Annotated in this window: 117 protein-coding genes, 1 tRNA gene and 1 riboswitch (1 of these 119 running past the window's edge); of the genes, 65 read left to right on the top strand and 53 right to left on the bottom strand. The window is 62.4% G+C overall.

The annotated features are described in order from the left end of the window. Positions 1 to 103 carry the 5' end (the start) of a D-amino acid dehydrogenase gene (locus tag P3T20_RS35540; RefSeq protein WP_429289389.1) on the bottom strand. The gene continues 1,163 nt to the left of window position 1, outside the view, so the window shows 103 of its 1,266 coding nt (coding positions 1-103); the start codon lies at positions 101 to 103; the stop codon falls past the left edge of the window. A gap of 16 nt (positions 104 to 119) precedes the next feature. Next, positions 120 to 1,391, bottom strand: a complete 1,272-nt coding sequence (locus P3T20_RS35535; RefSeq protein ID WP_074262667.1) for an MFS transporter — start codon at positions 1,389 to 1,391, stop codon at positions 120 to 122. A 293-nt stretch (positions 1,392 to 1,684) separates the two neighbouring features. Here P3T20_RS35535 and P3T20_RS35530 point away from each other — a divergent pair, with 293 nt between their 5' ends. Continuing rightward, positions 1,685 to 2,629: a tyrosine-protein phosphatase gene (locus tag P3T20_RS35530; protein ID WP_429289373.1), complete on the top strand. Its 945-nt coding sequence runs from the start codon at positions 1,685 to 1,687 to the stop codon at positions 2,627 to 2,629. Between the two features lie 194 nt (positions 2,630 to 2,823). Here P3T20_RS35530 and P3T20_RS35525 read toward each other — a convergent pair whose 3' ends face one another. Genes P3T20_RS35525 through P3T20_RS35515 form a run of 3 tightly spaced genes read right to left on the bottom strand, consistent with a single transcriptional unit; the run spans position 2,824 to position 5,210 of the window. Beyond that, positions 2,824 to 4,191: an ATP-binding protein gene (locus P3T20_RS35525; protein WP_074262665.1), complete on the bottom strand. Its 1,368-nt coding sequence runs from the start codon at positions 4,189 to 4,191 to the stop codon at positions 2,824 to 2,826. After that, positions 4,188 to 4,928 (bottom strand): response regulator, encoded by a 741-nt coding sequence (locus tag P3T20_RS35520; RefSeq protein ID WP_074262664.1) that lies wholly within the window; start codon positions 4,926 to 4,928, stop codon positions 4,188 to 4,190. The genes P3T20_RS35525 and P3T20_RS35520 overlap by 4 nt, the downstream gene beginning before the upstream one ends. A gap of 9 nt (positions 4,929 to 4,937) precedes the next feature. Continuing rightward, complete coding sequence (locus P3T20_RS35515; RefSeq protein ID WP_429289372.1) at positions 4,938 to 5,210, bottom strand: hypothetical protein; 273 nt, start codon at positions 5,208 to 5,210, stop codon at positions 4,938 to 4,940. Positions 5,211 to 5,349: 139 nt separating this feature from the next. Between P3T20_RS35515 and P3T20_RS35510 the strand changes: the two genes are divergently transcribed. From P3T20_RS35510 to P3T20_RS35495, 4 genes are read left to right on the top strand one after another with little or no spacing between them, the layout of a single operon-like run. Further along, on the top strand, positions 5,350 to 5,517 hold the full coding sequence (locus P3T20_RS35510; protein ID WP_167379359.1) for a hypothetical protein: 168 nt from the start codon (positions 5,350 to 5,352) through the stop codon (positions 5,515 to 5,517). Between the two features lie 16 nt (positions 5,518 to 5,533). Further along, complete coding sequence (locus P3T20_RS35505) at positions 5,534 to 5,731, top strand: DUF6726 family protein (protein ID WP_074262662.1); 198 nt, start codon at positions 5,534 to 5,536, stop codon at positions 5,729 to 5,731. A gap of 3 nt (positions 5,732 to 5,734) precedes the next feature. Further along, positions 5,735 to 6,508: a hypothetical protein gene (locus P3T20_RS35500; protein WP_429289371.1), complete on the top strand. Its 774-nt coding sequence runs from the start codon at positions 5,735 to 5,737 to the stop codon at positions 6,506 to 6,508. 58 nt (positions 6,509 to 6,566) lie between these two features. Continuing rightward, positions 6,567 to 7,235 carry a flagellar basal body L-ring protein FlgH gene (locus P3T20_RS35495; RefSeq protein WP_074262660.1) on the top strand — a complete coding sequence of 223 codons (669 nt, stop codon included), beginning with the start codon at positions 6,567 to 6,569 and terminating at the stop codon, positions 7,233 to 7,235. A gap of 100 nt (positions 7,236 to 7,335) precedes the next feature. Here P3T20_RS35495 and P3T20_RS35490 read toward each other — a convergent pair whose 3' ends face one another. The 4 genes from P3T20_RS35490 to P3T20_RS35475 form a co-directional block, all read right to left on the bottom strand. Then, positions 7,336 to 8,082 carry a response regulator gene (locus P3T20_RS35490; RefSeq protein ID WP_074262659.1) on the bottom strand — a complete coding sequence of 249 codons (747 nt, stop codon included), beginning with the start codon at positions 8,080 to 8,082 and terminating at the stop codon, positions 7,336 to 7,338. A 158-nt stretch (positions 8,083 to 8,240) separates the two neighbouring features. Next, the gene (locus tag P3T20_RS35485) at positions 8,241 to 8,771 is read right to left on the bottom strand and encodes a hypothetical protein (protein WP_429289370.1); all 531 of its coding nucleotides are present in this window, start codon (positions 8,769 to 8,771) and stop codon (positions 8,241 to 8,243) included. Positions 8,772 to 8,919: 148 nt separating this feature from the next. Beyond that, a complete protein-coding gene (locus P3T20_RS35480; RefSeq protein ID WP_429289369.1) occupies positions 8,920 to 9,417 on the bottom strand; it encodes a hypothetical protein in 498 nt (165 codons plus the stop codon). Positions 9,418 to 9,711: 294 nt separating this feature from the next. Further along, on the bottom strand, positions 9,712 to 11,463 hold the full coding sequence (locus P3T20_RS35475; protein WP_429289368.1) for an ABC transporter ATP-binding protein/permease: 1,752 nt from the start codon (positions 11,461 to 11,463) through the stop codon (positions 9,712 to 9,714). Between the two features lie 393 nt (positions 11,464 to 11,856). Further along, positions 11,857 to 11,968: riboswitch (TPP riboswitch) on the top strand. Positions 11,969 to 12,165: 197 nt separating this feature from the next. On the opposite strand from P3T20_RS35475, the gene P3T20_RS35470 reads away from it, so the two are divergent. The 28 genes from P3T20_RS35470 to tatC all read left to right on the top strand — a co-directional run bounded on the left by P3T20_RS35470 (position 12,166) and on the right by tatC (position 33,702). Beyond that, a complete protein-coding gene (locus P3T20_RS35470; RefSeq protein WP_429289367.1) occupies positions 12,166 to 13,320 on the top strand; it encodes an FAD-dependent oxidoreductase in 1,155 nt (384 codons plus the stop codon). Between the two features lie 72 nt (positions 13,321 to 13,392). Beyond that, a complete protein-coding gene (thiS, locus tag P3T20_RS35465) occupies positions 13,393 to 13,590 on the top strand; it encodes a sulfur carrier protein ThiS (protein WP_074265857.1) in 198 nt (65 codons plus the stop codon). Positions 13,591 to 13,663: 73 nt separating this feature from the next. Next, positions 13,664 to 14,479 (top strand): thiazole synthase, encoded by an 816-nt coding sequence (locus P3T20_RS35460; protein ID WP_074262655.1) that lies wholly within the window; start codon positions 13,664 to 13,666, stop codon positions 14,477 to 14,479. Beyond that, positions 14,476 to 15,612, top strand: coding sequence for a thiamine phosphate synthase (gene thiE / locus P3T20_RS35455; protein ID WP_429289366.1), 1,137 nt, complete (start codon positions 14,476 to 14,478; stop codon positions 15,610 to 15,612). Before P3T20_RS35460 ends, thiE begins: the two co-directional genes overlap by 4 nt. A gap of 99 nt (positions 15,613 to 15,711) precedes the next feature. Further along, positions 15,712 to 16,533 (top strand): ABC transporter ATP-binding protein, encoded by an 822-nt coding sequence (locus P3T20_RS35450; RefSeq protein WP_074262654.1) that lies wholly within the window; start codon positions 15,712 to 15,714, stop codon positions 16,531 to 16,533. Then, on the top strand, positions 16,530 to 17,297 hold the full coding sequence (gene mlaE / locus P3T20_RS35445) for a lipid asymmetry maintenance ABC transporter permease subunit MlaE (protein WP_074262653.1): 768 nt from the start codon (positions 16,530 to 16,532) through the stop codon (positions 17,295 to 17,297). The genes P3T20_RS35450 and mlaE overlap by 4 nt, the downstream gene beginning before the upstream one ends. A gap of 91 nt (positions 17,298 to 17,388) precedes the next feature. After that, a complete protein-coding gene (mlaD, locus tag P3T20_RS35440) occupies positions 17,389 to 17,934 on the top strand; it encodes an outer membrane lipid asymmetry maintenance protein MlaD (RefSeq protein ID WP_074265855.1) in 546 nt (181 codons plus the stop codon). Between the two features lie 11 nt (positions 17,935 to 17,945). Continuing rightward, the gene (locus tag P3T20_RS35435; RefSeq protein WP_429289365.1) at positions 17,946 to 18,950 is read left to right on the top strand and encodes an MlaA family lipoprotein; all 1,005 of its coding nucleotides are present in this window, start codon (positions 17,946 to 17,948) and stop codon (positions 18,948 to 18,950) included. Between the two features lie 117 nt (positions 18,951 to 19,067). Next, positions 19,068 to 19,697, top strand: coding sequence for an MlaC/ttg2D family ABC transporter substrate-binding protein (locus P3T20_RS35430; protein ID WP_074262651.1), 630 nt, complete (start codon positions 19,068 to 19,070; stop codon positions 19,695 to 19,697). Beyond that, the gene (locus P3T20_RS35425) at positions 19,694 to 19,999 is read left to right on the top strand and encodes an STAS domain-containing protein (protein WP_429289364.1); all 306 of its coding nucleotides are present in this window, start codon (positions 19,694 to 19,696) and stop codon (positions 19,997 to 19,999) included. The genes P3T20_RS35430 and P3T20_RS35425 overlap by 4 nt, the downstream gene beginning before the upstream one ends. 179 nt (positions 20,000 to 20,178) lie before the next feature. Continuing rightward, positions 20,179 to 21,111: an ABC transporter ATP-binding protein gene (locus P3T20_RS35420; RefSeq protein WP_429289363.1), complete on the top strand. Its 933-nt coding sequence runs from the start codon at positions 20,179 to 20,181 to the stop codon at positions 21,109 to 21,111. Then, positions 21,108 to 21,875, top strand: coding sequence for an ABC transporter permease (locus tag P3T20_RS35415; RefSeq protein ID WP_074262649.1), 768 nt, complete (start codon positions 21,108 to 21,110; stop codon positions 21,873 to 21,875). The genes P3T20_RS35420 and P3T20_RS35415 overlap by 4 nt, the downstream gene beginning before the upstream one ends. Before the next feature lie 15 nt (positions 21,876 to 21,890). Then, a complete protein-coding gene (locus tag P3T20_RS35410; RefSeq protein WP_074262648.1) occupies positions 21,891 to 22,130 on the top strand; it encodes a BolA family protein in 240 nt (79 codons plus the stop codon). Positions 22,131 to 22,241: 111 nt separating this feature from the next. Then, positions 22,242 to 23,504 (top strand): UDP-N-acetylglucosamine 1-carboxyvinyltransferase, encoded by a 1,263-nt coding sequence (gene murA / locus P3T20_RS35405; RefSeq protein WP_429289362.1) that lies wholly within the window; start codon positions 22,242 to 22,244, stop codon positions 23,502 to 23,504. Next, a complete protein-coding gene (gene hisG, locus P3T20_RS35400) occupies positions 23,501 to 24,199 on the top strand; it encodes an ATP phosphoribosyltransferase (RefSeq protein ID WP_429289361.1) in 699 nt (232 codons plus the stop codon). The genes murA and hisG overlap by 4 nt, the downstream gene beginning before the upstream one ends. Positions 24,200 to 24,276: 77 nt before the next feature. Then, the gene (hisD, locus tag P3T20_RS35395; protein ID WP_429289360.1) at positions 24,277 to 25,599 is read left to right on the top strand and encodes a histidinol dehydrogenase; all 1,323 of its coding nucleotides are present in this window, start codon (positions 24,277 to 24,279) and stop codon (positions 25,597 to 25,599) included. 121 nt (positions 25,600 to 25,720) lie between these two features. After that, complete coding sequence (hisC, locus tag P3T20_RS35390; RefSeq protein ID WP_429289359.1) at positions 25,721 to 26,791, top strand: histidinol-phosphate transaminase; 1,071 nt, start codon at positions 25,721 to 25,723, stop codon at positions 26,789 to 26,791. 95 nt (positions 26,792 to 26,886) lie between these two features. Further along, the gene (gene hisB, locus P3T20_RS35385) at positions 26,887 to 27,474 is read left to right on the top strand and encodes an imidazoleglycerol-phosphate dehydratase HisB (RefSeq protein WP_074262644.1); all 588 of its coding nucleotides are present in this window, start codon (positions 26,887 to 26,889) and stop codon (positions 27,472 to 27,474) included. A 169-nt stretch (positions 27,475 to 27,643) separates the two neighbouring features. Further along, positions 27,644 to 28,285, top strand: coding sequence for an imidazole glycerol phosphate synthase subunit HisH (gene hisH, locus P3T20_RS35380; RefSeq protein ID WP_074262643.1), 642 nt, complete (start codon positions 27,644 to 27,646; stop codon positions 28,283 to 28,285). 208 nt (positions 28,286 to 28,493) lie between these two features. Further along, positions 28,494 to 29,246: a 1-(5-phosphoribosyl)-5-[(5-phosphoribosylamino)methylideneamino]imidazole-4-carboxamide isomerase gene (hisA, locus tag P3T20_RS35375; protein WP_074262642.1), complete on the top strand. Its 753-nt coding sequence runs from the start codon at positions 28,494 to 28,496 to the stop codon at positions 29,244 to 29,246. 121 nt (positions 29,247 to 29,367) lie between these two features. Continuing rightward, positions 29,368 to 30,141 (top strand): imidazole glycerol phosphate synthase subunit HisF, encoded by a 774-nt coding sequence (gene hisF, locus P3T20_RS35370; RefSeq protein WP_074262641.1) that lies wholly within the window; start codon positions 29,368 to 29,370, stop codon positions 30,139 to 30,141. A 1-nt stretch (position 30,142) separates the two neighbouring features. Continuing rightward, positions 30,143 to 30,553, top strand: coding sequence for a phosphoribosyl-AMP cyclohydrolase (gene hisI, locus P3T20_RS35365; RefSeq protein ID WP_171991746.1), 411 nt, complete (start codon positions 30,143 to 30,145; stop codon positions 30,551 to 30,553). After that, a complete protein-coding gene (locus P3T20_RS35360) occupies positions 30,550 to 30,924 on the top strand; it encodes a phosphoribosyl-ATP diphosphatase (RefSeq protein WP_074262640.1) in 375 nt (124 codons plus the stop codon). Before hisI ends, P3T20_RS35360 begins: the two co-directional genes overlap by 4 nt. 67 nt (positions 30,925 to 30,991) lie before the next feature. Continuing rightward, on the top strand, positions 30,992 to 31,387 hold the full coding sequence (locus P3T20_RS35355; RefSeq protein ID WP_429289358.1) for a DUF4870 family protein: 396 nt from the start codon (positions 30,992 to 30,994) through the stop codon (positions 31,385 to 31,387). 43 nt (positions 31,388 to 31,430) lie between these two features. Continuing rightward, positions 31,431 to 31,796, top strand: coding sequence for a histidine triad nucleotide-binding protein (locus tag P3T20_RS35350; protein ID WP_074262638.1), 366 nt, complete (start codon positions 31,431 to 31,433; stop codon positions 31,794 to 31,796). Between the two features lie 286 nt (positions 31,797 to 32,082). Beyond that, positions 32,083 to 32,316 (top strand): Sec-independent protein translocase subunit TatA, encoded by a 234-nt coding sequence (gene tatA / locus P3T20_RS35345; RefSeq protein ID WP_074262637.1) that lies wholly within the window; start codon positions 32,083 to 32,085, stop codon positions 32,314 to 32,316. 38 nt (positions 32,317 to 32,354) lie between these two features. After that, positions 32,355 to 32,885, top strand: coding sequence for a Sec-independent protein translocase protein TatB (gene tatB, locus P3T20_RS35340; RefSeq protein WP_429289357.1), 531 nt, complete (start codon positions 32,355 to 32,357; stop codon positions 32,883 to 32,885). Positions 32,886 to 32,919: 34 nt separating this feature from the next. Then, positions 32,920 to 33,702 carry a twin-arginine translocase subunit TatC gene (tatC, locus tag P3T20_RS35335; RefSeq protein WP_074262635.1) on the top strand — a complete coding sequence of 261 codons (783 nt, stop codon included), beginning with the start codon at positions 32,920 to 32,922 and terminating at the stop codon, positions 33,700 to 33,702. A gap of 193 nt (positions 33,703 to 33,895) precedes the next feature. Here tatC and P3T20_RS35330 read toward each other — a convergent pair whose 3' ends face one another. Further along, entirely contained in the window at positions 33,896 to 35,113 is a 1,218-nt protein-coding gene (locus tag P3T20_RS35330; RefSeq protein WP_429289356.1) for a Do family serine endopeptidase, read from the bottom strand. Positions 35,114 to 35,132: 19 nt separating this feature from the next. Here P3T20_RS35330 and P3T20_RS35325 point away from each other — a divergent pair, with 19 nt between their 5' ends. The 6 genes from P3T20_RS35325 (at position 35,133) to P3T20_RS35300 (ending at position 40,213) form a co-directional block, all read left to right on the top strand. Then, the gene (locus P3T20_RS35325; RefSeq protein WP_074262633.1) at positions 35,133 to 35,879 is read left to right on the top strand and encodes a Nif3-like dinuclear metal center hexameric protein; all 747 of its coding nucleotides are present in this window, start codon (positions 35,133 to 35,135) and stop codon (positions 35,877 to 35,879) included. Positions 35,880 to 36,086: 207 nt separating this feature from the next. Then, a complete protein-coding gene (gene petA / locus P3T20_RS35320; RefSeq protein ID WP_074262632.1) occupies positions 36,087 to 36,707 on the top strand; it encodes a ubiquinol-cytochrome c reductase iron-sulfur subunit in 621 nt (206 codons plus the stop codon). Further along, positions 36,708 to 38,087, top strand: coding sequence for a cytochrome b (locus P3T20_RS35315; RefSeq protein WP_074262631.1), 1,380 nt, complete (start codon positions 36,708 to 36,710; stop codon positions 38,085 to 38,087). It abuts the gene before it with no gap. A gap of 23 nt (positions 38,088 to 38,110) precedes the next feature. Further along, on the top strand, positions 38,111 to 38,875 hold the full coding sequence (locus P3T20_RS35310; protein WP_429289355.1) for a cytochrome c1: 765 nt from the start codon (positions 38,111 to 38,113) through the stop codon (positions 38,873 to 38,875). A gap of 94 nt (positions 38,876 to 38,969) precedes the next feature. After that, a complete protein-coding gene (locus P3T20_RS35305) occupies positions 38,970 to 39,581 on the top strand; it encodes a glutathione S-transferase N-terminal domain-containing protein (RefSeq protein WP_006052302.1) in 612 nt (203 codons plus the stop codon). Between the two features lie 98 nt (positions 39,582 to 39,679). Next, positions 39,680 to 40,213: a ClpXP protease specificity-enhancing factor gene (locus tag P3T20_RS35300; protein WP_429289354.1), complete on the top strand. Its 534-nt coding sequence runs from the start codon at positions 39,680 to 39,682 to the stop codon at positions 40,211 to 40,213. A 67-nt stretch (positions 40,214 to 40,280) separates the two neighbouring features. Here the strand turns inward: P3T20_RS35300 and P3T20_RS35295 are convergent, their stop codons facing one another. Both P3T20_RS35295 and P3T20_RS35290 read right to left on the bottom strand, forming a co-directional pair. Next, positions 40,281 to 41,573 carry an MFS transporter gene (locus P3T20_RS35295; protein WP_429289353.1) on the bottom strand — a complete coding sequence of 431 codons (1,293 nt, stop codon included), beginning with the start codon at positions 41,571 to 41,573 and terminating at the stop codon, positions 40,281 to 40,283. Positions 41,574 to 41,589: 16 nt separating this feature from the next. Further along, positions 41,590 to 42,795 carry a M20 aminoacylase family protein gene (locus tag P3T20_RS35290; protein ID WP_429289352.1) on the bottom strand — a complete coding sequence of 402 codons (1,206 nt, stop codon included), beginning with the start codon at positions 42,793 to 42,795 and terminating at the stop codon, positions 41,590 to 41,592. 113 nt (positions 42,796 to 42,908) lie between these two features. On the opposite strand from P3T20_RS35290, the gene P3T20_RS35285 reads away from it, so the two are divergent. Continuing rightward, the gene (locus P3T20_RS35285; RefSeq protein WP_429289351.1) at positions 42,909 to 43,865 is read left to right on the top strand and encodes a LysR family transcriptional regulator; all 957 of its coding nucleotides are present in this window, start codon (positions 42,909 to 42,911) and stop codon (positions 43,863 to 43,865) included. Positions 43,866 to 43,963: 98 nt separating this feature from the next. Here P3T20_RS35285 and P3T20_RS35280 read toward each other — a convergent pair. Beyond that, a tRNA-Thr gene (locus tag P3T20_RS35280) sits at positions 43,964 to 44,039 on the bottom strand. A 128-nt stretch (positions 44,040 to 44,167) separates the two neighbouring features. On the opposite strand from P3T20_RS35280, the gene P3T20_RS35275 reads away from it, so the two are divergent. Further along, a complete protein-coding gene (locus tag P3T20_RS35275) occupies positions 44,168 to 45,316 on the top strand; it encodes a methyltransferase (protein ID WP_074262625.1) in 1,149 nt (382 codons plus the stop codon). Between the two features lie 47 nt (positions 45,317 to 45,363). Here P3T20_RS35275 and P3T20_RS35270 read toward each other — a convergent pair whose 3' ends face one another. The 3 genes from P3T20_RS35270 to P3T20_RS35260 form a co-directional block, all read right to left on the bottom strand. Beyond that, positions 45,364 to 46,668, bottom strand: a complete 1,305-nt coding sequence (locus tag P3T20_RS35270) for a TIGR03862 family flavoprotein (RefSeq protein WP_429289350.1) — start codon at positions 46,666 to 46,668, stop codon at positions 45,364 to 45,366. Positions 46,669 to 46,819: 151 nt separating this feature from the next. Beyond that, positions 46,820 to 48,106 (bottom strand): MFS transporter, encoded by a 1,287-nt coding sequence (locus tag P3T20_RS35265; RefSeq protein ID WP_429289349.1) that lies wholly within the window; start codon positions 48,104 to 48,106, stop codon positions 46,820 to 46,822. Positions 48,107 to 48,610: 504 nt separating this feature from the next. Beyond that, the gene (locus tag P3T20_RS35260; RefSeq protein WP_074262622.1) at positions 48,611 to 48,931 is read right to left on the bottom strand and encodes a DNA-binding protein; all 321 of its coding nucleotides are present in this window, start codon (positions 48,929 to 48,931) and stop codon (positions 48,611 to 48,613) included. 390 nt (positions 48,932 to 49,321) lie between these two features. On the opposite strand from P3T20_RS35260, the gene P3T20_RS35255 reads away from it, so the two are divergent. Then, on the top strand, positions 49,322 to 50,152 hold the full coding sequence (locus tag P3T20_RS35255) for a class I SAM-dependent methyltransferase (protein WP_429289348.1): 831 nt from the start codon (positions 49,322 to 49,324) through the stop codon (positions 50,150 to 50,152). A gap of 113 nt (positions 50,153 to 50,265) precedes the next feature. On the opposite strand, the gene P3T20_RS35250 is transcribed toward P3T20_RS35255, so the two are convergent. Together P3T20_RS35250 and P3T20_RS35245 are read right to left on the bottom strand one after the other, a co-directional pair. Next, positions 50,266 to 50,838 (bottom strand): DUF1415 domain-containing protein, encoded by a 573-nt coding sequence (locus P3T20_RS35250; RefSeq protein ID WP_429289347.1) that lies wholly within the window; start codon positions 50,836 to 50,838, stop codon positions 50,266 to 50,268. 71 nt (positions 50,839 to 50,909) lie between these two features. Beyond that, complete coding sequence (locus P3T20_RS35245; protein ID WP_074262619.1) at positions 50,910 to 51,554, bottom strand: TetR/AcrR family transcriptional regulator; 645 nt, start codon at positions 51,552 to 51,554, stop codon at positions 50,910 to 50,912. A 158-nt stretch (positions 51,555 to 51,712) separates the two neighbouring features. On the opposite strand from P3T20_RS35245, the gene P3T20_RS35240 reads away from it, so the two are divergent. Next, positions 51,713 to 52,996: an MFS transporter gene (locus P3T20_RS35240; protein WP_429289346.1), complete on the top strand. Its 1,284-nt coding sequence runs from the start codon at positions 51,713 to 51,715 to the stop codon at positions 52,994 to 52,996. A gap of 128 nt (positions 52,997 to 53,124) precedes the next feature. Further along, positions 53,125 to 53,718, top strand: coding sequence for a nitroreductase family protein (locus P3T20_RS35235; protein ID WP_429289345.1), 594 nt, complete (start codon positions 53,125 to 53,127; stop codon positions 53,716 to 53,718). 60 nt (positions 53,719 to 53,778) lie between these two features. Here P3T20_RS35235 and P3T20_RS35230 read toward each other — a convergent pair whose 3' ends face one another. Further along, positions 53,779 to 54,093: an H-NS histone family protein gene (locus P3T20_RS35230; protein WP_429289344.1), complete on the bottom strand. Its 315-nt coding sequence runs from the start codon at positions 54,091 to 54,093 to the stop codon at positions 53,779 to 53,781. 182 nt (positions 54,094 to 54,275) lie between these two features. Between P3T20_RS35230 and P3T20_RS35225 the strand changes: the two genes are divergently transcribed. Beyond that, a complete protein-coding gene (locus P3T20_RS35225) occupies positions 54,276 to 54,398 on the top strand; it encodes a hypothetical protein (protein WP_429289343.1) in 123 nt (40 codons plus the stop codon). Between the two features lie 10 nt (positions 54,399 to 54,408). Here P3T20_RS35225 and P3T20_RS35220 read toward each other — a convergent pair whose 3' ends face one another. Beyond that, complete coding sequence (locus P3T20_RS35220) at positions 54,409 to 55,881, bottom strand: MFS transporter (RefSeq protein WP_429289342.1); 1,473 nt, start codon at positions 55,879 to 55,881, stop codon at positions 54,409 to 54,411. 171 nt (positions 55,882 to 56,052) lie between these two features. Between P3T20_RS35220 and P3T20_RS35215 the strand changes: the two genes are divergently transcribed. Beyond that, complete coding sequence (locus tag P3T20_RS35215; RefSeq protein ID WP_429289341.1) at positions 56,053 to 57,303, top strand: Hsp70 family protein; 1,251 nt, start codon at positions 56,053 to 56,055, stop codon at positions 57,301 to 57,303. 88 nt (positions 57,304 to 57,391) lie between these two features. Here P3T20_RS35215 and P3T20_RS35210 read toward each other — a convergent pair whose 3' ends face one another. After that, entirely contained in the window at positions 57,392 to 57,595 is a 204-nt protein-coding gene (locus P3T20_RS35210) for a cold-shock protein (RefSeq protein ID WP_007180251.1), read from the bottom strand. 539 nt (positions 57,596 to 58,134) lie between these two features. Between P3T20_RS35210 and P3T20_RS35205 the strand changes: the two genes are divergently transcribed. Then, positions 58,135 to 59,730, top strand: a complete 1,596-nt coding sequence (locus tag P3T20_RS35205; RefSeq protein ID WP_074262614.1) for an APC family permease — start codon at positions 58,135 to 58,137, stop codon at positions 59,728 to 59,730. 503 nt (positions 59,731 to 60,233) lie between these two features. On the opposite strand, the gene P3T20_RS35200 is transcribed toward P3T20_RS35205, so the two are convergent. From P3T20_RS35200 to P3T20_RS35170, 7 genes are all read right to left on the bottom strand, one after another. Next, entirely contained in the window at positions 60,234 to 61,019 is a 786-nt protein-coding gene (locus P3T20_RS35200; protein WP_429289340.1) for a DODA-type extradiol aromatic ring-opening family dioxygenase, read from the bottom strand. 150 nt (positions 61,020 to 61,169) lie between these two features. After that, positions 61,170 to 61,772 (bottom strand): UbiX family flavin prenyltransferase, encoded by a 603-nt coding sequence (locus P3T20_RS35195; RefSeq protein WP_429289339.1) that lies wholly within the window; start codon positions 61,770 to 61,772, stop codon positions 61,170 to 61,172. Between the two features lie 45 nt (positions 61,773 to 61,817). Further along, positions 61,818 to 62,129 carry a Grx4 family monothiol glutaredoxin gene (grxD, locus tag P3T20_RS35190; protein WP_429289338.1) on the bottom strand — a complete coding sequence of 104 codons (312 nt, stop codon included), beginning with the start codon at positions 62,127 to 62,129 and terminating at the stop codon, positions 61,818 to 61,820. Between the two features lie 107 nt (positions 62,130 to 62,236). Beyond that, positions 62,237 to 63,085: a peptide chain release factor N(5)-glutamine methyltransferase gene (gene prmC, locus P3T20_RS35185; RefSeq protein WP_429289337.1), complete on the bottom strand. Its 849-nt coding sequence runs from the start codon at positions 63,083 to 63,085 to the stop codon at positions 62,237 to 62,239. Positions 63,086 to 63,120: 35 nt separating this feature from the next. Continuing rightward, entirely contained in the window at positions 63,121 to 64,203 is a 1,083-nt protein-coding gene (gene prfA / locus P3T20_RS35180) for a peptide chain release factor 1 (RefSeq protein ID WP_429289336.1), read from the bottom strand. 125 nt (positions 64,204 to 64,328) lie between these two features. Then, a complete protein-coding gene (gene hemA, locus P3T20_RS35175) occupies positions 64,329 to 65,615 on the bottom strand; it encodes a glutamyl-tRNA reductase (RefSeq protein ID WP_429289335.1) in 1,287 nt (428 codons plus the stop codon). A 65-nt stretch (positions 65,616 to 65,680) separates the two neighbouring features. Then, the gene (locus tag P3T20_RS35170; RefSeq protein ID WP_074265850.1) at positions 65,681 to 66,388 is read right to left on the bottom strand and encodes a response regulator transcription factor; all 708 of its coding nucleotides are present in this window, start codon (positions 66,386 to 66,388) and stop codon (positions 65,681 to 65,683) included. A gap of 193 nt (positions 66,389 to 66,581) precedes the next feature. Between P3T20_RS35170 and P3T20_RS35165 the strand changes: the two genes are divergently transcribed. The 4 genes from P3T20_RS35165 to P3T20_RS35150 all read left to right on the top strand — a co-directional run bounded on the left by P3T20_RS35165 (position 66,582) and on the right by P3T20_RS35150 (position 69,907). After that, the gene (locus P3T20_RS35165) at positions 66,582 to 66,836 is read left to right on the top strand and encodes a hypothetical protein (RefSeq protein ID WP_074262607.1); all 255 of its coding nucleotides are present in this window, start codon (positions 66,582 to 66,584) and stop codon (positions 66,834 to 66,836) included. 18 nt (positions 66,837 to 66,854) lie between these two features. After that, a complete protein-coding gene (locus P3T20_RS35160) occupies positions 66,855 to 68,669 on the top strand; it encodes an aminopeptidase P family protein (RefSeq protein WP_074265849.1) in 1,815 nt (604 codons plus the stop codon). A 66-nt stretch (positions 68,670 to 68,735) separates the two neighbouring features. Further along, the gene (locus P3T20_RS35155; RefSeq protein WP_429289334.1) at positions 68,736 to 69,287 is read left to right on the top strand and encodes an isochorismatase family protein; all 552 of its coding nucleotides are present in this window, start codon (positions 68,736 to 68,738) and stop codon (positions 69,285 to 69,287) included. Further along, positions 69,284 to 69,907, top strand: a complete 624-nt coding sequence (locus tag P3T20_RS35150; protein WP_429289333.1) for an HAD family hydrolase — start codon at positions 69,284 to 69,286, stop codon at positions 69,905 to 69,907. Before P3T20_RS35155 ends, P3T20_RS35150 begins: the two co-directional genes overlap by 4 nt. 51 nt (positions 69,908 to 69,958) lie before the next feature. Here the strand turns inward: P3T20_RS35150 and P3T20_RS35145 are convergent, their stop codons facing one another. The 6 genes from P3T20_RS35145 to P3T20_RS35120 form a co-directional block, all read right to left on the bottom strand. Further along, on the bottom strand, positions 69,959 to 70,687 hold the full coding sequence (locus tag P3T20_RS35145; protein WP_429289332.1) for an SDR family NAD(P)-dependent oxidoreductase: 729 nt from the start codon (positions 70,685 to 70,687) through the stop codon (positions 69,959 to 69,961). 43 nt (positions 70,688 to 70,730) lie between these two features. Further along, the gene (locus P3T20_RS35140) at positions 70,731 to 72,032 is read right to left on the bottom strand and encodes an MFS transporter (RefSeq protein ID WP_429289331.1); all 1,302 of its coding nucleotides are present in this window, start codon (positions 72,030 to 72,032) and stop codon (positions 70,731 to 70,733) included. A gap of 92 nt (positions 72,033 to 72,124) precedes the next feature. Continuing rightward, positions 72,125 to 72,652, bottom strand: coding sequence for a 2,4'-dihydroxyacetophenone dioxygenase family protein (locus P3T20_RS35135; protein WP_074262602.1), 528 nt, complete (start codon positions 72,650 to 72,652; stop codon positions 72,125 to 72,127). A 38-nt stretch (positions 72,653 to 72,690) separates the two neighbouring features. After that, a complete protein-coding gene (locus P3T20_RS35130) occupies positions 72,691 to 73,812 on the bottom strand; it encodes a DUF748 domain-containing protein (RefSeq protein ID WP_429289330.1) in 1,122 nt (373 codons plus the stop codon). 141 nt (positions 73,813 to 73,953) lie between these two features. Next, complete coding sequence (ettA, locus tag P3T20_RS35125; protein ID WP_074262600.1) at positions 73,954 to 75,618, bottom strand: energy-dependent translational throttle protein EttA; 1,665 nt, start codon at positions 75,616 to 75,618, stop codon at positions 73,954 to 73,956. A 366-nt stretch (positions 75,619 to 75,984) separates the two neighbouring features. Continuing rightward, positions 75,985 to 76,881 carry an NAD-dependent epimerase/dehydratase family protein gene (locus tag P3T20_RS35120; protein WP_429289329.1) on the bottom strand — a complete coding sequence of 299 codons (897 nt, stop codon included), beginning with the start codon at positions 76,879 to 76,881 and terminating at the stop codon, positions 75,985 to 75,987. Positions 76,882 to 77,223: 342 nt separating this feature from the next. Between P3T20_RS35120 and P3T20_RS35115 the strand changes: the two genes are divergently transcribed. From P3T20_RS35115 to P3T20_RS35100, 4 genes are all read left to right on the top strand, one after another. Next, positions 77,224 to 78,165 carry an ABC transporter permease gene (locus tag P3T20_RS35115; RefSeq protein WP_074265848.1) on the top strand — a complete coding sequence of 314 codons (942 nt, stop codon included), beginning with the start codon at positions 77,224 to 77,226 and terminating at the stop codon, positions 78,163 to 78,165. A gap of 117 nt (positions 78,166 to 78,282) precedes the next feature. Beyond that, entirely contained in the window at positions 78,283 to 79,176 is an 894-nt protein-coding gene (locus P3T20_RS35110; RefSeq protein WP_429289388.1) for a sugar-binding protein, read from the top strand. A gap of 55 nt (positions 79,177 to 79,231) precedes the next feature. Further along, positions 79,232 to 80,734 (top strand): sugar ABC transporter ATP-binding protein, encoded by a 1,503-nt coding sequence (locus tag P3T20_RS35105; RefSeq protein WP_429289328.1) that lies wholly within the window; start codon positions 79,232 to 79,234, stop codon positions 80,732 to 80,734. 73 nt (positions 80,735 to 80,807) lie between these two features. Further along, positions 80,808 to 81,464 (top strand): aspartate/glutamate racemase family protein, encoded by a 657-nt coding sequence (locus P3T20_RS35100; RefSeq protein WP_429289327.1) that lies wholly within the window; start codon positions 80,808 to 80,810, stop codon positions 81,462 to 81,464. Here P3T20_RS35100 and P3T20_RS35095 read toward each other — a convergent pair. The 5 genes from P3T20_RS35095 to ugpB form a co-directional block, all read right to left on the bottom strand. After that, positions 81,439 to 82,203: a Crp/Fnr family transcriptional regulator gene (locus tag P3T20_RS35095; protein WP_429289326.1), complete on the bottom strand. Its 765-nt coding sequence runs from the start codon at positions 82,201 to 82,203 to the stop codon at positions 81,439 to 81,441. The two genes, P3T20_RS35100 and P3T20_RS35095, sit on opposite strands and share 26 nt — an antisense overlap. A gap of 154 nt (positions 82,204 to 82,357) precedes the next feature. After that, entirely contained in the window at positions 82,358 to 83,446 is a 1,089-nt protein-coding gene (locus P3T20_RS35090; RefSeq protein ID WP_429289325.1) for a sn-glycerol-3-phosphate import ATP-binding protein UgpC, read from the bottom strand. A 118-nt stretch (positions 83,447 to 83,564) separates the two neighbouring features. Further along, positions 83,565 to 84,410, bottom strand: a complete 846-nt coding sequence (gene ugpE, locus P3T20_RS35085) for a sn-glycerol-3-phosphate ABC transporter permease UgpE (RefSeq protein ID WP_074262594.1) — start codon at positions 84,408 to 84,410, stop codon at positions 83,565 to 83,567. Next, a complete protein-coding gene (gene ugpA / locus P3T20_RS35080) occupies positions 84,407 to 85,291 on the bottom strand; it encodes a sn-glycerol-3-phosphate ABC transporter permease UgpA (RefSeq protein WP_429289324.1) in 885 nt (294 codons plus the stop codon). The genes ugpE and ugpA overlap by 4 nt, the downstream gene beginning before the upstream one ends. A gap of 148 nt (positions 85,292 to 85,439) precedes the next feature. Then, entirely contained in the window at positions 85,440 to 86,765 is a 1,326-nt protein-coding gene (ugpB, locus tag P3T20_RS35075; protein WP_074262592.1) for a sn-glycerol-3-phosphate ABC transporter substrate-binding protein UgpB, read from the bottom strand. Positions 86,766 to 87,086: 321 nt separating this feature from the next. On the opposite strand from ugpB, the gene P3T20_RS35070 reads away from it, so the two are divergent. The 3 genes from P3T20_RS35070 to P3T20_RS35060 all read left to right on the top strand — a co-directional run bounded on the left by P3T20_RS35070 (position 87,087) and on the right by P3T20_RS35060 (position 88,826). Next, entirely contained in the window at positions 87,087 to 88,055 is a 969-nt protein-coding gene (locus P3T20_RS35070) for a glycerophosphodiester phosphodiesterase family protein (RefSeq protein WP_429289323.1), read from the top strand. Positions 88,056 to 88,185: 130 nt separating this feature from the next. Further along, a complete protein-coding gene (locus tag P3T20_RS35065; RefSeq protein WP_429289322.1) occupies positions 88,186 to 88,407 on the top strand; it encodes a type II toxin-antitoxin system HigB family toxin in 222 nt (73 codons plus the stop codon). Then, a complete protein-coding gene (locus P3T20_RS35060) occupies positions 88,395 to 88,826 on the top strand; it encodes a helix-turn-helix domain-containing protein (RefSeq protein ID WP_429289321.1) in 432 nt (143 codons plus the stop codon). Before P3T20_RS35065 ends, P3T20_RS35060 begins: the two co-directional genes overlap by 13 nt. Before the next feature lie 114 nt (positions 88,827 to 88,940). Here P3T20_RS35060 and ychF read toward each other — a convergent pair whose 3' ends face one another. Further along, positions 88,941 to 90,035 (bottom strand): redox-regulated ATPase YchF, encoded by a 1,095-nt coding sequence (ychF, locus tag P3T20_RS35055; RefSeq protein WP_074262588.1) that lies wholly within the window; start codon positions 90,033 to 90,035, stop codon positions 88,941 to 88,943. A gap of 120 nt (positions 90,036 to 90,155) precedes the next feature. On the opposite strand from ychF, the gene P3T20_RS35050 reads away from it, so the two are divergent. From P3T20_RS35050 to P3T20_RS35035, 4 genes are all read left to right on the top strand, one after another. Beyond that, the gene (locus P3T20_RS35050) at positions 90,156 to 91,328 is read left to right on the top strand and encodes a UbiH/UbiF family hydroxylase (protein ID WP_429289320.1); all 1,173 of its coding nucleotides are present in this window, start codon (positions 90,156 to 90,158) and stop codon (positions 91,326 to 91,328) included. A gap of 105 nt (positions 91,329 to 91,433) precedes the next feature. Further along, positions 91,434 to 92,162, top strand: a complete 729-nt coding sequence (locus P3T20_RS35045; protein WP_074262586.1) for a DsbC family protein — start codon at positions 91,434 to 91,436, stop codon at positions 92,160 to 92,162. Between the two features lie 82 nt (positions 92,163 to 92,244). After that, on the top strand, positions 92,245 to 94,035 hold the full coding sequence (locus P3T20_RS35040) for a M61 family metallopeptidase (protein ID WP_429289319.1): 1,791 nt from the start codon (positions 92,245 to 92,247) through the stop codon (positions 94,033 to 94,035). A 163-nt stretch (positions 94,036 to 94,198) separates the two neighbouring features. After that, positions 94,199 to 94,795, top strand: coding sequence for an FMN-dependent NADH-azoreductase (locus P3T20_RS35035; RefSeq protein ID WP_429289318.1), 597 nt, complete (start codon positions 94,199 to 94,201; stop codon positions 94,793 to 94,795). 46 nt (positions 94,796 to 94,841) lie between these two features. Here the strand turns inward: P3T20_RS35035 and P3T20_RS35030 are convergent, their stop codons facing one another. From P3T20_RS35030 to rpe, 8 genes are all read right to left on the bottom strand, one after another. Further along, positions 94,842 to 95,681, bottom strand: a complete 840-nt coding sequence (locus P3T20_RS35030) for a uracil-DNA glycosylase (RefSeq protein WP_429289317.1) — start codon at positions 95,679 to 95,681, stop codon at positions 94,842 to 94,844. 116 nt (positions 95,682 to 95,797) lie between these two features. Beyond that, a complete protein-coding gene (locus tag P3T20_RS35025) occupies positions 95,798 to 96,424 on the bottom strand; it encodes a CYTH domain-containing protein (RefSeq protein WP_429289316.1) in 627 nt (208 codons plus the stop codon). Between the two features lie 33 nt (positions 96,425 to 96,457). Beyond that, a complete protein-coding gene (trpC, locus tag P3T20_RS35020; protein WP_429289315.1) occupies positions 96,458 to 97,243 on the bottom strand; it encodes an indole-3-glycerol phosphate synthase TrpC in 786 nt (261 codons plus the stop codon). Positions 97,244 to 97,262: 19 nt separating this feature from the next. Next, positions 97,263 to 98,294 carry an anthranilate phosphoribosyltransferase gene (trpD, locus tag P3T20_RS35015; protein WP_074262580.1) on the bottom strand — a complete coding sequence of 344 codons (1,032 nt, stop codon included), beginning with the start codon at positions 98,292 to 98,294 and terminating at the stop codon, positions 97,263 to 97,265. Between the two features lie 17 nt (positions 98,295 to 98,311). Next, complete coding sequence (locus P3T20_RS35010) at positions 98,312 to 98,905, bottom strand: aminodeoxychorismate/anthranilate synthase component II (RefSeq protein WP_074262579.1); 594 nt, start codon at positions 98,903 to 98,905, stop codon at positions 98,312 to 98,314. Positions 98,906 to 98,918: 13 nt separating this feature from the next. Further along, complete coding sequence (gene trpE, locus P3T20_RS35005) at positions 98,919 to 100,412, bottom strand: anthranilate synthase component I (RefSeq protein WP_429289314.1); 1,494 nt, start codon at positions 100,410 to 100,412, stop codon at positions 98,919 to 98,921. A 381-nt stretch (positions 100,413 to 100,793) separates the two neighbouring features. Further along, positions 100,794 to 101,534 carry a phosphoglycolate phosphatase gene (locus tag P3T20_RS35000; RefSeq protein ID WP_429289313.1) on the bottom strand — a complete coding sequence of 247 codons (741 nt, stop codon included), beginning with the start codon at positions 101,532 to 101,534 and terminating at the stop codon, positions 100,794 to 100,796. Further along, positions 101,531 to 102,220, bottom strand: a complete 690-nt coding sequence (gene rpe / locus P3T20_RS34995) for a ribulose-phosphate 3-epimerase (protein ID WP_429289312.1) — start codon at positions 102,218 to 102,220, stop codon at positions 101,531 to 101,533. The genes P3T20_RS35000 and rpe overlap by 4 nt, the downstream gene beginning before the upstream one ends. A gap of 208 nt (positions 102,221 to 102,428) precedes the next feature. On the opposite strand from rpe, the gene apaG reads away from it, so the two are divergent. After that, a complete protein-coding gene (gene apaG / locus P3T20_RS34990; RefSeq protein WP_074262575.1) occupies positions 102,429 to 102,803 on the top strand; it encodes a Co2+/Mg2+ efflux protein ApaG in 375 nt (124 codons plus the stop codon). 33 nt (positions 102,804 to 102,836) lie between these two features. Here apaG and P3T20_RS34985 read toward each other — a convergent pair whose 3' ends face one another. Then, entirely contained in the window at positions 102,837 to 102,971 is a 135-nt protein-coding gene (locus tag P3T20_RS34985; protein WP_302050847.1) for a hypothetical protein, read from the bottom strand. On the opposite strand from P3T20_RS34985, the gene mltA reads away from it, so the two are divergent. After that, on the top strand, positions 102,970 to 104,121 hold the full coding sequence (gene mltA, locus P3T20_RS34980) for a murein transglycosylase A (RefSeq protein WP_429289311.1): 1,152 nt from the start codon (positions 102,970 to 102,972) through the stop codon (positions 104,119 to 104,121). The two genes, P3T20_RS34985 and mltA, sit on opposite strands and share 2 nt — an antisense overlap. A 232-nt stretch (positions 104,122 to 104,353) precedes the next feature. On the opposite strand, the gene paaK is transcribed toward mltA, so the two are convergent. The 4 genes from paaK to paaN all read right to left on the bottom strand — a co-directional run bounded on the left by paaK (position 104,354) and on the right by paaN (position 108,906). Then, complete coding sequence (gene paaK, locus P3T20_RS34975; protein ID WP_429289310.1) at positions 104,354 to 105,658, bottom strand: phenylacetate--CoA ligase PaaK; 1,305 nt, start codon at positions 105,656 to 105,658, stop codon at positions 104,354 to 104,356. Between the two features lie 81 nt (positions 105,659 to 105,739). Further along, the gene (gene paaI, locus P3T20_RS34970) at positions 105,740 to 106,132 is read right to left on the bottom strand and encodes a hydroxyphenylacetyl-CoA thioesterase PaaI (RefSeq protein WP_429289387.1); all 393 of its coding nucleotides are present in this window, start codon (positions 106,130 to 106,132) and stop codon (positions 105,740 to 105,742) included. A 112-nt stretch (positions 106,133 to 106,244) separates the two neighbouring features. Beyond that, positions 106,245 to 107,036, bottom strand: a complete 792-nt coding sequence (paaG, locus tag P3T20_RS34965; RefSeq protein ID WP_429289309.1) for a 2-(1,2-epoxy-1,2-dihydrophenyl)acetyl-CoA isomerase PaaG — start codon at positions 107,034 to 107,036, stop codon at positions 106,245 to 106,247. Between the two features lie 169 nt (positions 107,037 to 107,205). Continuing rightward, positions 107,206 to 108,906, bottom strand: coding sequence for a phenylacetic acid degradation protein PaaN (gene paaN / locus P3T20_RS34960; RefSeq protein ID WP_429289308.1), 1,701 nt, complete (start codon positions 108,904 to 108,906; stop codon positions 107,206 to 107,208). A gap of 136 nt (positions 108,907 to 109,042) precedes the next feature. Between paaN and P3T20_RS34955 the strand changes: the two genes are divergently transcribed. After that, the gene (locus tag P3T20_RS34955; protein WP_429289307.1) at positions 109,043 to 109,819 is read left to right on the top strand and encodes an enoyl-CoA hydratase; all 777 of its coding nucleotides are present in this window, start codon (positions 109,043 to 109,045) and stop codon (positions 109,817 to 109,819) included. Positions 109,820 to 109,952 lie beyond the last annotated feature (133 nt).

Raw genomic sequence — 109,952 nt, 5'->3', positions numbered from 1 at the left:
CATCGGGTTCGCGCTCGATCACCGTGACCTTGCACCCACGGCCTGCGAGATAAAAAGCAGTGGCGACGCCGATCACGCCTCCGCCAAGAACAATCGTTTTCATGTTTGTGGAATGCGCATCAGGATGCCGCGCCCGGATCTGCGGCGGCAGCGGCGAGCGCCTTACCCTTCGTCTCAGGCAGACACAGGGCCGCTGCAATCACGAGCAGATAGCCTGAGCCGGCAACAAGGCCCATCGCATTGACGAGCGTCATCGATTGCGAAAGCATGCCGACGAGAATCGGAAAGAACGAGCCGACGCCGCGTCCAAGGTTGTAGCAAAAGCCCTGACCCGAGCCACGAATCTCATTCGGATACAGCTCGGACAGATACGCGCCCACGCCAGCGAAAATCCCTTGCACCACCACACCGAGTGGAAAGCCGAGCAGCAGCATCGTGCTATTGGTGATGGGCAACATGGTGTAGACCATGCCGAGCACGAACGAGCCGATCGCAAACAGGATGAACGACGCGCGCCGGCCGATCCTGTCGCACAGGATCGCCCCGACGATATACCCGGTGAACGAGCCGACGATCAGCACGATCAGATAGCCGCTGGTATTGAACACGGACAGATGCCGCACGGTCTTCAGATAGGTCGGCAGCCAGGTGGTGATCGCGTAGTAGCCGCCCAGCATGCCGCTGCATAGCGCGCTGCCGAGCAGCGTGGTCTTCAGATGCGGAAAGTAAAAGATCTGCAGGAAGTGAGACGTGTCGACACCGGTGTCGCGGGCACGACGGGTAGCGAGAAAGATCTCCGGGTCGCTCACGTTACGGCGTACATAGACGATCCACAGCGCCGGCAGGATGCCAACCCAGAAGCAGGCGCGCCAGGCCGTTTGCTCGGGTAACACGGCGAACGATACCCAGTAGACGATTGCCGCTGCGGCCCAGCCGAACGACCAGCTGCTCTGCACGGTGCCGACCGCCTTCGCACGATGCTGCGGCGAGCGGATCGTCTCGGCCATCATGACGGTCACCACCGACCATTCCCCGCCGAAGCCGATGCCCTGCAGCGTGCGCGTGGTCAGCAGTTGCCAGAACGAATGGGTGAAACCCGACAGGCAGGTGAAGAGCGCGAATGTGGCGATGGTCCATTGCAGCACACGTACGCGTCCGTAGCGATCGGAGAGAATGCCGGCGAGCCAGCCGCCGATCGCCGAGGAGATGAGCGAGCTGGTCGCGATCATCCCCGCTTCGCTCTTGGTCATACCCCAGGTAACGATCAGCGTCGGGATCAGGAACGAGTAGATCATGAAGTCAAACGCATCGACGGCATAACCGCCGAAGCCCGCGTAGAGCGTGCGGCGCTCGCGCGTCGTCAACTCCGTGAACCACTGAAATGACGCCATCCCGTCTCCTGAGCCCCTGATTCTGTTGCCTGCGGTTCGCGGTTGCACGCTGGTGCGCCCGTATTTTACGGTGCACAAAGGCGTGCGGACCAGTCCGGACAAAAAACCCGCAGGGCGGGCGCAGGCATCTGGGCTGACTTTGTTTCGACTGGTCAGGAGTGAATTTCAGATCCTTACTGGTTCCTACTTTGTAACCCACCGGGTATTTCCCCCCGGTACACTGCGCCCCGGCGCTGTTGGTTTTACGCCGCCCATCCGTCCAACGGCGAAAGCGCCCCTTACCAATACACTCAATGGATTTCACTGCGAAAGTTCGCTTACGTGCGACCGGCCCGAGCAAGCCTCGTCCGCCCCAATGTGTACCGAATGGTGAGTTCTCGACGCGCCGTGGCTTCCTGAAAGGCTCGGCGAGCGTGCTGCTGATGTCAGGATTCGGGAGCGCATTGCTGTCGGCGTGCGGTGGCGGCGGTCTGTCGTCGGATGCGGCGGATGCGCCGCGTCTGGCGTCGGCGGACAACTTTCGCGATGTCGGCGGTGCAGCCGGCGGCTATCAAACGGTGGACGGTCGCCAGGTGCGCCTTGGTGTGTTTTACCGCTCGAACACGTTGACCCTGAGCACGGCGGACAAGGCCGTGATCGACACGCTCAGGATTGCGAACGTCTACGATCTGCGCACGCCCGGCGAGGTTGCCCGGGCTCAGGACGTGATGCCTGCCGGCGCGGCTTATCAGAACATCAATGTGACGGGCGAGGCCGATGCGGTCGTCCCACCGGCAGACCTGTCGGGCGGCGCCATCGCCGTGATGCAGAGCGCAGAGCGTGCGTATGTCACCGGCACGGCTCAGCGGGCCGCGTATGGCGCACTGCTCACGCAACTGGCGAATAATCCGGGCGCACAACTGTTCCATTCCACAGCGGGTAAGGACCGCGCCGGTTGGGTTGCAGCGCTTCTGCTGAGCATTGCGAATGTGCCGCTCGACGTGATCGTGCAGGATTATCTTCTGACGAATACTTACTCGGCCGTCTCGATCAACGCGCAAATCGCTGCGGTTCAGGCGCAAAGCGGCGCGGCGACGGCCGCGCTCGACGCGCCACTGTTCAGCGTGCAGGAGAGCTTTTTACAGGCGGGCTTCGATCAGGTGCAGGCGAGCTACGGCACGATGTCGAACTATCTGACCGTCGGACTCGGACTGTCTCAGGCGACCATCGAGACGTTGCACGACCGGCTGGTCATCTAAACCGAAGGCACAAAAAAAGCGGCCCGCCCGGGCAACAGCTGGGCGGACCGAACAGGGGGCTATCGAGGAAGCCCGCGCTGACTATACGTGCGCGGCTTACCGTCGGGACCACCTGGTAAGTTCGTGTAAGTACGGCCGCCGCAGATGCAGCCGTTATCGCCCCGACCGTGCTAATGACAGCGGTGACATTGGCTTCAGACTTCGCCCTGGCTAATCGGCAACGCGATCCGCACGCACAAGCCGCCCTGCGGATGGTTATAGACATCGCAGCGTCCACCGCGATCGTGTGCGAGCCGCGCGACGATCGCCAGCCCCAGGCCACAGTGTCCTTCGCCTCCGCGCGCGGCATCGAGCCGCACAAATGGCTTCATTGCAGCGGCGATCCGGTCGTCGGGAATCCCCTCCCCGTGATCGCGCACACTCACCACCCAGTGCCCGTTATCGCGTGCCGTCGAAATATCGACAGGGGGCGCGCCGTGTTCGAGTGCGTTGTCGACGAGGTTCGTCACGAGCCGGTCGAGCAGGGTGCGCGGCAGCGTGAACTGCGGGCCGGCGCGCAAGTCGAGATTGAACAGCGGGGCTTCGGCGGGATAGGCGTCGGCGTCTTCCGTTGGATCTCCGTGGCTCGCATGGTCCCCGTGGCCCGTGACGCCGCTCATCTCGGCGGCGCTGGCGGTCTCCGCGATATCCACGCTCGAAAACTGCTCGCGCAGGAAGGCTTCGACTTCGACGGGCTGACCGGCATCCGCAGACTGGCCGGCGAATTCGAGAAACTGCTGGACGATATTGGTCAGCGAGTCGACATCGCGGATCAACCCAGCCCGTTCGCTTTCCGCGACGAGCACGCTCGCCCGCAGCTTGAGCCGCGTTAGCGGCGCCTTCAGGTCGTGCGCGACACCGGCCAGCATCACCGCCTGATCGTCGCCGGCCTCGTTGAGGCGCCGCATCATGTCGTTGAATGAACCGATCAGGTCGCGCAGTTCGCGTGGCCCCTGCACATTCACCGGCTCGGGGCGCCCGCCTGCACCGAACGCACGCGCGGCGAGCGCGACCCGCGATAGCGGCCGCTGCATCTGCCACACGGCGAGCAGCGACAGAATCAGCGCGGCAACCAGCATCGACACCGTTTCGACGATAAAGCGCGGACGCGCCGGAATGTCGACAGGCACGACCACCCACATCGACTTGCCAGGATAGCGAATCCACAGACGCTGTGGCGTCGCATCGTCGACCTCGATCTGCGTGCCGACCGGCAAGCGGGCTCGCAAATGCTGGCTGAGTTCGACGAACTGCCGCGCGGTCGGCGGCTGCAAATGGATCGTGGAAGGCATGTTCCACGTCGGCACCAGATGCACGCGCATCGCCGGTGCGAGATCGGCGCCCTGCACGGGCTCGCCGTTGGCCGCCTGCAGCATCAAGAGAATGCCGCGTGCGAATCCGTCCACCTCGTGGTGAGGCGGCTGCATTACGATCAGTACGAACCAGCTGGCCTGAATTGCCAACAATACCGCCGTCGAGAGCAACGCCATTCTGCCGAATAGCGTGTTCAACGGGTTTTTCATGAAGCCGCCGCACCCTCGATCGAGAAGGGGGTTCCGTCCGCATCCGGCACGAACACATAACCTTTGCCGCGCACCGTCTGGACATAGCACGGGCTCGACGGGTCGTCTTCGATCACGCGGCGCAAGCGCCAGATCGGCACGTCGAGGCTGCGATCGCGAAACGCGAGGTTGTCGCGGTGGACCAGATCGTGGATCAGCACCCGCGAGAGCACCTTGTACGGATTGTTGACGAAGATCTTCAGCAGCGCGAATTCACTGTCGCGCAGCGCGAGCCGTGTGCCCTCGCGCGACAGGGTACGGGTGGCGAAGTCGAGTTCGAACGGCCCGAAGTGATACGGCTTGCGGGCTTCGGGCGCGCTGGTGGTCGAAGGTCCGCGCCGGCGCAACACCGTCTGGATGCGGGCCAGCAGTTCACGCGGATCGAACGGCTTCGTCAGATAGTCGTCCGCACCGAGCGACAGACCCACGATGCGGTCCGCCACGGTGCCGCGCGCTGTGACGAAGATCACCGGAATGTCGTCGCCGGCCGCGCGCAACGCAGTGAGCGCGCGCAGACCGTCGGTGTTCGGCATCATGATGTCGAGCACAACGACCGATGGCCGCTCTCTTTCGAGGCGGCGTTGCAAATGCGTGCCGTCGTGGAGCACGGAAGCGTCGAACCCGTTCGATTGCAGAAAGCGGCAAAGCAGATCGCGTACGACCGGGTCGTCGTCGACGATAAGGACCTGTGGATTCATTTCGAAATTTTAGACCGACGCGTGTGGCAAACGGATCACTGTTTTCTTACCAACACTTACCTGCCGGCGCGCGGCGCTAGAGAAGTCCTTCCGGCCCTCTTGGAAAGCCTTGTCCAGCAAGGCAAGACGGTCGAAATACAGCGCTGGCACCGGCAATATTAATTGCGGATCGAGGGACGCATCAAGCCGGTTTTGCTTACCGTATTTCCTGAGTGGAAAGAATTGGCGCGCATTCGGAACCCCTCGTAAGAACCGTGGAAAAGCGCGCGTTCCTTCGTGCATCGTGAGTTCCTTCGCAGCGTGATGATTCGCTCTGTAGTCCATCGCCGCCGTGCTTCGTTGGCCTGAAGGTCAGTTCTCCCCTCAGTGTCCCCGATGTGCGGTAACCGAATCCGCACCCAAGTGATACGCGAGGTACATCATGACCGTCCAGAACAATCTCCGCCCCACCACCTTTCCGCCCGTGCAGCGCGAGCGGCCGACGCCGACCTCGGAGGGCGCGGCCAAACCCGAAGGGCTGCCGGCCGAACCCACGTCGCCGGCTCTGCCGGGCGGCCTGATCGGCAACAACGTCAACACGACAGCCTGACCCGACGAGGCTCACCGTGCCGACTCTCACTGTTTTCAAGCGGTGTGTGCGTGCCGCAAGCTGGCTGGCGCTGGGTGCGATGCTGCTGCCGCTCGACGGTTGTGGTGTCGCTGCGCTGCCGTGCCGCCTGACGGCCGCAACGCTGGATATCCTGCCGGCGGTGGGGCATGCCGCGGCCGAGCCGTTCAACGCATGCGCAGCGGCGATTGACTGAGCCATGAGCGCCCGACTGTCTACCCGTCAATGGCTCGGTACGCTGGCGCCGTTGGCGGTTTCGATGCTGCTGGGCCAGGCGGCGCCTGCTGCGCATGCGGATCCCGCGGCGCGCGGTGTGGCTGCGTCGACGGCAGCGGTAGCGACAGCGTCAACTTCAGCCTCCGCGTCGAGGCACAGCGGCGGGGACGAGCGCAAGCGTTCCATGGATGCGCCGTTCGCGTTTCGCGGCATTCCGCTTGGCATCACGCTCGACGAATTCCGCGCGGGTTCGACCGTGCGCGCGACACCCGTCGGCAGCGTGCCCGTTTGCGAGACAGACATGCTGGCCGAAGCGCTCGGCATGAGTCTGAAGACGAGCGAGAGCCTCACGGTGGCGTGTCGCTGGGCGCACCGGACGGCCGACCACTGGCAGGTCTCGCAGGCCGTGGTGGATGGCGCGCTGGCTCAGGATCATGTGCTGCGGTTCGCGCGTGTCAACGGCCAGACAGCGCTGCGTCTGTACGAGATTTCGTTCGTCGTCGACGAGGTCACGGCCAGCGATCTGCGTGAGGCGCTGGCGAGCCGCTACGGAGCGCCGCAGCTCGTCACGAAGAACACGTCGGCAGCCGGCGGTGCGGTTCCTGTGTACCTATGGGAAAACGCCGTGAGCTCGATCACCTTGTGCTTTTTGCCGTCCACGCACAACGGCACGCTCACCTATCTGCTGAAAGATCCCGATGCGTGGGTGAAGTCGCTCGTACGCCAATGGCAGGCGAGCAGTCCCGAAGCGGGTTGAGGCGCGGCATGCGTGTCGAGACCGAGTTGATTCATTTTTCTCCGGTGGAGGAACCTCTATGACCACCCTACGCCTCATCGCCGCGCTGACCGCAGCGCTGGGTATGGCCGCCTGTGCGAGCCACCAGGATTCGATCGTCGACACGCCGATGTTGCCGCCGCTCGTCAGCGCGCCGCTCAACATCAACACGCAAGGCGCGATTTATCAGGCTGGCTCGTCGCTCTTGCTCTACGAAACGCCGCGTGCGCAGCATGTGGGCGATGTGCTGACGATTCGTCTGTCCGAGTCTTATAACGGCAACAGCAGCGCCAATACAACGGCCAGCCGAACCAGCGACATTACTGCGACTGCCGCCGATCAATCGACCAGCGCGGCTGCACGGCTCGCGCGCCTGTTCAATATCGGCTCGGCGTCGACGGACTTCAAGGGAGCCGGCGCCATGACCGACACTAATGGGATGACCGGTACGCTGGCTGTGACGGTGATCGCAACGATGCCGACCGGCAATCTGATGGTGTCCGGCGAGAAGCTGATTGCGATGAACGGCAATCACGACCGCCTGAGGCTGTCCGGTATCGTCAATCCGAAGGACATCGAAGCCGGCAATTATGTGTCGTCAGGCAAGGTGGCGAATGCGAAGATCGAACAGGCAGGCCAGGGCATTGTGAGCGATTCGACGACCGTGGGCTGGCTGCAGCGGATGTTCCTGAGCGTGCTGACGTTCTGAGTCATTTCGTGAGACCGTTTGGCGATTTGCGCCAAACGGTCCAGGCGCGCCGCAGGCGTGAGCCCATGTAGCGCTTCTTTGGGACTTGCCTGACGCAGTGTTACGCGTCGACGAACGGCTGCGCGGCCCGCTCGGCCGCGCCGATTTCTCCATCCGGCACGAACACGTAGCCGCGACCCCACACCGTCTGCACATAGCGCGGCTCGGACGGATCGACTTCGATCAGACGTCGCAGCCGCCAGATCGAGACATCGAGGCTGCGGTTACGGTGCGCCTCGGTGTTGCCATGCAGCTTTTCCAGCAATTGCGCACGGGTGAGCACCGTCATCGCATGGGTGACGAACACCTTGAGCATCGCAAATTCGCTCGAGCGCAGCGGAATGCGTTCGCCGTCGCGGCGTAACTCGCGCGCTGGAAAATTCACCTCGAAACGGCCAAAGCGATACGGCGCGCGGTTTTCCGGTGCGCCGGGCGCGATCGTGCCGCGGCGGCGTAACACAGTACGGATACGCGCGACCAGCTCGCTCGGCTCGAACGGCTTGCCGAGATAATCGTCCGCGCCGAGCTCGAGTCCGATCACCCGGTCGATCACGTCGGCGCGCGCGGTCAGCAGGATCACAGGAATATCGTCGCCGGCCAGGCGCAAGGCGCGTAGCGCGCTAATACCGTCCATCTCCGGCATCATGATGTCGAGCACGACCAGCGCGGGCCGCTCGTTCTCGAGCGCGCGTTGCAAGGCGATGCCATGCTCGAGCACGGTTACCGAGAAGCCGCGCCCTTGCAGATATTCGCGCACGATGTCGCGCACGACGGGGTCGTCGTCAACGACCAGAATGGATTGGTTCATTCGGCAATCTTAAGAGATACGCCGGAGGGCTGATAGCGCGCAATGCTTTCAAAACCTTTCCCGGGTAATTGGAAGCAATCGTCTGCGTGATTTTGCGGGTGCGGCGTGCGTCTTGCGGGTTTTGCAGATGCAGCGCGTTCTGCAGGGCGCGAGGGAACTCAGTTGACTTGCGACGTCTGAATGGTCCGCGGACGCAACTCGGTGCGATCGACCACCATCTTTTCGATCATGCCGTTGAGCTTGACGGATGCGTTCGAGAAGCGGTCCATGCCGAGTTCGCCGGTCTGGTAGCGCGCGGTGACCAGAATCTGGCCTTGCTGCAGCAGCGTCAGATCGATCACGGAAAGATACTGCACCGGATTGTCGTTAAACGAGCGCTTGCCGTAATCGACCGAGGCGTTATAGACGAGCCGCGCCTCGCAGCTCGCCGGGGCGGTGCCCGGGTTGTAGACGGCCGAGCGGATGCCGCGCCGGTTCAGCGCGAGTTGCAAGGCCGGGACGAAATCGCCAACGGACACCAGCTGGTTCACTTCGATGCACACCGTGCTGATGGACGCGGGGTGACCGTTGACGAAGGTAGGCGACGAGTAGTTCGAAGCGATGGCATAGCCTGCCTGAATCACGGAACCGGTGGCGTCGGCCGCTGTGATCAGCGTCCAGGCGCAGCCGTTCAGCCCGACGCATAACACGGCGGCGGTCGCCGCCCATACGCATGACCGCCGCCCAGTGGACCATGGCAGTCTGGCGGTCCGGCGAGGAAGCGGAAATAGCGGTGGGCGCGAGCCGTTCACGATGCGATACCTTGACGTGTCGGGTTGAAACGCGGGGGCGGCACGCTTAGCGTGCGACGCGCAGGCGCAACTCGTTGGACCCCTGCACGCTAGCCGTCACGTCGATGCGGCGCAGGCCGGCTGTCACGACGAAATGCTGGCGAGTCGGCGTGTTGAGGTCGTGCACGACGTTGGGAAAGCACGCGGCGATATCCGCGCCGAGTTCTTCGAGCGGGTCCGTGACCACGCCGTCGGCTTGCCAGTGCGCGCGCCAGTGGCAATCGTAGCTGTGACCGCTGGCGTGGCAGTCGCCGGCGCTGTCCACACCCGGCAGCTGTGCGGCGGGTTGGTCGTGGAGTTGCCGGAAGTCGGTGGCGGCGACGATGTGCGTCAGTGCCGGACAGACGTTGGCCGGCTCGGCGACCTGGGTCAACTGCGCGGCCTGAGCGCCGAGCGACAGCAACAGGGCTGCCGCACCGGCCGGGATGGCGGGACGGGCGAGCGGCGAACGGCTCATCCGCGTGAATCGTTGGGTCAGGTGACGAAGACGGCGATCGAATGACATGAGCGGGAAGTCCGATAACGGTGAGTGGCGTGCGGCACCGGAGGGGGACCGGCCCGCACGACTATCCTCGCCGCAGCACGGCACTTTCAAAGCACGGAACAACCTGAGCGCTTCGCAAATGCTTTCGAACTGTTCTCGCGTATTTCAGAATGTTGCAGGGCGCGCCGATGCCGCAGTCGGCATCGGTGATGGGCGTTAAGTGTTCAATCGCGACCCGGTCTAACGCGACGCGGTCAATCGCGACCCGGTCAATCGCGACCCGGTCAATCGCGACCCGGTCAAGTGACGCGTTGCCTAAGCGGCGACGGGTTCGCCCGCTCGCTCGACATCGAGCGTTTCTTCGTGGAACGCCGCGAGCGATTCGCGGTGCGCGACGCTGACGATGGCGGCCTTCGGCAGACGCTCCGTGAAGAGATGGTAGAGCCGCGCTTCGTTGGCCGCGTCGAGCGCGCTGGTTGCCTCGTCGAGGAACAGGTAGTCGGGCTTGTGCAGCAGCACGCGCGCTGCTGCGAGACGCTGCTGTTCGCCCGGCGACATGATGCGGGCCCAGTGTCCCGATTCGTCGAGGCGGCCCACATAGTCGTCGAGGTGGCAGGTACGCAGCGCTTCGCGGCATTCGTCGTCGGCGTAGGTCTCGGCGGAGGACGGATAGGTGAGCGCCGCTTTCAACGTGCCGATCGGCATGTAGCTCTGCTGGGGGATGAACATCATGCGCGCATTGACCGGTGCGTCGATCGAGCCGTCGCCGAACGGCCACAGTCCGGCAAGCGCACGCATCAAGGTGCTCTTGCCGGAACCCGACGGACCTCGCACGAGCCAGCGCGAACCGGGGTTAATCGTGATATTGCGGATCTGTGAGAGCGGGGTGCCGTTCGGCAAGGCCAGCGAGAGACCATCCGTGCTGAGCTTTTCTTCGTCGACGTAGTGCAGGTTGATGCCGCCATGTGCGGTAGCCGGCGAGATGGACTCTTTCAGATGCGACGCACGCATGACGCGCTTGAATTCCCGCAGACGATTCACCGTAGCGCGCCAATCGACGAGGCTGCCGTAACTGTTGATGAACCAGGAAAATGAATCGCTGACGGTGCCGAACGAGTTCTGGATCTGCATCAGCACGCCCATTGTGAACGCGCCGGTGAAGTACTTGGGCGAGGCGACAATGAGTGGAAAAATGTACGCGATGTTGCTGTAGAAACTGAGCACGAAACTCAGGCGCTTCGTGTACTTCATCACGCGCCACCAGTTGTCGCGAATGCGTTGAAAGAAGTTTTGCGCGGTGGCCTCTTCGGTTTGCTCGCCATCGTAAAACGCGATCTGCTCAGAATTCTCGCGCACCCGGATCAGTCCAAAGCGGAAATCTGCCTCAACCTTTTGCTGCTGGTAGGTGATCGAAACGAGCGGGTGGCCGAGCTTGTAGATCATGTACGAGCCGCCCAGCGCGTAGAGCGCGGCGACCCACACCATGTAGCCTGGAATGACGATCGGCATGCCACCCAGTGACACGGTCAATGCTCCAGCGAGGGACCAGAGGATGGTAACGAACGTAATGAGTGTGACGACCGTGGACAGCAGGTCGAGCGTCAGCGTGAGCGTGCTGGTCGCAAATGACTGCAAGTCGTCGCTGATCCGCTGGTCGGGGTTGTCAGCGAGGCGGTCGCGCTCAATCCGGTAGAAAGCGCCGTCGCCGAGCCACTCCTGGAGGTAGCGGGTCGTGAGCCATTGGCGCCACCGGAAGCCGAGCATCTGCCGCAAATAACGGCCGTAGACAAAGAGGACGATCAGCGCTGCCACAAGGCCGGCCCACACCAACATCAGGTGGGGAAAGTCCTTCACGCTCTTGTTTTGCAGCATATTGAAGAACTCGCCGCTCCAGGTATTGAACCTGACGCTGATCCACACGTTGACGAGGTTGATCACAATGATCGCAATCAGCAGCCCCCACGCGATCTTCCATTCCTCAGAGACCCAGTAGGGCTTGATCAGACTCCACGCGGAGACCTTGTCGTCCGGCTCGAGCGGGCTGGCAGGGGAAGTATTGGGTGTCATGACCATCCTGAAGAAATACTGGCTCATCTTGGACCGACCCGCTGCAAGCAAGCCAGGACCGGCTTGCCTATAGTGGATCGGAGCCACAGCGGAATTGCAAATAGCGGCCCGGGCCTCGAACCCGTCGTACGACCGCCCGATTCTGCCGCCGGCGGCTTAAGCGAAAATTAATCACCTGGGGCACTGGACCGCGGTCTCGCGCGACCGGCGTATGGTTGTCGCGTTTGACGCGAGAGCCCACGACAACGGCGCAGACTCCATCGCCGCATTGTGCCAGAGGCTCCGAGCGAGGCTACATGAATCGCCCAGGCCCGACGGTCTGCCCGCCCGTGATCGCAGCAGCTCCGCCGCCCCCGGTTTGCGGCCGCCGCGCCTTTTATGGTCTAATGACTCTCGACGAAACAGGGGTGCTTTGCGCGCGGGCCACACGCCGCAGCAAGGCTGAGAGAGACCCTTTGCACCCGATCCGGGTAATACCGGCGCGGGAAGTTTCCGGAAGTTGGCTTTTCTTCCATTCCCCGCCGGGCAGCGTCCGTCACTGGATGCGCTTTTTGCCCGGCCGGCCTCGCCCGCCGGTTTCGTCCTTGGGTACGTGCGCCTGTTGCCGTACGGAAAGGATACGATGACCGCTTATTCTTCAGTCTATTGCTTCGTTTGCCCCGTGACGCTCAAGGCCGCTCTGCGCGCGCCGGCAGGACGGCAATGAACGCGCTCGATCGCTCGCAACCGGATTTCGCCGTCATCGGCGGGGGACTGTGCGGCCGGCTGGTCGCGTGGCGCCTCGCCGGTGCGGGGCATCGCGTGGCGCTTTACGAGCGCGGCGATGCCGCCGGTTCGCAAGCCGCCGCGTGGGTGGCGGCCGCGATGCTCGCGCCGCTCGCCGAAGCGGCCAGCGCCGAATTGCTGATCACGCGCCTCGGCGCCGCGTCGCTCGATACCTGGCCGCAAGTACTGGCCGAACTGCCCGTACCGGTGTTCTTTCAACGCAATGGGACGCTCGTAGTCTGGCATCACGCCGATCGCACCGAAGCGCCGCTGTTCGAACGCCGGGTGCGCTCGAATGCGCCCGCCGATCTGCTGGATGGTGGCTTCGTCACGCTCTCGGGTGCGCAACTCGGCGCGACCGAGCCCGCGCTGGCTGGCCGTTTCGCGCAAGGCTGGCTGTTGCCGCATGAGGGACAACTCGATAATCGCCAGGTGTTGAGTGCGCTCGCCGCAGGGCTCGCCGAGCGGCGCGTCGAAACGCACTGGAACACACCCGTGGATGATCGCGCGTTACCGTCCGCACGCGTGACGATCGATTGCCGCGGCCTCGGTGCCAAGAATGTTTTGCCGACTTTGCGCGGCATTCGTGGCGAAGTCGCTCGTGTCCACGCGCCTGGAATCAAGCTCACGCGCCCGGTGCGTCTGCTGCATCCGCGCTATCCGCTGTATATCGCGCCGAAGCAGGACGATCTTTACGTGATCGGCGCAACCGAAGTGGAAGGCGAGGACATGTCGCCCGTCAGCGTGCGTTCCGCGCTGGAATTGCTGAGTGCAGCGTTCTCGGTCCACCCCGGCTTCGGCGAGGCGCGCATCCTCGAATTGAACTCGCAGTGCCGCCCGACCTTGCCGGACCACCGTCCGGCGCTGGTCTGGGATGGCGCGCAGACCTTGCGCGTGAACGGCCTGTACCGGCACGGCTATATGATCGTGCCCGAAGTCGCGGACGAAGCCGTCCGTTTCGCCGCCGCGCTGCTCGACGGACGCATCGGCGATGCCGACGCTTTCGACGACTGGCGGCGCGACGCGCGCTGGAGCGAACTGTTCCAGCTTGCCCGGCTCGATCCGCAGAACCGCTCGCAGGTGCCGGCATGAGCGTTGCGACCATTGCCACATGGGCTGCCCCGCCGGCCGCTTACGCTATCGATTGAACCGTATCTGAACACCATGGACATTCATATCAATCAGAAGCCGTTGTCGCTGCCCGAGGGGGCGACCGTCGCCGACGCGCTCGCCGCTTTCGGCGCGCGTCCGCCGTTCGCGGTTGCGCTGAACGGCGACTTTGTGGCCCGTACCCAGCACGCCGCGCGCGCGCTGCAAGCGGGTGACAAGCTCGACGTCGTGCAACCGGTCGCCGGCGGCTAAAAACGGTGATTACCCGCGACCACGTAGCCGAACAGCCAGGTCGCCGGGTATTGCCAGAGACAAGGATTTCCAGATGACTTCTCCCATTCCCGCCGACGCGCTCACGCTGTACGGCGAAACCTTCGCCAGCCGGGTGTTGCTCGGCACGTCACGCTATCCGTCGCTGCAGTCGCTGTCCGACTCGATCGATGCGGCGAAGCCTGGCATGATTACCGTCGCGCTGCGCCGGCAGATGAACGAAGGCGGTGCCGAAGCCGGCTTCTTCGATCTGCTCAAGCGCCACGGCGTGCCGCTATTGCCAAACACGGCCGGCTGCCAGAGCGTCGGCGAGGCGGTCACGACCGCCCACATGGCGCGTGAAGTCTTCGAAACCGACTGGATCAAGCTCGAACTGATCGGCGACGACTACACGTTGCAGCCCGATCCGGTCGGTCTGATCGAAGCGGCTGCGCGACTCGTCAAGGACGGTTTCAAGGTGCTGCCGTACTGCACGGAAGATCTGGTGATCGGACGGCGTCTGCTCGACGCCGGCTGCGAGGCGTTGATGCCGTGGGGCGCACCGATCGGCACCGGCAAGGGCGTGATCAATCCATACGGTCTGCGGGTGCTGCGTGACCGGTTGCCGGACGTGCCGCTGATCGTCGATGCGGGGCTTGGCGTACCGTCGCACGCCGCGCAGGTGATGGAGTGGGGCTTCGACGGCGTACTGCTGAATACGGCGGTGTCGCAGGCGACCCATCCCGAAGCGATGGCCCGCGCGTTCGCGCTCGGCGTCGAGGCGGGTCGCCAGGCCTACCTCGCCGGGCCGATGGCTGAACGCGAAACGGCCCATGCGAGCACGCCGGTGGTCGGTATGCCGTTCTGGCATCAGGATGGGAGTTCGACATGAGTCAGACCACGCCGCAAACGAACTCGCAGACGAACATGCAAACGAATCCGCTCGCCGGCCGCGACGTCTTCTGGCCGCCCGCCGACGAACTGAGCGAAGCCGCCGAACGCATCCGCGCGACGCTCGGCGATTGGCCGCCGACTCACGCGCCATGGCGGATTTGCCTTACCGCGCCTGACGACGCGAACGGCGGCGATCTGATCGTCATCGCCGACGCCCAGCAGCATGGCGAACAGGTGGCGCGCTGGCAGGTGCAGGGCGCGGGTGTGATCGAAGCCGCCGCGGGCCGGGCGACGCTGCATCTGGGTGGCGAGCGTTATCCGCTGGAAGGCCATCTCGCCGAAGACTGGATTCCCGCGCTGGCTGCGTTTCTGGATTGCGGTTTTGATCCGCACGACGCACTGGTGTTGGCGCTCGCCTGGCGCGACGGCGACGAAACCACCGCCGCCGACGCATGGCCGTGCGACCTGTCGCGCTTCCCGCGCGTCCTCGGATTGCCCGCAGCACCCGAGCAGCCGTTCGCACGCTGCCCGGATCGCCTCGGCCTCTATCCCGTGCTGCCAACCGCCGAGTGGGTCGAGCGGGTGGTCGGCTACGGTGTGAAGACGGTCCAGCTGCGCCGCAAAACTGCTGAGCCGGCCGAACTGGCGCAGGAAATCGCGCGCTGCGTCGCGGCGGGCCGCAAGCATGACGCTCAGGTGTTCATCAACGATCACTGGCAGGCCGCGCTCGAAGCCGGCGCGTACGGCGTCCATCTCGGTCAGGAAGACCTGCATCTTGCCGACCTCGGCAATCTCGCCGCCGCGGGCGTGCGCCTTGGCCTGTCGACGCACGGCTACTACGAGATGCTGATCGCGCTGCACTTCCGGCCGAGTTACATCGCACTCGGCGCGGTGTTCCCGACCACCACCAAAGTGATGCCGACCGCGCCGCAAGGCCTGAGGCGTCTCGCCCGCTACGTGCGCCTGCTCGATGGGGTGGTGCCGCTCGTCGCGATTGGCGGAATCGACCAGCAGGTGCTGCCGCAAGTACTGGCGACCGGCGTCGGCTGCGCCGCCGTGGTGCGGGCTGTCACGGAGGCTGCGGACCCTGCTGTTGCGGTTTCTGCAATGCTCCAAGGGTTTACGCCATAATCGCGTGGTCCCCTGTTTATCGGGGACCGGGCGCGTCACGGCAACTTTTGCACGATGGCCCTATAATTCGCCGTTCCGTGCAAAAGGATTGTCAGCCTCGTGCCTTCCACCTCCGAGACCCTTCTCGAGCTTCGTGACGTCGACTTCGGTTACGGCGACCGGCTCGTCCTGTCGAACCTGAACCTGCGCTTCCAGCGCGGTCAGGTCGTGGCGGTCATGGGCGGCTCGGGATGCGGCAAGACCACCGTGCTGCGGCTGATCGGCGGCCTCGTGCGCGCATTGCGCGGACAGATCCTGTTCCACGGCCAGGACGTCGGCGCGCAAACGCGCGACGGCCTGTACGCATTGCGCCGCAAGATGGGCATGCTGTTTCAGTTCGGCGCGCTGTTCACCGACATGTCCGTGTTCGAAAACGTCGCCTTCACGCTGCGTGAGCACACAGACCTGCCGGAAGAACTGATCCGTGACCTGGTGCTGATGAAGCTCAACGCCGTCGGCTTGCGCGGCGCGCGCGATCTGTCGCCGTCCGAGATCTCCGGCGGCATGGCGCGGCGCGTGGCGCTGGCCCGGGCTATCGCGCTCGACCCCGAACTGATGATGTACGACGAGCCGTTCGCCGGTCTGGACCCCATTTCGCTTGGCATCACGGCAAACCTGATTCGCACGCTGAATCAGGCGCTCGGCGCGACCTCGATTCTGGTGACGCACGATGTGCCGGAATCGTTCGCGATTGCCGACTACGTGTATTTCCTCGCCAACGGCGGCGTTCACGCCGAGGGCACGCCTGACCAGTTGCGGGCCTCGACCGATCCCACCGTGCGCCAGTTCATCGACGGCGCGCCGGACGGCCCGTTCAAATTCCACTATCCCAGCAACACGCCGCTTGCGGCAGATTTCGGCATCGGCGGGGGACAGGCATGATCAGTGCGATTGGACGTTCGGTGCTCGGCGGCCTCGAGACCGCCGGCTACGCCACGCGGCTCTTCTTCCGTCTGGTGCTCGAATTTTTCCCGTTGTTGCGCCGTCCGCGTCTTGTCACGAAGCAGATTCACTTCGTGGGCAATTATTCGCTCGTGATCATCGCGGTGTCGGGCCTGTTCGTCGGCTTCGTCCTCGGCTTGCAGGGCTATAACACGCTGAACCGCTATGGTTCCGAGCAGGCGCTCGGGCTGCTGGTCGCGCTGTCGCTCGTGCGCGAGCTGGGGCCGGTGGTCACGGCGCTGCTGTTCGCGGGGCGCGCCGGTACGTCGCTCACGGCCGAAATCGGTCTGATGAAAGCCGGCGAGCAATTGACGGCCATGGAAATGATGGCGGTCGATCCGATCAAGGTCGTGGTCGCACCGCGCCTGTGGGCGGGCATTATCTCGATGCCGATTCTAGCGGCCATCTTCAGCGCGGTCGGGATCGGCGGCGGCTATGTGGTGGGCGTGCTGATGATCGGGGTCGATGCCGGCTCGTTCTGGTCGCAGATGCAGGGCGGCGTCGACGTGTGGGCTGACGTCGGTAACGGGGTGATCAAGAGTATTGTGTTCGGCTTTGCGGTGACGTTCATCGCGCTTTTCCAGGGTTACGAAGCCAAACCGACCCCGGAAGGCGTGTCACGTGCGACGACCAAGACGGTCGTGTACGGTTCGCTTGCTGTGCTGGGCCTCGATTTCCTGCTGACTGCATTGATGTTCAGCTAAAACCGCGCGACGCGCTTTCTGCCGCGGGCATCAGCTTGCCCGCGCCGCGGGGTCGGCGTGGCCGGCGCGATGGATTCTCTTTGGGATGACGATGAAAAAGACTGCTCTCGACTTCTGGGTCGGCCTGTTTGTGGTGCTGGGTTTCGTAGCGCTGCTGTTCCTGGCGTTGAAGGCCGGCAACATGAGCTCGTTGTCGTTTCAGGCAACCTACCCGGTCAAACTCAAGTTCGACAATATCGGCGGCCTGAAGGCGCGCGCGCCGGTGAAGAGTGCGGGCGTGACGGTCGGCCGCGTCGACTCGATCAACTTCGACACGAATTCGTATCAAGCTTTGGTCACAATCGATCTCGACAAGCAATACCAGTTTCCGAAGGACACCTCCGCCAAGATCCTGACTTCTGGCCTGCTCGGTGAGCAGTACATCGGTCTCGAACCGGGTGGCGATAGCGAGATGTTGAAGGCAGGCGACACGATCTCGATGACGCAGTCGGCCATCGTGCTCGAAAACCTGATTGGACAATTCCTCTATAGCAAGGCGGCAGACTCAGGCGCTGCCAAGCCGGGCGCACCCGCTGCAGCCCCCGCACCGGCGGCACCGGCGCCGGCTGTGCCCGCTTCGGGCGCGTCGGGTCAATAAGGAGAACAAGAATGCAGACCATGCGCGTCCGTATCACCACGCTGGCGTTCGGCGCGGCGCTGCTCGCCGGCTGTGCGACGGTCCAGACTCCGACCAAGGGCGATCCGCTCGAGGGCGTGAACCGTACGATCTTCAAGTTCAACGACAAGATCGACCAGTACGCGCTGAAGCCTGTTGCGAAGGGCTATGTGTACATCACACCGCAGCCGGTGCGCGACAGCGTGACGAACTTCTTCTCGAACATCGGCGACGTCTACATTGCGGCCAACAATCTGCTGCAGTTGAAGATTACCGACGGTGTCGAGGACATCATGCGGATCGTCATCAACACCACCTTCGGCGTCGGCGGCCTGTTCGACGTGGCGACGCTTGCGAAGCTGCCCAAGCACGAGAACGACTTCGGCCTCACGCTCGGTCACTATGGCGTGCCGTCGGGACCGTACCTGGTGCTGCCGCTGTTCGGGCCGAGCACGGTGCGCGATGGGTTCGGCTCAATAGCCGAATACTTCGTCAACCCGTTGACTTATATTCACCCGGACGGCCTGAGCTGGGCGCTGTACGGGATCAACATCGTCAACACGCGGGCGAACCTGCTGAACGCGAGCGATGTGCTGGAAGGCGCGGCGCTCGACAAGTATTCGTTCGTGCGTAATGCATACCTGCAGCGTCGTAACTATCTGTTGACCCAGGGTAAGGGTGGCGGCAACGCGGCGCTGCCGGATTACGGCGACAATGCACCGCTGCCGAAATACGACGACGTCGATGGCGGCGCGGCCGCCGCTGCCGGGGCCGCTTCGGCGCCAGGCGCGGCTTCCGCGACAGTGGCCACGCCTGCGCAGGCAGGTGCCGGAGCGCCGCAGGGCGCCTCGGGCGCCACCGCCGCGACTGCGACGCCGGCTTCTGACACGGCCGCGTCACCACCGATCGATATGAATGGTGGCCCGGAGAACGATCAGGTCCCTGCCGACCAGGTCGTGCCGCCGCGGCTTACCTTCCCGTCGTTCAGATTGCGTTGAGGATGCGGCAGTAACACCTGGAAACGACTCTGTCAGGTTGCGCGTGGATCGTGGATGAACTCGCGTGCTATTGTCGGCTCCAAGGTTTGCCGCACTATTCTTCTTGCTAGGCTTAATATGAAAAAATTCTTCCTCGTTCCGTTTTTTGCTGCGTTGTTTTCGTTTGGTAGCGCAGCTTATGCGCAAGCGGTCGATAGCAGCGCACCCGATGCGCTGATCAAGACCGTCACCCAGCAGGTGGTCGACGCTGTCCGCAGCGACAAGTCGATCCAGCAGGGCGACATTTCGCACATCACCCAGCTCGTCAACGAGAAGATCCTGCCGTACACGGACTTCCGCCGCACGACGCAACTGGCCATGGGTCGCAACTGGCGTACCGCCACGCCGGAGCAGCAAAACGCCGTGGTCGAGCAGTTCAAGATGCTGCTGATCCGTACGTATTCGGGCGCGCTCGCGCAGGTCAAAGACCAGCAGATCCAGTACAAGCCGTTTCGCATGAATCCGGACGACACCGATACGGTGGTGCGCTCGGTGGTGATGAACAACGGCTCGCCGGTGGAACTCGACTATCGTCTGTACAAAACGCAGGACGGCTGGCGCGTGTATGACATCAACGTGCTTGGCGCATGGCTGATCCAGGCGTATCAGCAGCAGTTCAATGAGCAGATCCAGCAACACGGCGTCGACGGGCTGATCCAGTTCCTCACACAGCGCAACCAGCAACTCGCCGCAGGCAAGCAGTCGTGAGCACAGCGGTGAACGCCGAGGTCCGCTCAGTGGCGGGCCGTTTCGAAACCGGCACCACGTTGACCCACGCGAGCGCGAAGGCCGCGCTCGCGGCGGGGCTGCAACGTATCGCAGCGGGTGCGAACGGTGTCGATTGCGCGCCGCTTGCGCAGTTCGACTCGTCGGCGCTCGCCGTGCTGATCGCGTGGCAGCGGGCCGCCCAGGCACGCGGCACCGCGCTCGAAATCGTCAACCTGCCCGCTGGTCTCGCCAGCCTGGCCCACGTCTACGGCGTCGACAGCATTATCTCGGCGCGACATTGACGCTCAACTGACGCTTCCCGCGTCACCTCCCAATTCCCCAGGCGAGGTCGGGGCTCCCGACTTTGCCCTATAATCAACCGTTTTTTGCGGCTCGGCCCTGGTTTCAAGCCGGCCCCAATTCCGGTCATTCCAGCATTTGCGCACCTTTCAGGCGCCGCCATATAAAGCGGCCCACAGTCATGCCAGCCATAGAAATTCGTAACGTCAAGAAGCGCTACAAAGATCTTCAGGCGCTCAAGGGCGTCAGCCTCACGGTGGAAGAAGGCGAGTTTTTCGGACTGCTCGGTCCGAACGGCGCGGGTAAGACGACGCTCATCAGCATCCTCGCGGGCCTCGCGCGCGCCGACGAAGGCAGCATCGCCGTGCGCGGCCACGACGTGGTCGACGATTTTCGCGAAGCTCGCCGGGCACTCGGCGTCGTGCCGCAGGAACTTGTGTTCGACCCGTTCTTCACGGTGCGCGAGACCTTGCGTATCCAGTCCGGCTACTACGGCCTGCGCAAAAACGACGCGTGGATCGACGAAGTGATGGCCAACCTCGATCTCACCGAAAAGGCCGACGCCAACATGCGCGCGCTGTCGGGGGGGATGAAGCGACGCGTGCTGGTCGCGCAGGCGCTGGTGCATCGACCGCCGGTTATCGTGCTCGACGAGCCGACCGCGGGCGTCGACGTTGAACTGCGTCAAACCCTGTGGAAATTCATCTCGCGACTGAATCGCGAGGGTCACACGATCGTCCTGACCACGCACTATCTGGAAGAGGCGGAGTCGCTGTGCGACCGCATCGCCATGCTGCGGCGCGGCGAAGTGGTGGCGCTCGAACGCACCAGCGCGCTGCTGCAGCGCTTTGCCGGCATGCAACTGTTCCTGCGTTTCGCCCAAGGCGTGCTGCCGGTGGAGTTGCGGCCACTCGAAGTCGACTCCGACCCGGGCAACGGCAATGGCCGCCAGCATCTGCTGCGTCTGTCGAGCTACGACGAGGTCGAGCCGATTCTCGCGCAATGCCGCAACGCGGGTTGTACATTCGAAGAAATCGAGGTCCGCAAAGCCGACCTCGAAGATGTGTTCGTTCAGGTGATGAACGGTCCGGAAGTGATCGAGGGGCTTGCATGAGCAGCTACAGCAGTGGATTCGGTACGCTGTTTTATAAGGAAATCCTGCGTTTCTGGAAGGTCGCGTTTCAGACGGTTCTCGCTCCGGTCATCACCGCGCTCCTGTATCTGACGATTTTCGGCCACGCGTTGCGCGGCCACGTGCAGGTTTATCCGGGCGTCGAGTACACCAGTTTCCTGATTCCGGGCCTCGTGATGATGAGCGTGTTGCAGAACGCGTTCGCCAACAGTTCGTCGTCGCTAATCCAGTCGAAAATCACCGGCAACCTGGTGTTCGTGCTACTGCCGCCGCTGTCCCACTATGAGATGTACTTCGCTTATGTGCTGGCTTCGGTGGTGCGCGGACTCGCGGTCGGGTTCGGGGTGTTTATCGTGACGATCTGGTTTGTGCCGGTGAGCTTTAGCGCGCCGCTCATGATCGTGGCGTTCGCGGTGCTCGGTGCGGGGATCCTCGGCACGCTGGGTCTGATTGCCGGCATCTGGGCCGAGAAGTTCGATCAGCTCGCCGCCTTCCAGAATTTCCTGATCATGCCGCTCACGTTCCTGTCGGGCGTGTTCTACTCGACGCACACGTTGCCGCCAGTGTGGCGCGAGGTGTCGCGGCTTAATCCCTTTTTCTACATGATCGACGGCTTTCGCTACGGTTTCTTCGGGGTTTCGGATATCGATCCGCTCGTGAGCCTGGGCATTGTCGCCGGTTTCTTTGTGGTGCTGGCCGTGGTGGCAATGCGCATGCTCGCCTCCGGCTTCAAGCTGCGCCACTGACGAGGAGCATTCCCCATGTTGCCGACTCCCGAACAGGTCAAGCAATACATCGCGGTTGGACTCGCCTGCGAGCATCTCGAAGTGGAAGGCGACGGTCAGCATTTCTTTGCGACCATCGTATCTCCGAGCTTCGAAGGCAAGCGGCTGATCCAACGCCATCAACTCGTGTATGCGGCGCTCGGCGACCGCATGCGCGAAGAAATCCACGCGCTCAGCATGAAGACGCTGACGCCCGCCGAATGGCAAAACGCGTAATCTGGAACGTTAGTGCGAATTACACAAGACAGGCGTGAGGCCGGCAGCGGCGCCGCCGCAGCAAGCAAAGCAGCCCCGGTAGCAAGCCGGGAAGATCAGGAAACGACAGGTATGGACAAACTCGTCATTGAAGGCGGCCAGCGGCTGGCCGGTGAGATCGTCGTGTCGGGGGCGAAGAACGCCGCCTTGCCGATCCTGTGCGCCGGCCTGCTGAGCGCGGAGCCGGTTCATCTCGAGAACGTGCCTGACCTGCAGGACGTGCGCACCACGCTCAAGCTGCTCAACCAGATGGGCGTGCGTAGCGAAGCGAACGCGGGGCGCGTGTCGCTCGACGCCTCGAAGGTGGATAACCTCGTCGCGCCGTATGAGCTGGTGAAGACCATGCGCGCTTCGATCCTCGTGCTCGGACCGTTGCTTGCGCGCTTCGGCGAGGCGAAGGTGTCGCTGCCGGGCGGCTGCGCCATCGGCGCGCGGCCGGTCGATCAGCATATCAAGGGTCTGCAGGCGATGGGTGCGGAGATCACGATCGAGCATGGCTTTATCGAAGCTCGCGCGAAGCGTCTGAAGGGCACGCGTATCGTGACCGACATGATCACCGTCACCGGCACCGAGAATCTGCTGATGGCAGCGGTGCTGGCTGAAGGTGAGACCGTGATTGAGAACGCCGCGCGTGAGCCGGAAGTGGGCGACCTCGCGCACCTGCTGGTTGAGATGGGCGCGAAGATCGACGGCATCGGCACGGACCGTCTGGTGATCCAGGGCGTCAACAAGCTGCACGGCGCGAAGCACACGGTGATTCCGGACCGTATCGAAGCCGGTACGTTCCTGTGTGCGGTGGCCGCGGCCGGTGGCGACGTGATCCTGCGCCATGTGCGTCCGCTGATCCTCGAAGCCGTGACGGAAAAGCTGCGCGAAGCCGGCGTGACGATTGAAGAAGGCGACGACTGGATGCGCGTGCGCATGGACCAGCGCCCGCTCGCAGTGGGCGTGCGTACCTCCGAGTACCCGGCGTTCCCGACCGACATGCAGGCGCAGTTCATGGCGCTCAATACGGTCGCGAGCGGCACCGCTCAAGTGGTCGAAACGATCTTCGAAAACCGCTTCATGCACGTGCAGGAGTTGAACCGCCTCGGCGCTAGCATCACGATCGATGGCAACACTGCGCTCGTGAACGGCGTCGACAAACTGTCGGGCGCCAAGGTCATGGCCACAGACCTGCGCGCTTCGGCAAGCCTCGTGATCGCCGGCCTGTGCGCCGACGGTGAGACGCTGATCGACCGCATCTATCACCTCGACCGTGGCTACGACCGCATGGAGTCGAAGCTGACGGCAGTCGGCGCGAAAGTGCGCCGTATTGCAGGGAGCGAGGCATGAGCTCGGCGCCGCAAACCTCGTCGTCTCGGGCCGTGAGCGCGCCGCTGACGCTTGCGCTGTCGAAAGGGCGTATCTTCGAAGAGACGTTGCCGCTGCTGGCAGCGGCCGGCGTGCAGGTGGCCGAAGATCCGGAAACCTCGCGCAAGCTGATTCTGCCGACCACGGACGCCAACCTGCGCGTGATCATTGTGCGCGCCACGGACGTCCCCACTTACGTGGAATACGGCGCGGCCGACTTCGGTGTGGCGGGTAAAGACGTGCTGCTCGAGCATGGCGGCAGCGGCCTGTATCAGCCCATTGACCTCGACATCGCGCGTTGCCGGATGTCAGTGGCCGTGGCGGCGGGCTTCGATTACGAGAACGCGGTGCGCCAGGGTGCGCGTCTGCGGGTGGCGACCAAGTATGTGGAAACTGCGCGCCAGCATTTCGCGGCGAAGGGTGTGCACGTCGACCTGATCAAGCTGTACGGCTCGATGGAACTCGCGCCGCTGGTGGGCCTCGCCGATGCGATCGTCGACCTGGTCAGCTCGGGCGGCACCTTGCGCGCAAACAATCTTGTCGAGGTGGAAGAGATCATGCAGATCTCGTCGCGCCTCGTCGTGAACCAGGCGGCGCTCAAGCTCAAGCGCGCCGCGCTGCGGCCGTTCCTCGACGCGTTCGAACGCGCGTCGCGGCGCGCCGATGCGCCGGCCTGACGACGCCTGCCGATGCCTGATTCTGCCTGACGCGCCTCGAAGGGCCTAAGGCGCGCCTTACCGAAACGGATACCAGCATGTCTATCAAGATTCGCAAACTCGACTCCAGCGCTCCTGAATTCCAGAAGGCGCTGCACGCGGTGCTCGCGTTCGAGGCGAGCGAGGATGAAGCGATCGAACAATCGGTCGTGCAGATTCTGGCCGACGTGAAGGCGCGCGGCGACGCCGCAGTGCTCGAGTACACCAACCGCTTCGACCGTCTTAAGGCGTCGAGCGTGGCGGAGTTCGAATTGCCGATGTCGGAACTCGAAGCCGCGCTGGAAGGGCTCGACCCGCGCCGCCGTGCTGCGCTCGAGGCCGCTGCCGGACGCGTGCGCGGGTATCACGAGAAGCAGAAGATAGAATGCGGCAGCCATAGCTGGCAATACACGGAGTCGGACGGCACCGTGCTGGGTCAGAAGGTCACGCCGCTAGATCGCGCCGGCATCTACGTGCCGGGCGGCAAGGCGGCGTATCCGTCGTCGGTGTTGATGAACTCGATTCCGGCGCGGGTGGCCGGTGTGCGCGAAATCGTCATGGTGGTGCCGACTCCGGACGGCGTGAAGAATCCGCTGGTACTGGCAGCGGCGCTGCTGGGCGGGGTTGACCGCGTGTTCACCATCGGTGGTGCGCAGGCTGTCGGCGCGCTCGCTTATGGCACGGCCACCGTGCCCGCGGTCGACAAGATCTGCGGCCCGGGCAACGCGTATGTGGCCTCGGCCAAGCGTCGCGTATTCGGCACGGTCGGCATCGACATGATTGCTGGCCCGTCCGAAATCCTGGTGCTGTGCGACGGCACCACCGATCCGCGCTGGGTCGCCATGGACCTGTTCTCGCAGGCCGAGCACGACGAGCTCGCGCAATCGATTCTGCTGTGTCCGGACGACGCCTTTATCGCCCGCGTGCACGACGCGATCAATGAATTGCTGCCCACCATGCCGCGCCGCGACGTGATCCAGGCTTCGCTGGAAGGACGCGGCGCGCTAATCAAGGTGCGCGACATGGCCGAAGCCTGCGCGATCGCCAACGACATCGCACCGGAACACCTCGAAATCTCCGCGCTCGACCCGCATCAATGGGGCAAGCTGATCCGCCATGCCGGCGCGATCTTCCTTGGCCGCTACACGAGCGAAAGCCTCGGCGATTACTGCGCGGGCCCGAATCACGTGCTGCCTACGTCGCGCACCGCACGGTTCTCGTCGCCGCTCGGCGTCTATGATTTCTTCAAGCGCTCTAGCGTGATCGAAGTCAGTGCGGAAGGTGCGCAGACCCTGGGTGAGATCGCGGCTGAACTGGCGTATGGTGAAGGACTGCCCGCGCATGCCCGCAGCGCCGAGTACCGGATGAAGCAGAACGGCTGAGCGCGTCGGGTATCACAGTCAGGCTTTATCCAGCCGGCTGCTTAACAGAACATTGACCAACCGGGGCGGCGCTTGCGCCGCCCTTGTATGACCTGCCCCGAGTCGGCCGGTCCGCCCATCCATGACGACACCTCAAGACATCATTCGCCGCGACGTGCTCGCAATGACGAGCTATCCGGTTCCGGACGCCACGGGCTTCGTGAAGCTCGACGCCATGGAGAACCCGTTCTCCTTGCCCGCGCCGCTCGCGGCCCAGCTCGGCGAGCGTCTGTCCGGCGTCGCGCTGAACCGCTATCCGGCGCCGCGCCCGGAGGCGCTGCTCGCCAAGATCAAGCGGGTGATGGACGTGCCGGCAAACTGCGAAGTTCTGCTTGGCAACGGCTCGGATGAACTGATCAGCATGATCTCGATGGCCTGCGCGCAGCCGGGCGCGAAAGTGCTCGCACCGGTGCCGGGCTTCGTGATGTATCAGCTGTCGGCCAGGCTGGCGAATCTGGACTTCGTCGGTGTGCCGCTAAAGGCGGATTTCACGCTCGACACTGAGGCAATGCTTGCGGCCATCGCGGAGCATCAACCGGCCATCGTCTATCTGGCCTATCCGAACAACCCGACCGGCACGCTGTACGACGACGCGGACATGGAGCGCATCATCGCCGCCGCGGACAAGAGCCTCGTGGTGATCGACGAGGCCTATCAGCCGTTCGCGCAGCAAAGCTGGCTGCCGCGCGCCGATACGTTCGACAACGTAGTCGTGATGCGCACGGTTTCGAAGCTCGGCCTCGCTGGCATTCGCCTCGGCTATCTGGTCGGACGCGCGGCCTGGCTCACCGAGTTCGATAAAGTGCGGCCTCCTTACAACGTTAATGTGCTGACCCAGGCGACCGCCGATTTCCTGCTCGACCATCTCGACGTGCTCGATGCGCAGGCCGCGCAACTGCGCGAGGAGCGCACGAAACTGGCGCACGCCGTGGCCGAACTGCCGGGCGCGGAGGTCTTCCCGAGCGCGGGCAACTTCCTGCTGGTGAGGGTCCCTGATGCATCCGTTATGTTCGACACGCTGCTCACTGCACGGGTTTTGATCAAAAACGTGAGTAAAATGCATCCATTGCTGGCGAATTGCGTACGCCTGACGGTCGGTTCCCCTGAGGAAAATGCGCAACTGCTGGCCGCACTGAAACTCGTGCTGCATTAAACGGCGTGCCGTTACGCCGCGCACCGCATGGCGGGCGCGGCATTCGGCGTTCCCCCCAACTCCCTTTCTTTCATAGTCAGATTCGAGGAATTACCATGCGCCAGGCGGAAGTCGTTCGCGACACTAGCGAAACGCAGATCCGTATCAAGATCAATCTGGATGGCACCGGCAAGCAGAAGCTCGCCACCGGTGTGCCGTTCCTTGACCACATGCTCGACCAGATCGCGCGGCATGGATTGATCGATCTCGACATCGAGGCGCATGGCGATACGCATATCGACGACCACCATACGGTCGAAGACGTCGGCATCACGCTGGGGCAGGCAGTCGCGAAGGCGGTCGGCGACAAGAAGGGCATTCGTCGCTACGGTCATTCTTACGTGCCGCTCGACGAAGCGCTGTCGCGTGTCGTGATCGATTTTTCCGGCCGGCCGGGTCTCGAATTCCATGTGCCGTTTACGCGTGCGCGCATCGGTACGTTCGACGTCGATCTGTCCATCGAATTCTTCCGTGGCTTTGTGAACCATGCTGGCGTGACGCTCCATATCGACAACCTGCGCGGCCTGAACGCCCATCACCAGATGGAGACGGTGTTCAAGGCGTTCGGACGAGCCCTGCGCATGGCGGTGGAACTGGATGACCGCGCGGCGGGGCAGATTCCGTCGACCAAGGGCAGCCTGTAAGCATCCCAGATCTGTTGCCGCTGCGCGTGCGACTCCTTTCAGAGCGTAAAACCTGAGGCGGCCAGGCGTTTCCTGGCGCAGACTAAGCGGACCGGGCTTGCGCTTTGCGACGGGTATCCTCAAGTCGTTCACCTCGTCCGTTAAGCGAGGCGTTACTGTCTAACTTGAAATGAAAACTTCGATTGCGATTGTGGATTACGGAATGGGCAACCTGCGTTCGGTCGCCCAGGCGTTGAGGAAGGCTGCGCCGGACGCGGACGTGGCGATCGTCGACCGGCCGGAAGCGATCCGCGCGGCTGACCGTGTCGTGCTTCCCGGTCAGGGCGCAATGCCGGATTGCATGCGCTGTCTCGGCGAATCGGGTCTGCAGGAAGCGGTGATTGAAGCGTCGCGCAGCAAGCCGTTGATGGGCGTGTGCGTGGGCGAGCAGATGCTGTTTGACTGGAGCGCCGAGGGCGATACCCGTGGCCTCGGCCTGCTACCCGGCAAGGTGCTGCGCTTCGATCTGGAAGGCCAGTTGCAGGACGACGGTTCACGCTTCAAGGTGCCGCAGATGGGCTGGAACCGGGTCAGGCAGGCCGTGCCGCATCCGCTGTGGGACGGGGTTGCGGATAACAGCTTCTTCTACTTCGTGCACAGCTACTACGTAGCGCCGGACAACGCGGCCCATACCTCGGGCGAAACCGTGTACGGCGTGCCCTTCACCTCGGCAGTGGCGCGGGACAATATCTTCGCGACGCAATTTCACCCGGAGAAGAGTGCCGAAGCGGGACTGCGTGTGTATCGAAACTTCGTGCACTGGAACCCGTGAGCGCCTACCGTCTAATAGCCGGTTTTGCCGGGTGCGGTTTGTCCCATGCCGGCCCGGCGTTCGAAACCGCGTTCCCGAGCCCGATACACATGCGCCGGGGTACTGAAAGAGTTGTACTAAACTAGCGAAACGGTACCGGAGCGGGCTTATCCCGCCTGCCCGGCGCCGGCCGACTTTAAACCTTCTTCCCTGACAACACCCGATTGCTATGCTGCTGATTCCCGCCATCGACCTGAAAGATGGTCAGTGTGTACGCCTTAAACAGGGCGACATGGACCAGGCGACGATTTTTTCCGAGGAACCGGCGGCTATGGCCCGACATTGGGTCGACCGCGGCGCCCGGCGCCTGCATCTCGTCGACCTCAACGGAGCGTTCGCCGGTAAGCCGAAGAACGAAGACGCGATCCGCGCGATCATCGAGGAAGTCGGTGGTGAGATTCCCGTCCAGCTGGGCGGCGGGATCCGCGACCTGAACACGATCGAGCGCTATCTGGACGACGGTCTCTCTTATGTGATCATCGGCACGGCGGCGGTGAAGAATCCCGGCTTCCTGCAGGATGCCTGCACGGCGTTCGGCGGCCATATCATCGTGGGTCTTGACGCGAAAGACGGCAAGGTCGCTACCGACGGCTGGAGCAAGCTGACCGGTCACGAAGTCGCCGATCTCGCGCGCAAGTTCGAGGACTACGGCTGCGAGTCGATCATCTATACCGATATCGGCCGGGACGGCATGCTCCAGGGCATCAACATCGACGCGACGGTGCGTCTGGCGCGCGCGGTGAAGATTCCGGTGATCGCGAGCGGCGGCCTGTCGAATCTCGCCGACATCGAAGCGCTGTGCGAAGTCGAAGTCGAAGGCATCGAAGGCGTGATCTGCGGACGCGCCATCTATTCGGGCGACCTCGATTTCACGGCGGCACAGACCCTCGCCGACAAGCTGCGCGAGTCGGACGACGCCTAAGCGGCGGCCCGCGAGTCTGCTAGCGCTGGGTTAGTGGGCCCTGCGCGGCAACGCGCGCCGGCATTGCGCCGCTCGCCTCGGAGCGGCCTCATCAGCGGTATTGGCAAGAATTTGCACGATCATGGCTCTAGCTAAACGCATCATCCCCTGTCTGGACGTCACGGCTGGCCGCGTGGTCAAGGGCGTCAACTTCGTCGAACTGCGCGATGCGGGTGACCCGGTCGAAATTGCCCGTCGCTACGACGAGCAGGGCGCCGACGAACTCACCTTCCTCGACATCACCGCCACTTCGGACCAGCGCGACCTGATCCTGCCGATCATCGAAGCGGTCGCCTCGCAGGTGTTCATTCCGCTGACGGTCGGCGGCGGCGTGCGCGCCGTCGAAGACGTGCGGCGCCTGCTCAACGCGGGCGCGGACAAGATCAGCATGAACTCGTCGGCGGTGGCGAATCCGCAGCTGGTGCGCGATGCGACCGACAAATACGGCTCGCAATGCATCGTGGTGGCGATCGACGCCAAGCGCGTCTCCGCCGAAGGCGAAGCGCCGCGCTGGGAAGTCTTCACGCACGGTGGACGCAAGGCGACCGGGCTGGAAGCGGTTGAATGGGCGCGCAAGATGGCCGAACTTGGCGCCGGCGAAATCCTGCTCACCAGCATGGACCGTGACGGCACCAAGAGCGGCTTCGATCTGGCGCTCACGCGTGCCGTGTCGGACGCCGTGCCGATTCCGGTGATTGCCTCGGGCGGCGTCGGCTCGCTGCAGCATCTGGCCGACGGCATCAAGGACGGTCACGCGGACGCCGTGCTGGCCGCCAGCATCTTCCACTACGGCGAACACACGGTCGGCGAAGCCAAGCGCTTCATGGCCGGTCAGGGCATTTCGGTGAGGTTGTGACGTGGTGAATCCTACGGCTGTGGATTGGCTCGACAAGGTGAAGTGGGACGCGAACGGCCTCGTGCCGGTGATCGCCCAGGAAGCCTCGAGCAACGACGTGCTGATGTTTGCATGGATGAACCGCGAGGCGCTCGCCAAGACGGTCGAGACCGGTCGCGCGGTGTACTTCTCGCGCTCGCGCCAGCGCCTGTGGTTCAAGGGCGAAGAGTCCGGTCACGTGCAGCATGTGCACGAAGTGCGGCTCGATTGCGATGAAGACGTCGTGCTGCTGAAGGTAGAACAGGTGTCCGGCATTGCCTGCCACACCGGCCGCCACTCGTGCTTTTTCCAGAAATTCGAAGGGACGGTCGACGACGGCGATTGGGTCGCGGTTGAACCCGTCCTGAAAGACCCCGAACACATCTACAAATGACGCAAAACTCGCAATCGACGAACGATACACTGCTGCGCCTCGCGGCGGTCATCGACAGCCGCAAGGGCGGCGATCCGGACGTCTCGTATGTGTCGCGCCTGTTTCACAAGGGCGACGACGCGGTTTTGAAGAAGATCGGCGAAGAAGCGACCGAGGTCGTGCTTGCCGCCAAGGACGTGCGCCAGGGGGGCGCGCCGACCGCGCTGGTCGGCGAAGTGGCCGACCTGTGGTTCCATTGTCTGGTGATGCTGTCGCATTTCGATCTGAGCCCGGCGGATGTGCTCGCCGAACTCGAGCGCCGCGAAGGCATGTCGGGCATCGAAGAGAAAGCGTTGCGCAAGAGCCGCGACCGCGAGCAGAACGGCGACTGAAAGGCCGCCGGACGCCAACCTCACGTCAACTGAACGTCAACCCGGTAACAGGAAGGAGGACGCAAGCATGGAACAGTCGCAAGGCGGATATCCGCCGCCCACGTACCGCAATGCCCTCGAATCCGAACGCGAGCGCAGCGCCCGCACGCTGACGCACGTGCTCTATGCGCTGTATGCGGTCTACTGGCTGACCGGCGGCATCTCGGTGCTGATCGCCATCATCATCAATTACGTCAAGCGGCCCGACGCGATCGGCACGCCCTACGAAGCGCACTTTCAGTGGCAAATGCGCACCTTCTGGTGGTGCATGCTCGGCTATCTGATCGGTGGCCTGCTGTTTTTCGTCGTGATCGGAATTCCTATCCTGTGGGCTGTCGGGATCTGGATGTTGTACCGTATCATCAAGGGCTGGCTGTATCTGTACGATAACAAGCCGCTAGTGAATCCGCGGGCGTGGTTCTGACCTTCGGTCCGGCCGCCCCGTCTGTTTGCGCCTCAGGACATCCATGAGCCACGATTCAAACTGCCTTTTCTGCAAGATCGCCGCGGGCGAGATTCCGTCCACCAAAGTCCACGAGGACGAAGAATTCGTCGCTTTTCGCGACATTCGCCCCGCCGCCGAGACCCACGTGCTGGTGATTCCGCGCAAGCACATCGAAACGCTCTCGAACTGCACCGAAAGCGATGCACCGCTGCTTGGTAGAATGCTTATATTGGTGGCGCGTCTGGCGCAGCAGCTCGGCGTGGCCTATACGGGCGGCGAAACCGGCTTTCGCACGGTAATCAATACCGGGCCGGGCGGCGGGCAGGAGGTGTACCACCTGCACGCGCATATCCTCGCGGGGCCGCGTCCCTGGCAACGCATGGGGTGAGGTAAGCGCCGCAGCCATTGCTCCATGAACGTGGCCATCCGGCCGGGTTCCGCTGGCGCCCTGGCTGGTGCATCATGTCGCACGATTGGGCGAACGTTTTCTGCTGCAATGTAATGAGGGCGTCGTGATTCGCCGTAGACAATCATGCCCAGTGCCGCTGGGGGAATCTGAAGCAGCGGCGGCAACGTATAGATGAGGCGTACGCGTCTCGATTCGGGCCGTAAGGCGCACAGGGCCGCCGCGCGCAAACGCGATGCCGGCGAAGTCGGGGTTAAGGAGAGAAGTCATGGGTTCGTTTAGTATTTGGCACTGGCTGATTGTTCTGCTGATCGTTGCACTGGTGTTCGGCACGAAGAAGCTGCGCAATATCGGCACCGATCTGGGTGGCGCTGTGAAGGGCTTCAAGGAAGGCATGAAAGAAGCGGAGACACCGGGCGACCCGGCGCAGCGCGAATTGCCGCGCGAAACGGTCGACGTCGACGCAAAAGAAAAGACGCCGCGTTCGAGCGATTACCGCTAAGCCGCGGCCCAATCGCGCACTGACGGGAACCACCCTCCATGCTGGACCTCGGTCTAACCAAGATGGCGCTGATCGGCGTCGTCGCACTGGTCGTACTCGGGCCGGAGCGGCTGCCGCGCGTCGCCCGCACCGCGGGGGCGCTGTTCGGCCGCGCACAACGTTATATCAATGACGTGAAGGCCGAAGTCAAGCGTGAAATCGAACTCGACGAATTACGGCGCATGAAGACCGAGTTCGAGACCGCGGCGAGCAATGTGGAAACCAAGGTTCACGACACGATGCGCAAGCACGAATCCGAACTGAACGACGCGTGGGGTTCAGGCTCATCGGTGAGCCCAAGCATTGCCGGCGGCTCGCTCGAAAGCGCGGCGGGTAATTCGTCCGTCTCCACCTCCTGGCATAGCACGCCGGCCGCAGCGCCAAAGCGCAAGAACTGGCGCGTCAAGCAGACGGCAATGCCCACCTGGTACAAGCGCGCCACCACCCGCCGCACGCGCGTGCAGTCGGGCGCGGCGCGCGTGGCGCGTCACACACCGGTGAGCCTGCGCCGCCCGACGCGTTTCTTCTGATGACTCTGGCGATAATCTCCTACCGAGGGCCGGCGTGAGCGACCCCCAGCTAAATCAAACCGAAGGCACTGAAGAGACCTTCATTTCTCACCTCGTTGAACTGCGCGATCGCATCATCCGCGCCGGCATTGCCGTCATCGTGGTATTTATTGGGCTTGTCTACTGGGCGCCGGACATCTTCAGGCTGCTCGCACGGCCTTTGATGGTGAATTTGCCGAAGGACGGCAAACTGATCGTCACCGACGTCACGGGCTCCTTCTTCGTGCCGATGAAGGTGACCATGATGGTTGCACTCGTCATTGCGCTGCCGGTCGTGCTATATCAGATCTGGGCGTTCGTGGCGCCGGGGCTCTATCAGCATGAAAAGAAACTGGTCGTGCCGCTGGTGGGCAGCAGCTACATCCTGTTTCTGTGCGGCATGGCGTTCGCGTACTTCGTGGTGTTTCCGACCATCTTCCGCGTGATGGCGCACTATAACGCGCCGCTCGGTGCGGCAATGAACACGGACATCGACAACTATCTGAGTTTCGTGTTGACCATGTTCATTGCATTCGGGGTGACCTTCGAGGTTCCGATCGTCGTGGTGCTGCTGGTCCGAATGGGCCTTCTGACGGTCAAGAAGCTGCGTCAGATCCGTCCGTATGTGATCGTCGGGGCGTTCATCGTCTCCGCCGTCGTCACGCCGCCTGACGTGTTCTCGCAGCTTATTCTCGCGTTGCCTTTGATCATCCTGTACGAGGTGGGCATCATCGCGGCGCGGCTGATTGTCGGCAAGCAGGTCGAGGTGCCCGACGAAGAGGGGCAGGCGTCGGGCTGAACGTGTCAGAGTGAGCGTTCTGGACGGCTTCCAATGCGGCGCCAGCATGTCGCGCAGCCGCAGCCGCAGCCGCAGCCGCAGCCGCAGCCGCAGCAGATGACGACAGTTTGCAGATGCAAAGAGGGCAGCCGCTAATCGGACTGCCTTCTTTGTTTTGCGCAGGGCCAATGATGGCCCTGCGCTTTCCTTTCGCTCAACCGCCGTCGTCGTTCTGATCGTCGCCGTCGTCGACGGGCTGCTTGGGCGGCGGAGGCCGCTTGCCGATCATCACATCGACATCCATTTCGTGGTTCTTGCGCACCAGATGGATCTTCGCGTTCGACCCCGGCTTGATCTGCGCGATCAGGTTCAGCAGACGGGTCGTGTCGGTGATGTCCTGGCCGTCCACGCTCACCAGAATGTCGCCCGGCTTGATGCCGGCGCGGTCCGCCGGCCCGTTCTTCAGCACGCCGGCCACAATCGCCCCGGACTTCTGCTCGAGCCCGAACGATTCAGCAATCTCGGGCGTCACGTCCTGCGGCTCCACGCCGATCCAGCCCCGCGTGACCGAGCCAGTCGTGATGATGCTCTCCAGCACGCTGCGCGCGGTCGACACGGGAATCGCAAAGCCGATCCCCAGCGAGCCGCCCGAGCGCGAGTAAATCGCCGTATTGATGCCCAGCAGATTGCCGTTGACGTCCACCAGTGCGCCGCCAGAGTTGCCGGGGTTGATCGCCGCATCGGTCTGGATGAAGTTTTCGAAGGTATTGATGCCGAGGTGATTGCGGCCAAGGGCGCTGACAATCCCCATGGTCACCGTCTGACCCACGCCAAACGGATTGCCGATGGCCAGCACCACATCGCCCACGCGTGTTTGGTCCATGCGGCCGAGCGTGATGGTGGGCAGGTTGGTCAGGCTCACCTTGAGCACCGCCAGGTCCGTCTCCGGATCGACGCCGATCACCTTGGCGGTGGTCGTGCGGCCGTCGGCGAGCGCGATTTCGATCTGATCCGCACCGTCGACGACGTGCTGGTTCGTTAGAATGTAACCTTCCGAACTCACTATGACACCCGAGCCGAGATTGGCTGCGGGCTGTTCCTGCTGCTTGCCGTTGTTCTTGTTGCCGAAGAAATAGCGAAACAGCGGATCTTTCGCCCGGGGATCGGGCGGCAAAGACCCGTCCTTGCTGGAGAACACGTTGACGACCGCGGGGGATGCCTTCTGCGCGGCGTCGGCATAAGAAGCTTGCGCGGGACCGCTGCTACCGATGCCAGGCGCCACTTCCCGCAGTGCGACGATCGGCTCGGAAAGTTGCTTGCCGAATTGCCCTTGTCGCTGCAGCCATTGCGGTTTGAGGGTGGCGATGATGAACATCAACGCCAACAGCACGGTCACCGCTTGGGCAAAGAACAGCCAAAAGCGTCTAAGCATCTGAAGATTAGAGGATTATATGGATCGGATCGAACTTGAATTGTATCTGAACAAAGTCCTTGAAACCGCGCGCTTCAAGGACTACTGCCCGAATGGTCTGCAGGTGGAAGGGCGTCGCCGGGTCAACAGGATCGCGACCGGCGTGACCGCTTCGCTGGCCTTTCTGGAAGCGGCGCTCGACTGGGGCGCGGACGCTGTGCTCGTCCATCACGGCTACTTCTGGCGCAATGAGCCGCCGCAGATCACCGGCCGCAAATATGGACGCCTGAAGCTGCTGCTGGCCAATGACCTGAACCTGTTCGCTTACCATCTGCCGCTCGACGATCATCCCGAGTTCGGCAACAACGCGCAGCTCGGTGCGAAGATGGGCTGGATCGGCGAGTCGCGCTTCGGCGAGAACGACCTCGGCTGGATGACCACGCTGCCTATGCCGGTCACGCTCGCGCACTTTACCGCGGAGGTCGAGGAGACGCTCGGCCGCACACCGCTCGTGTTCGGCGACCCGGACGTCGAACTGCGGCGCGTCGCCTGGTGTACCGGAGCGGCGCAAGGCTACTTCGACGCCGCGATCGAGGCCGGCGCCGACGTCTATCTGACCGGTGAAGTCTCCGAACCCTGTATGCATACCGCGGCGGAAAGCGGTGTGGCTTTTCTGGCGGCGGGCCATCATGCCACCGAACGTTTCGGCGTTCAGGCACTTGGTTCGCATCTGGCGGAATCCTTCGATATCGAACACCTGTTTATCGATATCCCTAATCCAGTCTGATTACTGAACTAAAAAGCACGAAATACACAGGGTCCACTTAAAACGGGCAACAAAAAAGTTTGTTATTAGTCCGGGGAAACCCTTGGATATCAAAGACTTCGCACGGTTTTTGGCATTCGGGCCTTGTAAATGGCGACTCCATTCGAGCAAACTAGCGTCGGTAGAAGAGACGTGAAGGAAAAATCCAACTCAGAAGTGGGGCGTGTGATGCGAGACAAAGAAGATGAGCTCGTCGATGGCGGCCGGCGTACCTGGCTGATAGCGACGACCGTAGCAGGTGGCATAGGAGGTGTTGCCACTGTTGTACCCTTTGTTGGTTCGTTTGCACCATCTGAAAAAGCCAAGGCCGCCGGCGCGCCGGTCGAGGCCGACATTAGCAATCTGAAGCCCGGCGAGATGATGACCGTCGCCTGGCGCGGCAAGCCCGTCTGGATCCTGAACCGCACCGACCGGATGCTCGCCGACGTCCAGAAAGCCGATAACGAAGTCGCCGATCCCCATACCGAACATCCCTTCTCGATGCCGTTGCCGGAGTACTGCAACAACGAATTCCGTTCGCGGCCCGATCACAAGAACCTGTTAGTGACGGTCGCCGTGTGCACCCACCTGGGCTGCACGCCGACGCCACGTTTCCAGGAAGGCGCACAGCCGAATCTTCCTGACGACTGGCCGGGCGGCTTCCTGTGCCCTTGCCACGGCTCGACCTATGACCTGGCCGGCCGCGTCTTCAAGAACAAACCTGCACCGCAGAACCTGGACATCCCGCCCTACATGTTCACGTCGGCTACCCAGCTCGTGATCGGCAAGGACGAGAAAGGAGAAGCGTAAATGGCGATCGATCACGAAGTGGAGACGACCGGGCTGGTCGGCTGGATCGACCGCCGCTTTCCGATGACGGCGACGTGGAAGAAACACGTCTCCGAGTACTACGCGCCGAAGAATTTCAACTTCTGGTATTTCTTCGGCTCACTGGCGCTGCTGGTGCTGGTCAATCAGATCGTCACCGGCATTTTCCTCACCATGAACTACAAGCCCGACTCGACGCTCGCGTTCGCGTCGGTCGAGTACATCATGCGCGAGGTGCCGTGGGGCTGGCTGATCCGCTACATGCATTCGACGGGCGCCTCGATGTTCTTCGTCGTGGTTTATCTGCACATGTTCCGCGGGCTGATGTACGGCTCGTACCGCAAGCCGCGCGAACTCGTGTGGATCTTCGGCTGCGCGATCTTCCTGTGCCTGATGGCCGAGGCATTTTTCGGCTACCTGCTGCCGTGGGGCCAGATGTCGTTCTGGGGCGCGCAGGTGATCGTGAACCTGTTCTCGGCGATTCCGTTTATCGGGCCGGATCTGTCGTTGTGGATTCGCGGCGACTACGTCGTCTCGGACGTTACGCTGAACCGCTTCTTCGCGTTTCACGTGATCGCGATTCCGCTGGTGCTGATCGGCCTGGTGGTCGCCCACCTGGTGGCGCTGCACGAAGTGGGCTCGAACAACCCGGACGGCGTGGAGATCAAGGCGAAGAAGGACGCGAATGGCATTCCGCTCGACGGCATCCCGTTCCATCCGTACTACTCCGTGCACGACTTCATGGGCGTTACCGTGTTCCTGCTGATCTTCGCGGCGATCATTTTCTTCGCGCCGGAGATGGGCGGCTACTTCCTCGAGTCGAACAACTTCGTCCCGGCCAACCCGCTGCAGACGCCGCCTGAGATCGCGCCGGTGTGGTACTTCACGGCGTTCTATGCGATGCTGCGCGCCACCACGGATCCGTTCAAGATCGTTCTGATGATCGTGATCGCGCTGCTCGGGCTGTTCGCGCTCGTGCGGGCCCGCGGCAAATGGAAGGTGGGGCTGCCGGTGCTGGCTGTGCTGGTGATTCTGGCCATGTACTTCACCCAGTCGAAGTTCTGGGGCGTGGTGGTAATGGGCGGCGCGGTGATTTCGCTGTTCTTCCTGCCGTGGCTCGACCGCTCGCCGGTGAAGTCGATCCGCTACCGGCCGTTCTTCCATAAGGTGTTTTACGGGATCTTCGTGCTGGTGTTTCTGACGTTGGCGTTCCTCGGAACCAAACCGCCGTCGCCCGCCGCGACCCTGATCGCGCAGATCTGCGCGCTGGTCTATTTCGCGTTTTTCCTTGGCATGCCGTTCTGGACGCGGCTTGGAACCTTCAAGCAGCCACCTGAACGGGTGCGGTTCAAGCCTCACTAATCGCAGGCCAAGGAGACACGAAGATGAGAAAAATGCTTTCGAGGTTTGCGGCGATCGGGGCCGCATCGCTGACACTTGCGCTCGCGCTGCTGACGGCGCCGGCTTACGCGGACGAATTCCCGCTCGACCGCGCGCCCGATAACGCGGAGAATTTTGCTTCTTTGCAGCATGGCGCCAAATTGTTTGTAAACTACTGCCTGAATTGCCACAGCGCGAATCTGGTGCGCTACAGCGCATTGACCAGTTTGGGCATTTCACCGCAGGAAATTCAGACAAACCTGCTTTTCACCACCGATAAGATCGGTAACACGATGTCCGTGGCAATGAAGCCTGACGACGCGAAATCGTGGTTCGGCACGGCACCGCCCGATTTGTCGGTGGAGGCGCGGGCGCGGGGCCGGGACTGGCTATATACGTATCTGCGCAGTTTTTATCGCGACGATACGCGGCCAACCGGCTGGAACAATCTGGTGTATGAAAACGTGAGCATGCCCAACGTGTTGTGGCAGCTTCAAGGGCAACGCACGGCGAAGTTCGACGATGTCGTCGACGAAAGGAGCGGGGAAACAGTCCATAAATTCGTCGGCTACCAGCAGGTCACGCCGGGTACGTTATCGGCGGTAGATTATGATTCGGATGTGGCCGACCTCGTGTCGTACCTGTCCTGGATGTCCGAACCGACGCAGCAAACCCGCCACCGGCTCGGTGTGTGGGTGCTGCTGTTCCTCGGCGTCCTGAGCTTTTTCGCATGGCGATTGAACGCTGCGTACTGGAAAGATATCAAATAATCACGCCATAACTGGCGTGGGGCCAGTGCAAGGAAAAACCCGTTGGACGGTTTTTCCGCGTGCTGGCCCTTCAGCTTTTTGAGGAAACGTAAACATGATGGTTCTGTATTCCGGCACAACTTGCCCATTCTCCCAGCGCTGCCGGCTGGTGTTGTTTGAGAAAGGCATGGACTTCGAGATCCGCGACGTCGACCTGTTTAACAAACCGGAAGACATCGCTGTGATGAATCCGTATGGTCAAGTGCCGATCCTCGTCGAACGGGACCTGATTCTGTACGAATCGAACATCATCAACGAGTACATCGACGAACGCTTCCCGCATCCGCAACTGATGCCGGCCGACCCGGTGCAACGCGCCCGCGCGCGCCTGTTCCTGCTCAACTTCGAGAAGGAACTGTTCGTGCACGTCGGCACGCTCGAAAACGAGAAGGGCAAGGCTGCCGAGAAGAATCACGAGAAAGCACGTCTTGCGATCCGCGATCGACTGACGCAGCTCGCGCCGATCTTCCTGAAGAACAAGTACATGCTGGGCGAAGAATTCTCGATGCTCGACGTGGCGATCGCGCCGCTCCTGTGGCGTCTGGATCACTACGGCATCGAACTGTCGAAGAACGCCGCGCCGCTGATGAAGTACGCGGAACGGATCTTCAGCCGTCCGGCCTATATCGAAGCGCTGACGCCGTCGGAAAAGGTGATGCGTCGTTGAGTTTGGCTTGAGGGTGAGGGCGCCGCGTGCGGATCGTCATGGTGATTTAGCGCCAATGCGATCCGGGCGCGGCGCCTTGCCCAGTAAGAGGACTGTTGATGCAAGAGATTTCCACGAAGCCTTACCTGCTGCGTGCGCTATACGAGTGGTGCACGGATAACGGCTATACGCCCCACATCGCGGTACGGGTCGACAATCAGACGCGGGTGCCTCGCCAGTTCGTGCGGGACAACGAAATCGTGTTGAACATCAGTTTCGAGGCCACCAGCCAGTTACAGATGGGCAACGAGTGGGTCGAGTTCAGCGCGCGCTTTTCAGGCAAGTCGCACAAGATCGAAGTGCCGGTTGCCAATGTGCTGGCGATCTACGCGCGTGAGAATGGCCAGGGAATGGCGTTCCCGGTCGATTCGGCGGGTGGCGAGGCGACGGATTCCGGCGCTGATGCTGATGAAACGGAAGAGCTGGAGTCGCCGGGGAAAGCGGCAGATAGCAGCGCACGAGGCCCTCGGGCGGTCGAGTCCGAACCGGCACCGCAGGCGAAGGCCGAAGAGACCGACGATGACGACACGCCGCGTCCCGATGACGATGGATCGAAGGGCGGCGGTCGCGGTCACCTGAAGGTCGTCAAGTGAAGTGAAATGAATTACCGCCGTGGGCGTATCCAGCAAGCCGGTCATGCTGGATACGCCCACAGCTTCCTCAGGCCAGTTCTCGGCCACCCGTTTCTTCGAGCATCGAAACGGCGACAAGCGAAACGATCACGCAAGCAATCATGTACCAGGCTGGGGCAAGCGTATTGCCCGTTGCCTTGATCAGCCACGCCACCACCAGCTGGGCCGTCCCGCCGAACACCGACACGGCGACCGCATAGGCGCTGGCCAGATATCCGGCGCGCACATGCTTCGGGAAGTTCTCGGGCATCAGCGCATATGCCGGCGCCGATCCCATCGTGTAGAAAATCATCAGGAGCACGATCAGGCCGAACACAACGGGCAGCGACGGAAAGTGGTTCATCAGCCAGAAGGCCGGGTACAGCAAGGCGATCAACATGACCCGGCCAATGATGGTGAGCGGCTTGCGGCGCTGCATCTTGTCGGAGAGCAAGCCCCACAGCGGGCACAAGGTCAGCGAAGAACAAGCCGCGCCGATCGACACCAGCATGGAAAGCTTCGGCGGCAGTCCGAGATACTGGATCGAGTAGGTGGGGACGTAGTACATCAGGACGTAGGTCGCGACGGTCATGCCCATGATCGCGAACACGGTCAGAAACCATTTGCGCACGAGTCCCGGTTCGATGCTCGCGCCTTTTGCCTTGGCGGCCGAAGGCGGCTCTTCGACGATATGCCGGCGCAGATAAACGCCCACCGGCATGATCAGGACGCCGAGCAAAAACGGCACGCGCCATCCCCAGTCGAGCAGTTGGGTGCTGCTGAGTTGGTAGTTGAGCAACGCGGCCATGCCGGAGCCGAGCAGCGCGGCCGCGCCCTGGCTAGCCAGTTGCCAGCTTGCCCGGAAGCCGCGGCCCTTGGCTGAACCGGTCTCCAGCAAGGTCGCCGTCGCGGCGCCGAACTCACCGCCCTGCGCGAAGCCCTGCAACAGCCGGGCGAACACGATCAACGCGGGGGCGGCGAGACCGATCGTCGCGTAGCCGGGTGCGAGGCCGATCATCGCGGACCCCACCGCCATCAGGAAGATGGTCAACGTGAGCGCGGCGCGGCGTCCGTGTTTGTCTGCGTAGTGCCCGAGCACGAAGCCGCCCACCGGCCGCGCGACAAAGCCGATCGCGAAGGCCGACAGCGCAAGCAACGTCGAGACGACCGGATCGTGTGCGGGGAAAAAGAGCTTGGCGATCGTTAGCGCAAAGAAGCTGTAGACGGTGAAGTCGAAAAATTCGAGCAGATTGCCGATGACCGCAGCCACGACGATCTTGCCTTGCGACACAGGTGTGGAAATGGGTGGCACGGCGGACGTCCCGACGGGTTTGGCTGACATGGTGATTTACCTGCGCTCAGGGTTTGTGCACGGCCGCGGTTCCGGCCAGGAATCGCTCGACGAGCCGCGTCCAGTAAGCCGCGCCCACCGTGAGGTTGTCGTCGTTGAAGTCGTATGAGGCGTTGTGCAGCATCGGCGCGCCTTCCCCGTTGCCCAGGCGCAGGAAACAGCCCGGCTTTTCCTGCAGGTAGTAGGCGAAGTCCTCACTGCCCGCTATAGGGCCGAAACCGTCGACCACGCGTGCCTCGCCCACCAGTTCGCGCGCGACCTGCAGGGCAAGCTCGGTCTCCGGTGCGCTATTGACGACGACCGGGTAGCCCGGCACGTAGTCGACTTCGATACGGGCGCCGTAAGCGTCTGCATGCGCTTGCGCGAGCGCGCGGATGCGCGTCTCGAGCAGCTTGCGGACCTCGGCGTCGAACGAGCGCACGCTGATCTGCAGACGCGCTGTTTCGGGGATCACGTTCGCCGCGTGCCCTGCATTGAAGGCACCGACCGTGACCACGGCGGCCTGCATCGGATCGACGCTGCGTGACACGACAGTCTGCAGCGCGAACACGAGTGCAGCGCCAATCACGACCGGGTCGACCGCCAACTGAGGCCGCGCTGCATGGCCGCCGCGCCCGTGAATCACCATCTCGACCGTGTCGCACGCCGCCATGAACGGACCGCTGCGGAACATGAAGGTCCCGGTCGGATAACCAGGATGATTGTGCAAGCCGAAGATCGCGTCGCACGGAAAGCGCTCGAACAGGCCGTCTTCGATCATGCGTTTGGCGCCGCTGTCCGCGCCGATTTCTTCGGCGGGTTGAAACACCAGATGCACCGTGCCGTCGAAGCGGCGCGTGCGGGCCAGATGACGGGCTGCGCCGAGCAGCATCGTCGTATGGCCATCGTGGCCGCATGCGTGCATCCGGCCTGGCTCGCTGCTGGCGTAGGGCAGGCCGGTCTCCTCGTTGATCGGCAGAGCGTCCATGTCGGCGCGTACGGCGACCGCGCGCGAACCCGTACCGGCCTTGAGCGTCGCCACCATGCCCGTGCCGCCGAGACCGCGCGTGACGGCATAGCCCCAGCTTTCCAGGCTCTGTGCAACGAAGTCCGAAGTCTTGAACTCCTGATAGGCCAGTTCCGGGTGGCGATGAAGATGGTGGCGGATACCGCTCAGTTCTTCGCGCAGATCGTGGGTGTCGTCGAGGGAACAGAAAGTCGCAATGTCTGCCATGGCTTTTAGCTTGCCCGTTAGTGAGGGATGAAAGCAGTATTTCGCCGCAAAAAGGCCCGATCAATGACGTTTTACGGTCGATAATGTTGACTTCAATGTCAACGGATGAAGCCATGTCGAGCGACACCGAAACGCTGCCGGATACCGTGCTCAGCACTCGCAGTCTGCGCTATCTCCACGAAATCGAGGTGCACGGCGGCGTGCGGGCGGCCGCGGACGCTTTGTCCATCAACGGTTCGGTTATCAGCCGCCAGGTGGCGCAGCTTGAGCGTGTGCATGGGGTGGCGTTGCTCGAACGGCGCGGCCGGCGCGTGACGCTCACGGAGATTGGCCACAGCCTGGTCGAGCATTTCCGCGAAAGCGCGCGGCGCGATGCCGAGATGCTGGCGCAACTGGAGGACTACCGGGGTTTGCGGCGGGGACGGCTCGAGATCGGCATTGGCGAGGGTTTCGTGGAGAAGCTGCTTGCCACAGTGCTCGAGGCATTCAGCCTGCAGTTCCCGGACATCGTGGTGGACCTGCGTGCCGGGTCCACCTCGGAAATCATCGCGATGGTTCGTAATGACGAGGTCGATCTTGGTCTATGCGCGGGCGGCGGCAGCGATCCGGCCATTCGGGCGCGAACTTTCCGCGCTGCGCCGTTGTGCGCGCTCGTCAGTCCGCAGCACGCGCTGGCGGGCGAGCGGCGAATCCGCATCGAACAACTGGCCGGTCAGCGGCTGATCTTCATGCAGGCGCGCTTTGGCGTTCAGCAGTATCTCGACTCCCTGATCCGCGCGGAGCGGCTGAATCTGACGCCGGCTTATCGCTGCGACCTGTTTTCGGCGGCGCAGGCAATCGCTGCGGCGGGGCTGGGCGTGGCGTTTATGTCGACGGATGCGGCGCGGCAGTACCTGGACGCCGGGAAACTCGTCGCGCTTGAGATCGATCATCCGATCGCGCGCGAGTTTGGCAGTCAGGCGATACGGCGGGTGGGGCGGCGGCTGTCTCCCGCTGCCGAATTTCTCTGGGCGCAGCTTGTCAAGGCGATGCAGCGGCACGGGGCGGCCGCGGGAGCGAAGGCTGGCTGACGCAGCCGGTTTTGAGACGAACTGCCCACGCGCCATTTCGGCCGCAAAAGCCAAAACAAAACGGGCTACGCAAACATCGCGTAGCCCGTCGTCTTATCTGGTGCCCCCTGTCTGATTCGAACAGACCACCTCATGATTACAAGTCAAGTGCTCTACCAAATGAGCTAAGGGGGCGAAAGCAGCGCGCTATTATAAGCCAAGAAGAAGCATACTGCTACCAGGCGCGCCGCATCCCGCCGGTCCATCAGTTACCATGTACGTCTATCCGATGTCCCTGTCATATCGGATTCCCACCTTTCTCAATGACCCAACACCCTACGCCGCACCCCACCGAACCCCCGACCATCACCTGGCCCGAGGCCGACGGCCCGCGCTCCGCGCGCTGGCGCTCCGAAGCAGCGGTGCCGCCGCCCAGACGCGTCGTCGTCGCGGATGACCGCACCACCGCTGACACCGCCTATCGCCTCGCATGCGAAGGTACAGCGCTTCTGTGGCAAGGCGATTTCCAGAACGCCCGCCAGCTTTTGCAGGCGGTGACGCGCCGCGTCGAACGCAAGCCGCGCAAGCAGGCTGAGACGCTGATCGACGCCTTTAATTTTCACCGCCAGGCGCAGTCGCAACGTGCGCGTACGCTCGGCATGCTACTGATTCCGCTCGACGCCAGCTACGCCATTCCCCTGCGCCGTGCGCCGGAAGTGGCGCTGGCCTGTGCGGAGACGTATGGTCCGTCGACTGATGAGCCGTCGGTGGTTTCGCTGCGCGAACTGCTGGGTCTGATCGGCGCTCACGAATGGCGCAAGAAGGGCGTGGAGATTGCGCTGCTTGGCGAGCGCATTCATCCGCACTACGGCGTGTTTTCGCCGGTGCGTGGTGAGTACATCGATCTGGTTGCGCGTACGCCGTTGCCTTCACTGAACAAGGCATTCGATATCGGCACGGGCACGGGTGTGCTCGCTGCGCTGCTGGCCAAACGCGGTGTGAAGAAGATCGTCGCCACGGATCAGGACCCGCGGGCGCTGGCGTGTGCGCGCGAGAATCTCACACGTCTCGGTTATACCCAGCAGGTTGAAGTGGTTGAGGCCGATCTGTTCCCCGAAGGCCGTGCGCCGCTCGTGGTCTGTAACCCGCCGTGGGTGCCGGCGCGGCCGGCGTCGCCGATCGAATACGCAATCTACGACAACGACAGCCGTATGCTGCTCGGCTTCCTGAACGGGCTGGCGGACCATCTGTCGCCCGGTGGGGAGGGCTGGTTGATCCTGTCGGATTTCGCTGAGCATCTTGGCCTGCGCACGCGCGAGTTTTTGCTCGAAGCGATCGACAAGGCTGGGCTTACGGTGATCGGTCGGGAAGATATTCGGCCCCGGCATCCGAAGTCGTCGGATGAGACCGATCCGCTGCACGCCGCACGCGTGGCAGAAGTGACGTCGCTGTGGCGGTTGAAGGCGCGCTAGGGGCCGACAGTCCGCGAGCAAGCGGGGACGGCGAAGGGTGCCTTGCTTCAGCGTCTGGTGCCAGCCAGATAAGCCAGCGCCCCGCGTCCCGCGGCCAAACCGCTTGCGAAGCACGCGGTCAGCAGGTACCCGCCGGTCGGCGCTTCCCAGTCGAGCATTTCACCGGCGCAGAACGCCCCCGGCAAATGTCCAATCATCAGACGCGCATCGAGTGCCTCAAACGGCACACCTCCCGCGCTGCTGATGGCTTCCTCAATCGGCCGTGGGCGTACGAGTCTCAGCGGCAGTGCCTTGATCGTCTGAGCGAGCAGCGCCGTGTCGGTAAACGCCTCCTTCGACAGCGCTTCATGCAGCAGGCCGAGTTTGACTCCGCCCAGGCCGATGCGGCTCTGGAGATGGGTCGACATCGAGCGTGAGCCGCGCGGGCGGGTGACTTCGTCGAGCACGCGTTGCGCGGTGAGTGCGGGAGCGAGATCGAGCATGATCGTCACCTCGCCATCCGTCAGGATCCGCTCGCGGACCGCTGCCGACAGCGCGTACACCAGACTCCCCTCAATACCCGTTTCGGTGACGACGAACTCGCCTTGCCGATGCTGGGCGTTGCCGTCTGTGTCGATCAATGTGATTGACACGGGTTTCACTGGCTGTCCCGCGAAACGCTCGCGGAAGTAGTCGCTCCAGTTTGCATCGAAGCCGCAGTTGGCGGGGAGGAGTGGTGCAACGGGCACATCGCGCGCCGTCATCAACGGCACCCATGCGGCATCTGAGCCGAGGCGCGGCCAGCTTCCGCCACCCAGCGCGAATATCACGGCGTCCGCGCGCACCTGCTGCTCGCCCGTGGGCGTCATGAAGAGAAGCGTTTGCTGCGGGGAGTTCCCGCGTTCTTCAGTGTTCCGTGTGCCCTCGTCACCTGCGCCGTTCGAGGCATCCCATCCCACCCATTTATGCCGCATGTGAAACCGCACGCCCGATTCCCTCAGGCGATGCAGCCAGGCGCGAAGCATCGGCGCCGCTTTCATATCGGTAGGAAACACGCGGCCTGAACTGCCGACGAACGTTTCGACGCCCAACTTATGAAGCCACGCGCGCAACGCGTCCGGCCCGAACATGTCCAGTAGCGCTGCGATCTGTTCACGCCGTGCGCCGTAGCGTCCGAGGAACGCCTCAAGCGGCTCGGAATGCGTGATGTTCATCCCGCCTTTGCCTGCCATCAGGAACTTGCGTCCCACCGACGGCATCGCATCGTACACGTCGATCTGCACGCCTCCCGAAGCTAACGCCTCGGCGGCCATCAGCCCGGCGGGGCCGCCGCCAATCACGGCAACACGAGCGGAATCGGGCAGGTTGGACATGGGGTGCATTCGGGTGAGAGCGTGAGGGAGAAAGCGGCGCGCGCGGCCAGCTTGCCACGTCTGGCCGCGCAAAGCCCTCTATTTTCACACCGCGAGCCGCTTGCGGGCAAACCCGCGGCGACTTCGTGTCCAGAGCCCTCTCGTGCTCGACCTAGACCGGCGAGCGCGCGGTCTCGGCATCGTGATGCCCATCGTGCCTGGTGGGCAGCGGCTCGACCCGGTCCACAATCACCAGATAGCTAAACGCGCCCAAAAAACAGAATCCGCCTGCGACGATCAGCGGAATCGTGAATGAGCCTTTGGTCAACGCGACCATCACACCGGTAAACGTGGTGATGACGATCCCGGCCAGGTTCGAGGCGAAATTCTGAATGCCGCTGAGCGACGCAACATGGTTCGGCGTGGGGGCGACATCCGCGGGCAGCGACCAGATACTCGCGGCGGCAAACGCGAGACTACCGTACGCGACGCCGAAGCACGCCAGCATCAGATAGATATTCGAGGTGAAGGCCGACAGCGTGATCACCGACGACATCAGCATGCCGCCCACCATGCACGTCTTGCGCGATGCGGTGAGGCTCCAGCCGCGCCGGTAGAGCGCGTCGGAAACATAACCGCCCAGCCAGCCGCTGGGAATCGACATCAATGCCGGAATCGTTCCAAGCGTGCCCAGCGATTTGAGCGAAAAGCCGCGCGTCTGCACGAGATAGCTCGGAAACCACGTGATGAAGAAATAGATCACGAAGTTCAGGCAGAAGAAGCCGAGCATCATGCCCCACACCGTGCGATGGCGGAACAGCGACGCCCAGCTCGCGTGCGGTTCGCCGGCGCGTGGCTGACGCTGTAGCTGGACGTCAGTGGGGCCGGTCATGTCGCCGTGGGCGGGGCTGCGGTAGATCACCAGCCAGCCGACGATCCACACCGCGCCAAGCAGGCCCGTGATGACGAACGAGGCCTTCCAGCCCGCGGTGCTGATGATCAATGCAACGAGCGGAATCGACAGTGCGGAACCGACTCGCGAGCCGCTATCGAAGATGCTGGTGGCGATTGCCCGCTGCGCTGGCTTGAACCACTGCGCGACCAGCTTGGCGCAGGACGGATACGCACCCGCCTCGCCGATGCCGAGCATCAGCCGGCAGCCGAACATCGCACTGACGCTGCCCGCTACCGACGTGGCGGCCGTGAACACCGACCACCAGCCCACTGCCAGCGGCAGCGCGATACGGGCGCCGACCCGGTCGACAAACCAGCCGAACGGCATCTGCATGAACGCATACGTCCAGAAGAAACCACTGAGGATGAGACCCATCTGGGCCGGCCCGATGCCGAGCGCCTTTTCGATCTGCGGCGCGGCGACCGCGAGATTCGCCCGATCGACGTAGTTCACTGCAATGGCCAGAAAGCACAGAAAAATCACAACCCAACGCATTTTTCTCATAACAACGTCTCCTCCGTGAGGGGCGGCATCCGTCGTGTAGATCCTGCAGCTCCGCTGCGATGCCGTGCTGGCGGCGCTTCTGTCGTGTGCGTCCCGCTCTGCAGGCGGAACTGCGTGTGCAGTTGCCGATAATGGAGGCGCTTGCAAAACTGGTCAAGCAACCTCTCGGGCGCGCGTCAGGCTGGGACGCATGCGCGGGCACTGCGAAAGCAATGCCGGCGGAGGGCTACGCTTGATGTTTGAGCGAATGATGAGGAAGAGAACCGGCGACCCATAGAAGGTGGCGTTCAAGGAGCATGACGCGATTCTCGAAGCGCGCGAAGCTCGCATTTCGTTGCGGACATTGCTGCTGCGTCGCAGCATTTCTGAAGCAGGTGTGGGTGCGCTTTCGGACCGGCTAAAGCGTCAAGCAAAGGGCCGCCGCGCCTTATCGCTGCGCAATGCGGCCCTTGAAAGCGTGTCGACGCCTTTGCTCTTCGGTTTATCTGTACCGCGCCGGGCGTCTCACCCCGGATACTCCTCGTCGACCTTCAGCCCGGCGAGCTTGAAAATCACCCGCAGCGTCTGCGGCTTGATATCGCGCCGGGACGCGAGCGTGGTCATCACGAAGTCGAGTACCTTCGCGTACTTGAGCATCGTCAGACAGGTTTCCATGTCGACGGTGCCATCACGCATCAACTCGGCGAGGCGCAGCATCTCAACCGAAATGTCACGCGCCATTTCGAGTTCGATCTGCTGTTTCTCGGACCAGGTTGGCGTTGCCAATAGTTTGGTCAACATTTCCTGGAATTTCTGTTCGGCGTTGCCGTTGGGTATCGTATCCATTGCCGCCTCAATATCGTCTGAGCGCGCTTCCGGTTAACATCGCGGCGCACTGCAGGTTACGTAACGTCCGGACCAGTGTTCCGGTCCGACCTCCCCACACGTGTACGGTTCGCCTGATCGATCTGGCAGCCGGTAGTGTGTCGTTGTTCTAAATGCGGCCTGCCACGGGGCTTGGGCTGCATGCTTCGCTTTCTACGCGTTTCGCGTCCTGTCTAGTGCGCTTCCTGCCCCCCTTTTCAGAGCAGGAAGTGTTCCAGGAATACGCGTTTCGCGCACGCTTGGCGGCCTTGAATCGGTAGATCTGCCGCGGTTTGGGTAAACTGGCAGCAACTTCTCTCTTTTTCCGTCGCCTGTCGCACGTTCGCCGTGTAATCGATGATGGTCCGTACGATGTCCAGCAAAACTCACGAAATTCGTCCCAACCAATCTGTCGAACTGCTAAAGGAACTGCACATCCTCACGCGCGACGGCAAAATGAATCAGGACAGCCGTCGCAAGCTGAAACAGGTCTATCACCTGTTCCAGTTCATCGAGCCGTTGCTGAAAGATCTGAAAGAAACCCAGGGTGACCTGACCCTCGTCGATCACGGTGCGGGCAAGTCCTACCTTGGTTTTATCCTGTATGACCTGTTTTTCAAGGAGCATCGGGATAATTCGCACATCTACGGCATTGAAACGCGTGAAGAACTCGTGACGAGTTCCGAGGCGCTGGCTGCGCGGCTCGGCTTCAAGGGCATGTCGTTCCTGAATCTGTCGGTGGCCGAATCAATTTCGTCGGACCGGTTGCCGCCGCAGATCGATATCGTTACGGCGCTGCACGCGTGCAACACGGCGACCGACGATGCGATTCGCTTCGCGCTGGAAAAGCATGCGAAGTACATCGTGGTGGTGCCCTGCTGTCAGGCCGAAGTGGCGGGAGTGCTGCGTCAGAACAAGAGCAAGTCGCTCGGCAACGCCTTGACGGAAATCTGGCGCCATCCGCTGCATACGCGGGAGTTCGGCAGCCAGATCACCAACGTGCTGCGCTGTCTGCAGCTCGAGGCGCACGGCTATCAGGTGAGCGTGACCGAACTCGTGGGCTGGGAGCATTCGATGAAGAACGAACTGATCATCGCCCAGTACAAGGACTTGCCGCGCCGCCGTCCAACGGAGCGGCTCAATGAGGTGATGGAAACGCTCGGGCTGGCGGAGTTGCGCGAGCGGTTTTTTGTGGAGGCGTGAGCGGGACTTGAGGGGCGGAAGGGGTGCGAAACCGCGTTGTGTGTTCGCTGCCTGTTTGCCGCTCACTCGCCATTCACTGCTAACTCGCGGCTTGTCTGCGGCAGGTTGGCCATTCACTCATCTGCCGGCTCGCTCATCCATTTTTCCCAGCCGGCCAGCCCAAGCCGGCGCAAGGTTTCCTGATTGCGCTCGTAGATCGCTTCGGCGTCGGGAAACGCCTCCACCGCACGTTCGATGCTCGCTTCGCGCAGCAGGTGCAGGATCGGATAGGGTGCGCGGTTCGTATAGTTCTCGATGTCGTTCGCTTCGCTTCCTTCGAACTGATACTGCGGGTGAAAACTCGCAATCTGTAGTTCGCCTGCGAGGCGCAACTGCTTGAGCATCCGGTCCGCGAAAAACAGACAGTCGTTGTATTCGAGGAAATCGGCAAGTGCTTGCGGAAGGATCAGCAGCGTCGTGTCGATTTCGGCGGGATCGGCCTCAAAGAGCGTCTTCAATTCCACTTCAAGATCGATCAGGACCCCTTCGAGATCCGTCGCTTCGCTGATCGCGTAGCGAATCTGGTTCTTGACGTGCACGGCCTTGGCGAACGGACAGAGATTCAGGCCAATAACGGCTCGGGTCAGCCAGTGACGGGTGGCGGCGAGGATGGCGTCGTGGGAATCGAGGGAGGAAGACGGCGACATGGCAGAGCGGCGGGCTGAAAGCCTCATTTTACCGGCCGCGGTGATTGTGGCCCGCGCCTTCTGACGCGTTCTTATAGCTTCGCGGCGGGTGTCGCACAAGCTGCGGCAATCAACTGCGCCGCCACTCGCGGCGCGGCCTGAATCGGCCCGCAGCCCGGGCCGTAGGTCTGGCTTGCCGCATATACCCCTTCGATCAGCAGTCCTAGCCCATTGGCAAGTGCTTCAGGGTCGTCGGCGCCGGCCTCGACGGCAAGCTCAGTAATGCGCGCCATCAGACGCGCCTTGTTGCCGGCGACAAATTGCCGGGCAGCATGCGATGCATCCGGAAACTCCACCGCGACATTCACAAACGGACACCCGCGATAATCTTCGACCGATGCGCGCACGACCAGATCTTCGAAGTACTGCAAAAGCTGCCTGGCCGGTTCGCCGGGATGCTGCGCGAAGCTCTTCTCGACGTAGCTGAAAAACCGCGTATCCTGGCGCTCCAGGTAGCCCAGCACCAGGTCGTCCTTCGACGAAAACTGGCGGTATAGACTCATCTTGTTGACGCCGGCCCGCTCGACGATGGCGTCGACCCCCACCGCCCGCACACCCTCCCGATAGAACAGTTCGCCGGCGGCTTTCAGCAGATGCTCCTGCGCCTGCGGCCCTGCAGTCTGCGTGCGGGCGCGACGGGCGGGCTTGGCCGGTGCTGATGCAGTGCTCTGGGACATGGTGACCCTACGTTCGATAATGGATAGCTTGACATGTTACCGACCGGTCACTAGTATCGCAACACCATTGTGACTGATCTGTCACAAGTCCTTTACAAAACGCGTAACAAAACACGAGCCGGCTGCGTTCGACGAACGGCGAGCCGACTGGAGATCCGATGAACTGGGCAGCGAGAATGATTGGCGGGCGCTTCCATTACGGTTGGTTGACCGTGGCGGTGGTGTTTCTGGTGTTGCTGGCTGCGGCGGGGACGCGCGCCACGCCAAGCGTGATGATGGTGCCGCTCGAGCATCAGTTCGGCTGGAGCCGGGCGACCATTTCGCTGGCAATTTCGGTGAATATCGCGCTGTACGGCCTGATGGGGCCATTTGCGGCGGCGGCGATGCAACGTTTCGGTGTGCGCCCAACCGTGCTGATCGCGCTCGCCACGTTGGCGAGCGGCGTGGCGCTGTCGTCGCTGATGACGCATCCGTGGCAGATGATCCTGATCTGGGGTGTGATGGTGGGCGGGTCGACTGGGGTGGCGGCGCTGTCCTTGTCCGCCACGGTGGTGAACCGCTGGTTCACGACGCATCGCGGGCTCGTGATGGGCATCCTCACCGCCAGTTCGGCCACCGGCCAACTGGTGTTCCTGCCGCTGCTCGCGGCGATTGCCGAGCATCATGGCTGGCGCCCGGTGGTCTGGGTAGTGGCGGGCGCGGCGGCGATCGTGCTGCCGCTGGTGGCCTTCCTGTTGCCCGAGCGTCCGGCCGATCTGACGCTGCGCCCGTTCGGCGAACCGGCCGACTCGCCCATCAACACCCAACTCTCGAAGCAGAATCCGCTGGCAATCGCTTTCGGCACGCTCGCGATGGCAAGCAAGACGCGCGATTTCTGGCTGCTGTTTTTCAGCTTCTTTATTTGCGGGGCGAGTACCAACGGCTACGTCGGCACCCACCTGATCGCCATGTGCGGTGACTATGGCCTCTCCGAAGTGCAGGGCGCGTCGCTGCTCGCCGCCATGGGCATCTTCGATCTGTTCGGCACGACGCTGTCGGGCTGGCTGTCGGATCGCTTCAATAGCCGGGTGCTGCTGTTCTGGTATTACGGGCTGCGCGGATTGTCGTTGATGTATTTGCCGCATGCTTTCGGCATCGACTTTTTTGGTTTGCCGCTGTTCGCGGTTTTCTATGGACTCGACTGGATCGCGACCGTGCCGCCCACCGTGCGTCTTGCCACCGATGTCTACGGCAAGGAAGCAGCGCCGGTCGTGTTCGGCTGGGTAGTGGCCGGTCACCAGCTCGGCGCGGCGTTCGCGGCGCTGGGCGCGGGCATGCTGCGCTCGAGCCTCGGCACTTACACGGTGGCGTCGATGATATCGGGCGGCTTGTGCCTCGTCGCCTCGGTGATCGTGCTGCGCATCAACCGCGGTGAGCGGACAGTGTCGCCACAGCCGGTGTAGGCGTCGGGGCCACCGCGTTCTCGAATACGTTTTATCAGTCCGTTTTGAAGCGCTCACGGCGAAGCCCGGTTATTCTATGTGCCCCGGGCAGCCGCCCGTCGATCATGAATTTCGACTGAGAGAAGCGCATGACCAACAAACCCGCCCCAACCGCAGTTCCCATTCACGAACTGATTGCAGGTCGCTGGAGTCCGCGCGCCTATTCGAGCGAGCCGATCAGCCGTGAGCACCTGCATGCGGTTCTTGAAGCGGCCCGCTGGGCGCCTTCGTCGTACAACGGCCAACCGTGGCGTTTCATTGTGTTCGATCGCAGCAGCGACGAAGTCTCGTTCAAGCGCGCCTTCGCCACGCTGGTGCCGTTCAATCAGGGCTGGAATGCGCCGGCGCCGGTGCTGATCGCCGTGACCACGCATACGCTCACCAACAAGGGTGAAGTGAACCGTTGCGCTCCGTACGATGCGGGCGCGGCCGCGATGGCGCTGGTATTGCAGGCTCACGCGCTAGGTCTCGCTGCGCACCAGATGAGCGGTTTCGACGTCAACGCATTCCGCAAGGCGTTTGCGATCCCCGACGACGTCGAGGTGATCGCGATGATTTCGCTTGGCCACTTCGGCGAAGTCGAGAAGCTCGACCCGGTGCTGCGCGAGCGCGAGAAGTCGGTACGCACGCGTTTTCCGCTGGGCGAGATCGCATATAGCGGTGCATGGAAGAAGGCGTTCTAAGACGCTGGAGAATTGCTCTGAAAGACAGGAAACGCGCGGTCCGCAAGACCGCGCGTTTTTTCATTCGGACACAGTTTCGCTCGACTCGCCGCTCACGCGGTATAGATCGCGCTCCTTGCCTTGCAGCCAACGCGGCGGCCGGCCGCGTCCCGACCAGAGTGCGCCGCTTACCGGGTCCTGATAGAGCGCCGGGCCTTGCTGCGGGCGCACGCGCCGGCTTGCGCGCGCAGGCAATACATCGCGTGTGGTGAGCCGGTACTCGCACATCAACCGGCGAATTTGTGCGATGACGGCTCGCCGCTCCGCTGCACGCGCAGCGGCAATATCGGCTTCGAGCTGGAGGCGCTGCCTGAGCAGCTCCTGGTAAGACACCATCGGACGGTCCTTTAAGTGCGAAAGAATGATTGCGATCGACCCGCGGCATTCAATGCTGCCGTTTAGGCCACCACGTGCCGTTGAAAGAAAAAGCACCAGCGCGCGTGGCGCGCTGGTGAAGCAGGACCGGCCTCTGCTGGTCGGGGAACCGCGAGGGAGACAAGCCGGTCCTGGAGCGATCGTTGAGCCAGCGCGGACTCAGCGAGCGCATGGTTGAACAGTATCTGTCATGGTGGATCGCGAATACTGGCGAGACCGGCAATGCACTGTCCTTATGTGCGGGACAGTGGGTGATCGTGTTGTGAGGCACCGCGCTCACTCGTTGTCTGTCACCGCCGACAACGGAGTGGCAACGTTTTCGAGCGACTTGCGCTCCGCATCGACGCCCCAGATCGCGGCCACTACCGCTGCGCCGATCATCAGTGCCGAGCCGACCAGATAGCCGGTAAACACCGCGCTGCGCTGATGCGTATCGATCAGTCGTCCGAAGAATGCCGGCCCAGCAATGCCGCCGAGCGCCGTGCCGAATGCGTAGAACACGGCAATGGCCAATGCGCGAATTTCCAGCGGAAACGATTCGCTCACCGTCAGATAAGCCGAGCTCGCTGCCGCGGAAGCGAAGAAGAAAATCACCATCCACGCAATCGTCTGCGTGGTGACAGTGAGAAGGTTGTGTTCGAACAGATAGCCGCTGAGCGTCAGCAAAATGCCCGAGAGCGCATACGTCGTGAAAATCATCTTGCGGCGGCCGATCACATCGAACAGGCGCCCCAGCAGCAGCGGTCCGAGAAAATTTCCGAGCGCAAACGGCAGCAGATACCAGCCGATATGATCGCCCGGTACGTGATAGAAATCCGTGAGCACGAGCGCATAGGTGAAGAAGATCGCGTTGTAGAAAAACGCCTGCGCGGTCATCAACGAAAGGCCCACCAGCGCGCGGCGCCGATGCACCGTAAAGAGCGCGTGGAAGACTTCGCCGAGCGGCGTGTGGTCACGCGTGCGCAGACGCAAGCGGGTGAGCGGCTCGTCCATCGGCGGATGTCCGGCGCGGCGGAAGCGCGCTTCGATGTTCTCAACGATCGTGGTGGCTTCCGGCGCTTCACCGTGTGTGAGCAGCCAGCGCGGGCTTTCCGGCACCCAGACGCGCATCGGCAGAATCGCGAGCGCGAGCACCGCGCCGATTAAAAAGCACGCGCGCCAGCCCCAGTCGGCGGGTAGCAGATGCGGATCGAGCAGCACGAGCGAGCCGGCCGCGCCGATTCCCGCGCCCACCCAGAATGTCCCGTTGATGCCGAGGTCAGTCCAGCCGCGTACACGCGCTGGCGTGAATTCCTGGATCGTCGAATTGATCGCCGTGTATTCGCCGCCGATTCCGGCACCAGTCAGAAAGCGAAACAACAGGAAGCTCGCCAGATTCCACGACAGCGCAGTGGCCGCGGTAGCTGTCAGATACAGCGCGAGCGTGATGAAGAACAGCTTGCGCCGGCCGAGCCGGTCGGTGAGCCAGCCGAAGCCGAGCGCACCGAGCACGGCGCCCGCAATATAGGCACTTCCGGCCAGGCCCACGTCGCTATTGGTAAAGTGCAGCGTTGGACTTGTCTTCAGCGCGCTGGCGACGGCGCCGGCCAGCGTCACTTCGAGCCCGTCGAGCAGCCAGGTGATGCCCAACGCGACCACGATCAGGGAATGAAACTGACCCCAAGGCAGACGATCGAGGCGCGACGGCAGATCGGTTTCGATCACGTTGCGCGGTTTTTCCTGCACTGCGGCGCTGACAGGCTCGGTCATTGCGGCAAGTCTCCACGTATGGGGTAATTTGAATGGCGTATCCTTCGCCAATGAGCAATTTCCGTTCCGTTGAACCCGTCCGTAGGGACCCGGTTGATACCCGCCGCGCTTTCGTGATACAAAGCCGGTCCACTTTCTGTCCGCGCCAGCCGTGAGCGGCGATTTACTGCCATGACCTATTGCGCGATTGACTTTGGCACATCGAATTCGGCCGTCGCCGTGCCCGACGGCGCGGCGCTGCGGCTTGCGCCGGTCGAAGGTGCCTACACGACGCTGCCCACTGCAGTGTTCTTCAATACGGACGAAAACACCCGCGACTTCGGCCGCGCGGCGCTCGAAGCCTATATAGACGGCTTCGACGGTCGCCTGATGCGCTCGATGAAAAGCATTCTCGGCTCGGCACTGGCGGAAAACTCGACCGACCTCGGCGACGGCTCGGCGATCAAATACACCGAGGTCATCGCGATCTTCGTCGATCACCTGAAGCGCTCCGCGGAAGCCAGCGCCGGTAGCTCAATCAGCCGCGCGGTGCTGGGCCGCCCTGTGTTCTTCGTCGACGATGATCCGCGCGCCGACCAGCTTGCGCAACAGCAACTGGAGGCGGCGGCGCGTTCGGTGGGCCTGCGGGAGATTCATTTCCAGTACGAACCGATCGCCGCGGCGTTCGATTATGAGTCGCATCTGACCGAAGAGGGGCTCGTGCTGGTGGCCGACATCGGCGGGGGCACGTCGGACTTCTCGCTGGTGCGGGTCGGGCCGGATCGCATGAAGCGGGTCGAACGCAAGGACGACGTGCTGGCGCATCACGGCGTGCACGTGGCGGGCACGGACTTCGACCGCCGTGTCGAACTTGCCACCATTCTGCGCGAACTGGGTTATCAGACGCTCGATCCGGAAGGACGCGAGATTCCGAACCGCATCTACTTCGACCTTGCCACGTGGCACCTGATCAACACCGTCTACGGGCCCAAGCGGGTCAGCGAACTGACGCTGATGCGGCACCTGTTCACCGATGTGAAGCACCATGACCGCCTCACGCGGGTGGTCGACCGGCGTCTGGGGCATGCCCTGGCGGCGCACGCGGAAGAGGCGAAGATCGGCGTTGCGGCCGGCGGCGAGACGATGATCGATCTGGAGCTGGTGGAAGACGACCTGCGCCTCGCCTTCGACGAAACGCAGCTCATCAAGGCGGGGCACGACGAGACGCTGCGTATCGTGCAGGCCGCGCGCGATACCGTGCAGGCGGCCGGCGTGGCGCCGCGCAACGTGGGCGCGATTTATTTCACCGGCGGTTCAACGGGTTTGGCATTTCTGTCCAGCGCGCTGTCCGCGGCCTTTCCAGACGCCCGGCCGGTATTCGGCGATCGCCTCGCCAGCGTGGCGACGGGCCTTGGCATTCACGCGCGGCGGCTATTCGGATAAACGCCGGCCGTCACGCGTATTTCCGACAGACGTAAAAAAACCCCGCCTTGGCGGGGTTTTTTCTTTGCGTCCAGAAGGAAGCGTGCGCTTACACCGGCTTGATGTTAGCTGCTTGCTTGCCCTTCGGGCCCGTCTTCACTTCAAACGTAACCTTTTGGTTTTCTTGCAGCGTCTTGAAGCCTTCCGTGCGGATTTCCGAGAAATGCGCGAACAGATCTTCACCGCCGCCGTCGGGAGTGATGAAGCCGAAGCCCTTTGCGTCATTGAACCACTTGACGGTACCGGTTTCCATATTACTTGTTCCTAAAGATGGTAAATAAGGCCGAAGCCCGTTGGGTGCATGAAAATCAAGGAAGGGGGTAATGGGACCAACCGGAGTACCGTTGATGGGCGAACTACGAAAGACCAATTCACTCGCCGCTTGAAATCCTGCCCGAACGTTATACGGCGATTTCGAGAGAAGGTCAACACTCTCAGCACATCTTTACAAGGTTTTAGGGCCAGGCGCGACGGGCGCTCACGAAACTTGCGTTCCCCTTAATTTCTCGCTAGGGATAACCCTAGCTTCGCCTGCATTCTTTCGGTGCAACCGTTAAACTACGCGCCGCGCCAGGGTTGCACCTGATCCCAGGTATAAGCCTGCGCCCATCATGCCCGTCACCCCGTCTCCAGCGTCAAAGCATTGCCGCGGTGCCGACATGTTTTTGACCTGACCGCATTCGCATGGGACCGGAGTAAGCGCTAAAGCGCTTACTCCGGTCGACCGCAACAAGTTGCATGGGGCCAGAGTAGGCGCTTCAGCGCCCACTCTGGTCGACAATAGGAGAAGACGTGAAAAGTTCTATTCAACGGAACATTGGCCCGTTCGCGCTGATGCTGACCGGCCTCGGCTCGATCATCGGATCGGGCTGGCTGTTCGGTGCGTGGAAGGCGGCAAAAATTGCAGGCCCCGCAGCGATCTGCGCCTGGATAATCGGCGCGGTGGTGATTCTGGCGATCGCACTCACCTATGCTGAACTCGGCGCGATGTTCCCGGAGTCGGGCGGCATGGTGCGTTACGCGCGCTATTCGCACGGCGCGCTGGTCGGTTTTGTTAGCGCATGGGCTAACTGGATCGCGATCGTGTCGGTGATTCCAATCGAAGCCGAAGCGTCGATTCAATACATGAGCACATGGCCATATCCATGGGCTCATGCATTGTTCGTGAATGGGTCATTAACCACGAATGGGTTATTGCTCTCTGCGATCCTCGTGATTATCTATTTCATGCTCAATTATTGGGGCGTGAAGCTGTTTGCACGTGCTAATACGACTATCACGATCTTCAAGTTCGTGATTCCCGCGGCAACGATCGCTGGTCTGATGGCGGCAGGTTTCCATCACGAGAACTTCGGCGAGGCGAGCACGTTTGCGCCGTATGGCTGGTCGGCAGTGTTCACGGCGGTGGCGACGAGCGGTATCGTGTTCGCTTTCAACGGCTTCCAGAGCCCGATCAACCTCGCGGGTGAAGCGCGCAACCCGGCGAAGAGCGTGCCGTTCGCGGTGATCGGCTCGATCCTGCTGGCACTGGTGATCTATGTGCTGCTGCAGATTGCCTATATCGGTGCAGTGAACCCGGCTGACGTGATGAAGGGCTGGAGCCACTTCAGCTTCGCGTCGCCGTTCGCTGAACTGGCGCTTGCACTGAACCTCAACTGGCTGGCGTTCCTGCTGTACGTGGATGCGTTCGTCAGCCCGAGCGGCACAGGTACGACCTATATGGCGACCACGAGCCGCATGATCTACGCCATGGAGCGCAACAACACGATGCCGAAGATGTTCGGCAACGTGCACCCTATCTACGGCGTGCCGCGTCAGGCGATGTGGTTCAACCTGCTGGTTTCGTTCATCTTCCTGTTCTTCTTCCGCGGCTGGAGTTCGCTCGCGGCAGTGATTTCGGTTGCGACCGTGATTTCGTACCTGACGGGCCCGATCAGCCTGATGGCACTGCGCCGCGCGGCGACGGATCTGGATCGTCCGCTGCATATCCCGGGCATGAAGATCATTGCGCCCTTTGCGTTCGTTTGCGCATCGCTGGTGCTGTACTGGGCGAAGTGGCCGTTGACCGGCGAAATCATCCTGTTGATGATCGTCGCTCTGCCGGTGTACTTCTACTTCCAGGCGAAGTCAGGCTTCAGCGGCTACGAGCGCGATCTGAAGGCGGCATGGTGGCTGGTGGCGTACCTGCCGGTCATGGCGGTGCTTTCGCTGATCGGCAGCAAGCAGTTTGGCGGTCACGACGTTCTGCCGTATGGCTGGGACATGCTGACCGTGATCGTCTTCGCGCTGATTTTCTATTACTGGGGCGTGCACACCGGTTATCGCACCGACTACCTTGATGAGCGCGATGTCCACGACGAAGTGCTCGAAGGGATGGGCGCGCATTGATCGTCCGCGCTGCTTGATGCCGGTCTGAATGCTGCGGTTGTGTTGCCCGCCGCGGGATTCCGGGCCAAAAAAGCCCGCCTGAGTTTGCTGCCCGCACCGCAAAGGCGTTGGCGAACGGGCAGGCCTGGTTGGCGATTACTGCGAGCCTCTTCGGAGGCTCGCTTTTTTACGGGCATTGAAAGCCTATACGGGCCTTGGCCATGCGAAAGCACGGGGTGCCGATACGCTTCACTATATGGCATCAAATTTCTCATAATTGCTTCATTTGAAGGAAGCAATTGTCTTGGATCTGATGCACAGCAAGCCATTGATTGCGAGGCAATTTGCTTCGAACGGCGGTCGCCCAGTCGGATATTGCCGGCAAGAAAAAGACCCGCAATCCCTCCAGGACGCGGGTCTCAGCGCCAATTAGCTCAAAAGCCCGACACCGTTGTAGTCCGGATAGCTGAGTCTCCTCTGACGGGCTTTTACTATTCGGCGTGGCCGGCGCGGCGCATCGACGCTTACGCCGTGCCGAACACGTAGTTCGTCATCGCCAGCGACTTCTGGAACGTCCCGAGCGACTGGATCGCGAGCGTGTAGTCGTCGTCTGCCGCGCCGAGCGCAGCGAATACCGGCAACAGGTGCTCGTCGGTTGGATGCATGTACGCGGCGTGCGGTGCCTGGCGGCGATAGTCGAGCAGCGCGTCGATATCGTGCCCGGCCAGCTTCGTTTCGAACCAGTCGGTGAATTCGGTCACGCGCGGATCAGCGTCTTCCGGGCGAGCGGAGAAATCGGCGGCGCGCAGATTGTGCGTGATCTGGCCAGAACCGGTCACCATCACGCCCTCGTCCCTCAGCGCCCGCAGCGCGCGGCCAAGTCGGAAGTGGTGGGTGGCGTCCATGTGCGGCTGGATCGACAACTGCGCCACCGGGACGTCGGCGTTCGGAAACATCAGCAGCATCGGCACCCAGGCGCCGTGATCGAGGCCGTGCGACTGCGTATCGGCGAGCAGGCCGTGTTCATTGAGCAGCGCGGCGGCGCGTCGTGCGATATCCGGCGCGCCCGGCGCGGGGTACTGGATCTCGTATAACTGACGCGGAAAGCCGTAGAAATCGTGGATTGTCTCTGGATGCTCAGCGGTGCTCGCCAGCGGTTGAGCGGTGCCCCAGTGGGCCGACAGCATCAGGATGGCTTCCGGACGAGGCAACTGGGCCGACAGTGTGCCGAACTCGGCAGACGGCATCGAAGGGTCGATCGGCAACGTTGGCGCGCCGTGGGACAGGAAAAGCGACGGCATACGGTTCATGGCAGCGAAGTCCGCAGCAAGTGCGGCTCGTAAGTTGGGTTGCTACCAATATAAGGCCGCACTCCCGTTTGATAAACGGGTCAATCCGGATTTGATTGCTTCGTGCGGGTTGTCAATCGGCGCGCTTCCCGCATGCCGCGCCGAGGTGTGCTATTCCGCCCGCGAGTTGCGCAGCCCCGCCCAGGCGGGTGAGAGCGATGGCCCCAGCGCAAAAAGATCCAGCACGCGCGCTACCGTGTGATCGACCATCTCGTCGATCGAGGCAGGCTGGTTATAGAAGGCCGGCAGCGGCGGAAAGATCACGCCGCCCATTTCGGTGACGGCGGTCATATTGCGCAGATGCGCGAGGTTTAGCGGCGTTTCGCGCACCATCAGCACGAGGCGGCGTCGTTCCTTGAGCGTAACGTCGGCGGCGCGGGTGATCAGGTTGTCCGAGAGACCGTGGGCGATGCTTGCCAGCGTCTTCATGGAGCAGGGCGCGACGATCATGCCGTCGGTCGAGAACGAGCCGGATGCAATGCTCGCACCCACATCGCGCACCGAATGGACGACATCCGCCAGCGGATGCACGTCTTCTTTGCTTAACTGGAGTTCGTGCTGGATATTGAGCCAGCCGGCGCTGGAAATCAGCAGATGGGATTCCACGCCGCCCAATCTGCGCAGCGTTTCAAGCAACCGGATGCCATAGACGGCGCCGGTCGCGCCGGTGATCGCGACGATCAGCCGGCGAGGCGCCGCAGCGCGTGTTTCCATGGCTGGCGGCACCTGGGGTTCAGCTTCTGAAACGGCAGGCGGCGATCAGGCTGCAGCAAACAGCTGCTGCAGTTCGCCGTTCTGATACATCTCCATCATGATGTCCGAGCCGCCGATGAACTCGCCCTTCACGTAGAGCTGGGGAATGGTCGGCCAGTTGGAGAATTCCTTGATGCCCTGGCGCACTTCGTCGTCCTCGAGGACGTTGACGGTCTTGGGCGTATCGACGCCGCAGGCCTTCAGGATCTGGATGGCGCGGCCCGAAAAGCCGCACATCGGAAACTGCGCGGTGCCCTTCATGAAGAGCACGACGGCGTTGTCGTCGACGATTTGCTTGATGCGTTGTTGCGTATCCATGGCTGACCTTGCGGTTCCGGAATGTGGTGGAGATAGAGTGAAATGATAGCGGATTTCGTTGCGACGGGCTGACGGCGGTGTCGGCGCGGATCTCGCGCGATCTTCGTTTATACGCCCGCTTGCCACTCGCCGCCGCTGATGCGTTCGATCCCGGCAAGATCGCATTCCGAGCGCACGGCTGCGAAACCGGCTTGAGCTAGCAGCATGCGCACGGCTGCGGCCTGATCGTAGCCGTGTTCGAGCCAAAGCACGCCGCCGCGTTGTTCGTCGAAGCGAGTGTGCGCGCCGGCGATGATGGCGCGGATTGCGCTGAGGCCGTCCGCCTCATCGGTCAAGGCACCGCGCGGTTCGAAGCGCAAGTCGCCTTCCGTCAGATGCGGGTCGCCGCTGGCAATATACGGTGGATTACTAACGATCACGTCAAAGCGCAGCGCGCGCTCGAGCGCATCGTACCAGTCGCTGCGCACTAGCTGCACAGGGCCGCCGGGGCGCGCGGCGTCCAGCAGCCGGGCGGCATTGCGAGCGGCGACTGCCAACGCTTCACCTGAACGGTCGACGGCCCAGACCTGCGCATCGGGCCTGACCGAGGCAATGGCGACTGCGATCGCGCCGGTGCCCGTGCCGAGATCGAGCACACGCGGCCGCGCGATCCCGTCCAGCGCCGCCAGCGTGGTTTCGACCAGCAGTTCGGTTTCCGGCCGCGGGATCAGCACATCCGGCGTCACTTCGAAATCGAGCCCGAAGAATTCGCGCGCGCCGATCAGTTGCGCCACCGGTTCACCGGCAACACGCCGTGCCTCTAGTGCCTGAAAACGCGCCACGGGTTCGGCGTCGAGCGGCTCGTCGCTGCGCGTGATCAACTCGGTGCGGCGCCAGCCGAGCGCGTGCCCGAGCAGGATCCGCGCTTCGAACGGCGGCAGGGCCGAGGTGCGCAGCAGGGCGGCGACGTTATTCATGGGCATGGCGGTGGTTTCGCATCCAGCCAATGCGCTTAGTCCGCATCGCCGAGCGACGCCAGCAACTCAGCCTGATGCTCGCTGACCAGCGCGGCGATCAGTTCGTCGAGATCGCCGTCCATGATCGACTCGAGGCGGTACAGTGTCAGGTTGATACGGTGATCGGTGAGACGCCCCTGGGGGAAGTTGTAGGTACGGATGCGCTCCGAGCGGTCGCCCGAGCCGATCAGACTCTTGCGGGTCGCGGCTTCCTTGGCGTGCTGCTCGTGATACTGCTTGTCCTTGATACGAGCGGCAAGCACCTTCAGCGCGCGATCCTTGTTCTTGTGCTGCGAGCGATCGTCCTGGCACTCCACGACGATGCCGGTCGGCAGGTGGGTCACCCGCACGGCCGAGTCGGTCTTGTTGATGTGCTGACCGCCGGCACCCGACGCGCGGAACGTATCGATACGCAGATCGGCTGGATTGATCTCCACTTCGCCGATCTCATCCGCTTCCGGCATCACCGCGACCGTACATGCCGAAGTGTGGATTCGCCCTTGGGTTTCAGTCGCTGGAACGCGTTGCACGCGGTGGCCGCCAGACTCGAACTTGAGCTTCGAATACGCCGCTTCCCCGGCGATCCGCACGATCACTTCCTTATAGCCGCCCAGATCCGATTCGCTGGCCGACATCATTTCGACCTGCCAACGGTTGCGTTCGGCGAAGCGCAGATACATCCGCAGCAGATCACCCGCGAACAGCGCAGACTCGTCGCCGCCCGTGCCGGCGCGGATTTCGAGGAAGATGTTGCGATCGTCGTTGGGGTCTTTCGGCAGCAGCATTTTCTGCAGCTCGGCGCCGAGTTGCTCCATCCGCTCGCGGGCCGCGCGGATCTCTTCTTCGGCGAAATCGCGCATTCCGGCGTCCGCCAGCAGTTCCTGCGCGGTAACTGCGTCGTTGCTGGCCTGGCGCCACAGCGCGTAGTGCTCGACCACCGGCCCGAGCTCGGCGTGTTCACGCGTCAGCTTGCGGTATTGGTCGAGATTCGAGGTGACGTCCTCGCGGCTCAACAGATCGTTCAGTTCGGCCAGCCGGGTGGTGAGCTGGTCGAGCTTGCTTTGCATGCTCGTTTTCATCGGACGGTACGGAGCGGGCTCCGGAAAGGATGGCGTAACTGGGGAGGCGGGCGCAAGCCCTGGAGGTTGGCGCCGGCCTGCCTAAGCGAACTCACATGGCGAGGCGGCGCGCGGCGGCAGCGCCGCTAACGTTCCGAAGACCCGGAATGTTTGTAGAAACCGCCCATCAGTTCGATGAGCTTATCGCGATTCTCGCTGCTGGCGCGATTGAGTGCATGCGTCGGACCATGGATCAGCTTGTTGGTCAGCGCCTGCGACAGCGCCTCGATCACGGCAGCCGGATCCTCGCCGCGCGCGAGCGCCTTTTGCGCGCGTTCGACTTCGGCCCGGCGCAGCAGATCCGCCTGCGTATGCATATGACGGATCACCGGCACGATGCTGCGCGCGTCGAGCCACTGCATGAAATTCTGCACCCGGGTTTCGATGATCGCTTCGGCCTGCGCGACCGCCGCCTGACGCGAGGCGTTGCCTTCACGCACGATGGCGCCGAGATCGTCGACGGTGTAGAGGAACACGTCCTGAAGCTTGCCGACTTCCGGCTCGATGTCACGCGGCACCGCCAGGTCGACCATGAAGATAGGCCGGTGGCGGCGCGCTTTCACCGCGCGCTCGACCGCGCCCAGACCGATGATCGGCAACGTGGAAGCAGTACACGAGACGATGATGTCGAACTCGTGCATCCGCGTGGGCAGTTCAGATAGCGGGATCGCCCGGCCATTGAAGCGCTCGGCGAGTCGCGTGCCGCGCTCCGCGGTGCGGTTCGCCACCACCAGTTCGCGCGGCTGCTGGGCCGCGAAGTGCGTCGCGCACAGCTCGATCATTTCTCCCGCGCCGATAAACAGCACGCGCTGGTTCGACACCTTGTCGAAGATGCGCTGCGCGAGCCGCACGGCTGCTGCTGCCATCGAAACCGATTGCGCCCCGATTTCGGTGGTGCTGCGGACTTCCTTCGCCACCGCGAAGGTGCGCTGGAACAACTGGTTCAGATAGGTGCCCAGGGCGCCGGCTTCCGAAGCCGTGCGCACGGCGTCCTTCATTTGCCCGACGATCTGCGTCTCGCCCAGCACCATCGAATCGAGCCCCGACGCGACCCGGAACGCGTGACGCACGGCTTCCGACTGCGGCAGTGCGTACACGTGCGGCGCCAGTTCATTGACCGGCAGCTGGTGATACTGCGAAAACCACTGGATAGCCGCCTCGCGGACCGCATGATCGTCGGTCGCGCAATAGAGCTCGGTGCGGTTGCAGGTGGAGAGAATGGCTGCTTCAGGCGCGCTCCGGGCGGCGGGGCCGAGCCAGATGTCCTTGAAGGTTGCCAATGCAGGTTTGATCTGTTCGAGCGGAAACGCCACGCGTTCGCGCAAGGCGACGGGCGCGGTGTGGTGATTGATTCCGATCGTTAGAAGCTGCATGTGCGGGACTATGGTTTAGCCCAATATTATAGCGTTTTCGCGTTTCTTTCAGTTCTACGGCCGCTTCAGGCTCCCACGGCGCGTTCCGGCGGGACTGCGTCGAGCTGGTAACCGTAGCCGTAGAGCGGGGTCAGCAAATAGCCATGCTCAGGCCGCAACTGCAGTTTGGTGCGCACCCGCGACGCGTGCGTGTCGAGCGTACGCGATCTTACGTCACGCCGGCGGCCCCAGACCGTTTCGAGAATGTGCACGCGCGATACCGGCCGCGACACATTAATAAACAGTAGAAGCGCGAAACGGAATTCCTTGGGGGTTAGTGCCACTGTCTGTTCAAGGAATGTAACGGTAAAGTGCGCGGCGTCGAACGCATAACCGCCGAACACATCGAGCCGGCGGTTGGGCGGACGGCGCAGTCCGGCGCGTCGCAGCAGCGCCTCGACACGGGCTAGCATTTCCGGCCCACGTACTGGTTTAACCAGACAATCGTCGGCGCCGGCATGAAGTGCTGCGACAATCTCACTTTCGCGCGGCGCCGACATCAGCATGATGACCGGCAGGCCTGGCAGAACGCTGCGCGCCCGAGGGATGACATCTTCGGCAGAGCGGTCGCCTGCCCAACTATCGGTCAACAGGAGATCGAAGAACTGGCTGGCCGCGTGCACCAGGAATGGCTCGCTGGCGATGAAGTGTTGGCAGCCGTGGCCGCCGGCGAAGATCAGCCGGTCGACCAGTTCCGCGTGGCGCGGGTCAGGCTCGATGAGAGCGATTCGCATAGAACGCGATTTCAGCGTGGCGGGCGTGGGCGGCATTCCTTTCGGCTTGCCTAAATGTGACCCCGGCCCCTAAACTCGACCGCTATGCGGGAAGCGCCGTGCTGACCTTTATAATTAACGAGAGAAAAATGCTAGCTGTCCGAACGCTTTGCGCATATGGGAAGAGTCCGAAAGTGAGTGAGGTCCCCTACTGATGGGTTGGCCTGGTATCGTGTTGCTGGGCGTGGCCGTCGGCCTTGCGGGCTGGTGGTTCCATCCGCTGCGGCGCGCGAGCCGGGCACGTATCTGGGTGGCGTTGCTGATGGGTGTGCTGGGCGCAGTGTTCGCCAGCCTGGCCGGCAACGTGACTGGTCTCTTCCATGATGGTGATACGCTCGAATGGCCGGTGTGTACGGCTGTTGCGTTGATTGCCGTTGCCGTGACGGTCGGCTTGTTCTCCCGTCGCTGAACTTTGCAGGTGAATCTGATGAATGCCCGACTTCCCGAAACCTCTTCCGTTCCCGAGCGGATCGCCCACCTGCGTGGCGCGATGACGCGCGAGGGCCTCGCGGCCTATCTGGTTCCGTCTGCCGATCCTCACCTGTCCGAGTATCTGCCGGGACGCTGGCAGGGTCGCCAATGGCTATCGGGTTTCACCGGCTCGGCCGGCACGCTGGTCGTGACAGACAGCTTTGCCGGCTTGTGGACCGATAGCCGTTATTGGGAGCAGGCCGAAGCGCAACTGGCCGGCACTGGCGTCGAGTTGATGAAGATGTTCGGCGGCCAGCAGTCGCAGCCGCACTTCGAATGGATGGCGCAAAACCTGCCGGCTGGCGCGACCGTCGGTGTCGACGGTGCGGTGCTGGGGCTGGCCGCCGCACGCTCGCTGACGCACGCGCTGAGCGCGTACGGCGTAAAGCTGCGCACCGACGTCGATCTGTTCGATGCCATCTGGCTCCAGCGGCCGGCGCTGCCCACCGAAAAGGTGTTCGAGCACACCGCGCCGCACGCCACCGTGGCCCGTTCCGAGAAACTCGACCAGATTCGCCGTGCGATGCAGGACAAGGGCGCGCAATGGCACTTCATTTCGACTCTCGACGATCTCGCGTGGCTGTTCAACCTGCGCGGCGCCGACGTCAGCTACAACCCGGTATTCGTTGCGCATGCGCTGATCGGACTGGACCGCGTCTCGCTGTTCGTGGCGGACGGCAAGGTGCCGCGGGCGCTGGCTGAAGCGCTGGCGCGCGACGGCATCCATGTCGAATCGTATGGCAAGGCCGCCGCGGCCCTCGCGGGGTTGCCTGGCGGCGCGAGCCTGCTGATCGATCCGCGCCGGATCACGTATGGCCTGCTGCAGTCGGTGCCGACGACGGTGAACATCGTCGAGGCAGTGAATCCGTCCACCTTCCTTAAATCGCGCAAGACCGAGGCGGATGCCGAGCACGTACGCGCGACGATGGAGCAGGATGGCGCGGCGCTTACCGAATTCTTCGCCTGGTTCGAAGGCGCGCAGGGTCGCGAAACGATCACCGAGCTGACCGTGGACGAACGTCTGACGGCCGCTCGTGCCCGTCGTCCGGATTTCATTTCGCTGAGCTTTGCGACCATCGCCGGCTTCAACGCCAACGGCGCGATGCCGCACTATCGCGCGAGCGCGGCGTCGCATTCGACCATCGAAGGCAACGGCCTGCTGCTGATCGACTCGGGCGCCCAGTATCTGACGGGCACGACGGATATCACGCGGGTCGTGCCGGTCGGCACGCTGAGCGACGCGCAGCGACGCGATTGCACGGTGGTGCTGAAGGGGATGATGGCGCTGTCGCGGGCGCGGTTTCCGCGCGGCATCCGCTCGCCGATGCTCGACTCGATCGCGCGCGCGCCGATCTGGGAAGCCGGGGCCGATTACGGTCACGGTACCGGGCATGGTGTCGGCTACTTCCTGAACGTGCACGAAGGCCCGCAGATCATTTCGCACTACGCGCCGGCCGAACCGTTCACGGCAATGGAAGAGGGCATGATCACCTCGGTCGAACCGGGTATTTACCGGCCGGGCAAGTGGGGCGTGCGGATCGAGAACCTCGTGCTGAACCGCGCGGCCGAGAAAACCGAGTTCGGCGATTTCCTCAAGTTCGAGACGCTGACGCTGTGTCCGATCGATACGCGCTGCTTCGACCTGTCGATGCTGCGCGAGGACGAGCGTGCATGGCTGAACGCGTATCACGAGATGGTGCGCACGCGGATTTCGCCGCATGTGTCGGGTGAAGCGAAGGCGTGGCTGGAGACGCGAACGCAGGCCGTCTAAGCGACGTGCGGGAGATAGCGCGTCGCGCGCCGTTGCGGTTCGGTTCGATTACGAGGAGTGCTACAGATGACGGGCGTGGCAGTAGTGGTGATCGATGTGCAATATGCGTTCTTCTCCGGCCCGAACACCGCGTATCGCGGCGCTGAGGTGATCGACGGCATCAACCGTCTGACGGCGGCGGCGCGCGCAGCGGGCGCGCCGGTCTTCATCGTCCAGCACGATGAAGAGGGCGACGAGGAAGTCGAGTACGGAAGCGAGGGCTGGCAACTGCCAGCCGACCTCGTGCGCACCGGCGGCGACACGCTCATCAGGAAATCGGTTGGCGATTCGTTTCACGAGACTCCGCTTAAAGCGCACCTGGACCGGCTCGGCATCGACCGTCTCGTGATCTGCGGTTACGCCACCGAGTTTTGCATCGACACCGGCGCGCGCCGCGCTGCCTTGCTTGGCTACCGGACGACAGTCGTCTCCGATCTTCACACCACCCAGCAGACTTCACAGCTCACGCCCGAACAGATCGTCGCGCACTACAACCGCGTGTGGGAGCATTCCTCACTGCAGGGCAACCGCGTCTCGGTTCGCCCGCTCGCCGACGTTCTTGCCACGGAGTTCGCATGAGCATCAAGGCGGTGGTGTTCGACTTCGGCGGCGTGCTGATCGACTGGAGCCCTGAATATCTGTTTGGCGAACTGATCCCGGACGAGACCGAGCGCCGCTGGTTTCTGACGCATGTGTGTTCGATGGAGTGGATCCTTCGTCAGGATGGCGGTCAGACGATCGCGGACGGCACGGCCGAACTGATCGCGCAGTTTCCCGATCATGAGCCGCTGATCCGCGCGTTCTACGAGCGCTGGCACGAGATGATCCGCGGCGTGCTCGAGGACACCGTGACGGTCCTCGACAAGCTCGATGCAGCGGGCGTGCCGCTGTTCGGTCTCACCAACTGGTCCGACGAGACGTTTCCGTATGCGTGGGAGAAATTCCCGGTGCTACGGCGCTTCCGCGACGTCGTGGTGTCAGGCCGCGTCAAAATGGTCAAGCCTGATCCGGCGATCTTTGCTGAAATGCAGCGGCGCATCGAGGTTCAACTGCCCGGCATCGAAGCGCAGGAACTGGTGTTTATCGACGATGTCACGAGGAACGTGGCGGCCGCGACTGCGCTCGGCTGGAACGCCATCCATCACACGTCTGCAGCGCAGACAGAAGCGAAGCTGCGCGAGCTCGGTTTGCCGGTTTAACCCAGCCGGCGCCCGTTAGCGCGCCGGCGCTCGCCTGATATCGGCCGCCGCTTACGCCACCAGATACCCGCCGTCGACCGGCACGATCGTGCCGGTGATAAACGCCGCTGCGGGCGAGCACAAGAACACCACCGCTTGCGCCACGTCCTCCGGCTCGCCCCAGCGCCCGAGCGGCGTACGCTCCAGAATCGCCTGCGAGCGGCCTTCGTCGTCCTGTAGCGCCTGCGTGAGCGGTGTTGCGATCCAGCCGGGCGCGACTGCGTTCACGCGAATCCCGTCCTGCGCGTACGCCAGCGCGAGCGACTTGGTCAATTGCGCGACACCACCTTTGCTCGCGCTATATGCCGGCACCAGACCGCCGCCAAAAAAGCTCAGCATCGACGCCGTGTTGACGATCGCCCCGCGGCTTTTGCCCAGCAGAGCGCGTGCCGCCGAGCAGGCGCGCATCGTCCCCGTCAGGTTCACATTGATGACCTGTTCGAACACGTCGAGCTGATGCTCCTCGACACGGCGGATCATCCCTGCGCAGTTGACCAGGATGTCGAGCGAGGCGAGTGGCGCGAACAGCGCGGCGACCTCGTCGTTCGAGCCGACGTCGAGCGCGGCGACTTCGATGTCGGCTCCGAGCGCGTTACGCTGCGCATCCGTTGGCGCGAGCCCCGCTGCAATCACGCGAGCGCCAAGCGCGGCGAGCTGGCGCGCGATTCCCGCCCCGATGCCTTGCGTGCCACCCGTCACCACCGCGGTTTCGCCTTGAAAAAGATCCTGCTGAAACGTCATGGTCAATGCTTCTCCGAGTGGGTGAAGGTTTCAGGGAACGTGCTCACGCGAGCGTAGCCGCCGCCGCGGTATCGGCGCGCTCGGCAATCGGCGCGCGCACCACGAACATATAGACGAGCGCAGCCGCGAACGACACACCCGCGCTGATCAGAAACGCATCGACGAACGAGTGGGTCTGATCGACCACCACCCCCGTAATGAACGGCGCAAACGACCCGCCGAAATAACCGCCGAAGTTCTGGATGCTGCCGAGCGACGCCACCAGGTGCCGCGGCGCGGCCACGCTGACGAGCGCCCAGGCGCCGCCGCTCGCCATGTTGATGAAGTACATCGCGAGGCACAGATAGACGATGGCAAGCGTGGTATTTGGCGTATAGGCCGCCGGCACCGTGAACACGGCCGCGAAAATCAGCCCGGTGCAGATTGGCCACTTGCGGCTGCGGATCGGCGCGACGCCATGCGCCATCAGTCCATCGGCGACGAACCCGCTCGACAGCATGCCAAGCGTGCCGAACAGATACGGAATCGACACGATCCAGCCAGTCTTCGCAATCGACAGATGCCGTTCGTGTTCGAGATACGCAGGCAGCCAGGTCAGATACAGCCACACCATGTAGATCACGCCCATGAAGCCGAAGATCATGCCCCATGTGGTGCGCGACGCAAACAGCCCGCGCCATTCGGCCCCCGTCATGCGGCGCTCGGCGCGCATCTGCGGCTCCTCCTCGGTCAGGTGCGTGACCTCGTCCGCGTTGAGTGTGACTTCGCCGCGATTGCGATACACGATGTACCAGCTGATCGACACCATAATGCCCATTACGCCCATCACGACGAACATCCAGCGCCAGCCGAACGCGAGCAGCAGGCCGGTGAGAATGGGCGGTGCGAGGCCCGGGCCGATCGTCGATGAGGTGGTGAAAATACCGGTGGGCCGACCGCGCTCGCGTAGCGCATACCATTCGCTGACGACTTTTGCGCCCGCGGGAAACTGCGGCGCTTCGCCAATGCCGAGGCAGATCCGCGCAATCAGGAACTGCTGCAAGGTCTGCACAAGGCCGCCGAAGAACTGCGCCACCGACCAGACGAACATGCCGACGCCCAGCATCAGCCGCGCGCCGAAGCGATCGAGCAGCGCGCCCATCGGCAATTGCGCGAACGCGTACGAGAACGAGAATGCGGACAGCAGCAGACCCATCTGCGAGGCGGAGAGCCCCAGTTCGCCGCTCACCGAGTGATTGGCGATCGACAGCGTGCTGCGGTCGAGATAATTGACGAGGCCCGCGAGCGTCAGGAACGTCACTGCGACCCATTGGATGCGCCGTAAGCGCGGTGTTTTTGCCTGCATGGTTTGTGTCTCCTCCTATGCTCTTTTTTCGAAGTGCTCTTGAGCGTCTATGGACGGAATGCTGCAACTGCCTGAGGCCCTGAAGGCCTACGCTACCTCACGAACTGGTCCACATAACTCGCGCCGAGCCCGACTTTTTCGAAGTGTGCGCGGCACATCTCCAGCTTGGTGAAGACGTCTTCGTACCCGGTGAAATTGCCGTACGGGTCGCAGTAGTACATCACGCCGTTCACCTGGAAGTAGGTGATCATTTCCTCGACGTCTTCGGGGACATACAGCGTATGGGTTTCGCCCGGCGGCTCGAAGACGTAGCTGCCTTCGGTGGCGATCCAGTCGTGTTCGAGATAGCGCCATTTGCCTTTGAGCACAAATCCGTGCACGGCGGCCGGATGACGGTGACGGCTCAACACCCCCGACTTGCGCACGCGCAGCAGATTCATCCAGTAGCCGGTGGAGACGTTCAGGCACAGCGGCCGGAACCACACGTTATCGGCTTGCGGCACCCACAGGCGCTCGTCTTGAGGTATGGCCGATTCGACCACGATCTCCCGCAGCGCCTCGGGCGGGTTGGGGAGCTGATACGGCGTCATCGCGTCGGCGGCAGCGGTGGGTGCTGGCATGGCATCTCCTTGATTGTCGAGTCTATGGACTTTACGGCTTACTGCCCAAGCAGGTTCTTCAATGCGTTGCCCAAACCTTTGACGGTGTCGCCTGCACCTTTCGCCACCCCTTCGACGCTGACGCCCATCGCCTGTGCGAAGCCAGTACCCAGCTTGGTCAGCAGATTTTCGTTCACCGAGAATTTCGGATCGCGCAAGTTGCCGTCCAGCACGAAATGCACGGTGATGTCACCGTTGCGCGTCTTCAACGCCGCGACCGCGGCCTTGGTGGGAATCGACAGGAAGGTGTCGAGCGGGTTGCCGTTGTCGGCCAGTTGCAGGTGGTGCAGGGTGATCGTGCCCGGCGCATGCAAATGATAGCTCGCGACCGTGGACTCCACCGTCAGGTCGACCGTGCCCCCGGCAATCTGGGTCTTGGCGCCGGCCTTCTTGAGCAGATACGGATCGAGCATGGCCACATCGACGCCGCGTAGCGTGCTGGTGGTCTGCGAATCCTTGCTGGCGATCTTGATCCAGCCGCCGAACGAGACCGTGCCGGTGTGCGCCGGACCGACGATCGATCCATTCACCGCGACGTTCGTCGGCTCCGTAAGCGCGGGCAGATGCAGATGATCGACGGTGGCGCTCGCGTTGGTGACGGCCACCTTATAGGCCGGCTTGCTGACGGTCAAATCGTAGAACTCGAATGTGCCTTGTTGAAAGGCGATGTGATCGATGAGTTTCTCCTGCTGCACGGACACGTCGCCGACGCTCGCGCCGGTATCCGGCCGGCTCATCGATTCCTTGAGATTGGGTAACAGTTGCAACGTCCCATCTGCTTTGCGCACAACCGAAAGGTCGAAGCCGGTCACGACCGCCGAGCGGATATGTACCCGCTTCTGGAGCAGTTCGCGGACGTCGGGAACGATCGTGATCTGGTCGGCCCGCAGCGAGTCGGGCGCGGGCCAGCCTGGCGGCCCCTTGAGGCGGACGTTGGTCAGGCGTACAGAGGTCAGACCCACATCGATGCTATCAGCGCTGCCGAGCGGTCCGAGCACGGAGATGATCCGCTGTTTGACTTCGTATTGCGCGAAGTAAAGGCCGCCAAGGCCGATAACGAGCAGCACCAGAACAATGCCGGCGACGGCAATGGCCACACGTCTTGCAGTCGACATCGCCATGCTTGCCTCCTCGTGACCACGCGATGCGCGGCCGGCCGTTTAAAGGTGAGCAAACCTCATGCCGCGCCACCCACCGGTTACCGGGCACAAACCGTGCAATGCACGGCCTGGCCGATAACCGGGACGTATGCGGCGAACGTCTTAACGCGCGATCGGCTTATAGCGCAGACGCTTCGGCCGGGCGGCTTCCTCACCCAGACGGTTGCGCTTGTCCGCTTCGTATTCCTGGTAGTTGCCGTCGAAGAACGTCACTTGCGAATCGCCTTCGAATGCCAGGATATGCGTCGCGATACGGTCGAGGAACCAGCGATCGTGCGAGATCACCATCACGGAGCCGGCGAATTCGAGCAGGGCGTCTTCGAGCGCGCGCAGCGTTTCGACATCGAGGTCGTTCGACGGTTCATCCAGCAGCAGGACGTTGCCGCCCGCGATCAGCGTCTTGGCCAGATGCAGACGGCCGCGCTCACCACCCGAAAGGTTGGAGACGATCTTCTGCTGGTCGCCGCCCTTGAAGTTGAAGCGGCCAATGTAGGCTCGCGACGGCGTTTCATACTTGCCGACCGTCAGCACGTCGGCGCCGCCGGAAATCTCTGCGAACACCGTCTTCGAACCGTCGAGCGCATCGCGGCTTTGATCCACGTAGGCAAGCTTGACCGTCGGCCCTTGCACGATCTCGCCCGAATCCGGCTGTTCCTTGCCCGTGAGCATGCGGAACAGCGTCGACTTGCCGGCGCCGTTCGGCCCGATGATGCCGACGATCGCCCCCGCCGGAATCTTGAAGCTGACGTTGTCGAGCAGCAGACGATCGCCGTAGGCCTTCGACACATTCTTGAACTCGATCACTTCATTGCCGAGACGGTCGCCGACCGGGATGAAGATTTCCGAGGTTTCGTTGCGCTTCTGGTAATCCTGGCTGTTCAGTTCCTCAAAGCGGGCGATACGTGCCTTCGACTTCGCCTGACGGCCCTTCGGGTTCTGGCGCACCCACTCCAGTTCCTTCTTGATTGCCTTCTGGCGTGCCGATTCCGACGCTTCTTCCTGCTTCAGGCGCTCTTCCTTCTGATCGAGCCAGCTGCTGTAATTACCCTTCCATGGAATGCCGTGGCCGCGGTCGAGTTCGAGAATCCACTCGGCGGCGTTGTCGAGGAAATAGCGATCGTGGGTCACGGCGACCACTGTCCCCGGGAAGCGCGTCAGGAACTGCTCGAGCCAGTCGACCGATTCGGCATCCAGGTGGTTGGTCGGTTCGTCGAGCAGCAGCATGTCCGGTTTTTCGAGCAGCAGCTTGCACAGCGCGACGCGGCGCTTTTCACCGCCCGACAGATGCTCGATTTTCGCGTCCCATGCCGGCAGACGCAGTGCATCCGCGGCGATTTCGATCTGCTGTTCGGCGCTGCCATCCGCGGTGGCGAGGATCGCTTCGTACTTGGCCTGCTCGGCGGCGAGCGCGTCGAAATCCGCGTCCGGCTCGGCATACGCGGCGTAGATTTCGTCGAGCTTCTTCTGCGCGCCGAACACTTCGCCCAGACCCTCTTCGACCGCTTCACGCACCGTCTTTTGCGGATCGAGTTGCGGTTCCTGCGGCAGGTAGCCGATGTTCAGGTTGGGCATCGGCGTGGCTTCGCCTTCGATGTCCTTGTCGACGCCCGCCATGATGCGGATCAGCGTCGACTTGCCCGAGCCGTTCAGGCCGAGCAGACCGATCTTCGCGCCGGGGAAGAATGACAGGGAGATGTCTTTCAGGATTTGACGCTTGGGCGGCACGATCTTGCCGACCCGGTTCATGGTGAAGACGTATTGGGCCATTTTGCTTGCAGTAGGCGTTGACGCCGCCGGCCGCACAGAGGGCGGGCGGTCGTGGGTGGATGGGAATTCGGTGCCGCTGGTTTCCGGCCGGTGCGGCGTGAGCGTCGGTCGATCCTTACGATCGAAGCTTTCGGCATGAGAGCGCGCACGGCGGGAGAGGTGTCATTGTACTTCGGGGCGGGCGGCGCGGGCGTGCAGGGCGTGTCCTGGCGGAATCCGCCGGATAAGAGGGAGAGGTTTGCGCGGCGCGGAGCGTGCGGTGACGGTGCACTGCAGGGGAAAGGTGTGCGCGCAGAAGCGCACGTATGACGGATGACTGGCCGCGGGCGCATCCCCGTGGCCAGTCGTGCGTGGACCTGAGTCAGGCTATTTGGCGCCCGGCTGTTCCCTCCAGCGATACTGCTGCTTCCACCCAAGTAGGCGCTTCAGCTTTTCATTGCTCAACAGCGTTTCGAACTCGCCCAGCTGCTTTTTAACCGACACGTCCGGATAGAAGCGTTTGAGCAGTTCCGCAGTCGGCAGATCTGAAGACACATCATCCGCGGCGACGTTCATCACCTCGAAGCCCAGACCATCCTTCTCGATGCCGAGGCGGCACGCCGTAGCCAGATCGCGGCCGTCGATATAGCTCCACGCAATGCGCTTGCGCAGGATCGGATCCTTCAGCCACGTCGGGAATTTCGCGTAGTCGGCCGGATCAAGCACATTGCCGATCCGGAAGCAGTAAATGTCTGCGCCGGTGCGCGCATGAAACGCCTTGCCGGTCACTTCGTTGATGACCTTCGACGTCGCGTAGCTGTCCATCGGATCGACTGGATACTCTTCATCCAGCGGGAAATAGGCCGGGTCGCGGTGACGATGCGCGAACACCACCCCATAGGTCGTTTCGCTCGACGCGAGAATCACCTTCTTGATGCCGTACTTCGAGGCCGCGTCGAGCACGTTGTACGTCGCCATCACGTTGATGCGGAACACCTCGTTGTCGGTCGTGACGAGAATCCGCGGAATGGCCGCAAAGTGCACGATCGCATCGATCGGCTTCGGCTCGATGTCGTCGTCGAACTCCTTCGAGGTCGTGCTCGAGGCAAGCGCGTTGAATACCTGGCCCGCGTCGGTCAGGTCTGTAATGAGGGTGCGGGCGGTTTGCTTTGCCATCGGCACGCGGTCGAGGTTCAGCACTTCATAGCCATGCGCGACCAGATCTTCGACCACCCACTTGCCGGCCAGTCCGCTACCGCCGGTGACAATCACTCGCTTCGTCATCTGCCTTGCTCCTTGTCAGGTTCAGGTGAATCAGGGGGTTAAAACATCATAGACGTTTCCTGCCACGCGTTTCTGTGACGAACGTCATAGTCACGGGGCCGCATCCAGGCACCTCGGGAGAACCCCAATACGTATGTATGACGTACGTCACAGTTTCCTGCGGCGCTCTGATCCTATGATCGGTGCCAGTCCCAAGGTGCGGCGCGCTGGCAGCGAGGCGTCGACGTGCCGGAACGCCGCGGGGTAAAAACCGCCGGGCCGCAATGATCTGCATGGAGACGCCCTTTGAGAGCCATCTCGACCAAGACAGGGGAGCCGGCGCACGCCGGCGTGCTGGATACGATGCGCAACTGGCTGAAAATCCGCGAGCTCAACATCCTGTCGGTGCTGATCCTGGTTGGCATCGTCATCAGTATTTTCTCTCCGTACTTCCTGACGACGAACAATCTGATGGGGGTGTTCCGCTCGTTTTCGCTGGTCGGCATCATGTCGATCGGAATGATGCTTGTGATCATCACCGGTGGCATCGATCTGTCGGTCGGCTCTGTGATGGGACTGTCGTCGCTGATGACCGCGCTCGCCTTCCAGCACGGTTGGGGACCGCTGCCCGCGGTGCTGGCGGGCTTGTGCGCCGGATTGATTGTCGGCGCGTTCAACGGTGTCCTGATCACGTGGATCCAGTTGCCGCCGTTTATCGCGACGCTCGGTACGCTCAGCATCGGCCGCGGCCTGATGTACATCATCACCAAAGGCGTGCCGCTCACGCCCGATGTCCCCGACAGCTTCACGTTCATCGGCCAGGGCTATTTCGGCTTCGTGCCGGTGCCCGTCGTGATCATGCTGTTGCTGACCGTGTGCTTCTCCATCCTGATGCGGCGTACGCGCTTTGGCCGTCACGTCTATGCGACGGGCGGCAACGAAGTCGCGGCGCGGCTGAGCGGCGTGCGCACCCACCGCGTCAAGTTCACGGTCTATGCGTTGTCGGGTTTGATCGCCGCACTTGCGGGCGTCGTCAGCTTTTCGCGTTTCGTGTCGGCGGAACCGGCGTCGGGTTTCGGCGCTGAACTCGACGTCATTGCGGCTGCCGCGATTGGCGGCGCGAGTCTCTCGGGCGGCGTAGGCAGCGTCGAAGGCGCGATCATCGGTGCGGCGCTCGCCGGGATCATCACCAATGGCGTCGTGCTCCTCAACATCGACACCTACGCGCAACAGGCCATTACCGGCTGCGTGATTCTGATCGCGGTCAGCATCGATATCTGGCGTGTGCGGCGCAAAGGCCGCTAGACCGGGGATTTTCGTCACAAGCATCACTTCGCTAACACAAGAAAGCAAGGAGACAACGTCATGAACACGAATGCTATGCCCCGCCTTCTGGCAGGCAGCCTGGCCGCAGTTGTACTGATGATGGGATACGGCGCTGCGCAGGCGAAGGACCCGAAGGACATCACAGTGGCGGTGATCCCGAAGGTGGCCGTGCCGTTCTTCGACGATTGCAACAACGGCGCGAAAGCGGCAGCCGAAAAGGCAGGCGTCGGATATCAATGGGTCGTGCCGCAAAATACCCAGGGCTCGACCCAGGTGCAGATCATCGAGGACCTGATTTCGAAGCATGTCGACGGCATTGCGATTTCGGTCAATGAGCCGAAGTCGGTCGAAGGTGTGATGAAGCGGGCCGAACAGAGCGGCATCAAGGTGCTGACGTACGACTCCGATTCACCGAACAGCGGCCGTTCGATGTATATCGGCACCAACAACGAATCGGCTGGCGCGACGATGGCCGATTCCATGGCGAAGGCGCTCAACGGCCAGGGCGAGGTCGCGATCATTACCGGGCAGCTAGGCGCGGTGAACCTGAACCAGCGCATTGCCGGCATCAAGAAGGAACTCGCAAAATATCCGGGCATCAAGATCGTCGAAACGCAGGGCACGGAGGACGATCTCGCCAAAGGCGTATCGGTGACAGAGACGACGCTGCGGGCGCATCCGCAACTCAAAGGCATCTTCGGCGTGAGCCAGGTAGGCGGCCCAGCGGTGGCGAAGGTGCTCAACACGAAGGAATTCGGCGCGATGAAGGGCAAGCTGCAGGTGTTCGCGTTCGACGATCTGCCGGATACCTTGAAGGGGCTGAAGGAAGGCTACATTCAGGGGATCATGGTGCAGCGTCCGGTGACGATGGGGCGGCTCGCGGTGGAGCATCTGGTGGCTCAGGTGCAAGGGCAGGACAAGGACATCAAGGACATCGATACCGGGGTCACGGTGGTGACGAAGGATAACATGGGCAGCTATACGAAATAACGCCAAGCAGCCCGAAGTAATTTCCGTGTCCGCACGTGCAGGCAGGAGCGATTCGATGACGCCGTTTCTGGAGATGCGCAATATCTCGAAGACGTTTCCGGGCGTGAAAGCGCTCGATCGCGTCAACCTGCACGTGTCGCGCGGCGAAGTGCTTGGACTCGCTGGCGAAAACGGCGCTGGCAAGAGCACGCTGATGAAGATTCTGACCGGCGTTCTCTCGCACGATGCGGGCGGCAGCATTCTCGTCGACGGTCAGGAGATCGTGTTGCGCGACGGCAATCATGCACGCGCACTTGGTATCAACATTATTTACCAGGAACTCTCGGTTGTCGAAAACCTGACGATCGCGGAGAACATCTATCTCGCGAGGGAGCCGCTTAACCGTTTCGGTTTTCTGGACGTTGCTCGCATGAACGAAGACGCGCGCACGGCACTCGAGACGATCGACATGAAGATCGATCCAACCACGCGCGTCAGCGAACTGAGCGTGGGCCAGAAACAGATGGTCGAGATCGCCAAGGCGATTTCGTATCAGTCGGCGGTGATCGTGATGGATGAGCCGACGGCTTCGCTCAGCCATCACGAAACGCGTGTGCTGCTGGAGTTGATCAAGCGTTTGCGGCAGAAGGATATCGGCATCATCTATATCTCGCATCGGCTGGAAGAGGTGCTTGAACTCGCCGATCGCGTCACGGTGTTGCGCGACGGTTCGACTGTCGATACACAGCCGATCGCCGACGTGACGCGTGAATCGCTAGTGCGAAAGATGGTGGACCGCGAGTTGAGCGAACTGTACGCGCCGCCCGTTTCCCATGCGACGAGCGAGGTCGTGCTCGAAGTGCGCGATCTGGCGATGCGGCATCCGCGCGCCGCCGACGTGCACATTCGCGACATCAGCTTCAGGTTGCATCGCGGTGAGATATTGGGGATCGCGGGCCTGGTGGGCTCGGGCCGCACCGAAATCATGGAGATGATTTTCGGCATCCGGCCCTGCGCAGGCGAGATTTTCGTCGACGGCAAAGCGGTGACGATCCGCAAGCCGCACGAGGCGATTTCGCATGGCATTGGCTTTGTCACCGAAGACCGTAAGGCTCAAGGTCTCGTGCTGGAGATGAGCGTGCGCGAAAACTTCAGTCTTACGCATCTCGAAGCGTATTCGCCGTTTCAGTTCCTGCAGCGCGCGAAGGAAGATGAAATCTGCAAACAGTTCGTCCGCACGTTGAGCGTCAAGACGCCTTCAATCGAGCAGAAGGTGATCAACCTGAGCGGCGGCAATCAGCAGAAGGTCGTGTTGGCGAAATGGGTGGCGCGCAATCCGCGCGTGCTGATCGTGGATGAACCGACGCGTGGCATCGACATTGGCGCGAAGGCCGAAGTGCACGCCTTGCTGGCGCGGCTCGCAGCGCAGGGGATCGGGATCATCGTGATTTCGTCGGATCTGCTGGAAGTGCTGGCCGTGAGTGACCGCGTGCTGGTGGTGCGCGAAGGACGCCTCAATGGCGAACTGACGCGCGCTGAAGCTACCCAGGAACGTGTGATGGCTGCTGCCACCGCATGACGGCTTTGCTTGCAACGGTCCGTTTTTATGTTTTGTTTGTTTTGCGTTTGTCTCGATAGGGAGTGTTAGTGCAATGACCACGATTGTCGTAATTCACACCGGGCCGGTGACGGTGCAGCCGCTCAAGGATCAGTTCAAGGAACAGCTCGCCGATGCACGCGTGATCAATATCGTCGACGACAGCCTGTTAAATGACGTGCGCAGCGCCGGTCATCTGACGCCAGAGGTGACGAGCCGCATCTATAGCTACATGCAGAACGCGCAGTCGATGGGCGCCGACCTGATACTCAACGCCTGCTCGTCGGTAGGCGAGGCCACCGACCTGCTGCGCGGGATGATCCGGACACCCATCATCAAGGTGGATGAGGTCATGGCCGAAGAGGCAAGCTGCATCGGGCAGCGCGTCGGCGTGGTCGCGACGGTGTCGACGACGCTGGAACCGACGGTGCGATTGATCAGGAAGAAAGCCGCTGAAAACAAGCGCGACGTGACGGTCGTGGAGCGCATCGCCGACGGCGCGTTCGACGCATTGCTCGCCGGCGACGCCGCGCGCCACGACGACATCCTGACGCGCACCATCGTTGCCCTGATGGACGAAGTGGATGTGGTCGTGCTCGCGCAGGTATCGATGGCTCGCCTCGTACCCTTGCTCGGGTCGACCAAAGTGCCCGTGCTGGCGAGTCCGCAGAGTGGCGTCGCCGAGGTCAGGCGCGCGCTAGCGGCGCTTTGAGGCTTTCGGCAGCGAGCGAGCGGGCGCGCGCCAGCACCTGATTCGCCGCCGACGGCGCCAGATATTGACCGACGAACGTGGGTGTCAACACGATCTTGCGTTCGTACGTGTCGACGAGACCCGCCGCTTTCAGATCGCTAAAGTGCCGGTTCACCGATTCACGCGACGTGCCGATGAAATCCGCCAGCTTGTCCTGAGCAATCGTCAGGTCGATCAGGATCGCGCCCGGCTCGTCGTGATACGTGAAATCGCAACCGATCTGCGCGGCGAACATGGTGAGAATATTGGTGAGGCGCTTACGGACGTCGTGCAGCGAAAGGTTTTCGATCAACTGCTGGGCTTCCTGCCAGCGCTGATAGTGGCTCTTGAGCACGAACTGGTTGATCACGTCGTAGCGCCGCAGCAGTTCCTTGAAATCCGGCTTGCGGATATAGCAGATCATGCTGGGCGCGAGTGTTTGCGCATAGTGCGAATAACTGGGCTCGTTGAGGACATCGCCGTCGCCGAAAATCATGCCCGCCCTGATGAACGACAGCGTGATTTCCTGGCCATCCTCGGTGAGCCGATACAGCCGGACGCTGCCTTTCTTCAGCAGATAGACGCAGTCGCTGCGGTCCTCCGGACGATAAACGGTGGTGTTCTTGCGTAGATGTCTGTGATCGCTGAACGCAGGCATTACCTCGTCGAGGCAATTCAGCTGGATCAGCGACAGCAACTCGCTTTTGCCGACGAACCACATCGCGTGTCTCCTTGACTCTGTTGGGTCAACGGGCCGCGTCGAGGCACATCGTCCGACGTGGCATCGCTTTATGTCATTCGGCTCATTCTACACATCGTCTTGTGGCGCCGCTTGCGAGGCCGCAGCGGCGCCAGACAGCGAGTCGGACCCCAAATCAGTTTGCCCGCTTGCCGCTCGCCGGATCGAAGAAATGCAGGTGTTTCGCAGGCAGCGCTACGGGCAGTGCTTCGCCGTTGGCCGGCCGATGGGTATGCGGCAGGCGCACGGTCACGTCGTGTTTGCCCCAGCGGCCGTGCACGAGGTTGTCCGCGCCGAGCAGTTCGCATGAATCGACCGCGATGCTCGCGTGCGGTGCGTCCGGGAATCCCGGCGTCATATGCTCCGGCCGGATGCCGAGGACCCAATCGCGCCCGGCCGCTACCTCGCTACCGATGCACGGCACGCCCGCGAGCGGCAGCTTCGGACCATTGCCGGCGACCTCGAACGCAGCGCCGTCGTCCGATACGCGGCCTTCCAGCAGATTCATCCCCGGTGAGCCGATGAAGCTCGCAACGAAGACCGTCGCCGGCCGTTCGTAGACGTCGACCGGCGCGCCGATCTGCTCGGCGTGGCCGCGGTTCATCACGATCACACGCTGGGCGAGCGTCATCGCTTCGATCTGGTCATGCGTGACGTACAGGCTGGTGGTCGCGAGACGCGCGTGCAACCGCTGGATTTCGAGGCGCATCTGCACGCGCAGCCGGGCATCGAGGTTCGACAGCGGCTCGTCGAACAGAAACACGGCGGGCTCCCGTACGATCGCGCGACCCATTGCCACGCGCTGCCGCTGGCCGCCCGACAGCTCGCGCGGTTTGCGTTCAAGCAGCGGCCCGAGTTCGAGAATCTGTGCGGCGGCCTGCACGCGCCGGTCGATCTCCGCACGGTCCACGCCGCCGATCTTGAGCGCGTAGCCCATGTTCTGCGCCACGCTCATGTGTGGATAGAGCGCGTAGTTCTGGAACACCATCGCGATGTTGCGGTCTTTCGGCTCGAGCTGATTGACCACCTTATCGTTGATCGAGATCGTGCCCTCGGAAATGCTTTCGAGGCCCGCCACCATCCGCAGCAAGGTCGACTTGCCGCAACCCGACGGTCCGACCATCACGACGAATTCACCATCGGTCACGTCCACGTCGATGCCGTGCAGGACGAACTGTTTGCTGTCGTAGCTTTTCTTTACGCCCTTTAGCGTCAATGCAGCCATTCCATCCGCCTTTCTTTTTCATCTGCGGTTACGCTTGCCCCAAGGGCTGCGTGGCGCCGCGAAGTTATTCGGTTCCGGAGCCGGCTGTTGAGTCGCTTGTTGCGCCGGCACGGTCGGCTTATTTTTCAGAGTCCACGAGTCCGCGCACGAACCAGCGCTGCATCGTCAGCACCACCGCGAGCGGCGGCAACATTGCGAGCAGCGTCGCGGTCATCACGAGATGCCACTCAGTGGCGGTGTCGCCCGACGCGATCATGCTCTTGATACCCACCACAGCCGTGGTCAACGATTGCTGGCTCGTGATCAGGATCGGCCACAGATACTGGTTCCAGCCGTAGATGAAGGTGATCACGAAGAGCGCGGCGATATTGGTTTTCGACAGCGGCAATACGATGTCCCAGAAGAATCGCAGCGCACCCGCGCCGTCGATACGCGCAGCCTCCATCAGCTCGTCGGGCAGCGTCATGAAGAACTGCCGGAACAGGAACGTGGCGGTAGCCGACGCGATCAGCGGCAGCGTGAGTCCGGCGTACGTGTTGGACATGTGCATCGACGACACGACTTGCACGGTCGGGAAAATGCGCACTTCAACGGGCAGCATCAACGTGACGAAGATCAGCCAGAACGACAGATTTCTGAACGGGAAACGGAAGAATACGATCGCGTAGGCGGAGATCATCGAAATCGCAATTTTGCCGATGCAGATCACCAGCGCCATCACGAGACTGTTCATCAGCATGCGGCCGAACGGGGCGGCCGCGTTGCCGCTGCCGTGCACCCAGACGTTAGCGATGTTCTCGAACAGATGCGTGCTCGGGATCAGCGAAAGAGGCACAGAAAAGATTTCGTGCTCATTCATGGTGGCGGCGCAAAACGCGACGTACACCGGGAACACGATCAGCGCGACGCCGATGATCAGCACCGCATGGCAGAAGAGGTCGAAACCACGGCGATTCTCGATCATGAGTATTGAACCCTCCGCTCGATGAAACGGAATTGCACGACGGTCAGTGCGATCACGATCAGCATCAGCACCACCGACTGCGCGCCCGAGCTACCGATGTCGAGGCCCTGGAAGCCCTCGGCGAAGATCCGGTAGATCAGTGTGCGGGTGGCCTGGGCAGGTCCGCCGCCCGTGGCGGCATCGATAATCGGAAAGGTGTCGAAGAACGCGTAGACCAGATTGATGGTGAGCAGAAAGAAGCTCGTCGGCGACAGCAGCGGCAGCGCGATGCCGAAAAAGCGCCGCACGGGTCCGGCCCCGTCGATGGCGGCCGCCTCGATCAGCGAGCGCGGAATGGCCTGCAGGCCGGCATAGAAAAACAGGAAGTTGTAGCTAACCTGCTTCCACACTGACGCCAGCACGACCAGGAACATGGCCTGGGCCGGATTGAGCGCGTGATTCCAGACGATGCCGTACTTCGCAAGCGCGTATGTTACGAGCCCGATGCTCGGATTAAACAGGAACGACCACAGCACCGCGGCAATCGCGGGCGCGACCGCATACGGCCAGATCAGCAAGGCCTGATACGCCTTCGCACCACGCGTCACACGATCGGCGCAGACCGCGAGCAGTAGCGAGATAACCAGTCCGCTGACGGTGACGAGCACGCAAAAGAACAGCGTAGTGTTAAACGACGCCAGATAAAGCGGATCGGCGAACAGTTGCTTGAAGTTGGCGAGGCCCACGAATTCGCTCGACGTGCCGAACGCATCCTGGCTTTGCGTGGACTGCCACAGCGCGACGCCGGCAGGCCAAAGAAAGAACACTAGCGTGATCGCCAGCTGCGGACCTACCAGCAGATAAGGCAGCACGCCAGTCCCGAAGCGGGATCGCTTTTCCATGAAGCATCTCTCTGAAGATAATGCTGGAGCGGCTCAGTTTTGCTTGTCCGCCCGGTGTACGAAGTGTGAGGCGACGGAACGAAACGCTCCGTCATACTAACGGACGCGCCTCGCTGAAGCGCGTCCGCCAGGTGAGGCTGGTCAACGCTTAGCTGCCGGCCTTCTCGAAGCGACGCAGCAGTTCATTGCCGCGTTCGACCGCAGAGTCGAGCGCTTCCTTAGGCGTCTTCTTCCCGCTCCAGACCTGCTCGAGTTCCTCGTCGACCACCGTACGGATCTGCGGCATGTTGCCCAGACGCAGGCCCTTCGTGAACGGCAGCGGCGGCTTGTTGAGCATCTGCTTGATTGCGGTGTCGCTGCCCGGGTTCTTCGTGTAGAAGCCCTGCTGTTGCGTCAGCTGATAGGCGGCAGTCGTGATAGGCAGATAGCCGGTGTCCTGGTGCCACTTGGCCGCAACTTGCGGCGTGGCCAGGTACGCGAGGAACTTTGCCACGCCCTTGTAGACGCTCGGATCCTTGCCCGACAGTACCCACAAACTTGCGCCGCCGATGATCGCGTTTTGCGGTGCACCCTTCACGTTGGCGTCGTAGGGCATCATGCCGGTGCCGAAGTCGAACTTGGCGTACTTCTTGATGTTGGCAAGCGAGCCCGACGAGTTCGTGATGATGCCGCAGTCGCCGCTATAGAACTTGGACACCGGTTCGTCCTTGCGGCCGACATAGGTGAACGAGCCTTCCTTCGCCATGTCCTGAAGGAACTGGATATGGGCGATCTGCTGCGGCTTGTTGAATTCGAGTTGCGCGTCGGCGCCATCGAAGCCGTTGTTTTCCGTCGCAAACGGCAGACCGTGCCAGGCACTGTAGTTTTCGAGCTGGATCCAGCTCTGCCAGCCCGATGAGTAACCGCAGGACATGCCCGACGCTTTCAGCTTCTGTGCGTCCTTGCGCAGTTCGTCCCACGTCTTCGGCGGCTGGTTAGGATCGAGCCCGGCCTTCTTGAACGCATCCTTGTTGTAATACAACACCGGCGTCGAGCTGTTGAACGGCATTGAAATCAGTTCGTCCGTTTTGGAGTCGCTGTAATAGCTCGCGATGGTGGGCACGAAGGCCTTTTCGTCGAGCGGCACGCCGGCCTGCTTGAATACTTCGGATACCGGAATCACCGCTTTCTTCGCCTGAATCATCGTGGCAGTGCCGACTTCGTAGACCTGAAGGATCGCCGGCGCGTTGCCGCTGCGATAGGCGGCGATGCCGGCCGCGAGCGTCTGGTCGTAGGAACCCTTGAAGACCGGGACGATCTTGTAGTCGGATTGTGATGCGTTGAAGTCGTTGGCGATGTCGTTCAGATGCTCGCCGAGGGCGGCTTCCATGGCATGCCAGAACTGGATTTCCGTCGCGGCCTGAGCGGCCTGATTGACGCCGAGAGCGAGAACAGCCGCCGCGGCAAGCGTACGGAACAGGGGTTTGCAACTCATCAATGGTCTCCTTGGTCGGAAGGTGTGCAACTTGAGGTTGCGCGATTCTAATTGGACTCGATGACAGACAGAAGTTGAGCGTTGTTATGTTGTGCTCGCTATCGGTGCTGGCAGCGGCCGGCTTCTGCGGCGCCGGAAGCCGCAATTTAACACCGGCAGAATTGAAACTGAAGCTAACTTTCGGAGACCGCCGCCTGTGGGGATTTTGATGCCCGCCGATGGCGGCTTACTTGTGCCGGAGCCGCTTGCTGCGGCTTGTTTTGAGACCGTTGACCCGTAACATGGGTAGTTCGGTTTCGTCTGTTCTAGTGAGGAGTCCAGATGCCTCGTCTGATTTGCGCCGGGTTGGCTGTTGTGTTCTGTAGTGCCTTTTTGTCCGGCTGTGCTGCGCCTTGCGCGGCGCCTGTTGATACGTCCGCGTCTGCGACTGCGCTGCCGCAGATCATCGCGCATCGTGGCGGTACGGGCGATGCGCCTGAGAACACGCTGGAGGCGATCCGTCTCGCGCTCGCGCACCACGCCGACGCCATGTGGTTGACGGTGCAACTGAGCAGGGATGGCGTGCCGGTGCTGTACCGGCCGGCGGATCTATCCGCGTTGACGGATGCCAGCGGGCCAGTCTCGGCGCGTACGGCGGCAGAGCTTGCCCATGTCAACGCGGGGTGGAGTTTTCGTCTGGCTGACGCTCAAGGGGCGGAGGCTTACCCGTACCGGAGCCGACCGGTTGGCATTCCTACGTTGCGCGAGGCGCTACGCGCTATCCCGGCTTCGATGCCGGTCGTCCTCGATATGAAAGCGCTGCCGGCGGAGCCGCAGACACGGGCGGTCGCGCAGGTGCTGAGCGAAGAAAACGCCTGGTCGCGGGTGACGCTTTATTCAACGGAGGCTGAATATCAGCGTGGTTTCGCGGCATATCCGCAGGCGAAGGTCTTTGAATCGCGCGATGCGACGCGCACTCGTTTAGTGCGCGTTTTGCTTGATCAAGGGTGTCTGGACGCGCCGGCTGAACATGCTTCGGCCGCGTTCGAGCTGCATCGGGCGGTGACCGTGGTCGAGAGATTTACGCTTGGGGAAGGGCGCTCGGAGGTGAACGCCACGCTGTGGACGCCTGCAACGGTGGCGTGTTTTCGGACGCATCCGGACGTGCATATCGTCGCGATTGCGGTGAACGACGCGGATGATTATCGTGCTTCGGCGTGTCTCGGGATTGACGCGGTGCTGTCGGACTCGCCGGAGAAGATGACGGCGATTCGGGCGGGGATGGTGGGGGCGTTGCGGTGTGGCAGGTAGCGGGTACCAAAGATTAAGCGTGGCCAAATGTGGGCCTTGATAAAAATCGCAAATTGAGATATTTTGGTGTATGCGTGTTATTTCCAACAGGTCGTTGGTCGAGTTTGCCGAACGACACCCTGAGGCGCGAGTGGCACTTCAAATGTGGCGCAAGACAATCGAAGCCGGCTCGTTTTCGAACTTCGCCAAGCTCAGGCAAGCGTTCAATGCAACGGATCGGGTTGGCGACTTTTATGTGTTTGATATCGGCGGCAACAAGTTTAGATTGGTCGCCGCGGTGCACTTTAATGTGCAGAAGCTGTACGTGCGTCATGTACTGACGCACAAGGAATACGACAAATGGAAGCCTTGATTTTCTCGTCGACGGAAGTCGCTGAACTTGCGGGTCATTTTGGTGCGTTGTCCGAAAAGGTGCCTTTGCGTCCCATTGTCGACGTTGCCGAATATGAAGAGGCGGTGCGAGTACTCAATGCTTTGCTGGACGTTGGCGCGGCGGATGAGACGCATCCTCTCGCGGGCCTCGTGACCGCGCTCGGCGAATTCATCGTCGACTTCGATGACGCTCACTATTCATTGCCCGACGCCATGCCTGCCGAGGTTCTTCGCGCGCTCATGGACCAGCACGGCATCAGGCAATCGGAGCTACCGGAGATTGGTAGTCAAGGTGTGGTGTCGGAGATACTCAACGGCAAACGCGAACTAAACGCGCGCCAGATTCGCGACGTTTCGAAGCGCTTTGGCGTCAGCCCCGCGGTGTTCTTTCCGGCCTAAATCTCAACGCGTTCGCTGCTCGCAGCGGCCCCCACAAAGAAAAACCCCGTAAGCGTCCACGACGCTACGGGGTTTTACACATCGTGGCGCCACGCGCCAGTTAACGATCGCCGTTTACACGTTAAACAGGAAATTCATCACATCCCCGTCGTGCACGACATATTCCTTACCTTCCGCCCGCATCTTGCCGGCTTCCTTCGCGCCTTGCTCACCTTTGTAAGCCACGAAGTCATTGAAGCCAATCGTCTGTGCACGGATGAAGCCACGTTCGAAGTCAGTGTGAATCACGCCCGCAGCCTGCGGTGCCGTGTCGCCGATATGGATCGTCCACGCCCGCACTTCCTTCACGCCAGCGGTGAAGTACGTCTGCAGACCGAGTAGTTTGAAACCGGCGCGGATCACGCGATTGAGGCCCGGCTCTTCCATGCCCAGGTCGGCGAGGAAAACCTGCTTGTCTTCGTCTTCCAGATCGGCGATTTCCGCTTCGATGGCCGCGCATACCGCGACGACCGGCGCCTTCTCAGCGTCCGCGAACTTGCGTACGGCGTCCAGATGCGGGTTGTTATCGAAGCCGTCTTCCTTCACGTTGGCGACGTACATCGTCGGCTTGGCGGTGATCAGGCAGAACGGCTTGAGGAGCACCTGCTCTTCATCCGACAGGTCGAGCGCGCGCACCGGCTTGGCCTGGTCGAGTTGCGCACGGACCCTTTCCAGCACCGCGGCGAGCTTGATTGCTTCCTTGTCGTTGCCCGATTTAGCAGCCTTCGAATAACGCGAAAGCGACTTTTCGACCGTCGCCAGATCGGCCAGCGCCAGTTCGGTGTTGATGACTTCAATATCCGACAGCGGATCCACCTTGCCGGCGACGTGAATCACGTTATCGTCTTCGAAGCAGCGCACAACGTGCGTGATGGCGTCGGTTTCGCGGATGTTGGCGAGGAACTGGTTGCCAAGCCCTTCACCCTTGCTCGCGCCGGCGACAAGGCCGGCGATATCGACGAATTCCACGACGGCCGGCATGATGCGCTCGGGTTTGACGATGTCGGCGAGCGCCTTCAGCCGCGCGTCCGGCACTTCGACGATGCCGACATTCGGCTCGATCGTGCAGAACGGATAGTTTTCGGCGGCAATGCCCGCCTTGGTTAGCGCGTTGAACAGGGTGGACTTGCCGACGTTAGGCAGGCCGACGATGCCGCATTTGAGGCTCATGGGGTTTCTCTAGACTGATGCATGACGTGAATCACGGAATCCGCAATTGTAACCCTGTCCGGCGTCGCCTTCGCGCATCCACGATCCGGCCCCGCCACCCCCCGCAGCTATAATGCGGGCATGACTGCTCACCTCCAGACCTTTGACGTCGCCGTGATCGGCGGCGGGCTCGTCGGCAAGACTGCGGCGCTCGCGTTGGCGCAGGGCGGCCTGCGCGTCGGCCTGCTGGCGCAACCGTGTGCGCCGCTGCCGGCCGGTTCGATTTTCGATGCGCGGGTCTATGCGCTGTCCTCCAGTTCGCAGGCCCTGCTTGAGCGGCTGCGGGTCTGGCAGGCGCTCGACACCGCACGCCTCGGCCCGGTCTACGACATGCGGGTCTATGGCGACGCCCACGCCGAGCTGCACTTCTCGGCGTTTCAGGCGTCCGTGCCACAACTGGCGTGGATCGCGGAATCGTCGCTGATCGAGCGCGCGCTCGATGCCGCGCTGCGGTTCCAGCCGAGTCTCGAATGGATCGACTCGCGCGCCCAGGGGCTCGACGTGAAGCCGGGCGGCGCGACCATCGGTCTTGCCAACGGCAAAATGCTTGACGCGGATCTGGTGGTCGGCGCGGACGGCGCCCACTCCTGGGTACGTGCGCAGATCGGGTCGAAGGTCATCCGCCAGGACTATAAACAGACCGGCGTGGTCGCCAATTTCAAGGCCGAAAAACCGCACGGCGAAACGGCCTATCAGTGGTTCAAGGACGGCGAGATCATCGCGCTGCTGCCGCTGCCTGATGGACACGTTTCGCTCGTCTGGTCGGCGCGTACCGAGCATGCGCAGGAACTCCTCGCGCTCGATCCTGCGCAGCTCGCCGCGGAAGTCGAACGCATCACGGGCGGCCAGGTGGGCGCGCTCGACTGCGTGACCCCGGCGCAGGGTTTTCCGCTCGCGCTGCAAACCGTCGACCGGCTCGTTGCACCGCGGGTCGCCCTGGTGGGCGACGCCGCGCACCTGATCCATCCGCTCGCGGGACAAGGCATGAATCTTGGACTGCGTGACGTCGCGGCGCTCGCCGATACGATCGCCGGCAAGGAAGCGTTCCGTGATCTCGGCGACACCGTATTGCTGCGGCGTTACGAACGGGCACGCCGCGAAGACATCCGCGCGCTGATGGTCGCCACCGATGGCCTGCAAAAGCTGTTCTCCGTTCCGGGCCCGGTTGCCCGCGTCCTGCGCAACACGGGCATGGCTTTCGTAGGCGCGCAGCCGCTAATCAAGCGCTGGCTCGTTTCGGCGGCTTTGGGCTAAGAGGGCACGGCGCGCGAGTATGATGAACGGGTGGGCCGCCCGCCTGTCCGAGACGTACCAAGCGAAGACGCGTGATGCGTGTTCGAATGAACCAGGATATCCAGTATGAAAAAGCACCTCCGAATCGCCGCGCTCACCCTTGCCGTGGCCGTCGCGACACTCGGCTGCTCCGCGCAGGCCGACCAGGCCACCGACAAACTTAAGGCCACCTTGCAGGCTCGTCTCGGCGACGACGCGACCATCAAGAGCATCTCGAAATCGCCGATTGCCGGGTTGTACGAGATCAACCTTGGCACGCAGATCGTCTATAGCGACGCGAACGGCGACTACCTGCTGCTCGGCGATATCGTCGACGCGAAGACCCGCAAGAATCTGACTGAAGCACGCTTGTCCGAAACCAACCGCATCGACTTTGCGAGCCTGCCGTTCGCGAACGCGGTGAAGGTGGTGAAGGGCAATGGCAGCCGCAAGATGGCGGTGTTCTCGGATCCGAACTGCCCGTATTGCAAGCAGCTCGAAACCACGCTGAAGTCTATCGACAACGTCACCGTATACACCTTCCTGTATCCGGTGCTGTCGCCGGATTCGACGGTGAAATCGAAGTCGATCTGGTGTTCGTCGGATCGCGCCAAGGCCTGGGAATCGTGGATGCAGGACCGTCAGGCGCCGACCGCCGCAGGCACCTGTGACACAGCCGCCATCGAAAAGAACCTCGATCTTGGCCACGCCATGAACGTGGACGGCACGCCCACCATCTTCCTCGCCGACGGCCGCCGCCTGCCAGGCGCGGTGCCGGCCGACCGGCTGGACAAAGAACTCTCCTCGGTGCACTAAACTGCTTGCACCGTCGAACCGGAGGCGCACTTTGCGCCTCCTGCCATTTCTGGACCCCTGATTTTTCTAACCTACCCCGCCGATGAAGCCGATCCGCTACAGCATCGTTCCGAAGCAACCCGCCGCCCACCTGTTCGAAGTCACCATCACCGTTGCCGATCCTGATCCTTCTGGTCAGCGTTTCATGCTGCCGGTGTGGATTCCCGGCAGTTACATGGTGCGCGAATTCGCCCGCAATATCGTCACGCTGCGCGCGGTCAACGAAGCCGGGCGCAAGGTGCGGGTGGAGAAGACCGACAAGCAGACGTGGCAAGCCGCGCCGGTCAACGGTCCGCTGACGCTGCGCTACGAGGTGTACGCGTGGGATATGTCGGTGCGGGCGGCGCATCTGGACGATACGACGGGGTTCTTCAACGGCACCAGCGTGTTCCTTGCGGCCGTGGGCCATGAGGATGCGCCGTGTCTGGTGGACATCCAGAAGCCGGCCGGCCCGGCTTACCGGAGCTGGCGCGTCGCCACGGCGTTGCCGGAAGCGCGCGGTACCCGACGCTACGGCTTCGGTGAGTACAGCGCGCAGAACTATGACGAACTGGCCGACCATCCGGTGACGCTCGGCGAATTTGCGCTGGCGACCTTCAAGGCGCATGGCGTGCCGCACGACATTGTGATTGCCGGCCGCGTGGTCGCGCTCGATATGGCGCGTCTCGCCGCGGATCTGAAGCGCATCTGCGAAGCGCAGATTGCCTTGTTCGAGCCGAAATCGAAGAAGGCGCCGGTCGAACGCTATGTATTCATGACCCAGGCCGTGAGCGATGGCTACGGCGGACTCGAGCATCGCGCTTCGACTGCGCTGATCTGCAACCGGAGCGATCTGCCGGTTGAAGGCCGCCCGCAGACCACGGAAGGCTACCGGACGTACCTCGGCCTGTGCAGCCACGAATACTTCCACACGTGGAACGTGAAGCGCATCAAGCCGGCCGCCTTCGCGCCGTACGATCTGACGCGTGAGAACTACACCTCGCTGCTGTGGCTGTTCGAAGGGTTCACGTCGTACTACGACGATCTGATTCTGGTGCGCACCGGTCTTATCTCGCCGGAAGAATATTTCGCGCTGCTCGGCAAGGTGGTGGGCGGCGTGATGCGGGGCAGCGGCCGCCTGAAGCAGACCGTCGCGGAAAGCTCGTTCGATGCCTGGGTGAAGTACTACCGGCAGGACGAGAATGCGCCGAACGCGATCGTCAGCTATTACACGAAGGGTTCGCTGGTCGCGCTGGCGTTTGATTTGACGATTCGCGCGCAGACCAACAACCGCAAGTCGCTCGATGACGTGATGCGCCTTCTGTGGCAGCGTTTCGGACGCGACTTCTATCGCGGCAAGCCGGTCGGTGTGTCTGAGGACGAGGTCGAAGAGCTTTTCGTCGAGGCAACCGGCGCTGACCTTGGCGTGCTATTCGAACAGGCGGTGCGCAGCACGCGCGATCTGCCGCTCGAGACAATGCTCGAGCCGTTTGGCGTTTCGCTCGCTCCGGAGCGGGACAAGAACGCCAGGCCAACGCTCGGCGCCCGCGTGCGCGGCGGCGGGGATTGCACGCTCGCCGCCGTCCACGACGGCAGCGCAGCGCAGAAAGCCGGGCTTTCCGCGGGCGACGTGCTGGTGGCGATTGACGGCCTGCGGGTGACTGGCGCGAATCTTGACGCGCTGCTCTCGCGCTATCTGCCGGGTGCAAAAGTGGAAGTGCACGCGTTCCGCCGCGACGAGCTGCGCACCGTGCAAGTCAAGCTGGACGGTCCTGAGGTGTCGCGCTATTCGCTGACCGTCACCGACAGGCGCACGGCGGCGCGCAACTGGCGCGAGCGTTGGCTGGCGGCCTGAAGGCGGCGAAACGTCCTTTCAGTCTGCTTAAATCGCGAGATTCGGCGTCGGATTGTTCTACCCATGCAACAATCCTTCGCTGCCGCACGGCTTTTTCGCGGGCCGGTAAAAAAACACAATGGCTCCACTCGCGCAACACTGCGCGCCCCTACTGGAGTCAACCATGACCACGATCCTGCAAATCAACTCGGCAGCCCGCTCGCAAGGCGCTCAATCGACGCTGCTCGTCAACGAACTGACTGAGAAGCTGCAACAATCGAATCCGGGCGCGCAAGTCGTCGTCCGTAACCTGCAAGCTGAACCGCTGCCCCACCTCGACGATGCGATCCTTGGCGCGTTCTTCACGCCGGCTGATCAACGCACGCCGGAACAGGCTGCCATCTCTGCCCGCAGCGAAGCGCTGATCGCCGAACTGCAAGCGGCCGACATCATCGTGATCGGCGCGCCGATGTACAACTTCGGTGTGTCGTCGCAACTGAAGACGTACTTCGACTTCATCGCTCGCGCTGGCATCACGTTCAAGTACACGGAAACCGGCCCTGAAGGCCTTGTGAAGGGCAAGAAGGTGTTCGTGGTTTCGGCACGCGGCGGCAAGTATCTCGGCACCCCGAACGACAGCCAAACGCCGTATCTGAAGGCCTTCCTGGGCTTCCTCGGCATGACCGACGTGAACTTCATCTACGCTGAAGGCCTGAACATGGGCCCGGATGCAGCGACCGCCGCTCTGGCCGGCGCACGCGAAGCGATCGCCGCGTTCTAAGGTTCGCGCAGAGGTGATCCGCGTCGTCGCGTGTCGCCTTTTGTTACTAAGCGAGCGTCTGCGCTTCGTTGGGCAGACGCCAGTCGATCGGCTGACGCTTGTGTTCGGTGAGGTACTCGTTAGCGAGCGCAAAGTGCCCGCAACCGAGAAAGCCCCGATGCGCCGACAGCGGCGACGGATGCGGCGCCTCCAGCACGTAGTGTGATTTTCCGCCGAGCAAGGCCCGCTTGGCTTGTGCGTGCGCGCCCCACAGCATGAACACGAGGCCGTCGTGACGCTGCGCCAGTTCGTGGATCAGCGTGTCCGTGCACTTCTCCCAGCCGCGTTTCGCGTGGCTTGCCGCCGAGTCGCGCTCGACGGTCAGCACGGTGTTCAGCAGCAGCACGCCCTGTTTTGCCCAGGCATCAAGGCAGCCGTGACGCGGCGGCTCGTGGCCCAGACTCGCGGCAATTTCCTTGAAGATATTGCGCAGCGACGGCGGCGGACGCACAGCCGGCGGTACCGAGAACGCCAGCCCGTGAGCCTGCGGTGTGCCGCGATCTTCACCGTGGTAAGGATCCTGGCCGAGGATCACGACTTTGACCTCGTCCGGACTGGTGAGGCGCAGTGCGCGGAATACGTCGGCGGGATAAACCGTCTTGCCCGCAGCGCGCTCGCCGTCGACGAAACGGCATAACGAGTCGTACGCATCGCTCTCGATGAACGGTCGCAGATGGGTTCGCCATGCAGGCGGCAACGCATCGAATTGGGCTTCGAGCGTGGGCGTAGACGTGGACTTCATGGATGACGTGGCCGGCGTTTGCGCTTCAGCAGGGTGATCGGACGATTCGTCGCCAAACAGCGAGGCTTGCGACGAGGGGGAACGGGTACGGGAGGCGGAGTTCATGACGCGCAAGTGTCGCAGCAAACTGGGCGTAGCTCAAGGCATGCGGTCAGAGGCCGTGCTGCGGCGTCAGGTCTCGCGCATTGCTCGGTGTCAGCGTTGAGGCAGAGCAAGCGCTCTTACTGCTCCCGCAGCCGATACCCGCGTTGCGCCTTGCTGACATCGTCCGGCGCGAGTCCGGGGACCTTGGCGCGGAGTTCGTCCGCCAGCGCATGCAGTGCGGCTTCGTCTCCGCTTTTCAACTCAAGTTCGACTTCGAGAATCGGTGCGCGGCGTGTTTCACCATCGACCTCGGCGATCACGTCGCCCTGATCGATTGCCGCTTCCACCGTGGCGCCGTTGTGCGCCACCTGCCACAGAGTGCGGGTGAAATTCGTACGGAACAGTTCGATCAGGTCCGGGGCGGCGCCGCGCAGCGCGGCGGCCACCGTGGGTTCGTCGCAGGCGTGCAGCAGCGCGTCGATCTCCAGCTTCTCGCCGGCTACCGGCATTTCCCACTCGTGTCGGCTGTGCATGCCGGCGCTTGCATTGCCGGCGGTCTTGAAGGTTTGCAGCCAGCCGTCCGGCGTGTGACGAAGGCGCAGCGCGCTTTTCGAGCGCGCCAACGTCAGAGCGGGCGTGTCGAAGTAGATATTGGCAAGCGCGATTGGACGGCCCGCGGTGCCGGTGCGTGCGACGAACCAGCGCGTCGCCGCGTCTATCTGGTCGGCGGCCAATGCCAGCTTGATTTCACGTTCCATGCCCATGGCGGTGTTTTCCTGGTTAGCTCAAAACGAAGCTCAGAAAAACATCCGCGCAAGTTCTGCGCCCGGTTCCTCGGCCCGCATGAACGCTTCGCCGACGAGGAACGTATGCACATCCATCTCGCGCAGGCGATCCACGTCCGCGCGTGCCAGGATGCCCGATTCGGTCACGACGATGCGATCCTCCGGGATCAGGTCGAGCATGCCGATGGTCGTTTCGATCGATGTTTCGAACGTGCGCAGATTGCGGTTGTTGACGCCGATCAGCGGCGTCTTCAGCGTCAGCGCTTCCATCAACTCGTTCCTGTCATGCACTTCGACGAGTACCGCGAGCCCCAGCGAATGCGCGAGCGCTTCGAGATCCTGCATCTGCGAGGTTTCGAGCGCGGCGGCGATCAGCAGGATCGCGTCGGCGCCCATCGCGCGCGCTTCGACGATCTGATACGGATCGATGATGAAGTCTTTGCGCAGGACCGGCAGGTCGCAGGCGGCGCGCGCTTGTTCCAGGTAGGCGGCGCTGCCCTGGAAAAACTGCACGTCGGTGAGGACGGACAGGCAGGCGGCGCCGTGCTTCGCATACGAACGCGCAATCTCAGCCGGCACGAAATGCTCGCGTAGCACGCCCTTTGAAGGGCTCGCCTTCTTCACTTCGGCGATTACCGCGGCCTGACCCGAGGCATGTTTGGCGCGCAGCGCGCCGACAAAGTCGCGCTTGTCGCGCGCCGAGGCTTCGAGGCGCAGTTCCTCGAGCGGTGCGCTCAGTTGCCCCGCGCGGACCTCCTGGCGCTTGACGTCGATGATGCGTTCCAGAATATCGCTCATAGATTTCTCGATACAGAATTTAGTGCTTGAATTGCTGGGTGAAGCGAACCAGATCGTCGACCTTCGCCCGCGCCTTGCCGTTTGCGATCGCTTCGCGCGCCAGTTCGATGCCGTCCGCGATCGAGGCCGCCACATTCGCAGCATAGAGCGCTGTGCCGGCGTTCAGTGTGACAATCTCGCGCGCCACGCCCGGTTTGTTATCGAGCGCTTCGAGCAGCATCAGCTTGGATTCGGTGGCATCAGCCACTTTCAGCGAGCGGTTCGAGACCATCTGCATGCCGAAGTCTTCCGGGTGAATCTCGTACTCCAGAATCTCCCCGTTGCGCAGTTCGCCGACTTGCGTTGCCGCGCCCAGCGAAACCTCGTCCATGCCGTCCATGCCGTAGACGACCAGCACGTGCTTGGCGCCAAGGCGCTGCATCACACGCACCTGGATGCCAACCAGGTCCCCATGGAACACGCCCATCAACTGGTTCGGCGCGCTGGCCGGGTTGGTCAACGGTCCGAGGATGTTGAAGAGGGTCCGCACGCCGAGTTCGCGACGCACCGGGGCGATATTCTTCATGGCCGGGTGATGGTTCGGCGCGAACATGAAACCCATGCCGGTTTCTGCAATCGAGGCCGCCACTTGTTCCGGCTGCAGATCGATATTGACGCCGAGCGCTTCGAGCACATCCGCGCTACCCGACTTGCTCGATACGCTGCGCCCGCCGTGCTTCGCGACCTTGGCGCCGGCCGCGGCCGTGACGAACATCGTCGCCGTGGAGATGTTGAACGTGTGCGCGCCGTCGCCGCCAGTTCCGACGATATCGACAAAGTTCGAGTTGTCCTGCACCTCAACGTGCCGGGCAAACTCACGCATCACCGTGGCGGCCGCGGTGATTTCGCCGATGGTCTCTTTTTTGACGCGCAGTCCCGTGATGATTGCGGCCGCCATCACCGGCGATAGCTCGCCGCGCATGATGAGGCGCATCAGATGCAGCATCTCGTCGTGGAAAATCTCGCGGTGCTCGATCGTGCGCTGCAACGCTTCCTGGGGGGTAATCGTCATGATTTCGCCTCGGGTGATCAAGCGTTGCGTTTCGCTGAAGCGGCTTTCGACTGCTTCACGAAGTTCTCGAGCAGTGCGTGGCCGTGTTCGGACAGGATCGATTCCGGGTGGAACTGCACGCCTTCGACGGCCAGTTCCTTGTGACGCACGCCCATGATCTCGCCGTCGTCGGTCCATGCGGATACTTCGAGGCAATCGGGCAACGACTCGCGCTCGATGGCGAGCGAGTGATAACGCGTCACGACGAAGTGCTTCGGCAGGTCGGCGAAGACGCCTTTGCAGTCGGTTTCGATCGTGCTCACCTTGCCGTGCATGATGGTCTGCGCGCGCACGACACGACCGCCAAATGCTTCGCCGATGGCCTGATGGCCGAGGCACACGCCGAGGATCGGATACTTGCCCGAGAACTCGCGCAGCACGTCGAGCGTGATGCCCGCGTGTTGCGGGTTGCTCGGTCCGGGCGACAGGCAAATCCGCTCGGGATTGAGCTTCGCGATCTCGTCCAGCGTGATCTCGTCGTTGCGGTAGGTCCGAACGTCTTCGCCGAGTTCGCCGAAGTACTGGACCAGGTTGTAGGTGAATGAGTCGTAGTTGTCGATCATCAGCAGCATGGTCTGTCTCCGGTCAGAAGTCGCTATCGAGGCCGTCTTGCACCTGCTCGGCGGCGCGCAATACCGCGCGCGCCTTGTTTTCGGTCTCTTGCCATTCGGATTCGGGCACCGAATCAGCGACGATACCCGCTGCCGCCTGCACATACAGATTGCCGTTGGCGATCACACCCGTGCGGATCGTGATGGCCAGATCCATTTCGCCGGTGAACGAGAGGTAGCCGACCGCGCCGCCATACAGGCCTCGCTTGACCGGTTCGAGTTCGTCGATCAGCTCCATCGCTCGGACCTTCGGCGCGCCGGACAGCGTGCCGGCCGGGAAGGTGGCGCGCAGCACGTCGAAATTGGTGGTGCCGGGTTTCAGCTTGCCTTCGACCGAACTCACGATGTGTTGCACGTGCGAGTACTTTTCGATCACCATCTTGTCGGTGACGACCACCGAGCCGATCTTCGCGATGCGGCCCACGTCGTTACGCGCGAGGTCGATCAGCATGACGTGCTCGGCGATTTCCTTCGGGTCGTTCAGCAGTTCGGTGGCGAGTTCGGCGTCGCGCTCGGGCGTGTTGCCGCGCGGACGGGTACCGGCGAGCGGGCGGATGGTGACGATACGATCCTCACCGCGCTTTTCCTGACGCACCAGGATTTCCGGCGATGCGCCGACCACGTGGAAGTCGCCGAAGTTGTAGTAATACATGTACGGCGACGGGTTCAGCGAACGCAGCGCTCGGTATAGCGAAAGCGGATTGTCGCGATACGGTTTCGTCAGACGTTGGCCGACCTGTACCTGCATCAGCTCGCCGGCGGCGATGTATTCCTTCGCCTTGCGCACAGCGGTGAGGTAATCGTCTTTGGCGAATTCGCGGTAGGTTTCGGTGCGTACGCTCGCCGAAGTCACTGGCGGCTGCACGGTCGTGCGCAGGCGTTGACGCAGATCGCGCAGACGTTGTTTGGCGCGGGTGTAGGCCTCGGGCGTGGTGGGATCGGCGTAGACCACGAGGTATAGCTTGCCCGCGAGGTTATCGATCACCGCGACTTCTTCGGTCAGCAGCAACTGGATGTCCGGCAGGTTCAGGTCGTCTGGCGGCGCGCTGTGCGCAAGTTTCTTCTCGATGTAGCGGACCGCGTCATAACCAAAATACCCTGCGAGACCGCCTGCAAAACGCGGCAATCCCGGGCGTTGCGCCACTTTGAAGCGCCCCTGGAATTGCTGGATGAAGTCAAGCGGGTCGCCTTCGTGCGTTTCGACCACGCTACCGTCGCGCACCACTTCCGATACCCCGTTGCGGGTGCGCAGCAGCGTGCGGGCCGGCAGGCCGATGAACGAATAGCGTCCGAACCGTTCGCCACCCACCACGGATTCCAGCAGGAACGAGTTGGCGCCATTGCGCTCGGGCTGCGCGAGCTTCAGATACAGCGACAGCGGCGTTTCCAGGTCGGCGAGCGCTTCGGCGATCAGCGGGATGCGGTTATAGCCCTCGTTCGCGAGGGACTGGAATTCGAGTTCGGTCATGTTCCGATCCTGTTCATAGGTCCGTGCGCGGCGTGCGACGGACAAAGCGGGGCGATGCGCTGTCTACGTGGCCGGTTTGGGCGAAGCCTGGTCTGGCGATGCTTAAGACAAGGTTAGGCCAACCGGCGCGAGCTTTCCCACGAAGCGTGTACGGGACGGGCGGCGCCACGGTACCTAAGGTACGCGACGGCCGCATGAACCGATGCAACGAGAACTACTGGGAAAGGCGCGTGAGCGCAGCGAAGCAAAAAACGGTGCCGAAGACGAGCTTCAGCGTACCTCAGGCGAGGTTAGCGCGACCAGCGACGCCAGGGCCAGGCTCCCCGGTCGATGCTGCTCAGACTCCGTTTTTTGTTCAGAAACATGAGGATGATGGACTTGTTAAGTCGATGTATGGTGAGCTGCGTGTTGCGCTGCAATGGCCTTGGCGGCTTCGAGCAGCGAGGCAACTATACCATCCGATTTTATTGTTTGTATAGCCTGGCCATGGTTGTATCCGTAGGGCACGGTTAGCGTCGCCATGCCCGCTGCGCGGCCGGCCAGCGCGTCGTTTTCGGAGTCGCCGATCGCTACCGTCGCCTCGGGCTCGACCTGCAATTGCGCGCAGGCGGTGAGCATCGGCAGCGGATCCGGCTTCTTTTTCGACAAACTGTCGCCGCCGAGCACGACGCTGAAATAGCTGGCGAGCCCGTATTGCTCCAGGAGTTCTACAGCGAATCGGTACGGCTTGTTCGTCACGCACGCGAGCTTGAGGCCGGCGTCGCGCATGGCTTTCAGGCCGGCCTCGACGTCCGGGTACAGTCGCGTATGGTGGCCGTTGATCCGGGCGTACTCTTCCTGGTAAATCGCGAGTGCCTCGTCGAAACGGTCCTGTGCCTGGGCCGCCTCGAAGCGCGGCGCGAGCACGCTTCGGATCAGATGCTCCGAGCCCTTGCCGACATAACCCACCACTTCCTCGCGCGAGGTTTCCGCCGCATCGAGTTGGGCGAGCATGCCGTTCAGACCTGCTGTGAAGTCGTCGGCGGTGTCGACCATCGTGCCGTCCAGGTCGATGATCGCCGCGAGAATACGCGGGCCGCTGAACACGGGCGCGGCAAACTGCGGCGTTGCGCTTGCCGTCATGCGCGCTGCTCGACTTTCGCCAGTTCGGCGCGCATCTCGGCGATGATCGTCTTGTAGTCGTGGTGGCCGAAAATGGCCGAGCCGGCTACGAAGGTGTCCGCGCCCGCTGCCGCGATCGCGGCGATGTTGTCGATCTTCACGCCGCCGTCCACTTCGAGATGAATCTCGCGGCCGGTTTTTTCCTTGTACGCGTCGATGCGCTTGCGGGCCTCTCGCAACTTGACGAGCGCTTCGGGGATGAACGACTGGCCGCCAAAACCCGGATTCACCGACATGATCAGCACCAGATCGACCTTGTCCATGACGTAATCGAGGTGGCTCAGCGTGGTGGCCGGATTGAACACGAGACCGGCCTTGCAGCCGTGATCGCGGATCAGCGACAGTGTGCGGTCGATGTGGTCCGAGCCTTCAGGGTGAAAGCTGATCACGTTGGCGCCCGCCTTGGCGAAGTCGGGCACGATCCGGTCGACGGGGCGCACCATCAGATGCACGTCGATCGGCACGCTGCAGTGCGGACGGAGCGCCTCGCAGACGAGCGGACCGATAGTCAGGTTCGGCACGTAATGGTTGTCCATTACGTCGAAGTGGATCCAGTCGGCGCCGGCGGCGATGACACTGCGGACTTCTTCGCCGAGCCGCGAGAAGTCGGCCGACAGAATGCTGGGGGAGATGCGAAATTGCGTCATGGCGGTGGCGGGCGGTAGGCGGAAAAACCCATTTTACCGTCTTGTGGGTTTCCGGGCCGTGTCCGGACGGGACGGCCGGGTTGCGGGCATGCCGTGCATAAAGCAGAATGCGGGACAATAATGAAGCCTTTGCCGGCGCGCCTGACGGCATGGGCGCCCGAGCCTCTCGCAGCCTTTCACGACACCGCTTCACCAGACCGGAATCAGGATGAGCCAGTACGAATTCAGCGTAGCGGCGCAGGTCCAGTACCTGCCCGACGAGTCGGACCCGGAACGCCGCCAGTATGCGTTCGCCTACACGCTGACTATCCGCAACAGCGGTCAGGTGCCGGCACAACTGATTGCGCGCCATTGGGTGATCACCGACAGCGACAAGCACGAGCAGGAGGTGAAGGGACTGGGCGTGGTCGGTCACCAGCCGCTGCTCAAGCCGGGCGAGCAATTCGAATATACGAGTTGGGCCGTGATTGCGACGCCTGTCGGCACCATGCGCGGAGAGTATTTCTGCGTCGCCGAAGACGGCGAGCGCTTTGAAGCGCCGGTGCCGGAATTTGTCCTGCGCATGCCGCGCACGCTGCATTGAACCGGCGGCGTTGCTTTCGGTCTTTAAACAGCGCTAGCGTTGTTTGTCGCGGTTCGCTTTCTTCTTGCCGGACGACATATAGATAACGATGAAGACGACCAGGAAGAGCGCTATCAGCAATTCCGGTACGAGCATGAGCATCGGGTATTCGTCGAACAGATCAGACATGGCGGTTTCCATCAAGTACGAACATTGTAGGGGTTTTGTCCGCGCGGTCGGCGGCTGGCTGGGGGCGCTTTCGGTTGCGGTGATGCTGGCTTCGTGCGGAGGCGGCGGTGTGGTGCGGCCGTCCGGGCCGCCGACCGGCGCGGCGTTTGTTCCCGGTCAGGTGGCTGCGGCGAGGCTCACGCAGGTAGCGTGGCAACAGGTGCCGGGCTGGCAGGATGACTCGCTGATCGGGGCGACGGCCGCGCTGCGGCAGAACTGCGTGCGGCTCGCGCGTCTGCCGAACTGGCAACGCGCCTGTGCGGCGGCGGCGCAGATCGACGATCTGGATCTGACGAGCGCCCGCGCTTTCTTCGAAGCCTACTTCACCCCGTTCCAGTTCTCGAATACCGACGGCACGCTCGATGGACTGGTGACCGGTTACTACGAGCCGTTGCTGCGTGGCTCGCGGACCCAGCATGGTGTTTATCAGACGGCGTTATATCGGTGGCCAGCGGGTTATCGTCCCGGCGCTGAGATGCCGAGCCGGGCACAGCTTGAGCGCTCGGGTGTGCTCAATGGCAATGAACTTGTCTGGGTCGACGATCCGATCGAAGCGTTTTTCCTGCAGGTGCAAGGGTCGGGACGCATCGTGATGGAAGACGGCAGCGTCATGCGGCTCGGCTTTGGCGGCACCAACAATCAGCCGTATAAGTCGATTGGGCGTTGGTTGCTCGATCGCGGCGAGCTGACGCCGTCTCAGGCCACGATGCAGGGGATCAAGGCGTGGGCGCGCGCGAATCCGACGCGTGTCGACGCGCTGCTGGATACGAATCCGCGCTTTGTTTTCTTCCGTGAGATGCCTTCCGCGGAGGGTACTTCGGGCGGCGGGGCCGATGGTCCAATCGGCGCCTTGGGCGTGCCTTTGACACCGGAGCGGTCGATTGCCGTCGACCCGTCTTCGATTCCGCTAGGGACGCCCGTGTTTTTGCAGACTACTCGTCCGTTGACCAATTCGCCGATGAACCGTCTGGTTTTTGCGCAGGATACGGGGTCGGCCATCAAGGGTGGTGTGCGGGCGGATTATTTCTGGGGCCTTGGTGATGATGCGGGCGACCTGGCTGGGAAGATGAGGCAGGCCGGGCGGATGTGGTTGTTGTTGCCGAATTCGTGATTTTTTGGGGTAGGGCGGCGGCGGAGTGCGTGGATGGTTGTGGGCGATGCCGAGGCTGCTGGGCAGGTTGAGGTTAAGCGGTGTTGGGGCTGGAGCGCCAGGTCGCTAGAGCAGCAGGCTTAGGCGGCTATCCACGACCGCCGGCACGCCCGACTCGCTAGGCTGCCGCTACCTTCACCGCTACCTCCGTCCCCCGCTACCTCTCCCTCCGCGGACAACGCCGCCGACGTTCTCAGACGCTCGCCTTACGCTTGTCCACGACACGCCGTGCTTTTCCCACCGAGCGTTCGATGCCGTTCACCGGTAACACGTTGACCACGGCGCTGATGCCGATCAACGCCTTGATGTCGTAACTCAAAGCCTGTTTTGCCGCGGCGAGCGCTGCAGTGTCGGGTGCTGTCTCGGGGCACGCTTCGACGTTCAGTGTCAGCACATCGAGCGGACCCTCTTTCGTCAGAACGATCTGATAGTGCGGCGCGAGCACGTGCTGTTTCAGCAGCAACTCCTCGATTTGCGTCGGGAAGACGTTCACGCCGCGCACGATCATCATGTCGTCCGAGCGACCGGTGATTTTTTCCATCCGGCGCATCGTTCGGGCAGTGCCGGGCAGCAGTCGTGTGAGATCGCGGGTGCGATAGCGGATGATCGGCAGGGCTTCTTTCGTCAATGAGGTGAACACCAGTTCGCCCAGTTCGCCGTCTGGCAGCACGTTGCCGGTTTCCGGATCGATGATCTCGGGATAAAAGTGATCTTCCCAGATGGTCGGGCCGTCCTTGGTCTCCGCACATTCCGATGCCACGCCCGGTCCCATTACTTCGGAGAGGCCGTAGATGTCGACCGCGTCGATGCCCATGCGTTTTTCGATCGCGCCGCGCATGTCGTTGGTCCACGGCTCGGCCCCGAAGATGCCGATGCGCAGCGAACATTGGGCAGGGTCGATGCCCTGACGCTCGAACTCGTCGGCGATCGACAACATATAGCTTGGCGTCACCATGACGATGTCAGGGCGGAAATCCTGAATGAGCTGAACCTGCTTTTCGGTCTGGCCGCCGCCGAACGGAATCACGGTGAGGCCGGCACGTTCCGCCCCGTAGTGGGCGCCGAGTCCGCCGGTGAACAGGCCGTAGCCGTAGCTTATGTGCACCTTGTCACCGCGCCGCGCGCCAGCCGCGCGGATCGAGCGGGCCACTACGTTGGCCCATGTGTCGATGTCCCGCGCCGTGTAGCCGACCACCGTCGGTTTGCCGGTTGTACCTGAGGACGCATGAATCCGCGATACCTGCTCCTGTGGGACTGCGAACATTCCGAACGGATAGTTATCGCGCAGATCCTTCTTGGTGGTGAACGGAAAGCGCGACAGGTCCGCGAGCGTCTTCACCTCACCTGGATGGACGCCAGCCTCGTCGAATTTGCGCCGATAGACCGGCGAATTCTCATAAGCGTGCGTGAGCGACCATTTCAGTCGTTCAAGCTGAAGTGCGGCGAGTTCGTCGCGGCTCGCCGTTTCGATCGGCTCGAGCGGGAGCGAGGTGTTCATCGAATGTCTCCTTGCTTCTTTCAGAATGGGTTGCGGTGCGCGCGACCGCCTTCGGCTTTGGGTATCGCGCGGGTTGCCGGTTCAGCTTTCTGTTGGAATCACACTGCCTCTGATCTGGGCAGATTTGCCGCGAAACATCGCTACGGTTTCGTCCGCGCGATTGGTGACGCGAATGTCGTAAATGCCTGTTCGGCCGCTTAATGTCTGCTCGACGGCTTCGGCGGTCAGCACATCGCCGCCTTGTACCGGCCGCAGAAACTCGATCGAACAACCCGATGCCACCGTGCTGAGGTTGTAGCTGTTGCAGGCGAATGCGAACGTGGAGTCGGCCAGCGTGAAGATCAGGCCGCCATGGCAGATCTGGTGGCCGTTCAGGAAGTCGGGTCGCACCACCATGCGTAGACGCGCGTAACCGGGCCGGACTTCCAGCAGTTCCAGTCCTAGCGCGCGGCTGCAGACATCGGCGGCGTACATGGCATCCGCGGTGGCACGGGCCAGTTCGTCGGGCGAGAGCGCGTCGCTGCTAACCGTGCTGCTGACCGGTTTGGGCGCGATGTTGACGGCGTGTTCGGGCTGTAAGGACATCTCAACGGCCCTCGAAGCGCGGTGCGCGTTTCTCGATGAACGCTTGCACACCTTCCGCGTAGTCATGGGATGCGCCCAGCTCGCGCTGCAGATCGCGCTCCAGGTCGAGCTGCTGATCGAGCGTTTGCGTGACGCTGGCGCGCATGGCGTGCTTGATCGCGGCGATTGCACGGGTGGGTTGCTGGGCTAGTTGGGATGCCAGTTTGGCGGACGTGGGGGCGAGGTCCGCGTCGTCGACGACTTGCCACACGAGTCCCCAGCTTTCGGCTTTCTCGGCGCTGAGTTTGTCGCCTGTCAGGGAGAGCCCGAGCGCCCGGGCCATACCGACGCGCTGCGGCAGGAACCATGTGCCGCCGGAGTCCGGCACCAGACCGATTTTCACGAACGCCTGGATAAAGCTGGCCGAACGTGCTGCGAGGACGATGTCGCAGGCAAGTGCGAGATTTGCCCCCGCGCCGGCCGCTGTGCCATTCACGGCGGCGATTACCGGTAGGGGCAATGCTTGCAGGCGACGGATCAGTGGATTGAAGTGAGCGTCAATCAACTCGCCCAGGTCGGTCATGGCGCTGGGTGTGAAGTCGAGGTCGGCAAGATCCTGCCCTGCGCAAAAGCCGCGGCCTGCACCGGTCAGCACAAGGGCTCGTGCTCCACCAGCGACGACTTCGTCGAGGGCGGCGCTCAGTTCCTGATGCATGGAGCGCGTGAAGCTGTTGAGCTTCTCGGGGCGGTTCAGCGTCACGGTGGCAACGCGGCTCGAAGCGTCGAAATCGACGCGGATCGCTTCATATGACATCGGCTTCTCCTGTCTCCTGCTAGCGTTTGAATGGCCATTGAGTGCGGTACAGCTGCTTCAGACGCGCTCAATGGCAAGTGCAATACCTTGGCATGTTAGGCATGGTGGGCCGCGTATTCCATTCGGCCAAATGGCCTAGGACGCATCGACTCTTTCCGGCTTATGACTTTCAGCCGACTGCCGCCGGCGCCGCTTTCGGTTCAACATGAACACGACTCTGAACCACGCGGTAACGGTTTGCCACGAATGCTGCATCGGCGAGCGCTGCGTTGGCTGCCGGGTTTGCTCCTGTGCCGTGATAATCGGAGAATGCGGCCGACTGATTGACGAAAACACCGCCAGTCAGATTGATGGACAGCGCCACGCCGCCTTGGATCGAGGCTTCGTGAGCGGCTTCGATGACGGCTTCATCCGTGCTGTACACCGAGAGAGTAAGTGCGCCGTGCTCCGCGGCCAGCTTGCCGGCCAGCTGCAATGACTGCATCGTCGAGTCTGTCGCGACGACGAACGAGATTGGGCCGAACCATTCTTTGGAGAATTTCGCCGCGTCGGTGGCGGCGTCGAGTTGCAGGACAAGCGGCGTAAGCACGCGGGCGCCAGCAAAGGCAGGATGTTCGAGCGATTGGCTTTCCACCAGCACGCGGCCAAGCTTGCGAGCTTCGTCGACGCGCGTGGCGACGCCTTGATTCTGAATTGCGCCCAACAGTTCGACGGCGCGGGCGGGATCGGCAACCAGCTTTTGCACGGCTTCGGCGAGAGCCTGCGCGACCGCGTCAAAGCTGAGTGTGCCTTCGGCGATGCGGATGCCGTCACGTGGCACATAGATGTTTTGGGGCGCCGTGCACATCTGGCCGGAATAGAGCGCCAGCGAGAAAGCGATATTGCGCGCAACGGCTTTGATATCGGCGACCGAGTCGATCACGATCTGGTTGACGCCAGCTTTCTCTGTGTACACCTGTGCCTGGTGTGCATGGCGTTCGAGCCAGGTACCGTTTTGCGTGCTGCCGGTGAAATCGATCAGCTTGATTTCAGGACGCAACGCGAGATCCTGGACCAGCGCGCCGTCATCCGGGTTAGTAGCGAGCAGGGTGACGACGTTCGGATCGAAGCCGGCTTCCCGCAGAACGTCGCGCGCGATGCGCACGGTAATAGCGAGCGGCAGAATGGCACCCGGGTGTGGTTTGACGACGACCGTGTTGCCGGTTGCGAGATCGGCGAACAATCCCGGATAACCGTTCCATGTTGGGAATGTGCAGCAGCCGAGTACGAGGCCGGTACCACGTGGCACGACGGTATAACGCTTATGCATCGCAAGTGGCGGATTTTTGCCTTGCGGTTTTTCCCAGTGGGCGTCAGCCGGGATACGACGCAGTTGATCCCATGCGTAGACGACGGCTTCGAGTGCGCGGTCCTGGGCATGGGGGCCGCCTGCCTGAAACGCCATCATGAACGCTTGCCCCGTTGTGTGCATGACGCTGTAACCAATCTCGAAGCTTGCGCGATTTACGCGCGCCAGAATTTCGAGGCTCACGCCGACCCACGCTTTCGGGCCGGCGGCGCGCCAGCTTGCCTGTGCGGCGGCGGCGGCGGCAAGCAGGGCGTCGGGGTCGGCTTTGGGGTAGCGGATGCCGAGCGGAAAGCCAAACGGCGAGATTTCGGCTCCGACGGTTTCGCCGGTAGTCGGTTGGTCCAGTTTGAAGGCCTGATTCAGGTGCGCCTTGAATGCCACCTCGCCATCGGCGTTCGCTGTTTCCCCGTACACTTTCGGACTGGGCATCTCGACGAATGGGCTCCAGTAGCCGCGCGTTTCGATGGCGGCGAGCGCCTTTTGCAACGTGTCTTCGTGCTTGGAAAATAGCGGGTGTGTCATGGCGAAATGGAAGCTGAAGGTTAGGAGAAATCCTGTCGAATAATTGACCGACCGGTTGGTTGGTCAATATTAGCATTATTAAGATCTCGGTGCGAAGCGTTTTCGCGCTACTCACTCTTCATACAAAGGAGGCTGCATGGCTTACGAGAATATTTTGATCGAGACCCGTGGGCGGGTCGGTCTTGTCACGCTGAATCGCCCGAAGGCGCTGAATGCGTTGAACGATGCGCTAATGGATGAGTTGGGCGCGGCTTTGAAGACCTTCGACGCTGACGATGAGATTGGAGCGATTGTCATCACGGGCAGCGAAAAGGCATTCGCTGCGGGTGCCGATATCGGCATGATGGCGACCTACACCTATATGGATGTGTACAAGGGCGACTACATCACGCGCAACTGGGAAACCGTGCGCTCTATCCGTAAGCCGATTATTGCGGCGGTGGCTGGCTTTGCGCTTGGTGGTGGCTGTGAACTAGCGATGATGTGCGACATTATCCTCGCGGCAGATACGGCCAAGTTTGGTCAGCCCGAAATCAAGCTCGGCATCATGCCGGGTGCGGGCGGTACGCAACGGTTGCCGCGCGCAGTGTCGAAAGCGAAGGCAATGGATCTGTGCCTGACCGCGCGCTTTATGGATGCGGCCGAGGCAGAACGTGCAGGACTGGTGTCACGGGTTGTTTCCGCTGCAACGTTGCTCGACGAAGCGGTTGCTGCTGCGGCGACGATCGCCGAGTTCCCCTTGCCCGCAGTCATGATGGTCAAGGAGTCGGTGAATCGCGCCTACGAAACCACGCTTGCAGAGGGTGTCCATTTCGAGCGCCGGCTGTTTCATTCGCTGTTCGCGACTGAGGATCAGAAGGAAGGGATGGCGGCCTTCGTGGAGAAGCGCAAACCGGTATTCAAGCACCGGTAATAAGGCTATCCAAATAACGCTTGCAAGCCATGTGCTGTGTCGCTAGAATCTCGTTCTTTCGCGCTTCGGACAGCGGAGCGCGGGGAGCGGGAGAGCCAGCAGTGGCAAGGCTTTCGGCGGGTTGGGCAGGTCA

This window comes from Paraburkholderia sp. GAS206C, assembly GCF_050435645.1.
Taxonomy (GTDB): domain Bacteria; phylum Pseudomonadota; class Gammaproteobacteria; order Burkholderiales; family Burkholderiaceae; genus Paraburkholderia; species Paraburkholderia phenazinium_B.
This window is presented reverse-complemented; position numbering and strand designations above follow the sequence as displayed.

Bases quoted from the DNA above. Each gene is read 5' to 3' on its own strand.
- P3T20_RS35535 (WP_074262667.1), bottom strand. From the start codon at position 1,391: ATGGCGTCATTTCAGTGGTTCACGGAGTTGACGACGCGCGAGCGCCGC.
- P3T20_RS35530 (WP_429289373.1), top strand. From the start codon at position 1,685: ATGGATTTCACTGCGAAAGTTCGCTTACGTGCGACCGGCCCGAGCAAG.
- P3T20_RS35525 (WP_074262665.1), bottom strand. From the start codon at position 4,191: ATGAAAAACCCGTTGAACACGCTATTCGGCAGAATGGCGTTGCTCTCG.
- P3T20_RS35520 (WP_074262664.1), bottom strand. From the start codon at position 4,928: ATGAATCCACAGGTCCTTATCGTCGACGACGACCCGGTCGTACGCGAT.
- P3T20_RS35515 (WP_429289372.1), bottom strand. From the start codon at position 5,210: ATGCACGAAGGAACGCGCGCTTTTCCACGGTTCTTACGAGGGGTTCCG.
- P3T20_RS35510 (WP_167379359.1), top strand. From the start codon at position 5,350: ATGACCGTCCAGAACAATCTCCGCCCCACCACCTTTCCGCCCGTGCAG.
- P3T20_RS35500 (WP_429289371.1), top strand. From the start codon at position 5,735: ATGAGCGCCCGACTGTCTACCCGTCAATGGCTCGGTACGCTGGCGCCG.
- P3T20_RS35495 (WP_074262660.1), top strand. From the start codon at position 6,567: ATGACCACCCTACGCCTCATCGCCGCGCTGACCGCAGCGCTGGGTATG.
- P3T20_RS35490 (WP_074262659.1), bottom strand. From the start codon at position 8,082: ATGAACCAATCCATTCTGGTCGTTGACGACGACCCCGTCGTGCGCGAC.
- P3T20_RS35480 (WP_429289369.1), bottom strand. From the start codon at position 9,417: ATGTCATTCGATCGCCGTCTTCGTCACCTGACCCAACGATTCACGCGG.
- P3T20_RS35475 (WP_429289368.1), bottom strand. From the start codon at position 11,463: ATGACACCCAATACTTCCCCTGCCAGCCCGCTCGAGCCGGACGACAAG.
- P3T20_RS35470 (WP_429289367.1), top strand. From the start codon at position 12,166: ATGAACGCGCTCGATCGCTCGCAACCGGATTTCGCCGTCATCGGCGGG.
- thiS (WP_074265857.1), top strand. From the start codon at position 13,393: ATGGACATTCATATCAATCAGAAGCCGTTGTCGCTGCCCGAGGGGGCG.
- P3T20_RS35460 (WP_074262655.1), top strand. From the start codon at position 13,664: ATGACTTCTCCCATTCCCGCCGACGCGCTCACGCTGTACGGCGAAACC.
- thiE (WP_429289366.1), top strand. From the start codon at position 14,476: ATGAGTCAGACCACGCCGCAAACGAACTCGCAGACGAACATGCAAACG.
- mlaE (WP_074262653.1), top strand. From the start codon at position 16,530: ATGATCAGTGCGATTGGACGTTCGGTGCTCGGCGGCCTCGAGACCGCC.
- mlaD (WP_074265855.1), top strand. From the start codon at position 17,389: ATGAAAAAGACTGCTCTCGACTTCTGGGTCGGCCTGTTTGTGGTGCTG.
- P3T20_RS35435 (WP_429289365.1), top strand. From the start codon at position 17,946: ATGCAGACCATGCGCGTCCGTATCACCACGCTGGCGTTCGGCGCGGCG.
- P3T20_RS35430 (WP_074262651.1), top strand. From the start codon at position 19,068: ATGAAAAAATTCTTCCTCGTTCCGTTTTTTGCTGCGTTGTTTTCGTTT.
- P3T20_RS35420 (WP_429289363.1), top strand. From the start codon at position 20,179: ATGCCAGCCATAGAAATTCGTAACGTCAAGAAGCGCTACAAAGATCTT.
- P3T20_RS35415 (WP_074262649.1), top strand. From the start codon at position 21,108: ATGAGCAGCTACAGCAGTGGATTCGGTACGCTGTTTTATAAGGAAATC.
- P3T20_RS35410 (WP_074262648.1), top strand. From the start codon at position 21,891: ATGTTGCCGACTCCCGAACAGGTCAAGCAATACATCGCGGTTGGACTC.
- murA (WP_429289362.1), top strand. From the start codon at position 22,242: ATGGACAAACTCGTCATTGAAGGCGGCCAGCGGCTGGCCGGTGAGATC.
- hisG (WP_429289361.1), top strand. From the start codon at position 23,501: ATGAGCTCGGCGCCGCAAACCTCGTCGTCTCGGGCCGTGAGCGCGCCG.
- hisD (WP_429289360.1), top strand. From the start codon at position 24,277: ATGTCTATCAAGATTCGCAAACTCGACTCCAGCGCTCCTGAATTCCAG.
- hisC (WP_429289359.1), top strand. From the start codon at position 25,721: ATGACGACACCTCAAGACATCATTCGCCGCGACGTGCTCGCAATGACG.
- hisB (WP_074262644.1), top strand. From the start codon at position 26,887: ATGCGCCAGGCGGAAGTCGTTCGCGACACTAGCGAAACGCAGATCCGT.
- hisH (WP_074262643.1), top strand. From the start codon at position 27,644: ATGAAAACTTCGATTGCGATTGTGGATTACGGAATGGGCAACCTGCGT.
- hisA (WP_074262642.1), top strand. From the start codon at position 28,494: ATGCTGCTGATTCCCGCCATCGACCTGAAAGATGGTCAGTGTGTACGC.
- hisF (WP_074262641.1), top strand. From the start codon at position 29,368: ATGGCTCTAGCTAAACGCATCATCCCCTGTCTGGACGTCACGGCTGGC.
- P3T20_RS35360 (WP_074262640.1), top strand. From the start codon at position 30,550: ATGACGCAAAACTCGCAATCGACGAACGATACACTGCTGCGCCTCGCG.
- P3T20_RS35355 (WP_429289358.1), top strand. From the start codon at position 30,992: ATGGAACAGTCGCAAGGCGGATATCCGCCGCCCACGTACCGCAATGCC.
- P3T20_RS35350 (WP_074262638.1), top strand. From the start codon at position 31,431: ATGAGCCACGATTCAAACTGCCTTTTCTGCAAGATCGCCGCGGGCGAG.
- tatA (WP_074262637.1), top strand. From the start codon at position 32,083: ATGGGTTCGTTTAGTATTTGGCACTGGCTGATTGTTCTGCTGATCGTT.
- tatB (WP_429289357.1), top strand. From the start codon at position 32,355: ATGCTGGACCTCGGTCTAACCAAGATGGCGCTGATCGGCGTCGTCGCA.
- P3T20_RS35330 (WP_429289356.1), bottom strand. From the start codon at position 35,113: ATGCTTAGACGCTTTTGGCTGTTCTTTGCCCAAGCGGTGACCGTGCTG.
- P3T20_RS35325 (WP_074262633.1), top strand. From the start codon at position 35,133: ATGGATCGGATCGAACTTGAATTGTATCTGAACAAAGTCCTTGAAACC.
- petA (WP_074262632.1), top strand. From the start codon at position 36,087: ATGCGAGACAAAGAAGATGAGCTCGTCGATGGCGGCCGGCGTACCTGG.
- P3T20_RS35315 (WP_074262631.1), top strand. From the start codon at position 36,708: ATGGCGATCGATCACGAAGTGGAGACGACCGGGCTGGTCGGCTGGATC.
- P3T20_RS35310 (WP_429289355.1), top strand. From the start codon at position 38,111: ATGAGAAAAATGCTTTCGAGGTTTGCGGCGATCGGGGCCGCATCGCTG.
- P3T20_RS35305 (WP_006052302.1), top strand. From the start codon at position 38,970: ATGATGGTTCTGTATTCCGGCACAACTTGCCCATTCTCCCAGCGCTGC.
- P3T20_RS35300 (WP_429289354.1), top strand. From the start codon at position 39,680: ATGCAAGAGATTTCCACGAAGCCTTACCTGCTGCGTGCGCTATACGAG.
- P3T20_RS35295 (WP_429289353.1), bottom strand. From the start codon at position 41,573: ATGTCAGCCAAACCCGTCGGGACGTCCGCCGTGCCACCCATTTCCACA.
- P3T20_RS35290 (WP_429289352.1), bottom strand. From the start codon at position 42,795: ATGGCAGACATTGCGACTTTCTGTTCCCTCGACGACACCCACGATCTG.
- P3T20_RS35285 (WP_429289351.1), top strand. From the start codon at position 42,909: ATGTCGAGCGACACCGAAACGCTGCCGGATACCGTGCTCAGCACTCGC.
- P3T20_RS35275 (WP_074262625.1), top strand. From the start codon at position 44,168: ATGACCCAACACCCTACGCCGCACCCCACCGAACCCCCGACCATCACC.
- P3T20_RS35270 (WP_429289350.1), bottom strand. From the start codon at position 46,668: ATGTCCAACCTGCCCGATTCCGCTCGTGTTGCCGTGATTGGCGGCGGC.
- P3T20_RS35265 (WP_429289349.1), bottom strand. From the start codon at position 48,106: ATGAGAAAAATGCGTTGGGTTGTGATTTTTCTGTGCTTTCTGGCCATT.
- P3T20_RS35260 (WP_074262622.1), bottom strand. From the start codon at position 48,931: ATGGATACGATACCCAACGGCAACGCCGAACAGAAATTCCAGGAAATG.
- P3T20_RS35255 (WP_429289348.1), top strand. From the start codon at position 49,322: ATGTCCAGCAAAACTCACGAAATTCGTCCCAACCAATCTGTCGAACTG.
- P3T20_RS35250 (WP_429289347.1), bottom strand. From the start codon at position 50,838: ATGTCGCCGTCTTCCTCCCTCGATTCCCACGACGCCATCCTCGCCGCC.
- P3T20_RS35245 (WP_074262619.1), bottom strand. From the start codon at position 51,554: ATGTCCCAGAGCACTGCATCAGCACCGGCCAAGCCCGCCCGTCGCGCC.
- P3T20_RS35240 (WP_429289346.1), top strand. From the start codon at position 51,713: ATGAACTGGGCAGCGAGAATGATTGGCGGGCGCTTCCATTACGGTTGG.
- P3T20_RS35235 (WP_429289345.1), top strand. From the start codon at position 53,125: ATGACCAACAAACCCGCCCCAACCGCAGTTCCCATTCACGAACTGATT.
- P3T20_RS35230 (WP_429289344.1), bottom strand. From the start codon at position 54,093: ATGGTGTCTTACCAGGAGCTGCTCAGGCAGCGCCTCCAGCTCGAAGCC.
- P3T20_RS35220 (WP_429289342.1), bottom strand. From the start codon at position 55,881: ATGACCGAGCCTGTCAGCGCCGCAGTGCAGGAAAAACCGCGCAACGTG.
- P3T20_RS35215 (WP_429289341.1), top strand. From the start codon at position 56,053: ATGACCTATTGCGCGATTGACTTTGGCACATCGAATTCGGCCGTCGCC.
- P3T20_RS35210 (WP_007180251.1), bottom strand. From the start codon at position 57,595: ATGGAAACCGGTACCGTCAAGTGGTTCAATGACGCAAAGGGCTTCGGC.
- P3T20_RS35200 (WP_429289340.1), bottom strand. From the start codon at position 61,019: ATGAACCGTATGCCGTCGCTTTTCCTGTCCCACGGCGCGCCAACGTTG.
- P3T20_RS35195 (WP_429289339.1), bottom strand. From the start codon at position 61,772: ATGGAAACACGCGCTGCGGCGCCTCGCCGGCTGATCGTCGCGATCACC.
- grxD (WP_429289338.1), bottom strand. From the start codon at position 62,129: ATGGATACGCAACAACGCATCAAGCAAATCGTCGACGACAACGCCGTC.
- prmC (WP_429289337.1), bottom strand. From the start codon at position 63,085: ATGAATAACGTCGCCGCCCTGCTGCGCACCTCGGCCCTGCCGCCGTTC.
- prfA (WP_429289336.1), bottom strand. From the start codon at position 64,203: ATGAAAACGAGCATGCAAAGCAAGCTCGACCAGCTCACCACCCGGCTG.
- hemA (WP_429289335.1), bottom strand. From the start codon at position 65,615: ATGCAGCTTCTAACGATCGGAATCAATCACCACACCGCGCCCGTCGCC.
- P3T20_RS35170 (WP_074265850.1), bottom strand. From the start codon at position 66,388: ATGCGAATCGCTCTCATCGAGCCTGACCCGCGCCACGCGGAACTGGTC.
- P3T20_RS35165 (WP_074262607.1), top strand. From the start codon at position 66,582: ATGGGTTGGCCTGGTATCGTGTTGCTGGGCGTGGCCGTCGGCCTTGCG.
- P3T20_RS35160 (WP_074265849.1), top strand. From the start codon at position 66,855: ATGAATGCCCGACTTCCCGAAACCTCTTCCGTTCCCGAGCGGATCGCC.
- P3T20_RS35155 (WP_429289334.1), top strand. From the start codon at position 68,736: ATGACGGGCGTGGCAGTAGTGGTGATCGATGTGCAATATGCGTTCTTC.
- P3T20_RS35150 (WP_429289333.1), top strand. From the start codon at position 69,284: ATGAGCATCAAGGCGGTGGTGTTCGACTTCGGCGGCGTGCTGATCGAC.
- P3T20_RS35145 (WP_429289332.1), bottom strand. From the start codon at position 70,687: ATGACGTTTCAGCAGGATCTTTTTCAAGGCGAAACCGCGGTGGTGACG.
- P3T20_RS35140 (WP_429289331.1), bottom strand. From the start codon at position 72,032: ATGCAGGCAAAAACACCGCGCTTACGGCGCATCCAATGGGTCGCAGTG.
- P3T20_RS35135 (WP_074262602.1), bottom strand. From the start codon at position 72,652: ATGCCAGCACCCACCGCTGCCGCCGACGCGATGACGCCGTATCAGCTC.
- P3T20_RS35130 (WP_429289330.1), bottom strand. From the start codon at position 73,812: ATGGCGATGTCGACTGCAAGACGTGTGGCCATTGCCGTCGCCGGCATT.
- ettA (WP_074262600.1), bottom strand. From the start codon at position 75,618: ATGGCCCAATACGTCTTCACCATGAACCGGGTCGGCAAGATCGTGCCG.
- P3T20_RS35120 (WP_429289329.1), bottom strand. From the start codon at position 76,881: ATGACGAAGCGAGTGATTGTCACCGGCGGTAGCGGACTGGCCGGCAAG.
- P3T20_RS35115 (WP_074265848.1), top strand. From the start codon at position 77,224: ATGCGCAACTGGCTGAAAATCCGCGAGCTCAACATCCTGTCGGTGCTG.
- P3T20_RS35110 (WP_429289388.1), top strand. From the start codon at position 78,283: ATGATGGGATACGGCGCTGCGCAGGCGAAGGACCCGAAGGACATCACA.
- P3T20_RS35105 (WP_429289328.1), top strand. From the start codon at position 79,232: ATGACGCCGTTTCTGGAGATGCGCAATATCTCGAAGACGTTTCCGGGC.
- P3T20_RS35100 (WP_429289327.1), top strand. From the start codon at position 80,808: ATGACCACGATTGTCGTAATTCACACCGGGCCGGTGACGGTGCAGCCG.
- P3T20_RS35095 (WP_429289326.1), bottom strand. From the start codon at position 82,203: ATGTGGTTCGTCGGCAAAAGCGAGTTGCTGTCGCTGATCCAGCTGAAT.
- P3T20_RS35090 (WP_429289325.1), bottom strand. From the start codon at position 83,446: ATGGCTGCATTGACGCTAAAGGGCGTAAAGAAAAGCTACGACAGCAAA.
- ugpE (WP_074262594.1), bottom strand. From the start codon at position 84,410: ATGATCGAGAATCGCCGTGGTTTCGACCTCTTCTGCCATGCGGTGCTG.
- ugpA (WP_429289324.1), bottom strand. From the start codon at position 85,291: ATGGAAAAGCGATCCCGCTTCGGGACTGGCGTGCTGCCTTATCTGCTG.
- ugpB (WP_074262592.1), bottom strand. From the start codon at position 86,765: ATGAGTTGCAAACCCCTGTTCCGTACGCTTGCCGCGGCGGCTGTTCTC.
- P3T20_RS35070 (WP_429289323.1), top strand. From the start codon at position 87,087: ATGCCTCGTCTGATTTGCGCCGGGTTGGCTGTTGTGTTCTGTAGTGCC.
- P3T20_RS35060 (WP_429289321.1), top strand. From the start codon at position 88,395: ATGGAAGCCTTGATTTTCTCGTCGACGGAAGTCGCTGAACTTGCGGGT.
- ychF (WP_074262588.1), bottom strand. From the start codon at position 90,035: ATGAGCCTCAAATGCGGCATCGTCGGCCTGCCTAACGTCGGCAAGTCC.
- P3T20_RS35050 (WP_429289320.1), top strand. From the start codon at position 90,156: ATGACTGCTCACCTCCAGACCTTTGACGTCGCCGTGATCGGCGGCGGG.
- P3T20_RS35045 (WP_074262586.1), top strand. From the start codon at position 91,434: ATGAAAAAGCACCTCCGAATCGCCGCGCTCACCCTTGCCGTGGCCGTC.
- P3T20_RS35040 (WP_429289319.1), top strand. From the start codon at position 92,245: ATGAAGCCGATCCGCTACAGCATCGTTCCGAAGCAACCCGCCGCCCAC.
- P3T20_RS35035 (WP_429289318.1), top strand. From the start codon at position 94,199: ATGACCACGATCCTGCAAATCAACTCGGCAGCCCGCTCGCAAGGCGCT.
- P3T20_RS35030 (WP_429289317.1), bottom strand. From the start codon at position 95,681: ATGAACTCCGCCTCCCGTACCCGTTCCCCCTCGTCGCAAGCCTCGCTG.
- P3T20_RS35025 (WP_429289316.1), bottom strand. From the start codon at position 96,424: ATGGGCATGGAACGTGAAATCAAGCTGGCATTGGCCGCCGACCAGATA.
- trpC (WP_429289315.1), bottom strand. From the start codon at position 97,243: ATGAGCGATATTCTGGAACGCATCATCGACGTCAAGCGCCAGGAGGTC.
- trpD (WP_074262580.1), bottom strand. From the start codon at position 98,294: ATGACGATTACCCCCCAGGAAGCGTTGCAGCGCACGATCGAGCACCGC.
- P3T20_RS35010 (WP_074262579.1), bottom strand. From the start codon at position 98,905: ATGCTGCTGATGATCGACAACTACGACTCATTCACCTACAACCTGGTC.
- trpE (WP_429289314.1), bottom strand. From the start codon at position 100,412: ATGACCGAACTCGAATTCCAGTCCCTCGCGAACGAGGGCTATAACCGC.
- P3T20_RS35000 (WP_429289313.1), bottom strand. From the start codon at position 101,534: ATGACGGCAAGCGCAACGCCGCAGTTTGCCGCGCCCGTGTTCAGCGGC.
- rpe (WP_429289312.1), bottom strand. From the start codon at position 102,220: ATGACGCAATTTCGCATCTCCCCCAGCATTCTGTCGGCCGACTTCTCG.
- apaG (WP_074262575.1), top strand. From the start codon at position 102,429: ATGAGCCAGTACGAATTCAGCGTAGCGGCGCAGGTCCAGTACCTGCCC.
- mltA (WP_429289311.1), top strand. From the start codon at position 102,970: ATGGCGGTTTCCATCAAGTACGAACATTGTAGGGGTTTTGTCCGCGCG.
- P3T20_RS34985 (WP_302050847.1), bottom strand. From the start codon at position 102,971: ATGTCTGATCTGTTCGACGAATACCCGATGCTCATGCTCGTACCGGAA.
- paaK (WP_429289310.1), bottom strand. From the start codon at position 105,658: ATGAACACCTCGCTCCCGCTCGAGCCGATCGAAACGGCGAGCCGCGAC.
- paaI (WP_429289387.1), bottom strand. From the start codon at position 106,132: ATGTACGCCGCCGATGTCTGCAGCCGCGCGCTAGGACTGGAACTGCTG.
- paaG (WP_429289309.1), bottom strand. From the start codon at position 107,036: ATGTCATATGAAGCGATCCGCGTCGATTTCGACGCTTCGAGCCGCGTT.
- paaN (WP_429289308.1), bottom strand. From the start codon at position 108,906: ATGACACACCCGCTATTTTCCAAGCACGAAGACACGTTGCAAAAGGCG.
- P3T20_RS34955 (WP_429289307.1), top strand. From the start codon at position 109,043: ATGGCTTACGAGAATATTTTGATCGAGACCCGTGGGCGGGTCGGTCTT.